Genomic DNA, 113,751 nt, shown 5'->3' with positions numbered 1-113,751 from the left:
CGCGGCGGCCAGATAACATCAGGAAGAAAGCACTATGCAAAAACTACTACAAAAGATCACGCAGGGTAGCCTGGTCAAACAAATCATGGTCGGCCTGGTGGCCGGCATTCTGTTGGCGCTGGTTTCGCCGGCGGCCGCGGCGGCCGTCGGCCTGCTCGGTTCCCTGTTCGTCGGCGCGCTGAAAGCGGTGGCGCCGGTGCTGGTGCTGATTCTGGTCATGGCCTCGATCGCCAACCATAAACAGGGGCAGAAGACCAACATTCGCCCGATCCTGTTCCTCTATCTGCTGGGCACCTTTGCCGCCGCGCTGGTGGCGGTGGTCGTCAGCTTTATCTTCCCTTCCACGCTGGCGCTGACCACCGGCGCGACGGACATTACCCCGCCAGGCGGCATCGTGGACGTGATGAAGGGCCTGTTGATGAGCGTAGTGGCCAACCCGTTCCATGCGCTGATTAACGCCAACTACATCGGCATTCTGGCGTGGGCCGTCGGGCTGGGGCTGGCGCTGCGCCACGCTTCCGAAACCACCAAGGGGCTGATCAACGACATGTCCCATGCGGTCACGCTGGTGGTGCGCGCGGTGATCCGCTGTGCGCCGCTCGGCATCTTCGGCCTGGTGGCCTCCACGCTGGCGGAAACCGGCTTCGGCGCGCTGTGGGGCTATGCCCAGCTGCTGATGGTGTTAATCGGCTGCATGCTGCTGGTAGCGCTGGTGCTCAACCCGCTGATCGTGTACTGGAAGATCCGCCGCAACCCGTATCCGCTGGTGTTCGCCTGCCTGCGCGAGAGCGGCGTGACCGCCTTCTTCACCCGCAGCTCGGCCGCCAATATCCCGGTGAATATGGAACTGTGCAAGAAGCTGAACCTGAATGAGGACACCTACTCGGTTTCCATCCCGCTGGGCGCCACCATCAACATGGCCGGCGCGGCGATCACCATCACCGTGTTGACGCTGGCGGCGGTAAACACGCTGGGCATCGCGGTGGACGTCCCGACCGCCCTGCTGTTGAGCGTGGTGGCGGCCCTCTGCGCCTGCGGCGCCTCCGGCGTGGCCGGCGGTTCGCTGCTGCTGATCCCGCTGGCGTGCAACATGTTCGGCATTCCGAACGACGTGGCGATGCAGGTGGTGGCGGTCGGCTTTATCATCGGCGTACTGCAGGATTCGGCGGAAACCGCCCTCAACTCCTCCACCGACGTGCTGTTCACCGCCGCGTCCTGCCAGGCGGAAGACCAGCGGCTGGCGAACGAAGATCCGCTGAAGGTGCGTTAATCGCGCGTTGCTTCATCAAAAAGGCGCTCCTTCGAGCGCCTTTTTTGTCAGCTTTACAGCGTCACCCCGCTTTTGAAGATCGCCAGCTCGCGATAGTCGTTGGTTTCATTACGCGCCGGGCGGCCGTTGGCGATCTCGACAATCAGATCGATGAAGCGGCTGAGCAACGTCTCCATCGCCACGCCGTGGATCAGGCTGCCGGCGTCAAAATCGATCCAGTGCGGTTTCTTCGCCGCCAGCTCGCTGTTGGTGGCCAGCTTCACCGTCGGCACAAAGCCGCCGTAAGGCGTGCCGCGCCCGGTGCTGAACAGCACCATATGACAGCCGGCGCCGGCCAGCGCGCTGGTCGCCACCGCGTCGTTGCCCGGCGCGCTGAGCAGATTCAGCCCCGGCACGCGCAGCCGCTCGCCGTATTTCAGCACGTCCACCACCTGGCTTAGCCCCGCCTTTTGGGTGCAGCCAAGCGACTTCTCCTCCAGCGTGGTGATGCCGCCGGCCTTGTTGCCCGGCGACGGATTCTCATAAATCGGCTGCTGATGGGCGATGAAATAGCGTTTGAAATCGTTGATCATGTCGACGGTTTTGTCGAAGGTTTCTCCATCGCGGCAGCGGCTCATCAGAATGCGCTCGGCGCCGAACATCTCCGGCACTTCGGTCAGCACCGTGGTGCCGCCGTTGGCGATCGCATAGTCGGAAAAACGCCCCAGCAGCGGGTTGGCGGTAATGCCCGACAGCCCGTCCGAACCGCCGCATTCCAGGCCGAACTTCAGCTCGCTCAGGCGGCCCGGCTCGCGGCGATCGTGGCGCATCTCCCGATACAGCTCGTGCAACAGCGCCAGCCCGGCCTCCACTTCGTCGTCCTGCTGTTGGCACACCATAAAGCGCAACCGCCGCTCGTCCTCTATCCCCAGCGTGGCGCGAAAGGCATCCACCTGATTGTTCTCGCAACCCAGCCCGATCACCAGTACCGCGCCGGCGTTGGGATGGCGCGCCAGGTTTTGCAGCATGATGCGGGTGTTGGCATGATCCTGCCCCAGCTGCGAGCAGCCGAACGGGTGGCTGAACAGATGCACGCCGTCGATCCCGTCCGCCTGTGTTTGCTGCAAAAAACGCTGCTGGATCTGGCGAGCGATACCGTTGACGCAGCCGACGGTCGGCACGATCCACAGCTCGTTGCGGATCCCCACTTCGCCGTTGGCCCGTCGGTACAGCCGCACCTCGCGATCCGCCGCCTGCGGCGGCAGCGTCGGGAACTGCGGCTGGTAACGGTAGCTGTCCAGATCGCTCAGGTTGGTTTTGACGTTTTGCGAATGAATATGCTCCCCAGGCGCAATGGCCGCGAGCGCATGGCCGATCGGCTGGCCATATTTGATGATGTCTTCACCCTCGGCGATCGGGCCGAGCGCAAATTTATGCCCGCGCGCCACCGGCTGCGCCAGTTTGACGACCGCGCCTTCCAGCTCAACGCGCTCTCCGGCAGCCAGATCGCGCAGCGCCACCGCCACGTTATCCTGCTCGTGAATCTTTATCGTACTTTGCATAAACCGGTCCCGGATAACGGCTACGCCAGTTCAATGGCGAAATAGTTTTTGGCGTTGTCGAAGCAGATGTTTTTCACCATCTCGCCCAGCAGCGCGATATCCGCCGGCGCTTCGCCGTCCGCCACCCAGCGGCCGATCATCTGGCAAAGGATGCGGCGGAAGTATTCATGGCGCGTATAAGACAAGAAACTGCGACTGTCGGTCAGCATGCCGACGAAGCGGCTCAGCAGCCCGAGCTGGGCCAGCTGCGTCATTTGGCGCTGCATGCCGTCCTTCTGATCGTTGAACCACCAGCCGGAGCCGAACTGCATCTTGCCCGGCGTGCCTTCCCCCTGAAAATTGCCGATCATGGTGCCGATCACTTCGTTATCGCGCGGATTGAGGCAATAGAGAATGGTTTTCGGCAGACCGCCCTGCCGCGCCTGAGCATCCAGCAGCCGCGACAGCGGTTCCGCCAGCGGCCGGTCGTTGATTGAGTCGAAGCCGATATCCGGCCCGACGGCGGCCAACATGCGGCTGTTGTTATTGCGCAGCGCGCCGATGTGATACTGCTGCACCCAGCCGCGGCGCCGGTACTCGCCGGCCAAAAACAGCAGCACCGCGCTTTTGAACTGGGCGCTCTGTTCCGGCGTCGGCAGCTCGCCGTTCAGGCGGCGCAGCAGGATCGCATCCAGCGCCGCTTCATCAGCCTCGCCGAACACCACCACGTCCAGCGCATGGTCGGCCACCTTGCAACCGTGGGCGGCAAAGTGATCCATGCGCTTGTACAGGGCGTCGCACAGCGCGCTGAAGCGGCCGATGGCGGTGTCCGCCGCCGCCTCCAACTGCCGCAGATAGTCGTTGAAGCCGGGCGCATCGATGGTGAAAGCCTTGTCCGGCCGCCAGCTCGGCAGCACTTTGATAGCGAAACTGCGATCGTCGGCGATCGCCCGATGATGACGCAGATCGTCGATCGGATCGTCGGTGGTGCCGACCATTTTCACGTTCATTTGCTGCATGATGCCGCACGCGCGAAACTCATCCTGCGCCAGCAGCGCATTGCCGCGCTGCCAGATTTCATCCGCCGTGGCCGGCGACAACAGCATATCCGTGATACCGAACGGGCGACGCAGCTCCAGATGCGTCCAGTGATAGAGCGGGTTGCCGATGGTGTGCGGTACCGTGGCGGCCCAGGCGTCGAATTTCTCGCGATCGCCCGCATCGCCGGTGCACAACCGCTCCGCCACGCCGTTGGTGCGCATCGCCCGCCATTTGTAGTGATCGCCCCGCAGCCAGATATCGTACAGGTTGCTGAAGCGGGTATTCTCCGCGATCTGCTGCGGCGGCAAATGGCAGTGGTAATCGAAAATCGGCTGCTGCGCCGCGTAGTCGTGATACAAGCGCCGGGCAAATTCGCTGTCCAGCAGGAAATCTTCGCTCAAAAACGTCGCCATCTCGGGCTCCTTACTTGCCGTGCGGCACGGGGTTCTAATCACAAAAGTTATCACACCAATTTTAACTGGCGTCCAGCAGATTTTTCCCGATGTCTGCCGTTCATCCTCTCTCCACGCCCTTTTTCGCTCAATTTACCGGCAAAAATGCCCTATTTCACCGGCCACAGTATCACTCAGGCGAATAATTCCTTTTGTGATATCACTCAACTTTTAAACCTGTATGACAGGTTATTGTCTCGCCAGCCGCATCGACGGCCACACCTTCAAACGGGGAGACACTTCGGATGCGTAAAATTAAAGGGTTACGCTGGTACATGATCGGACTGGTGACCATCGGCACTGTGCTGGGTTACCTGACCCGCAACGCCATCGCCGTGGCGGCGCCGACGCTGGAAGATACGCTGCACATCACCACCCAACAGTATTCCTATATCGTCGCCGCCTACTCCGCGTGCTACACCGTGATGCAACCGGTGGCGGGCTACGTGCTGGACGTGCTGGGCACCAAGGTCGGCTACGCCATGTTCGCTATTCTGTGGGCGCTGTTCTGCATGGGCACCGCGTTGGCCAACAGTTGGGGCGGGCTGGCGTTGGCGCGCGGCGCGGTCGGCATGGCGGAAGCGGCGATGATCCCCGCCGGGCTGAAGGCCAGCAGCGAATGGTTTCCGGCCAAAGAACGTTCGATCGCCGTCGGCTATTTCAACGTGGGCTCGTCGATCGGCGGCATGATCGCCCCGCCGCTGGTGGTATGGGCCATCGTCGCGCACAGCTGGGAGATGGCGTTCATCATCACCGGCGTGCTGAGCCTAATCTGGGCCATCTGCTGGCTGCTGTTCTACAAACACCCGAAAGATCAGAAGAAACTGAGCCAGGAAGAACGCCGTTACATTCTCGAAGGCCAGGAAGCGCAGCACCAGACCTCTAACGCCAAAAAGATGTCCGCCTGGCAGATCGTACGCAACCGCCAGTTCTGGGGCATCGCGCTGCCGCGCTTTCTGGCGGAGCCGGCGTGGGGCACCTTCAACGCCTGGATCCCGCTGTTCATGTTCAAGGCCTACGGTTTTAACCTGAAAGAGATCGCCATGTTCGCCTGGATGCCGATGCTGTTCGCCGATCTCGGCTGCATCGTCGGCGGCTACCTGCCGCCGCTGTTCCAGAAGTATTTCAAGGTCAACCTGATCGTCTCGCGCAAGCTGGTGGTGACGATGGGGGCGGTGTTGATGATCGGCCCCGGCATGATCGGCCTGTTCACTAGCCCTTACGCGGCTATCGCGCTGCTGTGCGTCGGCGGCTTCGCCCATCAGGCGCTGTCCGGCGCGTTGATCACCCTCTCTTCCGACGTGTTCGGCCGCAATGATGTGGCGACCGCCAACGGGCTGACCGGCATGGCGGCCTGGACCGCCAGCACGCTGTTCGCCCTGGTGGTCGGCGCCCTGGCGGACACCCTCGGCTTCAGCCCGCTGTTCGCCGCGCTGTCGGTCTTCGACATTCTCGGCGCCATCGTTATCTGGACGGTGTTGCAAAACCGTCCGGCCGCCGAACCGCAACCCGCTGCGCTGCAGCCCACCCCGGCGCGCAGCTGATCCCCCGCCCGGCCGCTGCGCCGGGCCCCTTGCTCCTCTGGCAGCGGTGCCGAATAAGTGGTATAACAAATCCGATGGCCACGCGCCCCTTCCCACCGCACCGTATAGAGCATTCACTATGGAATTCACTGAAACCAGACGCCTGTATCAGCAACTGGCCGCCGAGCTGAAGCAACGCATCGAAAGCGGCCGCTACCCGGTGGGCGACAAGCTGCCGGCCGAGCGATACATCGCCGAAGAGATGAACGTCAGCCGCACCGTGGTGCGCGAGGCGATCATCATGCTGGAAGTGGAAGGCTATGTGGACGTGCGCAAGGGATCCGGGATCCACGTGGTGTCCAACCAGCAAAAGCACCTGGTAGTGCCGGGCGACAGCATCGAGTTCGCCACCGCCGGCCCGTTTGAGCTGCTGCAGGCGCGCCAGCTGATAGAAAGCAACATCGCCGAATTCGCCGCCACCCAGGTGACCAAGCAGGATATCGTACAACTGATGGAGATCCAGGAACACGCCCGCAAAGAAGACCGTTTCCGCGACTCGCAGTGGGATCTGAAGTTCCACGTGCAGGTGGCGCTGGCCACCCAGAACACCGCCATGGCCACCATCGTGGAAAAAATGTGGGTGCAGCGGGTCAACAACCCTTACTGGAAGAAACTGCACGAGCATATCGACGAACGCTCGATCGCCAGCTGGTGCGACGATCACGATCAGATCCTCAAGGCGCTGATGCGCAAAGATCCTTACGCCGCCAAACTGGCCATGTGGCAGCACCTGGAAAATACCAAGCAGATGCTGTTCAACGCCACCAGCGACGACTTCGAATACAACGCCGACCGCTATCTGTTCGCCGAGAACCCGGTGGTGCACCTGGACGGCGTGAGCCACGAGCAGAAATAGCCACGGCGGTCAAAAACCGTCGGCTTATGTCAGGTAATGTAAAATCCGCTGAATCGATGCCGGAACCGCCGTTTGCCGTGTACTATTTCACCGTCGGCAACGTAGATTTCCCTGTTGCCAATCGTGCTATTTTGGTAGAGTTAGCCCACTTTTTTACCCATTGCTGCGGGGGCGGGACGCGAATAAATGCGCTGGTTGTTTGCCATGCTGATTGCTCTTTTCTGCTGGACCGGTTCGGTCTCCGGCCAACAGCTATGCGTGGCGTCATCCAAGCCCACCCCCAGCGCGCTGAGCAGCCTGCCGCCGCTGGCGGAGCCGGCGCTTTCCCCCTATGATCATGTGTATCGGGCACCGGCCGAAGCGCGCCGCAAAGCGCCCGGCAAGTTGCCGCTGCTGCTGCCCAGAGCGTACTCTTTCCCCGGTTCGCTGCTCGCGTCCTCCCTGCCGGCGCCGGTCTATATCCTGGCCGCAGAGCCGGGCTACCGAATTCGTTTCCCCCGCCAGGACACCCCGGCCCCCAACCGGCTTGCCCAGGTCGACTGGATGCTGGACGCCTCCAGGCAACAAAGTCGGCAGGCCGGCTGGAAAGAAAGCAACATGCAGTACCGTGGCACGCTGACTTACCACCTATGACCGGTGTCGCACCGCTTAGAAACCTTAAAGCAACGCCGTTTCATCGTTATCAGCATCCAGGATCGCCGCGCGCTTTCAGCCCACGCCCGCTCCGCCGCTGAGATAAAAATAAACAATGACGTTTTAGGAACACCGGATGGACATCATTAAAGAACTGATACATGCCTTATGGCAGCAGGATTTTGAGACGCTGGCGAACCCTTCGTTGGTGTGGACCCTCTACATCCTGCTGTTCATGATCCTGTTTTTGGAAAACGGCCTGCTGCCGGCCGCTTTTCTGCCGGGCGACAGCCTGCTGATCCTGGTCGGCGTGCTGATCGCCAAAGGCACCATGGGCTTCCCATTGACCATCGTTATCCTGACCGTCGCCGCCAGCCTGGGGTGCTGGGTCAGTTACATACAGGGCCGATGGCTCGGCAATACGCGAACGGTGCAAGGCTGGCTTTCGCATCTGCCGGCCCACTACCATCAGCGTGCGCATAACCTGTTCCACCGCCACGGCCTTTCCGCCCTGTTGGTCGGCCGTTTCCTGGCCTTCGTGCGCACCCTGCTGCCAACCATCGCCGGCCTGTCCGGCCTGAGCAACGCACGCTTCCAGTTCTTCAACTGGATGAGCGGCCTGCTGTGGGTCTTGATCCTGACGACGCTGGGCTTCGCCCTCGGAAAAACCCCGGTGTTCCGCAAGTATGAAGATCAGCTGATGTTCTGCCTGATGATGTTGCCGCTGGTGTTGCTGGTGGTCGGCCTGGTCGGCTCGCTGATCGTGCTGTGGCGCAAGAAACGCGCCAGCGGCCAGAACCCGGGGAAAGGGGCGTGACAGCAAAGCGCCCGCGCTGGCAATACGTCCTGATGATCGCGCTCGCCCTGCTGGCGCTGGCGACGCTGTTGGTGCCCTGCATGGTGCGCACCGAGAGCGAGCTGCGCATTCGCGCCAGCCAGCAAGGGCTGTCGCTGCCCGACGGTTTTTATGTCTACCAGCGCCTGGATGAGCGCGGTATCCGCATCAAAAGCATCACGCCGGAAGGCGATGGCTTGGTTATCCGTCTGGATTCTCCGGAGCAGCAGTTGCTGGCGCGCGAAGCGCTGCAAACCATCCTGCCGCCCGGTTATCACATCGCGCTGAGCGAATCTCCCGTGCCAACGCACTGGGTGCGCGAATTTGCGCGCTCCCCGCTCAATCTGGGATAATCCCCTTCAAATGAAGGGGATTCCTTTCATTGCCGTTATCTTCATTTGCATTCGCACCGCTTAGCTCAAAAATCAGTCAGTCGACACCAGGCCGCGACTGATTCTTTGGGGGCGCGCCGGTTTTATGACTATGCTGAAGGGTAACTTCAGCTGGCGATGAACGCCCTCCTCTCGCGCTGCCGCCTCCGGCAGTCAGGAAAGCGGATGCCTGTGCAGGCATCCCATGAAAAGGAACTGAGAAATGAAATTTCGCCACTCACTGTTACTGCTGCTGCCACTCTGCGCGCTGCCGACGCTGTCCTCGGCCGCTGAGGGCGGCTGCGCCGCCAAAGCGCAAAATATCCAGCAGCAAATCGACTACGCGACTCAGCACGGCAACACCCACCGCGTGGATGGGCTGAAAAAAGCGCTGAGCGAAGTGCAGACCCACTGCACTGAAGCCGGCCTGCAGGCCGAACGCCAGAAAAATATCGCAGAGAAACAGCGCAAGGTGGACGAGCGCCGGGAAGAGCTGAAAGAAGCGCAACAAACCGGCAAGCTGGACAAGGTCGCCAAGAAGCAGCAAAAGCTGGCCGAAGCGCAGGCTGAATTGAAACGCGCCCAGGCGGAATAATTTTTTTACACCAGCGGATTTATCGATGAGAGCCCCATCACACGGGATTTCTTAAGAATATGGAATTGATGTCTGGTGTTATCTGCTGGCCATCACCCCTTTGCTCCGGCGAAAAAATCCGCTATGTTAAAAGTCTGTCGAAATAAACGTTAAGGAATAATCACATGGCACATGATTCAAATGCAGAAAACTTACGCGCTGAACTGAAGTCCTTAGCCGATACGCTGGAGGAAGTGCTGAACTCCTCCACCGACAAGCCGAAAGCCGAGCTGGAGAAGCTGCGCTCGAAGGCGGAAGGCGCGCTGAAAGAGACTCGCGCTCGCCTGAGCGACGCCGGTGACAAGCTGGCTTCGCAAACCAAACAGATCGCCGGCCAGGCCGACGACTATGTGCGCGACAACCCGTGGACCGGCATCGGTATCGGCGCGGCGGTCGGCGTGGTGTTGGGCGTGCTGCTCGCGCGTCGCTAATCATGGCTGAACAACCGCAAGTGCGCGCACAGGGCCCCGCTAAAGGGGTCCTGGATATCGGTCAGCGCATCATCACGATCCTGGTCGGCATGGTCGAAACCCGTGTCCGGCTGGCGGTCGTCGAGCTGGAAGAGGAGAAAGCCAACCTCATTCAGCTGCTGATCATGGCCGGCATGACGCTGCTGTTCACCGCCTTCGGTTTGATGAGCCTGCTGATCCTGATCTTCTGGGCCATCGATCCGGTCTATCGGCTGGTGGCGCTGGGCGCGACAACCGGCGTGCTGCTGTTCCTCGCCGTAGTCGGCACCATCTGGACGCTGGTCAAGGCCCGTCGCACCACTCTGCTGGGCGCCACGCGCAAGCAACTGGAGCTCGATCGCGCCGAGCTGGAGCGAGAGCCATGAGCCGCCGCCGCTATCTGGCATGGAAAAAAGAGAGGCTGATTCGGCAGATCCAGCAACAGCGTCTGGATCTGGCCGAACACAAGTCTCTGTGGCTGGAAAAGACCGAACGCATCGACCGCGGCTGGCAAACGGTGTTTGGCCTGCGCCGCTATCTGGTGCTCGGTTCCAGCGTCATGGCGCTGTACGGCATCCGCCATCCCAGCAAGATGATCCGCTGGTCGCGTCGCGCTTTCGGCGCCTGGAGCGCTATCCGTCTGTTTAAAAAGACGTTTTCCGCCAAGTAAGCCGCTTGGCCTTTCCTTCAAACCTCCTGTTGCTCTGCCCGCATTTTCTCCCTTGATACAACGCGTCCAACCCCGGGGCCGGGCAACCTGCTGATCGGCGGCATTTTATTAGCACGCTAAAGATTCAGATTTTTTGAAAAATTACGACAGTTTTACTTGCTAACAACCTGAGCACTTCCCGCTTAACATTCACTCCATCAATACGATACGAGCCGGACAGGGCGAATGTCCTGATATACCGCTCGTTGACATGGCTTCCGCCGAACAGGCATACAAAAACACTTTGGAGTAGATGATGAAAAAATTAGAAGATACAGGTTTGTTGGTTGCTCGTATTCTGATGCCAATCCTGTTTATCGTGGCAGGCTACGGCAAAATGGGTGACGCATATGCCGGTACCCAACAGTACATGCAATCGATGGGCGTGCCTGGCTTCTTGCTGCCGCTGACCATCCTGCTGGAATTTGGCGGCGGTCTGGCGATCCTGTTCGGTTTCCTGACCCGCACCGTGGCGCTGTTCACTGCCGGTTTCACCATCCTGACCGCGCTGCTGTTCCACACTGATTTTGCGAACGAAGTAAACCAGCTGATGTTCATGAAAAACCTGACCATCGCCGGCGGCTTCATCGTGTTGGCGGTCGCAGGCCCAGGCGGCTTCAGCATCGACCGTATTCTGAACAAGAAATGGTAATCTAAACTGTCATTCAGGGCCCGGCATGCCGGGCCCTGCCGTTTTTTAACTCGGACACCAAGGAGATTCCCATGGGACAACTCGTCGATGGCGTTTGGCAAGACATCTGGTATGACACCAAATCTACCGGCGGCCGTTTCAAACGTTCAACCGCTCAGTTTCGCAATTGGGTGACCGCCGACGGTCAGCCGGGCGAACACGGCGTGGGCGGCTTCCAGGCCGAAGCGGGCCGTTATCACCTTTATGTTTCTCTCGCCTGCCCCTGGGCGCATCGCACGCTGCTGATGCGCAAACTGAAAGGGCTGGAGCAGATCATTCCGGTCTCGGTGGTGCACCCGCTGATGCTGGAAAACGGCTGGACCTTCGGCCAGGATTTTCCTGAAACCACCGGCGATCCGCTGTATCACGCCGACTTCCTGTACCAGATCTATCTGCGGGCCGATCCGCACTACAGCGGGCGCGTGACCGTGCCGGTGCTGTGGGATAAACAGCGGCAAACCATCGTCAGCAACGAATCCGCCGACATCATCCGCATGTTCAACAGCGCGTTTGACGGCGTCGGCGCTCGGGCGGGCGACTACTACCCGACCGCGCTGCGCGGCAAGATCGATGAGCTGAACAGTTGGATTTACGATCAAGTGAACAACGGCGTGTACAAGGCCGGTTTTGCCACCAGCCAGGAAGCCTATGACGAAGCGGTCAACGGGGTATTCAACGCGCTGGAACGCCTGGAGCAGATCCTGGGGCAGCATCGTTACCTGACCGGCGATCGGCTGACCGAAGCCGATCTGCGTCTGTGGACCACGCTGGTGCGTTTCGATCCGGTGTACGTCACCCACTTCAAGTGCGACAAACACCGCATCAGCGACTACCTCAATCTGTACGGCTTCCTGCGCGACATCTACCAGATGCCGGGCATCGCCGAGACGGTCAGCCTGCCGCACATTCGCAACCACTACTACCGTAGCCACGCCACCATCAACCCGCACGGCATCATTTCCATCGGGCCGGCGCAGGATCTCGACGAGCCGCACGGCCGCGACCAGCGCTTTGGTTAAGGCGAAAAAAATCCCCTTGCCGCCCGGCAAGGGGATGTCATCCAACCGACGTTAACGCTGCGCGAACAGGCGCGGAATCTCACGCAGGAACCAGGCTTTCGCCTCCCCCATGCTGTCGCGCCGCCAGGCCATGATGATGTCGGCTTCGCGGCTGTATTCCGGCCCGACCACGCGCAGCCGCCCGGCTTCGATATCTTTCTCCACCATCGGGTACGGCATGGTCGCCACCCCCAACCCGGCCAGCAGCGCCAGGCGTTTGTCTTCAATGGTGCTCACCGTCAGGCGCTGTTGCTTGTCCAGCAGCTGTACGGTCAATACCGGGCGCTCACGGGCGGTGTCGGCCACCGCAATGCCGCGGTACTTCACGCGGGTCACTTCGGAAAGCGGCTCCGGCTCCAGGTGGATCGGGTGATCCGGCGCGGCGACATAAACGCTCATCACCTTATACAGTTTGCGGGTGTTGATCTCCGACGACGCGCGGAAATGCATGTCCGGCGCGATCACGATGTCGGCGCGCCCCTGCTCCAGCCGCTCCCAGGCGCCCGCCAGCACCTCGGTGAAAATGGACACCTGGGTGTTGGCCTTCAGCGCCAGCTTGTCGACCAGCGGGAACAGCAGGCTCGGCGGCGACAGCGCTTCACTGACGATAGTCAGGTGAGTTTCCCAACCGCGCGCCAACGCTTCGGCGTCGGTAGTCAGCTTATCGGCCGCCTCCAGCAGCACCCGACCGCGTTCCAGCAACATGCGCCCCACGTTGGTGAACTTGGTGCGGTGGCCCGAACGGTCGAACAGCACCACGTCCAATTCTTCTTCCAATTTTTGCATGGTGTAGCTGAGTGCCGACGGCACCCGGCCCAATTCGTCGGCGGCCGCGGCGAAACTGCCGCGCCGGTCGATCGCGTCCATCACTCTCAGCGCCTCAAGCGTGAGCGCCCGATCTCTGGCCATCGCATCCCTCTGTCAGGAAATTTGAATATGCCGACCAGATTAACTGGCTAACAATCCGACGTCCAGATGCTTACCATTTGGATAATGAATTTAGAGAGCCAATTGCCATGATTACATGCAGAACAGCACAACAATGCGGGCAAGCTGACTTTGGTTGGCTGCAGGCTCGCTACACCTTTTCCTTTGGTCACTACTTCGATCCCAAACTGATGGGCTACGCGTCGCTGCGGGTGCTGAATCAGGAGGTGCTGGCGCCGGGCGCGTCGTTCCAGCCGCGCACCTATCCCAACGTGGATATCCTGAACCTGATCCTGCAGGGCGAGGCGGAATACCGCGACAGCGACGGCAACACCACGCGCGTTAAAGCCGGCGAAGCGCTGCTGTTGGCTACCCACCCAGGCCTGAGCTACAGCGAGCAGAACGTCAGCAGCGATACGCCGCTCACCCGCCTGCAGCTGTGGCTGGACGCCTGCCCGGAACGCAGCAACGAACGGGTGCAGCGCCTGGCGTTGCCGGCGGCGGGCAGCCTGCTGTTGGCTTCGCCGGACGGCGCGCAGGGCAGCCTGCAGCTGCGCCAGCAGGTCTGGATCCATCATCTCGATCTGCAGCCGGGCGAAGAACAAACGCTGACGATTAACGGGCCGCGCGCTTATCTGCAGTCGATACACGGCACCATCGCCGCCACCGGCGAGCGCCACGAGGAACAACGCCTGACCTGCGGCGACGGCGCCTTCGTGCGCGAGGAGAATCGCCTGACGGTCCGCGCCGAGACGCCGCTGCGCGCGCTGCTGATTGATCTGCCGGTGTAAGCCGGCCGGAAAACGAAAAACCCCGCGCAACTGACGTTGCGCGGGGTTTTCTTTTGTCGAGGGAGTTGACCGGTAAGCCGGGTTCTGTCGTGGACAGTCATTCCTCTAGGCCAGCAATCGCTCACTGGCTCAAGCAGCCTACCCGGGTTCAGTACGGGCCGTACCATGTGAACCCCTATTTGGCCTTGCTCCGGGTGGAGTTTACCGTGCCACGAACTGTTGCCAGCCGCGCGGTGCGCTCTTACCGCACCCTTTCACCCTTACCTGATCCCGCTTGCGCGGGCCATCGGCGGTTTGCTCTCTGTTGCACTAGTCGTAGGCTTGCGCCTCCCAGGCGTTACCTGGCACCCTGCCCTATGGAGCCCGGACTTTCCTCCCCTCCATCTGTCTCCCCGAAGAGGACGGCAATGAAGCGGCGACTGTCTGGTCAACTCCGGCGCGGATAGTAGCGTCGCGGCGGCGGCAGGTCAACCGCTTTACGGCTGTTGTTGCTCCAACGCGTGCTTATACAACGCATTTTTCTTCACGCCGTGGATTTCCGCCGCCAGCGCCGCCGCCTTTTTCAACGGCAGCTCTTTTTGCAGCAGCGCCAGCGTGCGCAGCGCCTCGAGCGGCAACGCATCCTCCTGCGCCTTGTGGCCTTCGACGATCAGCACCATCTCACCGCGGCGGCGCACTTCATCTTCCTGCACCCACGCCAGCAGCTCGCCCACCGGCGCGCCGTGGATGGATTCCCAGGTTTTGGTCAGCTCGCGCGCCAGCACGACATAACGCTGCGGGCCCCAAACGGTGACCATGTCCTGCAGACTTTCCAACAGGCGGTGAGTGGATTCGTAGAAAATCAGCGTGCGCGGTTCCTCCGCCAGCGCCATCAGCGTATCCTTGCGCCCCTTGGTTTTCGCCGGCAGAAAACCTTCGTAGCAAAAACGGTCGGAAGCGACGCCCGCAGCGCACAGCGCGGTAGTGGCGGCGCAGGCGCCCGGCAGCGGCACCACGCGAATGCCGGCCTCGCGGCAGCGGCGCACCAGGTGATAACCGGGATCGTTGATCAGCGGCGTGCCGGCGTCGGACACCAGCGCGATGCTCTGGCCTTCCTGCAGTTTCGCCAGCAGCTGATCGGCCTTTTGCTGTTCGTTGTGGTCGTGCAGCGCGAACAGACGCGCGTTGATCGCGAAGTGTTGCAGCAGCAATCCGGTATGGCGCGTGTCTTCCGCCGCGATCAGATCAACGCTTTTCAGTACCTCTAACGCGCGGTGGGTAATATCGCCCAGATTGCCGATTGGGGTGGGCACCACATACAGCGTTGATGCAGAAATGACTGATTGTTGGTGTTGATTCATTGTTTCATCCGGGTTGCCGATTTAATATTGAGCATCTTGAAAAAAACATCACTGGATACAGTATGCTTTCCTCAACATTCGTTCGTACCAAAGCAGGGCGTTCCAAGCCTGTCCGACTGACCGCAGTCATCGCGGCCGCCCTTTTCCTGGCAGGCTGTCCGAGTCGGGCCCCGCAAACGCCGCCCGCCAATATACAGGACGAAGCGAGCGCCAGCTCCGATTACTACCTGCAGCAGTTGCAGCAAAGCAGCGATGATAACAAGGCTGACTGGCAATTACTTGCTATTCGCGCCTTGCTGCGTGAAGGAAAACTGCCGCAGGCCGGCGACCAGTTGAATCAGCTGCCGAAAAACCTCAGCGGCGCGCAGCAGACCGAACGCCAGTTGCTGACCGCCGAACTGCAGATCGCCAACAAGAGCTACGTCAGCGCCCGCAGCACGCTGGGCCACCTGGACAGCAGTGCGCTGTCGCCGAATCAGAAGGTGCGTTACTACCAGGCGCAGATCGCCGCCAATCAGGGCAAAGCATCGCTGCCGCTGATCCGCGCCTATATCGCCCAGGAGCCGCTGCTGACCGGCAAGGCGCACCAGGACAATCTGGATCAAACCTGGCAGGTCCTGCTGCAGCTGACGCCGCAGGAGATGAACAGCTTGGTGATCAACGCCGACGAGAACGTGCTGCAAGGCTGGCTGGATCTGCTGCGTGTCTATCAGGACAACAAGCAGGATCCCGATCTGCTGAAGGCCGGCATCAAAGACTGGCAGAACCGTTATCCGAAGAACCCGGCGGCCAAAACGCTGCCGGCTCGCCTGAATCAGGTGCTGAACTTCACCCAGGCCTCCACCTCGAAAATCGCCCTGCTGCTGCCGTTGAACGGCCAGGCGAAAGTGTTCGCTGACGCCATCCAGCAAGGGTTCGAAGCGGCGAAAAACGGCGGTTCCATGCCGGCGCCGCAGCCTCAAACCGCGCAACCAGCCGGCGCGCCGGCCCAAACGGCGCCGGCCGATCAAGCCGCTGCCGGTGACATCAACGCCAACGGCGCGGTCAGCCCTTCGGCGCAAGAGAGCCAGCCGGCCGTGACCGCCGCGCAACCCGCTGCGCCGTCCAGTGCGCCGATAACGCCGCTGCAGGCCGCTAATGCGCAGGTCAAAGTGTACGACACCACCAGCCAGCCGCTGGCCGCCTTGCTGAGCCAGGCGCAGCAGGATGGCGCCACTCTGGTGGTCGGGCCGCTGCTGAAAGAGAACGTCGATCAGCTGTCCGCCAGCACCACCACGCTGAACGTGCTGGCGCTCAACCAGCCCGAGACGCCGAAGGACAATCTGAACATCTGTTACTTCGCTCTGTCGCCGGAAGATGAAGCGCGCGACGCCGCCCGCCACATCTGGGAACAACAGAAGCGTCAACCGCTGCTGCTGGTGCCGCGCGGCGCCTTCGGCGATCGCGTCGCCAAGGCCTTTAACCAGGAATGGCAGAAGCAAGGCGGGCAAACCGTGCTGCGTCAGGACATCGGCTCCGCCGGTGAACTGCGCCAGATGGTGAACAGCGGCGGCATCCGCATGACCGGCACGCCGATGTCGAGCGCCCCGGCGCCGCAGAGCGTGACCATCGCCGGGCTGACCATTCCGGCGCCGCCGAGCGACGTGCCCGCCGCTACCGGCGGCAGCGTTGACGCGGTGTATATCGTCGCTACCCAGTCCCAGCTGACGCTGATCAAACCGATGATCGACATGGCCACCAGCTCGCGCGGCAAACCGGCGATGTACGCCAGCTCGCGCAGCTACCAGGCCGGCGCCGGCCCGGACTTCCGTCTGGAAATGGAAGGTCTGCAGTTCAGCGATATCCCTCTGCTGGCGGGCTCAAACCCTCAGCTGCTGCAGCAGGCCAGCGCGCGTTTCCGCAACGATTACTCGCTGGTGCGCCTGTATGCGATGGGGATGGATGCCTGGACATTGGCCAACCATTTTGCTGAAATGCGCCAGCTGCCGGGCTTCCAGGTTTCCGGCACCACCGGTACGCTGAGCGCGTCGCCGAACTGCGTGATCAACCGCAAACTGCCTTGGCTGCAATACCGTCAGGGTACGGTCGTGCCGGTCTCTTGAACCCACGCGCCTCAGGGGCGGGCTATGAGTTACTGGCCCGCCGTCATCTGGAACGCGCCGGGCTCACCTTCTGCGCCGCCAACGTCGCAGTGCGCGGCGGTGAGCTCGACCTCATCATGCGCGACGGCGCCACTTGGGTGTTCGTCGAAGTGCGCTACCGCCGCAACGACGCTTTCGGCGGCGCGGCCGCCAGCGTCACCTCTCGCAAACAGCAGCGGTTGCTGCACGCCGCCGCCGTCTGGCTGGCGGGACGCGGAGCCAGTTTTGACACATCATCTTGCCGTTTTGATGTTTTGGCCATTACCGGTAGCCAGTTAGAATGGATACCCAACGCCTTCAATGCGGATTAATCGGGGTTTTGCGGCGCAGACCGGCCCTTTGACTTAGTGGATTAATACAACGTGCTGGATAGAATTAAAGTCTGTTTTACCGAAAGCATCCAAACCCAGATCGCGGCGGCGGAAGCGTTGCCTGACGCCATCTCCCGCGCTGCGATGACGCTGGTTCAATCCTTACTCAACGGCAACAAAATCCTGTGCTGCGGCAACGGCACCTCGGCGGCCAACGCGCAGCACTTCGCCGCCAGCATGATCAACCGTTTTGAAACCGAGCGCCCCAGCCTGCCGGCCATCGCCCTCAACGCCGACAACGTGGTGCTGACGGCGATCAGCAACGATCGCCTGCACGACGAAGTGTACGCCAAGCAGGTGCGCGCGCTCGGGCACACCGGCGACGTGCTGCTGGCGATTTCCACCCGCGGCAACAGCCGTGATATTGTGAAAGCAGTCGAAGCGGCCGTCACGCGCGACATGACCATCGTCGCGCTCACCGGCTACGACGGCGGCGAACTGGCCGGGTTGCTCGGCCAACAGGATGTCGAGATCCGCATCCCGTCGCACCGCAGTTCGCGCATTCAGGAAATGCATATGCTTACCGTAAACTGCCTGTGCGACCTGATAGACAATACGTTATTCCCCCACCAGGACGATTAAGGAACTGAGATGAAGCTAAAAGCCACATTTGCAGTGCTGTCCAGCGCCCTGCTGTTGCAAGGCTGTATCGCCGGCGTCGTCGTCGGCAGTGCGGCCGTCGCCACCAAAACCGCCACCGACCCGCGCAGCGTAGGGACCCAGGTGGATGACGGCACGCTGGAAGCCAGGGTAGAAAGCGCCCTGAGCAAAGACCAGCAGTTGAAGAAAGAGGCCCGGGTGGTCGCCACCGCCTATCAGGGCAAGGTGCTGTTGACCGGCCAGTCGCCTAACGCCGATCTCACCGCGCGCGCCAAGCAGATCGCCATGGGCGTGGAAGGCACCACCGAAGTGTATAACGAAATCCGCCAGGGCACGCCGGTCAGCCTGAGCACCGCGTCCTCCGACACCTGGATCACCACCAAGGTGCGTTCGCAGCTGCTCACCAGCGATACGGTGAAATCGTCCAACGTGAAAGTCACCACCGAAAACGGTGAAGTGTTCTTGCTGGGCCTGGTCACACAGCAGGAAGGGCAGTCGGCGGCGCAGATCGCCAGCCAGGTCAGCGGCGTGAAACACGTCACCACCGCCTTTACCTATGTGAAGTAATCCGCCTGGCGGGAGCGGCGCCGTGCCGTTCCCGCCCGCTTAATCCAGCTTGTTCTCGCGTAAAAACGTTTCCCCGCCCAGCTGCCGCATTTGGCGCATGATCCACTGTTGACGCTGCACCACATAGCCGGACGGCGCATCGGCCCTGAAGCGGTGCGGATTCGGCAATACCGCCGCCAGCAGCGCCGCTTCGGCCGCGGTCAGGCGCTTGGCCGGCTTATGGAAAAAGCGCTGTGAAGCCTCTTCCACACCGAACACCCCATCGCCGAACTCCACGATGTTCAGATACACCGTCAGAATACGCCGCTTGGTCCACACCAGCTCGATGCCCGACGTCAGCCCGGCCTCCAACCCTTTGCGCAGCCAACTGCGGCCATCCCACAGAAAAAGGTTCTTGGCGGTCTGCTGCGACAGCGTGGACGCGCCGCGAATGCGCGTCGGGCGCTTCTCGTTGTGGCTGAGCGCCTTTTCAATGGCCGCCACATCGAAGCCCCAATGGTCTGGAAACTTCTGATCTTCCGCCGCCATCACCGCCAGCGCCATCTGCGGCGAAATGTCGTCCATCGACACCCAGTCCGAATGGGCGACGTAGCCGAAGTCGCCGCTCAGCCAGGCGCTGACCTGCCGCTCCACCATCACGGCGGAAAACGGCACCGGCAGGAAGGCGAAGGCCACAATGCCCAACACCCACAGGCCGATAATCGCGATGACGCCGCGTTTCAGCCAATACCACGGACGCAGCCGCCGCCATCCGCCGACCGATTTGCTCATTCAGCCAGTTCCAGCACCCGCGCCACCAGTTTATCGATGCCGACGGCCGCCTGCGCGATCGACGGCGCCAGCATATAAGCTGGCGTGGTCACGATCTTGTGCTCGCTGTCCACCACGATGTCGTCCACCGGACAAATCACCGGCTCGCCGCCCATGGCGTCAATCACTTCTCCCAGGTCGGGATCGTTGCCAATGGTCAGCCGCGCTTGTTGATCGAGCAGCTTCGGCAACAGCGCCGGTGCGATGCACATCAGGCCAATTGGTTTGTTGGCCTTATGCATCTCGCGCGTCAGACGCGCCAACGCTTCATCGACCCAACATTCCGCGCCGGCCTCGGCGAAATTGCTGAGATTCTTGGCGGCGCCAAAACCGCCGGGCACGATCAGCGCATCCAGCTGCGCGGCCTCCGCCAGCGCCAACGGCTGCACTGCGCCGCGGGCAATGCGCGCCGATTCAATCAGGACGTTGCGCGACTCCGCCATCTCCTCACCAGATAAGTGATTAATAACATGGCGTTGCGGTTTATCCGGCGCAAAACACACCGCCTGCGCGCCGGCACGGTCCAGCGCCAGCAGCGTCAGCACCGCTTCATGGATCTCCGTACCGTCATAAACGCCGCTGCCGCTGAGGACTACACCCACCTTTTTCATCACTCTTTCTCCTGTCGCTGCTGTCAACTGGTTCGTGCTCGGAGTTGACAAACACTAATCTACATCACACATTTTAATGAATCTTCTAACAAGAGCGCTTACATTTGCTATGTTGTTGGCTGTATGATGTTTAGGAATTCGCTACAACCTGCTCGACCAGAACACTGAAACCAATACGCAGGTTCACAATTTCCCTGGTGTTGGCGCAATATTCGCGCACCCCGGCTCACGTCGGGGTCATTTTTTTTCAGCGTTCTCTACCCAAGCCCGCAGTACCTGCACGTCGTTGCGCCACTCTTGCTTTAGCTCATCTACCCAGTCCTGCACGTTATCCCACCAGGCCGGCAGCGTCGGCGTTTGAATCTGTTGCGCCAACTGCTGCAGGTGACGCAGGCCGACCGAACCGGCGGCGCCCTTGATCTTGTGCCCTTCCTCGGTGATGCCTTTCTGATCGCGCGCCGTCATGTTGGAATCCAGCACCGCCAGATAACCCGGCATCATCTGTTCGAACATCTCCAGACTTTGATGGATCAACTGCGGGCCAACCAGGTCCATGTACTGCTCCAGCATCGCGGTATCGAGTAACGACTCATTAATCTGCATCGCCTTGTGCTCCGTTTTCTTAGAAGTGTGAGAAGGTTGATGATCCCAATAGTGTTTGATGACCTTGGTCAGCGCCGGCACCGACAGCGGCTTGCTCAGCACATCGTCCATGCCCGCCTCGAGATACTCTTTTTTGTCTTTCAGCACGTTGGCGGTCAGGGCCACCAACGGCGGCAGCGCCTGTCCGGCGTAACGCTCGCGCAGCGCCCGGGCGATATCCAGCCCGGTCATGTCCGGCAGTTGGATGTCCAGCAGCACCAGATCGAACTCGTCCGGATCGAACATCGCCAGCGCGTCGTGGCCGTTCATCGCCACCTCGACGCTGTTGCCCAGCTTCTCCAGCACCGAGCGCGCCACGATCACGTTCAGTTCGATATCTTCCACCAGCAGGATGTGCAGCGCCGGCAACGGCAGCTCCTCTTCCTCCGGCGCCGCGCTGACGGCTTCCTGCACCGCCGGCGCCTTGATGGTCAACGTGAAGCAAGAACCGTGCCCTTGTTCGCTGCGCACGGTAATGTCGCCGCCCATGCTCTGCGCCAGCCGTTTGGAGACCGCCAGCCCGATGCCGGTTCCGGTGGCCGGGCGGCCGCCGCGCTGATCTTTCACCTGGTAATACATGGCGAAGATCTTGTCCTGCTCGTCCTGCGGGATGCCCATGCCCGAGTCTTCCACTTCGAACACCAGCTTCTCCTGCGCCTCGCGCCGCACGCGCACCACAATTTGCCCCTGTTGGGTAAATTTCACCGCGTTGCCGATCAGGTTCCACAAGATCTGCCGCAGGCGCGTGCCGTCGGTCACGATCTGCTGCGGCAGCGGCGTCTGCGGCTCCATGATGAACTGCAGCCCTTTCGGCTGCGCCAGCAGGCCCGAGAGGTTCTCCAGATCCGCCAGGAAACCGGTGAAGTCCACCGGCTGGTTGTCGAGCTGCACCTTGCGCCGCTCGAGCTTGTCCATTTCGATAATGTCGTTGAAGATATTGCCGAGGGTGATGGCGCTGACGTGAATGGTCTTCAGGTATTTCAGTTGCTCGTCGTTCAGCTCGGTATCAAGCAAAATGCGGCTCAGGCCGACGATGCCGTTAAGCGGCGTACGCAGCTCGTGGCTGATCGTGGAGATAAAGGTGGTCTTCTCCCTGCTGGCGTTCTCCAGCGCGTCCTGGTAGCGCTTACGCTCGGTAATATCGCGGCCGAAGCCCATCAGCCCGTGGCGTTTGCCCACCCGGTCGTAAAACGGCACCTTGCGCAGCTCGAAACAGGCTTTGCGGCCGTCGGGATACACCAACCATTGTTCGTAGGTCAGCGAAACGTTGTGGCGGAACACCTTCTCGTCGGTCTCAATGACCTTTTCGGCGATCTCCTTGCCGTAGACGTCGAACGGCGTCAGGCCGATCAGCTGTTTCTCGCTCTTGCCGGTCAGCAGCTCCATCGCGCGGTTGCAGCCGGAAAACTCTTTGTCTTCGTTGCGGTAGTAGACCAGATCCGGCGAGGCATCGAGGAAGGAGCGCAGCAGCGCCGATTGCTGGCCCAGCTCAATCTGCGCCTGCTCGCGCTGTTCCATCTCTTCCGTCAGCTTTTCCATCACCTGCAGGCGCTCTTCTTCCGCTTTGATACGGTCGGCGATCTCCTGATTCAGCTGGCTGATATTGTCTTTGAGCTGCTGATTAAGCTCCAGATCGCGGTGGCGCATCTCTTCCAGTTTGTCCACCAGCCGCGCCAGCCGTTGGCGCGACTCTTCCAACTGTTCCACCACCACTGAGAGAAAGTAGACCGCCCACGGGGTGATCAACAGGCCGAAGAAGATTGAACGCACCACGTCGATGCTTTCCACTTCGCCGCGCAGCAGCATGGTCACCGCCATCTGCACCACCATCGCCAGCACCACCAGCGCCGAGGCCAGCAGCAGCGAGAAGCGCACCAACCCCAGTTTCACCATTAAATCAACGTAGTACTGGGCCAACACCCGGATTTGCTTCATAGCGGCTCCCATCAGACACAATCTTTTGAATCATACCGTAAAACCGCGATGAGATAAGGCGGCAAACGCCGAAGTGTGGCAAAGATTGCACTTCAGAGCGGCATTCCGGGGCGGTAGCGCCGCTTTTCATCCAGCGCGCTGCCCTGCCCGCCGTATTGCTGCAGATAAGCGCCGACCGCCTGCATGCCGCTCCAGCGATTTTCGCACCACAGCGGCGCCAGCAGCGTCGGCCGACGGGCGCTGGCGGAAAGACGGTGGTACACCACCTCGCCCGGCGTATGGCGGATCATCTCCCCGGCGCTGACGGCGTAAGCTTCCAGCGCCAGTTCGGGCAACCGCCCGGCCTGCCACGCCCGCGCCAGGGTACTGCCGGTAACAACGTGCAGCGGATGCAGTTTGATGCCATCCACGCCGGTCTCCGTCACCCGCTGCAGCGTGAGCAGATGATCGCGCTGAGTTTCTCCCGGCAGCCCGACGATCAGATGGCAGCACACCTTCAGCCCGCGCTGCCGGGCCAGCCGCGCAGTCTGCTGATAACAGCGAAAATCATGGCCGCGGTTGATGCGCTTTAGCGTTTTATCGTGCGCCGTCTGCAGCCCCAGTTCCAGCCACACTTCATAGCCTTGCTCGCGGTATCCCGTCAGCAGATCCAGCGCTGCGGGCGGCACGCAGTCCGGCCGGGTGCCGACGCACAGGCCGACCATGGCGCTCTGCGCCAACGCCTGCCGATACATCGTCTCCAGCCGTTCAACCTCCGCATAGGTGCTGGTATAGGCCTGGAAATAGGCCAGATAGCGCCGCGCCCGATCGGCCCGCGCGGCCTGCTGCGCCAGCTGTTCGGCGATGCTCTGGCGTTGCATCGCTTCATCGGCGAACGAGGCGACATTGCAGAACGTACAGCCGCCGCGCCCCAACGTGCCGTCGCGGTTAGGGCAGCTGAATCCGCCGTGCAGCGTGAGTTTATGGATCTTTTCGCCATAGCGGCGCTGGAGATCCGCGCCAAACATATTGACTAATTGCGGCAACTGCATAATCTTGGTGCTTCTCTGTGTTCAAAGCCGCGATGCTAATAAGAAACGGTTTTTCCCGCGATGACAGAGATCAACGCTTTCCCCGCAAGGCGCCACCAGGCATAACTATTCATCATAAACGCAAATCAATTCACTCTAATTCTGATGAATTATTCTAATCGTCACGCAACCGTTAACGGCAATATGACAACACGGTGAAAAATAGTCATAAACATCAGATAAGCAATATCTTATAGAATAAAACTCTGGCATTACCCCCCGCACTAGCATGGTGCAGAGATTAAGGGGTTGCACTATAGTGAGACAGCTCACACTTCTGCGGGGATCGGCGTTGCCCCACGATAGTGCAAAAATGCATTAAAATACTTATTTTTCAAATAAATAAACATCATCAATTCGATAAGAATCTATCTTAAGCCCACATTTGACCTGCGAATTCTTTCTCGCTAAGTTGGAAGTCCGCTGGAAGCTTTCTGGACGGGCAAACGTCTCGTCATATTTATGCAGTAATTGAAGACTCCCTCTTAAAACAAGTCCTATACCACTTGTGAGACCGTCACGAGAGGCCATTGATGGAGGGCGGAAAAGCAGATTGGCGGGGTTAACTTGCTGATTGGACTTCTGCCTGAAATTGGGAAGCCCCCTCGCAGTAGGTTGTGAGAGTCACGCAGAGCCTGGGGAGGTTCACGATATGTTGTACGATAAATCCCAAGAGAGGGACAACTGTGGTTTCGGCCTGATCGCCCATATAGAAGGCGAACCTAGCCACAAGGTGGTGCGCACCGCCATTCACGCGCTGGCCCGCATGCAGCACCGCGGCGCGATCCTCGCCGACGGCAAGACCGGCGACGGCTGCGGCCTGTTGCTGCAAAAACCCGATCGCTTCTTCCGCATGGTGGCGGAAGAGCGCGGCTGGCGTTTGGCCAAGAACTACGCCGTCGGCATGATGTTCCTCAGCCAGAATGAAGAGGAAGCGCGCCTCAGCCGCCGCATCGTGGAAGAAGAGCTGCAAAACGAAACGCTGTCGATCGTCGGCTGGCGCGAAGTGCCGACCAACCCGGACGTACTGGGTGAAATCGCCCTCTCCTCCCTGCCGCGCATCGAGCAAATCTTCGTTAACGCCCCGGCCGGCTGGCGCCCGCGCGATATGGAGCGCCGCCTGTTCGTAGCGCGTCGCCGCATCGAGAAACGCGTGCAGGACGACAGTTTCTACGTCTGCAGCTTCTCTAACCTGGTGACGATCTATAAAGGCCTGTGCATGCCTGCGGATCTGCCGCGCTTCTATCTCGATCTGGCGGATCTGCGCCTGGAGTCGGCCATTTGCCTGTTCCACCAGCGCTTCTCCACCAACACCGTGCCGCGCTGGCCGCTGGCGCAGCCGTTCCGCTACCTGGCGCACAACGGCGAAATCAACACCATCACCGGCAACCGCCAGTGGGCGCGCGCCCGCACCTATAAATTCCAAACGCCGCTGATCCCGGATCTGCAGGCCGCCGCGCCGTTCGTCAACGAAACCGGCTCCGACTCCAGTTCGCTGGACAACATGCTGGAGCTGCTGCTGGCGGGCGGGATGGATCTCATCCGCGCCATGCGCCTGCTGGTGCCGCCAGCCTGGCAGAACAACCCGGACATGGACGGCGATCTGCGCGCCTTCTTCGACTTCAACTCGATGCACATGGAGCCGTGGGACGGCCCGGCCGGCATCGTGATGTCCGACGGCCGCTACGCCGCCTGTAACCTCGATCGCAACGGCCTGCGCCCGGCGCGCTACGTGATCACCAAAGACAAGCTGATCACCTGCGCCTCCGAAGTCGGCATCTGGGATTACCAGCCGGATGAAGTGGTGGAAAAAGGCCGCGTCGGCCCCGGCGAGCTGATGGTGATCGACACCCGCAGCGGCCGCATCCTGCACTCGGCGGAAACCGACAACGATCTGAAAAGCCGCCACCCGTATAAAGAGTGGATGGAGAAAAACGTCAAACGCCTGGTGCCGTTCGAAGATCTGCCGGACGATCAGGTCGGCAGCCGCGAGCTCGACGACGCGCAGCTCGAAACCTATCAGAAACAGTTCGGCTACAGTAGTGAAGAGCTGGATCAGGTGATCCGCGTGCTGGGCGAAATTGGCCAGGAAGCCACCGGTTCGATGGGCGACGATACCCCGTTCGCCGTGCTCTCCAGCCGGCCGCGCATCGTTTACGACTATTTCCGCCAGCAGTTCGCGCAGGTCACCAATCCGCCGATCGATCCGCTGCGTGAAGCGCATGTCATGTCGCTGGCCACCAGCATCGGCCGCGAAATGAACGTGTTCTGCGAAGCCGAAGGCCAGGCGCACCGCCTGAGCTTCAAATCGCCGATCCTGCTGTACTCCGATTTCAAACAGCTCACCACGCTGGAAGGCGAATACTATCGCGCCGAGACGCTCGATCTGACCTTCGATCCGCAGCAGCAGGATCTGGAGCAGACCATTCGCGCCCTGTGCGACGAAGCGGAACGCAAGGTGCGTGAAGGTGCGGTGCTGTTGGTGCTGTCCGACCGCGCCATCGCGCCCGGCCGCCTGCCGGTGCCGGCCCCGATGGCGGTCGGCGCCGTGCAAACCCGTCTGGTGGAGAAAAGCCTGCGCTGCGACGCCAACCTGATCGTTGAAACCGCCAGCGCCCGCGATCCGCACCACTTCGCCGTGCTGCTCGGCTTCGGCGCGACCGCCATCTATCCGTATCTGGCCTATGAAACCCTGGCCAAGTTGGTGGACAGCCAGGCGATCGACAAGAAATACCGCGACGTGATGCTGAACTACCGCAACGGCATCAACAAAGGCCTGTACAAGATCATGTCCAAGATGGGCATTTCGACCATCGCCTCTTACCGCTGCTCCAAGCTGTTCGAAGCTGTCGGCCTGCACCGCGATCTGGCGGATCTGTGCTTCCAGGGCGTGGTCAGCCGCATCGGCGGCGCCAGCTTCAGCGATTTCCAGCAGGATCTGCAGAACCTTTCCAAGCGCGCCTGGCTGAAACGCAAACCGCTGGAGCAAGGCGGCCTGCTGAAGTTCGTGCACGGCGGCGAATACCACGCCTACAACCCGGACGTGGTGAACTCGCTGCAAAAAGCGGTGCACAGCGGCGAGTATAGCGACTATCAGGCTTACGCCAAGCTGGTGAACGAGCGGCCGGTCGCCATGCTGCGCGATCTGCTGGCCATCACGCCGAAAGGCGAACCGATTCCGGTCGATCAGGTCGAACCGGCGGAATCGCTGTTCAAACGCTTCGACACGGCGGCGATGTCGATCGGCGCGCTGAGCCCGGAAGCGCACGAATCGCTGGCGATCGCCATGAACGGCCTCGGCGGCTTCTCCAACTCCGGCGAAGGCGGCGAAGATCCGGCGCGCTACCGCACCAACAAGGTGTCGCGCATCAAACAGGTGGCCTCCGGACGCTTCGGCGTAACACCGGCCTACCTGGTGAACGCCGACGTGATCCAGATTAAAGTGGCGCAAGGCGCCAAGCCGGGCGAAGGCGGCCAGCTGCCGGGCGACAAAGTCACCCCGTACATCGCCAGACTGCGTTACTCGGTGCCGGGCGTGACGCTGATCTCCCCGCCGCCGCACCACGACATCTATTCGATCGAAGATCTGGCGCAGCTGATCTTCGATCTGAAGCAGGTCAACCCGAAGGCGGTGATCTCGGTGAAACTGGTGTCCGAGCCGGGCGTCGGCACCATCGCCACCGGCGTGGCGAAAGCCTATGCCGATCTGATCACCATCGCCGGTTACGACGGCGGCACCGGCGCCAGCCCGCTGTCCTCGGTGAAATATGCCGGCTGCCCATGGGAACTGGGCCTGGTGGAAACCCAGCAGGCGCTGGTGGCCAACGGTCTGCGCCACAAGATCCGCCTGCAGGTGGACGGCGGCCTGAAAACCGGCGTGGACATCGTCAAAGCGGCGATCCTGGGCGCGGAAAGCTTCGGCTTCGGCACCGGGCCGATGGTGGCGCTGGGCTGCAAATACCTGCGCATCTGCCACCTCAACAACTGCGCGACCGGCGTCGCGACTCAGGACGACAAGCTGCGCCGCGATCACTACCACGGCCTGCCGGAACGCGTGACGAATTACTTCCAGTTTATCGCGCGAGAAACCCGCGAGATCATGGCGCAACTGGGCGTGAGCCAACTGGTGGATCTGATCGGCCGCACCGACTTCCTGACCGAGCTGGACGGCATCTCCGCCAAGCAGAACAAGCTGGATCTGTCGCCGCTGCTGAAAACCGCCACGCCGCATCCGGGCAAAGCAGTGTACTGCACCGAAAGCAGCAACCCGGCGTTCGACAAGGGCCTGCTGAACAAAGAGCTGCTGGCGCAGGCGCAGCCGCACATCGAAGCGAAGCAGGGTAAAACCTTCTACTTCGACATTCGCAACACCGACCGCTCCGTAGGCGCCATGCTGTCCGGCGCTATCGCCAACGTGCACGGCGATCAGGGCATGGCGGCCGATCCGATCAAGGCGCACTTCTCCGGCACCGCCGGGCAGAGCTTCGGCGTCTGGAACGCCGGCGGCGTCGAGCTGACCCTGACCGGCGACGCCAACGACTATGTCGGCAAAGGCATGGCCGGCGGCAGCATCGCGGTGCGTCCGCCGATCGGCTCCGCCTTCCGCAGCCATGAAGCCAGCATCGTCGGCAACACCTGCCTGTACGGCGCCACCGGCGGCAAACTGTTCGCCGCCGGCCGCGCGGGCGAGCGTTTCGCGGTGCGCAACTCCGGCGCCATCACCGTGGTGGAAGGCATCGGCGACAACGGCTGCGAATACATGACCGGCGGCATCGTCTGCGTGCTGGGTAAAACCGGCATCAACTTCGGCGCCGGCATGACCGGCGGTTTCGCCTACGTGCTGGACGAAGACGGCGAGTTCCGCAAGCGCGTGAACCCGGAGCTGGTGGAAGTGCTGGATGTCGATCAGTTGGCGATCCATGAGGAACATCTGCGCGGCCTGATCACCGAACACGTGCAGGCGACCGGCTCTTCCCGCGCGGAAGAGATCCTGGCCAACTGGCCGGAGTGGGCGCCGAAGTTCGCCCTGGTCAAACCGAAGTCCAGCGATGTCAAAGCGCTGTTGGGTCACCGTAGCCGTTCCGCAGCTGAGCTGCGGGTGCAGGCGCAGTAAGAGGTAGGTCATTAATGAGTCAGAACGTTTATCAATTTATCGACCTGCAGCGTGTTGATCCGCCAAAGAAACCGCTGAAGATCCGCAAAATCGAGTTCGTCGAGATCTACGAACCGTTTTCGGAAACCCAGGCCAAAGCCCAGGCGGACCGCTGTCTGTCCTGCGGCAACCCGTATTGCGAGTGGAAGTGCCCGGTGCACAACTACATCCCGAACTGGCTGAAGCTGGCCAACGAAGGCCGCATCATGGAAGCGGCGGACCTGGCGCATCAGACTAACAGCCTGCCGGAGGTGTGCGGCCGCGTATGCCCGCAAGATCGCCTGTGCGAAGGATCTTGCACCCTGAACGACGAGTTCGGCGCGGTCACCATCGGCAATATCGAGCGTTACATCAGCGATAAGGCCATCGAAATGGGCTGGAAGCCGGACATGTCGCACGTGCAGCCGACCGGCAAGCGCGTGGCGATCGTCGGTGCCGGCCCCGCCGGGCTGGCCTGCGCTGACGTGCTGACCCGCAACGGCGTCAAGGCGGTGGTGTATGATCGTCATCCTGAGATCGGCGGCCTGCTGACCTTCGGCATCCCGGCCTTCAAGCTGGAAAAGGAAGTGATGGTCAAACGCCGCGGCATCTTCAGCGAGATGGGCATCGAGTTCCAGTTGAATACCGAAGTGGGCAAAGACGTCAGCATGGAGACTTTGCTGAGCGAGTACGATGCGGTGTTCCTCGGCGTCGGCACCTATCAATCGATGCGTGGCGGGCTGGAGAATGAGGATGCGCAGGGCGTGTACGACGCGCTGCCGTTCCTGATCGCCAACACCAAGCAGTTGATGGGGTATGAAACCGAGCAGCACGAGCCTTATGTCAGCATGGAAGGCAAACGGGTGGTGGTGCTGGGCGGCGGCGATACCGCCATGGACTGCGTGCGCACCTCGGTGCGTCAGGGCGCGACGCAGGTCACCTGCGCCTACCGCCGCGACGAGGCCAACATGCCGGGTTCCAAGCGCGAAGTGAAGAACGCCCGGGAAGAAGGGGTGGACTTCCAGTTCAACCTGCAGCCGCTGAGCATCGAACTGAACAGCGCCGGCCGCGTGGCCGGGGTGAAAATGGTGCGTACTCAGTTGGGTGCGCCGGATGTCAACGGCCGCCAGGCGGCGGAGCAGGTGCCGGGTTCCGAGCACGTGATCGACGCCGACGCGGTGGTGATGGCGTTCGGCTTCCGCCCACACCGCATGGACTGGCTGGCGGCGCACGACGTGCAGCTCGATAAACAGGGCCGCATCGTGGCGCCGGAAGGCAGCGACAACGCGTTCCAGACCAGCAACCCGAAAATCTTCGCCGGTGGCGACGCGGTCCGCGGCTCCGACCTGGTGGTGACGGCGATCGCCGAAGGCCGCAAAGCGGCAGACGGCATCATGAACTACCTGGAAGTGTAAACCTTCCGTACCGCCAAAGGCCCGGCACATTGCCGGGCCTTTGTTTTAACCGGCCACGCTTTGTAACAACCTCCCCCCTCCTCACAGCCTCAACGCGCTATAGTATTGAGTTAGCACCATTGCAGGGCGCGGCTGCGCCTGACACCGAGATAAGGATAGCGAACATGAAATGCTCCATTTCCCTGTTGGCCGGCGCACTGCTGGCCGTCAGTTTCAGCGCCTCAGCCATGGCGCTGGATTCGCAGGAGGTCGGTTACAATATCGAAGCGCGCGGCGCGCGGCCGGTCGTGGCGCAGTTGGGCAAGGCCGGGCAGTTCAGCGCCGTGGAAAACAGCATCCGGTTGGGGGACGACAACTGGATTGCCCTGGCGCCCAAGCTGGCCAGCGGCGGCAATGCCGGATTTACCGCCGGCATTAAATCTGCCCTCTCCGCGGCCCTGATCTACAACCCGGCGGCGGTATTGCAGGCACTCAACCAAGGCAACGATCTGCCGCTCAATGACATCTGCACCGCGCCACCGGAAGTGCAAGGCGACACCGCCATCACCAGCTTCCGTGAGCGCGCGGCCCGCGCGCTGTCCACCGTGCGCGTAGGCGATCTCAGCGCGCCGCGCGATGCCTGCATTGCCGCCCTGAAAGGCTGACCCGCTTCTGCCGGGCAAAAAAAAGGTTCATCGCGTTTTAGCGTGATGAACCAAAAAAAAAGCACCCCACGGGGTGCTTTTTCGTTTGTTCACGCAGGCTTATTTCACCACGCGCAGCGCCGGGCGGCCACCGCGCGGCGGCTGCGGCGGTTCATCGTCCGGGCCGTCATCTTCCGCGGTATCCGGACGATCGCCGTCGATGACCGACATCAACGTTTCCGAAGGGATCGTCTCATTGTCCAAACCTTCGAACACGCCTTCGCTTTCGTCGTAGGCGGCTTCCGGTTCAAACATCGTGCCGGCGCCGTTCTCACGCGCATAAATCGCCAGCACGGCGGCCATCGGCACCGAAACCTGGCGCGGCACGCCGCCGAAGCGCGCGTTGAACTGCACGTCTTCGTTGCCCAACGCCAGGTTGCCTACCGCGCGCGGCGCGATATTCAACACGATCTGGCCATCGCGCGCGAACTCCATCGGCACCTGAACATCAGGGCGAGTCACATCGACCACCAGGTGCGGCGTCAGCTGGTTATCCAGCAGCCAGTCGTAGAACGCCCGCAGCAGATACGGGCGACGCGGCGTCATCTGAGACATGTCCATCGCGCTTAGCCCCGGGTTTGCAGGCGCATTTCACGCTCGGCTTCGGTCAGGGAAGCCAGGAAAGCGTCACGTTCGAAGACGCGGGTCATGTAGCCTTTCAGCTCTTTGGAGCCGGCGCCGCTCAACTCGATGCCCAGCTGCGGCAGACGCCACAACAGCGGCGCCAGGTAGCAATCCACCAGGCTGAACTCTTCGCTCATGAAATACGGCGCCTGGCCGAAGATAGGCGCGATCGCCAGCAGCTCTTCACGCAGCTGGCGGCGGGCGGATTCCGCTTCCTGACCGCTGCTCTTCTCGATCTTGTCCATCAGCGAGTACCAGTTCTTCTCGATGCGCAGCATCATCAGACGGCTCTCACCACGGGCAACCGGGTAAACCGGCATCAGCGGCGGGTGCGGGAAGCGCTCATCCAGGTATTCCATGATGATGCGGGATTCATACAGGGTCAGTTCGCGATCGACCAGCGTAGGCACCGTCTGGTAAGGGTTGAGGTCAATCAGATCTTGCGGCAGGTTATCCATTTCGACCTGCTCGATCTCGACGCTGACACCTTTCTCCGCCAGTACGATGCGTACTTGATGGCTAAAAATGTCGGTCGGGCCAGAGAACAGCGTCATTACCGAACGTTTGTTGGCAGCGACAGCCATGAAAACCTCCAAGTTATCTAGAAAATACTGCGAATAGCCAACTGACAGGCTGCTATCCTGAATAATCTTGCCGCAGGCCGGCAGCACGCAGCGCGGACCCGAACCCATAAAAAAACCGGCCCAGGAGGTCAACTGCACGGCGAACAGGCGCAAAAGTGGATGATAGTTTACCAGATTTTGCTTGTTTTGTGGGGGCGCTGCGGCGAATTCATGTTGAATTGTCTGATATGCCACAGATTTTAGTCGGGGACGGCGGATTTCAGGCATAAAAAAACCCGGTGAGGCACCGGGTTTTTTGCGTAAATCGCACTGCCGAAGCAGCGGAAATTAACGCTTGGAGAACTGCGGACGACGACGTGCTTTACGCAGACCGACTTTCTTACGTTCAACCTGACGAGCGTCACGGGTGACGAAGCCAGCTTTACGCAGTTCAGAACGCAGAGTCTCATCGTACTCCATCAGTGCACGGGTGATACCGTGACGGATAGCGCCAGCTTGACCGGAGATACCACCACCTTTAACGGTGATGTACAGATCCAGTTTGCCAACCATGTCGACCAGTTCCAGCGGCTGACGAACTACCATGCGGGCAGTTTCGCGACCGAAGTACTGTTCCAGGCTGCGCTGGTTGATAACGATGTTACCGTTGCCCGGCTTGATGAAGACGCGAGCGGCGGAGCTTTTGCGGCGACCAGTGCCGTAGTATTGATTTTCAGCCATTGCCATTAATCCCGATTAAATGTCCAGAACTTGCGGTTGCTGTGCCGCGTGATTGTGCTCGGTGCCCGCGTAAACTTTCAGTTTACGGAACATAGCACGACCCAGCGGGCCCTTTGGCAGCATGCCTTTAACCGCGATTTCAATCACGCGCTCAGGACGGCGGGCAATCATCTCTTCAAAGGTCGCTTGCTTGATACCACCGATGTGGCCGGTGTGGTGGTAGTACACTTTGTCTGTACGCTTGTTGCCGGTTACAGCAACTTTGTCAGCGTTCAGAACGATGATGTAATCACCGGTATCCACGTGCGGGGTGTATTCCGCTTTATGCTTGCCGCGCAGGCGACGAGCCAGTTCAGTAGCGAGACGGCCTAAAGTTTTACCATCTGCATCAACAACGTACCAGTCGCGTTTTACGGTTTCTGGTTTAGCTGTAAAAGTTTTCATTAGAAAGCTTACCCAATAATTAGTTACACGTTGGTGAACACCCAAACGCTCGAAAACAGTTGAGGCTCACACGACCATACAAGTCCAGCAAACCTACCCCTTCGAATAGCCATTGCCGGCACTATAAAGTTTTTGGGAAAAAAAACTTTGTTGTAACGTGGGGTCGCAAGATTATAGAGAAGTCGCTCACAAAGATCGAACGGTTTTTGAATGGAAAATAAATTTATCGCCGGCGGCGGACAACCGGCGATACGGCGGCGGCAAGCCCGGCAGACTCAGGGCAAATGCGGCAGCTTGAGGTACTCTTCGCTCTGCATTTCCTGCAGGCGCGACAGGCAGCGCTGGAATTCAAATTTCAGCTGCACCCCCTGATAGATCTCGAACATCGACGCTTCGGCGCCGATCACCAGCTTGATGTGCCGCTCGTAGAATTCGTCCACCAACGCCAGGAAACGGCGCGCGGTATTCTCTTTCAGCGGCCCCATCACCCGCACATTATACAGGATCACGCTGTGATACAGCCGCGACAACGCGATGTAGTCCAGTTGGCTGCGCGCCTCTTCGCACAGCGTGTGGAAATCCACCGCCAGCACGCCGTCCACCGAACGGATCGCCTGCAGCGGCCGATGGTTGATCTGCAGCACCGGCGCGTCCTCCCCCGCCTTGCCCGCCAGCTTGACGAACATCCGATCCAGCGTCTCGCGCGTCTGGTCGTTCAGCGGCGTCAGGTAGAGATGCGCCTGGGTCAGGGTACGCAGACGATAGTCGATGCCGGCGTCGACGTTCATCACGTCGCAGTACTCGTTGATCAGATCGATGGCCGGCAGGAAACGCGCCCGCTGCAGACCGTTGCGGTACAGATCGTCCGGCGGGATATTCGACGTGGCCACCAGCGTGATGCCGCGCGCGAACAGCGCCTGCAGCAGCGTGGCCAGCAGCATGGCGTCGGTGATGTCGGACACGAAGAATTCGTCGAAACACAGCACGTCGGTCTCAGCCTTAAAGCCGTCGGCGACGATTTCCAGCGGGTTTTCCCGCCCCTGCAGCTCGGTCAGCTCTTCATGCACCCGCAGCATGAAGCGGTGGAAGTGCAGACGCATTTTGCGATCGCCCGGCAAACTGTGGAAGAACATATCCATCAACCAGGTTTTGCCGCGCCCGACGCCGCCCCACATATACAGCCCCTGCACCGGGCGCTGCGGCGCCGCGTCGCCGCCTTTGCCCAGCAAGCGGCTGAGCTTGCCGCGCAGCCCGCCGGCAGGCGCGCTCGCCGCCGGCTTTTGCAACAGAGCCTGATAAATGCGATCCAGTTGAGTGACGGCCCGGCGTTGAACCTCATCGGCCTGATATTCCCCCGCATCCAGCGCCTGCTGGTAGCGAGATAACGGTGATAGTGCCTGCATCTGTTCGATGTTCCCTAAGAACGCTTAGAAATTATTTAGCCAACGTTGGCGGCAAGTTGATGCCGATTCGCACCGTTATCGCCACAAATGCCCGCTGCGGGCGCCGCTGAAAACCCTGTAAAAATTAGGTGGAAGCGCATCAGGATTCCACTCGGACAAGGTTAACGGTTATAGTGGATATTATTAAGTGAAAAATCCCTGCGGAACAACGAAGTCAAAATAGGAGTCATCATGACCTGGGAGTATGCGCTGATTGGTTTGGTCGTCGGTATCGTGATTGGTGCGGTGGCGATGCGTTTTGGCAACCGTAAATTACGTCAACAACAAGTCCTGCAGAACGAGCTGGACAAGAGCAAAACCGAGCTGGAAGAGTACCGTCAGGAGCTGGTCGGCCACTTTGCCCGCAGCGCCGAGCTGCTGGACAACATGGCGCGCGATTATCGTCAGCTGTATCAACACATGGCGAAAAGCTCGAACAACCTGCTGCCGGATCTGCCGATGCAGGAAAATCCGTTCCGCTATCGCCTGACCGAAGCGGAAGCAGACAACGATCAAGCGCCGGTGGAAATGCCGCGCGACTATTCGGAAGGCGCCTCCGGCCTGCTGCGCGGGCAAAGCGCGCGCCGCGACTGACCCCCCTTCGCCCGCGGGGCCACCCGCGGGCTTCCTCCGTTTACCGTCTTGACCTTCCCTCGCATTACCTTTACTGAACTTTGCACGCAAATTCACGGTCTTACCCTTCACTATGACAAGGCGATTGCCTTATCATCAAATTTTCATCGGCAGGTATTGAGAGAGTTATAATCAATGAAGAAAAAGTCGTTAATTCTTAGTGCATTGGCAATGAGCCTCGGCCTGACGCTCAGCTCCGTACCGGTGGCCAACGCGGCCCTGCCCGTCGCCGTTCAGGGGCAGCCGCTGCCGAGCCTGGCGCCGATGCTGGAAAAAGTCTTGCCCGCCGTAGTGAGCGTGCATGTCGCCGGCACTCAGGTGCAGCGTCAACAACTGCCGGAAGAGTTCAGACGCTTCTTCGGCCCTAACTTCCCCGGCCAGCAGCAAAGCTCCCGCCCGTTTGAAGGGCTGGGCTCCGGCGTGATCATCGACGCTGCCAAAGGCTACGTGCTGACCAACAACCACGTCATCAACAACGCCGATAAAATCCGCGTGCAGTTGAACGACGGTCGCGAGCTGGACGCCAAGCTGGTCGGCCGCGATGAGCAATCCGACATCGCCCTGCTGCAGCTCAGCGACACCAAAAACCTGACCGCCATCAAGATGGCCGACTCCGATCAGCTGCGCGTCGGCGACTTTGCCGTCGCGGTCGGCAACCCGTTTGGCCTGGGCCAAACCGCCACTTCCGGCATTATCTCGGCGCTGGGCCGCTCCGGCCTGAATCTGGAAGGACTGGAAAACTTCATTCAGACCGACGCCTCCATCAACCGCGGCAACTCTGGCGGCGCGCTGGTTAACCTGAACGGCGAGCTGATCGGCATCAATACCGCCATTCTGGCGCCGAGCGGCGGCAACGTCGGCATCGGCTTCGCCATTCCGAGCAATATGGCGCAGAACCTGAGCCAGCAGCTGATTGAATTCGGCGAAGTGAAACGCGGCCTGCTGGGCATCAAAGGCAGCGAAATGACCCCGGATATGGCCAAAGCCTTCAACACCGACGCGCAGCGCGGCGCCTTCGTCAGCGAAGTGCTGCCGAAATCCGCCGCCGCCAAGGCGGGCATCAAGGCCGGGGATATCCTGGTCTCCGTCGACGGTAAACCGGTGAGCAGCTTTGCCGAACTGCGCGCCAAAGTCGGCACCACCGCGCCGGGCAAAACCCTCAAGGTGGGCCTGCTGCGCGATGGCAAACCGCAGGAAGTCTCGGTCACGCTGGACAACAGCGAGAGCGCCTCGACCAACGCCGAAACGCTGTCGCCGGCACTGCAGGGGGTTTCCCTCAGCAATGGCGCGTTGCCGAGCGGCGACAAGGGCGTGAAGGTGGAGAACGTGGATAAAGGGTCAACGGCGGCGCAGATCGGCCTGCAGAAAGGCGACGTGATCATCGGCGTCAACCGTCAGCGCGTGGACAACATCACCACGCTGCGTAAAGTGCTGGAGGCCAAGCCACCGGTGATGGCGCTCAATATCGTGCGCGGCAACGAAACCATTTATCTGCTGCTGCGTTAATTTGTGCAAAAACCGGGCTCGGTGACATACTGCGCCCGGTTAACTCATGCTATCCTCCGAACATCGTTCACCACACCACGAAAACTCCATGTTTGCTAAGCTCTTGCGTTCCGTCGTTATCGGTCTCATCGTTGCCGGCCTGCTGTTGGCCGCACTGCCCATGCTGCGTTCTTCCAACGGCCTGTTTGCAGACAAACCTGAGAGCACCAGCGACGAAACGCCAGTGAGCTACAACAAAGCGGTGCGCCGCGCCGCGCCCGCCGTGGTGAACATTTACAACCGCAACCTGAACGGCGCCGCCAACGTGCTGTCGCTCGGTTCCGGCGTGATCATGAATGAACGCGGCTATATCATCACCAACCGCCACGTGATCAAAGACGCTCAGCAGATCACCGTGGTGTTGCAGGATGGCCGCCGCTACGAAGCGCTGTTGGTCGGCTCGGACGGCCTGACCGATTTGGCGGTGCTGAAGATCGATCCCGGCAATTTGCCGGTGATCCCGACCAATAAAAATCGCGTTGCCCACGTCGGCGACGTCGTGCTGGCGATCGGCAACCCCTATAACCTGGGGCAGACTGTCACACAGGGCATCCTCAGCGCCACCGGCCGCATCAGTATGAGCACCACCGGCCGACAGACGTTCCTGCAGACCGACGCCTCCATCAACCGCGGCAACTCCGGCGGCGCGCTGGTCAACTCGCTGGGCGAGCTGATCGGCATCAACACCCTGACCTATGACAAAATTACCGACGGCGAAACGCCGGAGGGCCTCGGCTTCGCCATTCCGATCGAACTGGCCACCAAAATCATGGACAAGCTGATCCGCGACGGCCGCGTCATCCGCGGCTATTTCGGCATTCAGGGCAAAGAGATCATTCCGCTGCGCTCGTCCAATTCCGGCATCGATCGCCTTCAAGGCATCATCGTGACCGAGATTACGCCGAACGGCCCGGCGAGCAACGCCGGCTTCCAGATCAACGACATCATCATCAACGTGGATAACAAACCGGCGGTGTCCGTGCTGGAGACCATGGATCAGGTGGCGGAGATCAGACCGGGCACCGAGATACCGGTTATCGTGCTGCGTGACGGCAAGCGCATTACGTTGAAAATGACGGTGGGTGAATTCCCGGAAGACAGCAATTAAAAAAGGGCCGGCATTGATAGCCGGCCCTTTGATTTTCATCCTGCCGACGCAGCCGCGCCGGCGCTAATGCCTTACTCGCCTTTCACACGCTCGATGTTCGCACCCAGCGCGCGCAGCTTGTCTTCAATACGCTCATAGCCGCGATCGATATGGTAGATGCGATCGACGACGGTCACGCCGTCGGCGATGCAGCCGGCGATCACCAGGCTGGCGGAAGCGCGCAGATCGGTCGCCATCACCTGAGCGCCGGACAGCTGTTCAACGCCATGGCAGATCACGGTGTTGCTCTCGATTTCCGCGTGCGCCCCCATGCGGATCAATTCCGGCACGTGCATGAAGCGGTTTTCGAAGATGGTCTCGGTGATAACGCCGGTGCCTTCCGCCACCAGGTTCAACAGGCTGAACTGGGCCTGCATGTCGGTCGGGAAGCCCGGGTGCGGCGCGGTGCGCACGGTGACCGCTTTCGGGCGCTTGCCGTGCATGTCCAGACTGATCCAGTCTTCGCCCACTTCGATATCGGCACCGGCTTCACGCAGCTTGGCCAGCACCGCATCCAGCGTATCCGGACGGGTGTTGCGGCACATCACTTTGCCGCCGGAAACCGCGGCGGCGATCAGGAAGGTACCGGTCTCGATACGGTCAGGCAGCACGCGATACACGCCGCCGCCCAGACGCTCGACGCCCTCGATGGTGATCTTGTCGCTGCCTGCGCCGCTGATCTTCGCGCCCAGCGTATTGAGGAAGTTGGCGGTATCGACAATTTCCGGCTCACGCGCGGCGTTCTCGATAACGGTCGTGCCGGTCGCCAGGGTCGCGGCGCTCATGATGGTCACGGTTGCGCCCACGCTCACCTTGTCCATCACGATGTGCGCGCCTTTCAGACGGCCATCGACGGACGCCTTGACGTAACCTTCTTCCAGCTTGATCTCGGCCCCCAACTGCTCCAGGCCGGTGATGTGCAGATCGACCGGACGCGCGCCGATCGCGCAGCCGCCCGGCAGGGAAACCTGACCGCGGCCGAAACGAGCCACCAGCGGCCCCAGCGCCCAGATGGAAGCGCGCATGGTTTTCACCAGATCGTAAGGCGCGCAAAACTCGTTCACGCCACTGGCGTCCACGAAGACCGAACCGTTGCGCTCAATCTTGGTGCCCAACTGGCTGAGCAGTTTAATGGTGGTGTCGATGTCCTTCAGCTTGGGGACATTCTGCAGCTCGACCGGCTCTTCCGCCAACAGGGCGGCGAACAGGATCGGCAGGGCGGCGTTTTTGGCCCCGGAAATAGACACTTCACCGCTCAGGCGGGTCCGACCCTGCACACGAAATTTATCCATCTGACTACTCTCTGTTATCTAATCTGAAGCTGCCCGCCCGGCAGGGCAAACAGCCTTAAAATCCGTTGAGTTTGCGGTCTCGCTGCCACTCTTCAGGGGTGTACGCCTTGATAGACAAGGCATGAATGCGGTTGTCCGCAATGTATTCCATCAGCGGTGCGTAAACCGTCTGCTGTTTTTTGACGCGGCTCATGCCGGCGAACAGTTCGCCGACCACGATCGCTTGAAAATGGCTGCCGTCGCCCGTCACGTGCGCTTCATCCAGTGCCAATGCCTGCATCAGCACGTCTTTAATCTCGTTGGTTTCCATAGTATCCAGTTCTGCCGCTAAAGGATCATAAACAGCCTAGTATCTTAGTGGAATACGATGTTTTCTTAAACTAAAGAAAAAGCCCCTGCATAACAGGGGCTTTGTATCGTTTAACCACGCAAAGGCGGTGTAAAACGCCGCTAACCGGCGGTATCGACAGGCATTATCGCCTGCAGGTTGTAGAGCGCGATCAGCGTTTTCAGACGCTCGGTGACGCCGAAAATTTTTAGCGCGACGCCACGTTGGCGCTGCTCTTCCTGCAGATGCAGCAACAGCGCCAGCCCGGAGGAGTCCACGCGCTGCAGTTGCGCCACGTCGATCGCGGTTTTATCCGCCATCAGCGCGTCTCGCTGCCGCCACAACGGCAGCAGCGTTTCACGGTCCAGTTCACCGCGCAGGATCAGCGTCTGCTGCTCTGATTCGAAGCTGAGCGCTGCCGACATCAGTTTTTCTTGTCCAGCGAGATGGGCTGCGCGGCGGCGGCCTGCAGCTGTTTGGTCAGGCCGTCGATGCCCTGAGTACGCAGCGTAGACGCCCACTCGTTTTGCTTGGTGGTGATCATGCTGACGCCTTCGGCGATCATGTCATACGCCTGCCAATAGCCGGTTTTGCTGTTCTTGCGCCATTGGAAATCCAGACGCACCGGCGGGCGGCCGCCGTTGTCGATGATGGTGACGCGAATGGCCACAATGTCGGCGTTGCCCAGCGGCTGTTCAGGCGCGATCTGGTAAGTCTGGCCGTGGTACATCGCCAGCGCCTGGCCGTAAGCCTGCTCCAGGTAAGCCTGGAAAGCGGTGAAGTAAGCTTCGCGCTGCGCAGGCGTCGCATCTTTGTAGTAACGGCCCAGCACCAGCGCGCCAGCGTATTTCACCTGCACGAACGGCATCAGTTCCTGATGCACGATGGAGCGCAGGTAGTTCGGGTCCTGCTTGATCTTCGGCTGTTCGTTCTTCAAACGGCTGAAGGTCTTCTGCGCCGCGTCTTGCATCATGCTGTAAGGATTGGTTTGGTCGGCTGCGCTCGCCAGCGGCGCAACCACCAGCAGAGCCACCATCAGTAAACGTTTAAACATGCAGGTATCCTCTCTTAATGATTTGGAACAGCGGGTTGCGGTGCAGCGCCGGCAGCCGGCTCAGCGGCCGCGTCTCCCGGTTTGGCGCTGTCCTGACCGCCGCTTTTATACAGGAACTGGCCGATCAGATCTTCCAGAACCATGGCTGATTTAGTGTCCTGAATGGTGCCGCCGTCTTTCAGAATGGTGGTGCCCATATCAGGATCTTCGAAGCCCACGTTAAGCGCCAGATATTGCTCGCCCAGCAGGCCGGAGGTGCGGATCGCCAGCGAGCTGGTATCCGGGATTTCGTTGTACTTTTTCTGGATATCGAGCGCCACGCGCGGCGTGTAGGTTTTCGGATCGAGTTCGATGTCGGCCACGCGGCCGATTACCACGCCGCCGATCTTCACCGGCGAACGCGGTTTCAGGCCGCCGATATTGTCGAACGTCGCGTAAACGCGGTAGGTCGGCTCGCTGCCGATCGATTTAAGGTTCGCCACCTGCAGGCAGATAAACACGATGGCGCACAGCGCGATCAGCATGAATGCCCCAACCCAGATTTCACTCTTCTTCGTTTGCATCGAATCAATTCCCAAACATCAGTGCGGTCAGCACGAAATCCAATCCCAACACCGCCAGTGACGAATGCACCACGGTACGCGTCGTCGCCCGGCTAATCCCTTCAGAGGTAGGCACGGCGTCATACCCGTTGAAAATGGCAATCCAGGTTACGGTAATGGCGAACACCACGCTCTTGATCAAGCAGTTGAGCAGATCTTTTTTCCACTCTACGGCGCCCTGCATCGCCGACCAGAAGAAGCCGCTGTCGATGCCCTTCCAATCCACGCCGACCACCGAGCCGCCCCAAATGCCGATCGCCACGAAGATGATGGTCAACAACGGCATGCTAATCATCCCCGCCCAGAAACGCGGCGCCACGATGCGCCGCAGCGGATCGACCGCCATCATTTCCAGGCTGGAGATCTGTTCCGTCGCCTTCATCAGGCCGATTTCCGCCGTGAGCGCGGAACCGGCGCGGCCGGCGAACAGCAGCGCCGTCACCACCGGCCCCAGCTCGCGCAGCAGCGACAGCGCCACCATCATGCCGAGGCTGGCTTCAGCGCTGTAGGTGGTAAGCACGATATACCCCTGCAGGCCCAGCACCATGCCGATAAACAGCCCGGAAACCATGATGATCAGCAGCGACTGCACGCCGACGCTGTAAAGCTGTTTTAACAACAGCGGCCACTGCTTGCCGGGTTCCGGCCGGCCAATCAATGCGTTGAACAGCATCAACCCGGCGCGGCCGAAGCTGGCGCTGGTGTTGATGCCACTGCGCCCCAGAGACGCTAACGCTCTTAATAACATGAGCTTATTTACTCCCTAAGCCTAGCAGTTCAGTCTGATAATCCCCGGCCGGATAGCGGAACGGCACCGGTCCATCCGCTATACCATCCAGGAACTGGCGCACGCGCGCATCAGGATTGTTCTGCAATTGCTGCGTGGTGCCTTCGGCAATCACCCGGTGATCGGCCACGATATAGGCGTAGTCGGCGATGCTCAGCACCTCCGGCACGTCGTGCGACACCACGATGCAGGTAATGCCCAGCGCATGGTTCAACTCGTCGATCAGCTTGACCAGCACCCCCATGGTGATCGGATCCTGGCCGACGAAGGGCTCATCGAACATGATCATTTCCGGGTCCAGCGCGATCGCGCGCGCCAACGCCGCCCGGCGCGCCATGCCGCCGGAGAGTTCATTGGGCATCAGCTGCGCCGCACCGCGTAACCCGACCGCTTCCAGCTTCATCAGCACCGTGCTGCGCAGCAGGGGCTCAGGCAGGTTGCTGTGCTCACGCAACGGGTAGGCCACGTTTTCGAATACGGTCAAATCGGTGAACAGCGCGCCCGACTGGAACAGCATGCTCATCTTTTTGCGCGCGTCGTACAACTGACGACGGGACAACGCGGGAATGTTGTCGCCGTCAAACCAAATCTCCCCGCGGTCCGGCGTCAGCTGACCGCCGATCAGACGCAGCAGCGTGGTTTTGCCGATGCCCGACGGCCCCATGATCGCCGTGATCTTACCGCGAGGCACCGTCAGGTTGATGTCTTCAAATATCCGCCGGTCGCCGCGCGAGAAGCTCATGTCGCGCACTTCGACCAAATTATCTGCCTTTTGGAGCATGTTAATGGACCCTTTACGACTCATCTTTTGCTGAATCTACCCGTGATGTTAAAGCAATGGGCGCAATCCGTCTCATCTTTACAAAAACTTACTGCCATTTCGCAACCAATGATGCCATTGGTTTTACTTTTCCGCGCCACCCGGTCAAAATTGGCGCCATAACGAAAAAAAACGAAAGTGTTCAACAATTAGCCGGGAAAAACCGTTGCTGCGCTCAAGCGCACGCACCGGAGGGCAAGCAATACCGCCGCATTGACGGCTTTAACCAACGAACCGGGATAATACCCGACAAAGGACCCTGCATGTTTCTCGCAATAGCATTATTAATCGTTGGTTTATTTCTACTGGTGTATGGTGCAGACCGCTTAGTTTATGGTGCTGCCGTGATTTCCCGTTCGCTTGGCGTGCCGCCGTTGATCATCGGCATGACCATCGTCGGCATCGGCACTTCACTGCCGGAGCTGATCGTGTCCACCACCGCCGCGCTGAACGGGCAGATAGATATGGCCGTTGGCAACGTATTAGGTTCCAACATCACCAACATTTTATTGATCCTGGGCGTAGCGGCGCTGATTCACCCGCTGGCTGCACGATCGGAAATACTGCGGCGCGAACTGCCGCTGATGTTAGCGGTCACAGTATTGTGCGGTTTCGTATTGATGGACGGCACCCTGAGCAGGCTGGACGGCGTGCTTCTGCTGACCGCCGCCGCCGGTTTCATCCTGCTGATGCTGAAAATCGCCCGGCTGGCGCAGCGCGAGGGCAGCGACAGCCTGACCATGGAGCAGATCGCCGAACTGCCGCAGGACAGCAGCAATACCGTGGCGGTGCTGTGGCTGGTGCTGGCGTTTATCATTCTGCCGCTCTCTTCCAGAATGGTGGTCGATAACGCGACGGTGATCGCGCACTATTTCGGCCTGAGCGAACTGGTGGTCGGCTTGACCATTATCGCCATCGGCACCAGCCTGCCCGAGCTGGCCACGTCCATCGCCGGCGCATTAAAGGGCGAAGATGATATGGCGATTGGCAATATCATCGGCTCCAATATTTTCAACACGGTGATCGTGCTGGGCGTCCCCGCCCTGCTGTCGCCGGGCAGCGTGGACGCCGCCGCCTTCCAGCGCGATTACTGGGTGATGCTGGCGGCCAGCGTGCTGCTAAGCGTGCTGTGCATCGGCCGCAAACACCGCATCGGCCACCTGGCCGGCGCGCTGTTATTATGCGGCTTTATTGCGTATCTTGCGGTGCTGTTCTTTAACCCTTTCAGTACTTTCGGCTAAACCGACGGGAATGAGTATGTCGAACATTGAGTTGCAACCGGGCTTCGATTTTCAACAGGCCGGCAAAGAAGTGCTTCAGATAGAGCGTGACGGGCTGGCTCAGCTCGACAGCTACATCAACGCAGACTTCACCCGCGCCTGCGAAACGATCGCCGCCTGCGGCGGCAAAGTGGTGGTGATGGGCATGGGCAAATCCGGCCATATCGGCTGCAAGATCGCCGCGACCTTCGCCAGCACCGGCACCCCCTCATTCTTCGTTCACCCGGCGGAAGCCAGCCATGGCGATTTGGGCATGGTCACTGCGCAGGATATCGTGCTCGCCATCTCCAACTCCGGTGAGTCCAGCGAGATCCTGGCGCTGATCCCGGTGTTGAAACGGCAGCGGATCACCCTCATCTGCATGACCAACAATCCGGAAAGTTCGATGGGCAAGGCGGCGGACATCCACCTGTGCATCAAGGTGCCGCAGGAGGCCTGCCCGCTGGGGCTGGCGCCGACCACCAGCACCACCGCCACGCTGGTGATGGGCGATGCGCTGGCCGTCGCGCTGCTGAAGGCGCGCGGTTTCACGCCGGAAGATTTCGCGCTGTCGCATCCGGGCGGCGCACTTGGCCGCAAGTTGCTGCTGCGAGTTAGCGATATCATGCACAGCGGCGACGAAATGCCCCACGTCAGCGCCGACGCCTCATTGCGCGACGCGCTGCTGGAAATCACCCGCAAAAATCTGGGTCTGACGGTGATCTGCGACGATCTGATGAAAATCGCCGGCATCTTTACCGATGGCGACCTGCGCCGGGTGTTCGACATGGGCATCAACCTGCACGAAGCCAAGATCGCCGATGTCATGACGCCGGGCGGCGTGCGGGTACGTCCCAATCTCTTGGCGGTCGATGCGCTGAATCTGATGCAGCAACGTCACATCACCGCGCTGCTGGTTGCCGATGGCGACCAGTTGCTGGGTGTGGTACATATGCATGACATGCTGCGCGCCGGCGTCGTTTAATTAAGGAATAGAACGGAATGGGTATGGTAGAAACCTGCTACGGGCCGGTAGAACAAGAGGTTATGGCGCGTGCCGGGAACATCCGCCTGTTGATTTGCGATGTTGACGGCGTACTGTCGGACGGCCTGATCTTCATGGGCAACAACGGTGAAGAATTGAAGGCGTTCAACGTGCGCGACGGTTACGGCATCCGCTGTCTGAAAACCTCCGACATCGAGGTGGCGATCATTACCGGTCGCTCCGCCAAGCTGCTGAAAGACCGCGCGCAAACGCTCGGCATCACCCATCTGTATCAGGGGCAATCCGATAAGCTTTTGGCCTTCCGCGAACTGTTGGATAAACTGTCGTTAACAGCGGATCAGGTCGCCTATATCGGCGATGACCTGATCGACTGGCCGGTGATGGCGCAGGTGGGCCTGGCGGTCGCGGTCGCGGACGCCCATCCGCTGCTGACGCCGCGTGCCCACTACGTCACCCGCATTGCCGGCGGCCGCGGCGCGGTGCGCGAACTGTGCGACATCATTCTTTTGGCTCAAAATAAGCTGGAGGACGCCAAAGGGCTGTCGATATGAGTAAAACCAAACTTTGGATCACCATCCTGTTGACGGTGATCGTTCTGGCGCTGATCGGCTGGAACATGACGGACTTCAGCGACGATACGGCTCCTGGTCCGGCTAACGATCAGGATCCGACCTACCAGAGCCAGCACACGGTCACCGTGGTGTACAATCCGGCCGGTAAACTGAATTATAAGCTGGTGGCGGAAGACGCGAAGTATTACACCGCCGGCGAGCTGAGCTGGTTCACCCAGCCGGTGATGACGCTGTTCGACGAGAATGCTGTGGCCACCTGGTCAGTTCGCGCCGATCGCGCCAAACTGACGAAAGACCGGATGCTGTATCTGTATGGCCACGTCGAGGTAAACAGCCTGACCACCACCTCGCAGCTGGAAAAAATTAAGACGGACAACGCTCAGGTAAACCTGGTCACCCAGGACGTCACCTCCGATGACGAAGTCACGCTTTACGGGACCAATTTTACCTCTAACGGCATGAAAATGCGTGGGAACCTGCGGACCAAAACCGCTGAGCTGATTGATAAGGTTAAGACCAACTATGAAATCCAGAACCAAAAACCAACTCCGTAATCTGTTGATCGGCAGCTTAGTTTTGGCCGCCAGCGCCCCTGCACTGGCGCTGAAATCCGACTCCAGCCAGCCGGTCAGCATCGACTCGCTCAAGCAGTCGTTGGACATGCAAAGCAACGTCAGCACCTTTACTGACAACGTGGTGATCAAACAGGGCACCATCGATATCCGCGCCGACAAGGTGGTGGTCACCCGTCCGGGCGGAGATCAGAATAAGACCTATATTGAAGCGTTCGGCAACCCGGTAACCTTCTACCAGATGCAGGACAGCGGCAAGCCGGTCAAAGGCCACGCGCAGAAAGTGCGTTACGACGTGGCGACCCAGCTGGTGACCCTGACGGGCAACGCCTATCTGGAGCAGCTCGACAGCAACGTGAAAGGCGATCGCATCACCTATCTGGTGCAACAGCAGCAAATGCAGGCGTTTAGCGACAAAGGCAAGCGCGTGACAACGGTTCTGGTACCGTCGCAGTTGCAAGACAAAAACGGGCAAAAAAAGAGTAACTAATCACTTATGGCAACACTCATCGCAGAAAACCTGGCGAAAGCCTACAAGGGCCGTAAAGTTGTCGAAGACGTCAGCCTGAAAGTGAAATCCGGCGAGATCGTCGGCCTGCTCGGCCCGAACGGCGCCGGTAAAACCACCACCTTCTACATGGTGGTCGGCATCGTGCCGCGCGACGCCGGGCGCATCGTGATCGACGAGGAAGACATCAGCCTGTTGCCGCTGCACGCCCGTGCGCGCCGCGGCATCGGTTACCTGCCGCAGGAAGCGTCGATCTTCCGCCGACTGAGCGTGTACGACAACCTGATGGCGGTGTTGGAGATCCGTCCCGATCTCACCAGCGAACAGCGCGAAGACCGCGCCAAAGAGCTGATGGAAGAGTTCCATATCTCCCATCTGCGCGACAGCCTCGGCCAGGCGCTGTCCGGCGGTGAACGCCGCCGCGTCGAAATCGCCCGCGCGCTGGCGGCCAACCCGAAATTCATTCTGCTGGACGAACCCTTCGCCGGGGTGGATCCGATTTCCGTTATCGATATCAAGAAAATCATCGAGCACCTGCGTGACAGCGGCCTGGGCGTGCTGATCACCGACCACAACGTGCGCGAGACGCTGGACGTGTGTGAACGCGCCTACATCGTCAGCCAGGGCAAACTGATTGCCCACGGCACGCCGGATGCTATTCTGGCCGACGAGCAGGTTAAACGCGTTTATCTGGGCGAAGAGTTCCGCCTCTAAGCGCCGGCGCGTCCTGCAGGACGACACCGTTAACGGAAGTAGACAGAAAATTATGAAGCAAGGTTTGCAACTCAGGCTCAGCCAACAGCTGGCCATGACACCTCAGCTCCAGCAGGCGATCCGCCTGCTGCAGTTGTCCACGCTTGAGCTTCAGCAAGAGATCCAGCTGGCGCTGGAGAGCAATCCGCTGCTTGAACAGACCGATCTGCACGACGAAATCGACGCCAAAGAAACCCAGGAGACCGAGGGGCTCGATACCCGCGAAGCCTTGGAGCAGAAAGACATGCCGGAAGAGCTGCCGCTGGACGCCACCTGGGATGAAATCTATACCGCGGGCACGCCGTCCGGCACCGGCACCGACTACAGCGACGACGAGCTGCCGGTCTATCAGGGCGAGACCACCCAAACGCTGCAGGATTATCTGATGTGGCAGGTGGATCTGACGCCGTTTTCTGATACCGACGCCGCCATCGCCACTTCCATCGTCGACGCGGTGGATGACACCGGCTATCTCACCGTCCCGCTGGAAGACATTCTGGAAAGCCTGGGCGACGAGAACGTGACCCTCGAGGAAGTCGAGGCGGTGCTGAAGCGCGTGCAGCGTTTTGATCCGATCGGCGTCGCCGCGCGCGATCTGCGCGATTGCCTGCTGGTGCAGCTCTCCCAATACGCCAAAGATACGCCTTATCTGGCCGAAGCGCGGCTGATCATCAGCGAGCATCTGGATCTGTTGGCCAACCACGACTTTCGCAGCCTGATGCGATCAACCCGGCTAAAAGAAGATACACTGAAAGAAGCGATGCTGCTGATTCAGTCGCTCGATCCGCGCCCGGGGCAGTCGATCAATACCGGCGAATCGGAATACGTCATTCCGGACGTGCTGGTGCGCAAGACGCAGAACAAATGGACGGTCGAGCTCAACGGCGACAGCGTGCCGCGTTTGAAGATCAATCAGCAGTACGCCGCGCTGGGCAACAGCGCCCGCAGCGAAGCCGACGGCCAGTTCATCCGCAGCAACCTGCAGGAAGCCAAGTGGCTGATTAAAAGCCTGGAGAGCCGCAACGAGACGTTGCTGAAGGTCACCCGCTGCATCGTCGATCAGCAGCAGGCGTTCTTCGAGCAAGGCGAAGAGTTTATGAAACCCATGGTGCTGGCGGATATCGCCCAGGCCGTGGAGATGCATGAATCGACGATCTCGCGCGTCACCACGCAGAAGTTTCTGCACAGCCCGCGCGGCATTTTCGAATTGAAATATTTCTTCTCCAGCCACGTGAATACCGACAGCGGCGGCGAAGCCTCCTCGACGGCGATCCGCGCGTTGGTGAAGAAATTGATTGCGGCGGAAAACCCCGCCAAACCACTCAGCGATAGCAAGCTGGCCACCCTGCTCGCCGATCAGGGGATCATCGTGGCCCGGCGCACCGTCGCCAAGTACCGAGAGTCTTTGTCCATCCCGCCGTCGAACCAGCGCAAACAGTTGGTTTGACCTCTATTGAGAAGGAAGACACTATGCAGCTCAACATTACCGGACACCACATCGAAATCACCGATCCGTTGCGCGAGTTCGTGAACAACAAGTTCGCCAAACTCGAACAGTATTTTGATCGCATCAATCAGGTGTATGTTGTATTAAGTGTGGAAAAAGTGCAGCAAATTGCGGAAGCAACGGTGCACGTGAATGGAGGCGAGTTGCACGCCACCTCGGAAGACGAGAATATGTATGCCGCAATTGATACGCTGATCGACAAATTGGCACGTCAATTGAACAAACATAAAGACAAATTGAAGCAACACTGACACCCTGACCCATTCCGTGAGGCGGCATCCGTCGCCGCCTCTCCCTTCGGCGCGTGACCCGCATGGGTGACGCGCCGAACGGTAATCAGGGTCAAAACCGACGAAAAACCGCCTTGCCGGGTTCGCCCGGCGGCGCGGTTTTAAGTGAAGATGAGATGAACAACGAATATATGCAATTAAGCTCGGTGTTAAACATCGAGTGCACCAAAAGCTCGGTACACTGCACCAGCAAGAAGCGGGCTTTGGAAATTATCAGCGAACTGGCCGCCAAACAGCTCAATCTGCCTTCGCAGGTGGTGTTTGACGCGGTTCTCACCCGGGAGCGCATGGGCAGCACCGGTATCGGCAACGGTATCGCCATTCCCCACGGCAAACTGGAAGAGGACACACTGCGGGCCGTTGGCGTGTTTATCCGTCTCGACCAACCCATCGCTTTCGACGCTATCGACAATCAGCCGGTCGATCTGCTGTTTGCGCTGCTGGTGCCTGCCGATCAGTGCAAAACCCATTTGCATACGCTGTCGCTGGTCGCCAAACGCCTGGCAGACAAAACCGTATGCCGCCGCCTGCGCGCCGCGCAGAGCGACGAAGAACTTTACCAAATCATCACCGAGTGATGCCCGGCCGGCGTGACTTCCAGCCCGGATAACGATACTGTTTTACGATGATGGATCCGGCTGCGGCCGGAATAACAAAGTTTAACGGTGGCGATGAACGCCGCCGCGATGCCAGGGGAGTTGCCACATGGTGCTGATGATTGTCAGCGGCCGTTCCGGTTCCGGAAAATCCGTCGCCTTGCGGGCGCTGGAAGACATGGGTTTTTACTGCGTTGACAACCTGCCGGTGGTTCTGCTGCCGCAGCTCGCCAATACGCTGGCGGAACGCAATATCTCCGCGGCGGTCAGCATCGACGTGCGCAACATGCCGGAATCGCCGGAAGTGTTCGAATACGCGATGACTCAGCTGCCGGACAGCTTCTCGCCGCAGCTGCTGTTCCTCGACGCCGATCGCAACACGCTGATCCGCCGTTACAGCGACACCCGCCGCCTGCACCCGCTCTCCAGCAAAAACCTGTCGCTGGAAAGCGCGATCGACGAAGAGAGCGATCTGCTCGAACCGCTGCGCTCGCGGGCTGACCTGATTATCGACACCTCGGAAATGTCGGTGCACGAACTGGCCGAAATGCTGCGCACCCGCCTGCTCGGCAAGCGCGAGCGCGAACTGACTATGGTGTTCGAATCCTTCGGCTTCAAGCACGGCATTCCGATCGACGCCGACTACGTGTTCGACGTGCGCTTCCTGCCTAACCCGCACTGGGATCCGAAGCTGCGGCCGATGACCGGTCTGGACAAGCCGGTCGCGTCGTTCCTCGATCGCCATACCGAAGTGCATAACTTCATTTACCAGACCCGCAGCTATCTGGAACAGTGGCTGCCGATGCTGGAAACCAACAACCGCAGCTACCTGACGGTCGCCATCGGCTGTACCGGCGGCAAACACCGTTCGGTGTACGTGGCGGAACAGCTGGCCGATTACTTCCGCTCGCGCGGCAAGAACGTGCAATCGCGCCACCGCACGCTGGAAAAGCGCAAACAATGACGGTCAAACAGACGGTTGAAATCAAAAACAAGCTGGGCATGCACGCGCGCCCGGCGATGAAACTGTTCGAACTGGTGCAAAGCTTCGACGCCGAAGTGATGCTGCGCAACGAAAGCGGCACCGAAGCCGAAGCCAGCAGCGTCATCGCGCTGCTGATGCTGGACTCCGCCCAGGGTCGGCACATCGAAGTCGAAGCGACCGGCCCCGATGAAGTCAACGCGCTGGCGGCGGTGGTCGAGCTGTTCAACTCCGGGTTTGATGAAGATTAGTCGCTGAGACTCTTCCCATGCGTCGCCTCGGCGCATGTGTTGCCTCCGCCCCTCCCATAACGTAGCCCTCCCGTTTCTCATTTTGCGAATCCGCTTCCAGAATCAGCCGTAACCGCCTGTAAATTCACGTCATGGATTTACCCCCACCACGTTAATCGCAATAGTGTGTAACGCAAAAACAGACAACAGGCGGATGTTTCCCCACGCTTTGCTTGCGGGACAACAGAAAGTTTACAATTTGTGAACTTCACCGGCAGTCGCTATAATGTTCACCGGGTAGGAATCGAAGGAACGATGCATATCATTTCCAGGGAACCGTTCAATAACGCAACGAAGCAATATCCCAATGAAGCCACTGCTCTCGAGGCCATTTATAAAGCGTTGCGACGGGGCGAGTTCCGCACGCCGGACGAGTTAAAAGCGCTTTTTCCTTCGCTCGATCGTATGAAGCACAAAGAGAAATGGTGGGTCATTGACGTCGGCGGCAACCACCTGCGGATCTTGTTCTTTGCCAGCTTCGAGACACAGAAAGTCTTCATAAAGCATATCGTTAGCCACGCCGAATACGACAAGCTGATGCAGCACTATCGAAGGAGTTCGTCATGATTACAGATGCCATTAAGGCGGCCGATGCGCTACTGCGCGCCGTACCCTTATTGCAGGGCAGCCACGCTCAGCAAGACTACCGAGAAGCGCTCGAATTGGTGGAATATCTGCTGGAAAACGATGAACGCCATCCGCTGATTGACATGTTGGCAAAAAAAATCGCCGAATATGAAGACAACAGCGCCGAATTTACCGCATTCAACCAGCGTATCGCCCAACTCCCGCAAGGGGTGGCCGCGCTTCGCGTATTGATGGAACAGCACCAACTCAGCCAAAGTGATTTTGAACAGGAGATCGGCAAAAAGTCGTTGGTTAACCAAATCCTGAACGGCAAAAGATCGCTGACCATTCCGCACATTATGGCGCTGGCCAAACGCTTCAATCTGCCCCCAGCCCTGTTCCTGCCGGAAGCGGATTAGCCCCTCAACTCCGGCTCAGGCAGTCCAGCGCCACCGCTTTGAAGCTGTCGAAGCTGTCGCTGCCCAGCAGGCGGCTCATTGAGCGTTCACGCACGAAGGTGACGAACAGCTCGTAGATCGCCATCGCCTCTTCATAGTCACTCTTGCTGATCGCCAGCAGGAAAATCACGTGCGCGACTTCGCCCTCGCCCCAGGCGACGCCCTGCGGCGCCAGTAGCGTCACCACCACGGTCTTTTTCGCCAGCAGCCCCAGCGAGTGCGGCAGCGCGATGCCTTCGCCCAGCAGTGTGGAGACGATCGCCTCGCGTTCGACCACCGACGGATAAAAGTCCGCGCCGACGTACCCTTCCCGCTCCAGCTGGCCGCACACCCGGCTGAACAGTTCCGCCTGCGTCAGCGGCTCGTTGAGAACCATGAAATGCTCGGCGTCGAAGAACTTCTCCAGCATGTACGGCCTGGTGCGATCCACCAGCACCAGTTTGCCCAGTTGCTCCAGCTGATAATCGGTCGGGAACGGCGACATCACCACCACCGGCTTGTTCTTCTCGCCGATGCGGGCGTTAGAAATCACGAAGTCTTCGTCGATGTGCGCGAGCATCTCGTAATCGCGCAGCGAGACGATGCGCGTCATCACCAGCTGCGGGTACTTGCGCGCAATCTGCGCCTGGATCATGCGCACCGTCGAGTTGCCGGTGTCGCACACCAGCATCACCTGCGGGTGGCGTTCATAACCGATGTTGTAATGCCGCTCCAGCCCCACGCCGATGTGCAGCACCAGATAACCGATTTCGTTCTCGCTCAGCGTATAAGGCGTGTACTTGCCCCAGCTGGAGACCGCCGCCAGCGTCACGTCGTAAGCCATCGGATAGTGCTGCTTGATGTTGGCCAACAGCGGATTGGGGATGTTGATCTGGTATTTCACCCGCGTAATCATGGTCTTGATATGGGTAAGCAGATCGGCCCGCAACTGCTCGTCGCCCTGCAGGTTGTAGTTATAGTGTGCGTTGATGTAGGACAGGATGTAGTCCACCAGCGCTTCTTCATCGTCGGCGTTGATTTCGGTCGGCTGCACGTCCTGCACGCGCCGCGCGGCGATATTGACCCGCAGATAGGCCTCTTCGGCCATCGAGATCTCTTTGCCGGAGGCCGCACGCAGCTCCGCCGCCAGGCGGGTCGACACTTGGCGCACCGCCTCGTCGCCGTCCTCCACCTCGAAGTCCGACAGCGGATAGCCATCGTTGATGCGCCGCAGCGCCACCGCGCAGTAGAAAATCAGGTACTGCTCGCCCTCGTCGGTCAGGCGAATGGCGTATTGCGACAGCAGCGGGTGCAGCAAGCCGGCGAACGCCGCCACCTGCGGCTGCAGCAGGATCTCGTTGTTGAGCAGCGGGTTCTCGGCATCGGCCAGCTGCAGCTGGAACAGCAGGTCGGTCAGGCAGGCGCGGATCGCCATCTCCGCGCCGAACAGCTTCATGCCGTAACGCGGCTTGGTTTCGATCGTCAATTGATAGTGCGCCAGACGCTCTCTCACCTCAGCCATGTCGTTTTGCAGCGTGCCGCGGCTGACGAACCACTCGTCAGCCAGATCTTCCAGTTTGAGGGAGAAGGCTGAGGTCAAAAAACGCACCAGCAGATAATGCACCCGCTCCTGCGCGCTGCGCGGGGTGGCGTGTTTGCGGCGCTCCTGATGCTGCAGGGCGCTGAACAGCGCGGCGTTATCGACCTGCAGGCGATAGCCGGCCCCGCGGCTATGCACGAAGCGCGCGCCGTATTTGTCCAGGATCTCGTTCAGCGCGGTGATATCCGCCCGCACCGTGCGGGTGGACACGGCGAAACGCTTCGCCAGCTCATCCTGCGGCAAAGTCTCGGTTTGCAAAGCATCGAACAAGTAAGCCAAACGCGGGTAAGGAAATCGCACCATTCTGTGTCCGTCAATCAGGCGGCCCAACCGGCGAACCGGGCGGGCCGCGGGTTACTTCGCCGGCGGCAGAAACGCCATTTGCGAGGGGCTGCCGATCGGCAGATAGCCGCCCACAAAGCTGAGCTTGCCGTCCGTCGGGTTGACGCTAAAGCGGGTGACGTTATCGCTGCGCTGGTTCAACGCATACAGATAGCGGCCATCCAGGCTCAGCGCCAGCGAACGCGGGTAATCGCCGCGGGTCCAGGTTTCCGCCACCGGTTTCAACTCGCCGCCGGCGCCTACGCTGAACTGGGCAATGCTGTTATGCAGCCGGTTGGCGACGTACAGCGTGTCGCCGTTCTTGCTGAGCGCCAGCCCCGAAGCGAAGCTGGTGCCCTGATAGTCGGCGGGCAACGCGGAAACCGCATGCAGTTGTTTCAGAGTACCTTTTTGGCGATCAAAACGGTAGCTGGTCAACGTCGAGGCCTCTTCGTTCACCAGCAGCACGGTGTCGCCGTCCGGATGGAACACAAAATGACGCGGCCCCGCACCGGCGGAAGAGGCGGCGATCCACGGCGGATCGTTCGGCGTCAGCCGGCCGCTCGCCGCGTCAAAGCGCCATTGGTAGATGCGATCCAACCCCAGATCGGTGGAGAACACGAACTTGCCGCTCGGATCGCTGGCGATCATATGAGCATGCGGGCCGTTGTGATCGCTGACGGCGAAGCTGCCGTTCACCGCGGCCGCCGGTTTAGCCGCGCCCGCCGGGCCCTGTTGCTGCTGCACCGAGCTGGCGGCGCCCAGGCTGCCGTCCGCTTCAATCGGGAAGACCGCCACGCTGCCGCTGACGTAGTTCGCCACCAGCAGATGCCGCCCGTCCGGCGTCGAGGTGAGATACACCGGCCCCGCCCCCTGCGAATCCACCTGGTTGAGCTGCGTCAGTGCGCCATCGGCCGGATTGATCCGGTAAGCGGTGATGCCGCCGTGCTTGCCGCCGTTGAAATCGGCCACTTCGCTGGCGACATACAGCGTCTTGCCATCGGCGCCCAACGTCAGCTGCGCCGGATTCGGCACGTTGCTGACCAGCGTGGCGTGGCTCAACGCGCCGCTGGCCGGATCGACCCGCACTCGGTAAACGCCTTCGCCGTTGGGATTGTAGGTGCCGATATAGGCAAAATGAGATGACGTGGAGTTCATTGCATCCTCAGCATGCAGCGCCGGGCCGGTCACGGCCAGCAGCGCCAGAAACAACGCGGCGCGTCGGGTTGGAACCTGCCAGTTTCGCATAGTAATCCTCAGTATAGGTAACGGCGCGGCATGCCGCGCCACGGGAAAACCTTCGCCTCCCAGCGTTTACCTCATCCCATTACGCGTTCAACCCACCAGCTTTTTGGTCATCGCCAGCAGGGCTTTCACGTCCTGCGGCCGCGTGTCGCCACTGGCGGCGTCGATGATCGAGCTGTAGATATGCGGGATCACGCGTTTCACGCCGGCCGCCAGCGCGATCTCGACGATCGGCTCAAAGTTCTCCAGATCGATGCCGCCGGTCGGCTCCAGCATAAAGTCATGCTCGGCACAGGCCTTGGCGACGTACTGGTATTCGTCCTTGCACTTCAGGCCCCCCATCGGGAAATACTTGATGGAGCTGCCGCCCATGTCCTTCAGCAGGGCGATGGCGGTTTCCACCGGCACGATGCCGTCCGCCGCCGCGGCGCTCAATGGGCCGGTAGAGATCTTCACCCAGCCGACGCGGCCGGTCGGCGACACCAGGCCATTGACCACGCTGTCGTTCTGGCCCAGCAGCGCGCGGCTGGCGCCGACGCCGGTAAACACCTGGTTAACGTGCTGCGGCTGCACCTGCTGAGCGATCAGGCTGACCATCGCCGACTGCTTCGGATCGCCGGCGCCCAGGCCGACCGAGAGCGCGTTTTCAATCAGGCGCGCATAGCGCAGCATGTCGGTCACCGCGCTGTCGACGTCCGGGTAGTTCTTGGAGAGCACGCCCACCAGCACATGCCCTTCCGCCGCGGCATAGATGTCCTGCGCGTTGGCTTTGGAACCGGCCAGCACGTTCAGGCAGACGCGGTCGCGATAGTAGTTAGGCTGCAGCTTCATGCTTGTTTCTCCGTAAACAGGTTCTTGATACAGCTAAAGACGGTCATCAGTTGCCGCTCGTCGACGCTGCGCACGTCGACTTCAATCTTGCCCTCGTTGGCCTTGTAGCCGCGGAAGTAGATGGCGATATCGCCGGTTTTCAACGCCTGGACGATGTCATAGGTCGACCGCCCCAGTACCGCTTCGTCGAAAGTGATCTCGGCGCGGGCGATATCGCGGCCGGCGCTGTCCCAGACGGTCTTGGCGCTGACGCCGGTCAGGGTGTTGAGGGCGTCGAGGAACGGCGTCATCCGCTCCACCATCTGTTGCCCGGTGGTTTTCTCAAGCGTCAGATAGCTTTCAATCGCCTGCGTCAGGCCGAGAATCCCCTCTTTGCCGACCTTCATCGCCCGGCCGATGCCGCCGGACTGCAGCTTCACCCACTCGACGTACTGTTTTTTGCCGATAACCAGGCCGCTGGTCGGCCCCTCGATGGCTTTGGCGCCGCTGTAGATCACCAGATCGGCCCCCATCTGGTAGTAACACATCAGATCTTCTTCCGCCGCGGCGTCGACGATCAGCGGCAGATTATGTTTGCGCGCCACCACCGCCGCCTGCTCGACGGACAGAATGCTTTTCTGCACGCAGTGGTGCGATTTGACGTACAGGATCGCCGCCGTCTGCGGCGTGATGCAGGCTTCAATCTGCTCCGGCGAACATTCGTTGGCGTAGCCCGCCTCCACCACCTTGCCGCCGCCCAGCGCCACCATGGTGTCCACCGGCGCGCCGAAGTTGACGTTGTGGCCGCGCGGCAGCACGATCTCGCGCGGCACGGCGATCGGCGCCGAATGCAGGTTCACCAGCAGATTGGCGTTATCTTTAACGATCACCGCCGCCACCGACTGGGCGATGCCCGCCGAGGCGCAAGAGACGATCACCGCGTCCTCCACGTTGAGCAGATCGGCGATATAGGCGCCGGTCTTGTTGACCAGATCCTTGATTTCGAAATAGTGGTTCAGGCCGTAATCAACGGCGTCGATCACGTCCTGGCGCGGCGTGGAAACGCCGAGAATGGTCATGCGGCCGGAGGTGTTGATCACCTGCTTCAAACCGTATTTTTCATAAATCGAAGACATGGCTTGCCTCCCCTTGTTCGGTTAATAGGATTTCCCCGGCCACCACCGCGGCCAGCGGCACCAGCAGCCGTTCGCCCTCGGCGGTTTGCCCTTCGGCGTCGGCGAATACCTGCGGTTCGCGGCGCAGCTCAAACAGCGTGAAATCGGCGTCATAGCCCGGCTCCAGCCGCCCTTTGCCGCTCAGCTGCAGCGCCGACGCGGCGTTCTCCGTCACGCAGGCGATCACCTGCGGCAGCGTCAGGCCGACGCTGAAGAATTTGGACATCACCGTCGCCAGGCTGTGCACCGGTCCGTTCATGCGGTTGCGGCAGTAAATATCGGAGCTGATGGTGTGCGGCAAAATGCCCAGCTTGATCGCCTGGCGCGCCACCTCGAAGCTGAAGCTGGCGGTGCCGTGCCCTACGTCGAGCAATACGCCGCGCCGCAGCGCGCGCTGGATAGACGCGCGCAGCGTGCCCGCCGGCGTCAGAATGCGGTTCGGTTTGCCGTTGTAGCAGTGGGTGATGATGTCGCCACGGGTCAGCAGATCGGCGATGTCGTCCAGATCCGGCGGATTGTTGCCGATATGCACCATCAGCGGCAGCCGACGGTTTTCCTGCTGGATCTCTTTGGCCAACACCAGCGGCCGGGTGCCGTTCTTGCCCACCACGCTGCTGCTCATGCGCGCCTTGATGCCGATGATGAAACCGGGATGGTTGGCGATGGCCTGGCCGGCCTCGCGCTTGTCGATGTCCGTCAACTCCGCCAGCTCGTTCTGCCGCAGCAGGCCGATACGCGAGATGTTGAGGAAGGCGAAAACGTTGGTTTTGGCGCTGCGCGTCAGCTGATAAAAGGCGTCGATATCGTCGGCGCCGGCGCTGCCGGCGTCGACCACGCTGGTGACGCCGCTGGCGACGCCGACCCGATCCGGCTCGTCATGGTAGATCGGCGATTCGGGATAGCAGTGCACGTGCGCATCGATCCAACCGGCGCTCAGGCGGCAGTTGCCCGCCAGATCCAGCTGGCGAACGGCACTGACGTCCGCCGCCAATCGCCCCACCGAGGCTATTTTGCCGTCTTTCACCGCCAGATCGATCAGCGTATCGTCCGCCAGTCTGGCGCCTCTGATTACTAAGTCATACATACCGCATTGCTCCTGTTAGCCCGGGCGCCGCCGCAGCCTCGGGCGGCGCCTGGCGCAGGCCTCTTAAGAAATGGCTACCGGGAAGATCGCCCCCAGGATCATCGCGCCGAGGATCGCTCCGCCGGTGATCGGTTTACCCCAGATATAGAACAGCAGCGCGCCGAGCAGCGAACCAATGCCGATCGGGATCGAGGCGGTCATCGCCGACAGGATGATCAACGGCCCGAGGAAGCGGCCCGAGGAGTTGCCCGCGCCCATCATCACGTCTGCCCCGTAGGTGGAGTTGCTCTGATTGATGGTGAATTTGCGCGCCAGAATGATCACATAACCGATCGCCAGGCCGATGATCAGGCCGGTGGCCAGCGAAGCGGCGAAGTTGGCGACCGGGAACACGATGCCGGCCCCCAAAAGCAGCGCCGGTACGCCCAGCCCGACGCCGGTCTGGATCGCGCCGCCGATGTCGAGGATGCCCACCAGCGAACCTTCGATGATGCGCGCGAACAGGAAGCTGGCGCCGAACGCCGCCACCGCGCCGTACACGCCGGTATCCATCCCCGCCCGCAGCATGGAGACGAAGGCCACTTCGTTAAAGGCGCCGATGCCGTACAGGTAGTACATGTGCGTCCCGGCGAACACGCCGGAGGACAGCAGGCCAACAAAAATCGGGAATGACCAGTCGGCGTACCAGAAGCCTTTTTGGGTTTGCTCTTCCATCATCCCGCTCCTTATTTACCGCTCAGGGTGTTGTGAATGGCGTCCAGCCAGCCCGGCACGCCGAGGCTGAAGGACTCGAGAACTTTCATGTCGAAGCCGCGGAAGAAGCCGCTCAGCACGAACAGCAGCACGATCACCGCCATCATGATCTTGGTGATTTTGTTCCAGCCGCTCTCTTCGACGCCTTTGCCGATCAGAATGCCCAGCACCAGGCCCGGTACGGCGTTGCCCATGATCAGCTGCGCCAGGCCGCCGAAAATGGTGCCCCAGAAGCCGGAACGGCGCCCGGCGTCGATCGCCGCCAGCCAGAAGATCACCGGCATCACGGTGTTCACCAGCAGGTTGGCTGCCGGCACCAGCACCTTGATCGCGGTGACCTGCAGCGCGGCAGGCACGGCGGAAGCGGTGGTATTGAGGAACGCCACCACCAGCATGCCGATGATGCCGCAGGCGATGGCCATTTTTTTCGGATCGTGCAGCGTTTGCGCCAGATTGCGGTTCTTGACCATCAGGGCCGCCGCGCCCCAGTGCGGGATGATGCGGTGATCGACGTCCTGCGTGAAGGAGCCCGCCGCCACGGAAGACGCCCAGGCGTTGAAGAAGAAGCCCAGACCGAATGAGAAGTGGGAAGCCGGATCGCCCTCGCAGGAGTTCAGCTCGCCCAGGGTGCGAAACGCCCCCATGCCCTGTGTTGTCGGCGCGTGGAACATGCGTGCAGCGCCGGCCCCTACGCCGACCCCCACCAGCCCACCGATAATAATCGATTTAAATAAGATGATTAAAAACATCAGTATACCCTTTCATTTATGCTAACGTTTTTATTTCGTGACGAAGACAACCTTCTCGGTATTGATAATGGTTACGTTCACGGTTATTTCCAGAGAAACGGCATAGCTCTTTCTTTCACGCGGCAAAAAGAAGAAAAGAAATTTCTCTTTTGTTATTTTCTCTTCCGCTTTCACCACGCTGACGTCCTGCGGCTCTATGCGCAGCAGAATATTGTTGGTGGACTTTAATACCGCGCCCTGCACATTAGCCAAGGCGGAAGCAAAAGCTTTCGCTTTGCTGTCGCCTTTACCCTCCACCTTTACCGATGTGGTATATTGCTCTTTCATTATGGGTTGCCATGTTTTTTGACGTAGGCTTCCACCAGTTTCTGGCCCAGCTCTTCTTTATCCATAAAGCCGAAACCCAGCACGTTGCAGCCTTCATTAATTGCCGTCACGCCCTCTTCCACCGAACGCATGCCGTATTTGGCTTTGTAGCCGTATTTGGTTTGTGCGGTAATCGCGCCGGCGCCGCCGCTGCCGCAAAAAGAGATGCCCAGCTGCGCGTTTTCCGCTTTCATGACGTCGCCCAGCTTCATATCCGCCGCCACGCCGGGAATAACCACCGCTTTTCCGCCTGCGTTTTCAACACCTTGTCCGACTTTTTGCCCTTTACCTAAACGATCGCCGATCACTACGGTAATTTGACCCATGGTATATTCTCCTGATTGAAATCGATGCGTTAACCGCTATGCGTTATTATCTTTCGCCACTTCGAAGTGCACTGAAAGCAAATAGGCTTCTTCGATAGGCAATGTGCCAAACTGATCCACCACGCGCTCCGCCATTTGCATGGACTCGGCGGAAATTTCGTCGAACAGTGATTTATCCACCTCCGGCAACGGTTCACCGGTTATTGAGCGCAGCACCATGGCGCGAATATGCGATTCCAGCATCTGTTGCTGCACCGCATTGGTATAAATATTCTCAGCATTCAGCATCGCGGTAATATCCGCCAGCACCCGAGCGGTGATCTCACCGGCTTCGCTGATATCGGATTGTTCAATTTCTTTTATCGAAGCAGATCCATCATTCACTTTTCAGTACCCCTAGATCCCACATTAATCAGTAAGCCGTAAAGCGCATCACCTGAATAACCCGCTTTCTGTGATGTCTTTACCCTACCCCCGGTAAGATTTTCTGTGGAGACCGGTTTTTTCCAGTTCGAAGTGGAAATCGAATGACGCGTGGAGATCCATTTCGCAAAACGGCGCTACGGCGAAAAAGTAAATGAGATAACAATTACATAACCCGGCTAACGGTTTTTTTTGCCTCGATTGACGATAAAAGCCTTCGTGATCGGGATCTCTTTCTTTTCTCGCCCCAACCGCCTACTATCAATGGGACAAATCGACATTACCCACACCCCCGCTCCTCTGGCGCGGGGGTGTTGCTTTGTGTTGTTTTTCCGAATTTATGGGTGCACAGACTGGCGCCCTTTGATTTGACTGGAGAGTGGAATGACCAAACCCATCATTACTATTAATGAGCTGGATGCGGAACGCCTGGATGCGCTATTGGAACAACCGGCCTTTGCCAACACCGACGTCGCCGCCGCGCTGAACGACGAGTTGGATCGCGCGGAAATCCTGCCGCCGGAGAAAATGCCGGCCAACGTGGTGACCATGAACAGCCGCGTGCGTTTTCGCGATCTGCACACCGATGAAGAGCACGTGCGCACGCTGGTCTACCCGGCCTCGCTGAAAGACAGCCACGATCAGCTGTCGGTGATGGCGCCGCTGGGCGCAGCGCTGCTCGGCATGCACGTCGGCAAGCAGATCTCCTGGCAATTGCCGAACGGTGAAGAAGCGCGGATTGAAGTGCTGGAATTGCTGTACCAGCCGGAAGCGGCGGGCGAATACCACCGTTAAGCGGTTCTCAGGGCGGCATCCGGCCGCCCTTTCTGTTTCAGAGGCAGATAGCGATCAGCACGGCGATCAGCAGCAGCACGTAGATTTTGGCATGCAGCGCATCGCTCACCTTCGGCAAACAGCGCCTGGCAAACACGATCCCCGCAATCCCCGCCACCACCAGCAGCCCCAGAATGTTCAGATTGACGTAGCCCAGATACTGCGGCCCGCTCATCTCGCGCCACCCCAACACGATATACATCAGCGCCCCGATCACCGCCACCGGGATCGACAGCGGGTTGGCGGCGCTGACGCAATACTTCATGTCATAGCCATGGCGGCGCAGCAGCGGCACGGTCATCACGCTGCCGCCCACCCCCAGCAGCGTAGCGATGCCGCCGATCAGCGGCCCACCGCCCCACAGCGTGGCGGGGGACAGTTCAGCGCGCGCCGGTTTGGTCAGGAACCCCCGGCGGAACAGACAGTCGGCGATGGTCACCGCCATATAGACCACGAACAGCACGCGGATCACGCCGTCCGCCAGCAGCGAGGAGGCAAACGCGCCCAGTGCCGCGCCGATGCCGATAAAAAAGATCAGCGGCACGATGGTTTCCCGCAGCAGGTTGCCGCTGCGCCAGTTGGTCAGGGTGGCGTACCCCGCGTTGAGGATCATCACCGCCGTCGAGGTCGCCACCGCAATATGCATCGCCTGGCCGGGCTGCTCGCCTGAGGCGGAGATCAAATGGTAAACGAAAGGCACCACCACAAAGCCGCCGCCGAAGCCGAACAGAATGGTGGTGATGCCGGTCAGAAAACCGGCACCCAGCACGATTAACATTTCAATCATGGCCGTGCGCCCGCACGAAGTCGTCGAACCCGGCGCAAAACTGCCCCGCCAGCGGGTGGAAACGATCGCCGACGAACAGCCCCAGATACTGCTCACGCACGGCGTCATGATCCACCAGCTCAATGCCCGCCTGTTCCGCCTGCGCCAGCGTCTGCGCATCCGGGAAGCCCCAATAGCGCGAATCGCCCTGCTTTTCCGCCGCTATCGCTTCGCTCCGTTCCGCCCGCATAAGCTGGCGCGCCAGGAAGGTGCCGCTCTGCACGCCCAGCAACATCATGTTTTCCAGGAACGACAGGTCGTGGCGCAGCTCGGCGGGCAGGCGGGCGAGCACCGGGCCGGCATCCCAATGTTCGTCCATTTCATGCAGCGTCACCGCACAGTCCTTGTCACCGTTCATCATCGCGCGGAACAGCGTCATCACCCCGCGATAGCGCGGCAAGTCGCCCGGATGCAGGTTCCACAGCAGCTTGCCGCGCCGGCTGAAGGCGCGCACATAGTCGGCGGAAAATTTCTGATAACAGCGCAAAGAAATCACCCCGTCCATATGACCCAGGCTGCTGATAAACGCGGTGTCATTGATGTCGAGAACGCGATGCGCTTTGACCCCGGCGGCGGCCAGGAACAGGGCCGGCGGCTGATAGGCGCCCTCACAGGCGGCGGCGTTGCGGCCAACGAACGGGAACACGAAATCGTTCAGCACCTCGCGCTCATACAGCCCCAGGCGGCGAACCGCCGGCTCCTGGGCGCGGCCGCCGCTTTTCGCCAGGGGGAAATATACCGTAAAAGCACACTCGCCTTTCAGGGCGGCGATCAGATCCTGACACACCAGCCAGGAGAAAATGTCGTTGCCGACAAAGAGCGCTACGTTTTTCATGCTTCAGCCTTCTTTGCGTTGAAAATAGGGTTGTTAAACACGATTTTGCTGATATCTCGCGTGATGGATTCCATCGCCGAGGTGTAAAAAAGGTCGCCCTTGGCGGGCGCGCCAAGCGAGTAGAGATGCTGCTCGCGGCCGCGGCGATCGGCGATTTTCAGCGTGTGCGGGTTGCACTTCACGCCGCCGAACAGGTTCTCCTGCACCACCCCGTCTTGCAGCAGTTGATGGCTCAGGCGGTTGGGCGGCAGTTGATAAGAAGGCGTGGTGCAGTTGAACAGATACTGCGCATGCACCCGCGTCTCATGGCAACGAAGGATAAATCCGTCCGCCCCCTTGCTGATATCCGTCAGGCCGCCGCAGGCGCGCAGGCGTTGGCTCTCCAACGCCGCCACGATCTTGTAGGCGTTCTTGATCGGCATGGCGTGCCGATTGCGCATCCAGGAGGAGTTGTAAAAGCGCATGAAGATCTGCCGGTTGTTGGCATCCATTTTGACCCAGGCGGCGCACACCGTCGGATGGATCGCCGCCAGGTAGCTGCAGATGTGCTCCCGGGCAAAGCGCGCCCGGTCGAGGCTGTCCGCCAGATCGCGGTAGCAATCGCGCCTTTCCCCCAGCGCCGAGAGCACCGTCAATCGTTCCGGCCCCGGATAGTGACGCGCCAGCGCGGCGTTGATCGCATGCACCAACTGATGCGCATCAATAAAATCGTTACCGGCGACAAAGCGCCGCAGCCCCTCAACAAACGCCTCCGGCGGCGGACGCATCAACGCCGGTTGCACGCTGGGGAACAGGCCCGAACGCGACAGGGCGCAGATATCGGTGGCCCCCAGGCGCTCCATCAGTTCAACGATGGCGTCGATCGCCGTCAGGCTGCAGCCGATCACGCCGATGGTTGAGTAAGGGTTGATCGGCGGCAGATCCCGGTGGGCCTGATAAGCGATCACCCCGTCCACCGGATAGAGACATTCCGGCGGGTTATGCCCCGAACACAACACCAGCGCGTTCATCTGTTCGGCGGAGCCGCAGGCGGTGGTCAGCCGATAGCCTGCCTCGTGCGGCGCAATGGCATTCACTTCGGCGGTCACGAAATTCAGCGCCACGTTGCTGTCCGCCGCCATATACATCGTCATGTCGCGAATAAAATCGAGATATTCCCGATACAGCCAACGCGGCGGATAACGATCCTGGCAAAACTGCGGGAAATGCATGGCGATCCAATCGACGAAGTGCGCGTCATCGAAAATATCCGCCGACATATTTTCTGGCGTCATATTTAAGATATGGCTGTCAAAATCGCTGCTGTATGCCATACCGCCCTTGAAGCCCTGCTTGTCGAACACCGTCAGGGAAAGCGGCCTTTTGCAATGATTAACCGACTTATTTTTTATAAAGTTATACGCAAAAGAGATGCCGGCGGCTCCGCCGCCAATCACACCGAACTTATACATGAAATATCACCTTATAGTCATTGAACTGCGCTAAGAACTATTGCTTCAGGTGTTGGAATAAAATGACGATTTATTCCTTATTAACTTCTTGTATTGCGAGAACGAAAACCTTCTTCTCACCCCGGTGTGAAAACTTGCGCGGGCTTTATGGCCGATAAAATAACGGCGCCCCGGACAAGCGTTATTTTTCTGCCCCGATAGTAGGGCGACCGTCGCTGGCTTGCTTTATATGAAAGGCCAACTATCATTGCGTTTCGGCCAACCTGCCGCCAAAGGGGGCACATGCGCAACGTCCGCATTGATGACATCGACCACGTAGCGCGCGCGGTGATCGCCATCGGCACCGATTATCCGCCGGGGCATTTGCTGCCGATGCACAGCCATCGGCGCGCGCAGTTGTTGTACGGCGCCACCGGCGTCATGCACGTTTTCACGCAGCAAGGCAATTGGATCGTCCCGCCGCAGCACGCGGTGTGGCTGCCGCCGCAGATGCCGCACGCGGTGAGGATGGTCGGCGTCACTACCCGCAGTCTGTACCTCGAACCGGGCGCATTACCCGCCGAACAGCCTCAGGTTTGCCAGGTGGTTAGCGTCACCCCGCTGATGCGCCAACTGTTGATGGCGGCGGTGGACATGCCGCTGGAGTATGAGCGGGAGGGACGCGACGGGGCGCTGGCGACGTTGCTGCTGCACGAGCTGGCCCGGCTGCAACCCTTGCCGTTGCACATCCCGCTGCCCGCCGATCCTCGGCTGGGCGAGCTGTGCCGCGCCTTTTTGCAGCACCCCGACGCCCACGACTCCGCGCAGCAATGGGCCCCTCGTCTGTACATGAGTATTCGCACCTTCAGCCGCTTCTTTCGCGCGCAGACCGGCCTGCCTTTTTCGCAATGGCGTCAGCGCGCCTGCGTGGTGCTGGCGTTGGCGCTGCTGGCCGAAGGGCGCAGCGTGACGCAGGTGGCCATGGAGATGGGATATGACAGCAGCGCGGCGTTTTCAACCATGTTTCGCCGCGTGCTGGGGCAGGCGCCCTCCTCCTATCTGACGGAAGACGGGCGCGACGGTTGACGGGTTAGCGGAATTTCTTGTGGTTGGCGTCGCGGGTCTGCTTGAAGCCCTGCGCCAGCTGCTTGGCTTCGGCGACTTTGCCCTGATTGACCAGCGCCAGCGCCTGATCGATCTGGCCGATCAGGGTATCCAACCCGCTGCGGAAATCTTTCATCTCCGGGCTGTCGGCGGCTTTGCTCTCCAGTTTCGGCGGAGTACCCTGCTTGGCATCCTGCGCGGCGGCGCGCATGTTCTGCAGGCTCTGTTTGAGGGTGGCGGCGGAGTCGGTATTCAGCACCGTTTTGTAGTTTTCCGCCAGGGTGTCCATATCGTCGCCCAGATCGGCGGCGGCCGCCAGCGAACTGGCCGCCAGCAGCGTCAACGCCGCCAGCGCTTTCAGGGTATTCTGCATGTTTGCTCACCTTCCAGTTATTGTTTTAGTTAACCCACCGCTACCATAGGCAAGGCCGGGCAAAATCGAAACCGGAGATTTGTAAGCAAGGTTGAGACGGGATAACGCGCGGCCGGCGGACGCCGACCGCACAGAGGATCACTGCCCGGCGATCTTCATTTCCGGCAGCAGCACCGAACCGCACTGGATATTGCTGCGGGTTTCGATATCGCTGCCGACGCTGACGATGTTGCGCAGCATGTCTTTCAGGTTGCCGGCGATGGTGATCTCGCTGACCGGGTACTGGATCTCGCCATTTTCCACCCAAAAACCGGCGGCGCCGCGAGAATAATCGCCGGTGACGCCGCTGACGCCCTGGCCCATCAATTCGGTGACCACCAGGCCGGTGCCAAGCTGTTTCAGCATGCCGGCGAAGTCTGCGCCCTGCCCGGCAATGCGCCAGTTATGGATGCCGCCGGCATGGCCGGTGCTGTGCAGGCCCAGCTTGCGCGCCGAGTAGCTGGTCATCAGCCAGGTTTGCAGCACGCCATCCTTGACGATATCGCGCCGTTGGGTGCGCACGCCCTCGCTGTCGAACGGCGTTGACGCCAGCCCTTTCAGCAGATGGGGGTGTTCCTCGACGGTCAGCCACGACGGCAGGATCTGCTTGCCGAGCGCGTCCAGCAGGAAAGTGGATTTGCGGTAGACGCTGCTGCCGCTGATGGCCCCCACCAGATGGCCGAACAGCCCGGTGGCCACTTCTGAGGCGAACAGCACCGGCGCTTTCATGGTCGACAGTTTACGCGGCGCGAGACGCGCCAGCGTGCGGCGGGCGCACTCCTGCCCCAACCACTCGGGGCTGTGCAGATCGCCCATCGCACGGCCGATGGTGTAAGCGTAATCCCGCTCCATGTCGCCGTCCTGCTCCGCAATGACGCAGCTGGACAGCGAGTGACGGCTGGAACAGTAGCTTTGCAGCATGCCGTGGCTGTTGCCAAACACCTTGATGCCGTAGTGGCTGTTGAAGCTGCCGCCTTCGGTGTTGGTAATGCGTTTGTCCGCCGCCAGCGAAGCCTGCTCGGCGCGCGCCGCCAGCTCGATGCCGCGCTCGGCGTCCAGCTCGGTCGGGTGGAACAGATCGAGATCCGGCGCCTCAAACGCCAACAACTCTTTCTCCGCCGGGCCGGCGCAGGGATCTTCAGAGGTGTAACGCGCGATGTCCAGCGCCGCCTGTACGGTGCGGGCGATGGCGTCCGGGCTGAGATCGGTGGAAGAGGCGCTGCCTTTACGCTGACGGTGATACACGGTAATGCCCAGCGCGCCATCGCTGTTGAACTCGACGTTTTCCACCTCGCCGAAGCGGGTGCTGACGCTGATGCCGGTCGATTTGGTGACCGCGACTTCCGCCGCGTCGGAACCGGCGCGGGCCAGCTCCAGAGCCTGAGAAACGGCCTGTTCCAGCGCCTTGCGCTGTTCTGCAACTTGAGTGACTACTTTCATCAATCTGCCATAATTAATCAGAAAATCGTTGAGAAAAGTGCCGGAGCGGCGTAGTTGTGCACGCGGGGCGGCGCGCAAAAATCCTGAGATCTCTGCCGTTGAGTCTAACAGGAACCGCGTTGAATTTCGCATAAAGCCGAACGGTAAGGCCGGGATAAAATACAAAACTCGCGCGTCACTCGACGATAAGTTTTACCGACTTGCCGATATTCGCCATCATGTTGACCAACGCATCCAACGTAAATTTCTCGGTTTTCTGATTCACCACGTCGGACACGCGCGGCCGGGAAGTGTGCAGATAACGCGCCGCCTCTTCCTGGCGATAGCCTTCTTCCTCAATCCACGCGCTGATCTCTCCCATCAGCTGTTTTTTTAGTGCGATAAGCTGCGCAATCTCCGCATTGGACTGTGCTTGCAATTGCCGAGCCTCATCGGCGGAAAACCCCAAATCCGCAAACACATTGCCGCCTGCTGGCGTAATGTGGCGCGAACCGGTATCAATCGGCTTGGTCATGACCTTTACTCCGCTCATTAATGACCGCGTCATAACGCGCTTTGATTATCTGAATATCGTGGCGGCTGGTTTTCTCCGCCTTCTTTTGAAAGCTGTGCAGAACGTAGATCGCTTCGCTGAACTTTGCCACATAGACCACCCTGAACGCTCCGCCGATGGCATATAAACGGATTTCGATAACGCCACTTCCACAACTGGTCATCGTTTTCCAATTACCGGGCTCCAAACCTCTTTGCACTTTACTCAGTTCAAATCCTGCCGCTTTTCGCGCATCTATTGGAAAGGCCAACAAATCCTCTAACGATGAACCGCGCCAATCAATGGCTTTCTCGATACCATCATCCATGAATACCACCTCCTTTTGTATAAAATTTTATACAAACATGATGATAAAAACAACAGCATGAATTCAGAGGACAGGAACCTAGACATGATAATGCCCCAGCGCGGCAGCTATACTCAGTTTGCTCAGGGCGCTCAATTGGCGGGTTGCCGGACAACCTGTTAGGATTAGCCTCTTTTTAACGGAGCCTACCATGAACAAACAGCCTGAAGACTGGCTCGACGATGTCCCGGAGAATGAAAACGAGGACGATGACGAGATTATCTGGGTCAGTAAAAGTGAAATTAAACGTGATGCCGAAGCGCTGAAAGACCTGGGGGCCGAAATGGTCGATCTGGGCAAAAACGCGCTGGATCGCATTCCGTTGGACGAAGATTTGCGCGCCGCCATCGAGCTGGCGCAGAAGATCAAGAAAGAAGGCCGTCGCCGTCAGCTGCAGCTGATCGGCAAGATGCTGCGCGCCCGCGATATCGAGCCGATCCAGACCGCGCTCGACAAGCTGAAAAACCGCCACAACCAGCAGGTTTCGCTGTTCCATAAGCTGGAAGCGCTGCGCGACCGCCTGGTGGAAGAAGGCGATGACGCTATCCCGTCGATCCTGGATCTGTATCCGGCCGCCGATCGTCAACAGCTGCGTTCACTGGTGCGCAACGCGCAGAAAGAGAAGGCCGCCAACAAGCCGCCTAAGGCTTACCGCCAGATCTTCCAATACCTGCGCGAGCTGGCCGAAGCGGCTGACTAAGCGCCGCCGTCATCCCGGGATGAACCCGTTTCATCCCCGGTGATGCGCCGGTTCGCCGCTGCTTTCGCGGATATTGAAACGCAGGCTGCCTTCCAGCTCTTCTTCCGCTTCTTCAAACAGCAGAATGATCGCGCCAAAACGACGCTTGCTGCGGGCATTGAGGTGGGTGAACTCGATTTCCACCGGCAGACCGATATCGCCGGTCACCACGTCCCACAGCGCGTCGAGGTTGGCGCCAAACCCCTCGTCCAGCGCAAACTTATGCGCGAAATCGCGGTAGAATGCCGGCACATCCTGGATCTGCTCAAAATCAAACTCTACTTTTGCCATCAAACTCACTCCACACGAATGAAGTTTTTGTAATGGTCACGCGAGACGAAGATCAGACCGTCGCTCGAATACAGCAGGCGATCGGCGCCGCGCCGGCCACACTGGTAATTGATGTCCGCTTCGCGCCAGACCCGGCCGCCGGCGCTCGGCAGTTGCCCTTCACGGTTAGAAAATCGATCGCCGCCAATCGCCTTGCCCGGCAATACCGAACAGAGGTTACCTGAACGCGGGTCCCAGCCCTGCTCGCGCGCCTGCTTCTTGGTGATGTAATAATCCGGCAGCCGCTGATGCTGCTGCAGGTAACTCACCACCGTTTGCTGCTGCGTGAGCCGATCGATGCTCTGTTGCTGCCCCGCCGGCGCTTGCACCGCCGCCGCATTGCCGCCGCTCGCACGGTGCTCGTTGCCGCGCAACGCGCTGAAGACGGCGATGACCACGGCGATGACAATCGCCAACAGAATCCGCTTGTTCATGACATTCCCTGAAATTATGCCGCCGGAAGCGCCGCAGCTCCCCCAGGCTAGTTAGGTATATAGTCGAGCTGGATGACACTAAGATGACCGACACCTTGCGTTTTCGCGGCGGTGAGGGTTTCATCCATTCATGTCAATGATGCCACTTTCCAGCCGTTCTGGCACTCGGAGTCTCTCTGAAAACGAGCCGCCTGCTCTGAGACGGCCCGCCGAACAACGACTGCTTACAGTATAGTCAGGGAAGGCGCCGCACAGCGCGGCGCAACAGGAGGGAACGCATCAATCGATCAAGGCGTGGCGATAGCGGTGCAGCATGTCGGCCAGGCGTTTCACCGGCCCGGTGACGCTGAGCGGCGCCTGATTGTCGACCAGCTTCTGCTGGTACTCGTTCATTTCGCCCAGCAAGCGATCGTAGTAATAGGCGCGCTTGACGTCGTTCTTGGCGGAGACCACCCGATCGGCGGTGCTGCGGATCTGGCGGTGGAAGGCCGACAGCTCTTCGCTGGCCGGAATTTCCGCTCGCTGCATGCGCTGGTGGGCGATGATCAGGTTCAGCGCCAAACGATACTTGGCGATGTCGTTCGGGAACATCATCAGCAGCTGATTAAGCTGCTGATACAGCGCGGGCAGGTGGTTTTGCCGACGGCGCGCCGCCTTGGTGGTCAGCGCCGACACCGCGCTGCTGACGAACTGGTTGAGCAACGTGCGGCCGGTGCGTTCGCGCGAATTATCGCGGATCAGCAGCAGCACCATCAGCCCAACGCAGCTGCCGAGGAACTGGCCCAGCGCCCCGTCGAGAAACTGGGTCACGTTGAACTCCATCGGGTTGCTCAGCACCAGAATGTTGATGGTCCCCGCCAACAACCCCAGCGAACCGAGCCGCCGCTTCTGCACCTCGATGCCGATGAAAAACGCCAGCAGGCCGAGGCTGAGGCACAACAGCAGAATGCTCTGCTGGGTCGCCGGCAGGATCACCATGAAGAACAGAGAACCGACCGGGATTGCCGCCAGCATGCCCAGCACGAAATCCATCGCCACCATGCGCGGCGCCGGGGTGCGCATCGCCAGCGAGGTGATCACCGCGATGATCACCATAAAACCGCTGCCGGACGTCCAGCCGGTCCACAGCCACAGCAGGCAGCCGAAGGCCGTCGCCACAAAGGTGCGCAGGCCGTTGATCATCGCGTGATGCCCTTCCGCCGAGGTCGGCTTGACCACGGTTTCGTTGCTCAATACGCCCTCTTCCACCGCGCTGATGCTGCAGTTGGTGTGCACGCCTTTCGACAGCAGCAGGTAGCGCGTCGCCGCGCCGACCCAGCCGGTGATGGTCGGCAGCGTTTCCTCGGAGCGATGCGTGGTCAGCACCTGACGCAACAGCTTCATGCGTTTGTGGATCTCCTGCGGGGTCTCCGCCGGCACCATCAGCTGTTCCCGCAAACTTTCTTTCAGCGCCTGCGGGTGATTCAACAAGATCAGATAGGTTTCACAGGCCTGGGTGATCAGCGTCAGCGACAGGGTATGCAGCGCTTTCACCCGCCGGTTGACCTTCTGCCAGCGCGAGGATTCCATCATCAGGTTGTTGCGCATGCCGTCCAGCGCCGTGGTGCTCTTCACCAGATTGCTCCAGGCGCGGTCGATGTCCTCTTTGTCGGCATGGCTGATGCACATCTGCATCAGGCGGTATTGATCCACCAGCAGCTTATCCACCGCCCGATCGATGTCCTGCTTGATCGAACGCGGCGAAAACAGCAGATCGGCCAACACGGCGCTGACGATCCCCAGCACGATCTCGCTGCAACGCTCGATGGCGAACTGCGGCGCTTCCAGCAGGTGGGCCTCGCTGGTGGCGACCGTCACGATGATGATCAGCGCGGTATAGCCGGCCAGCCCCCAGGCGTAGGAGTTCTCCACCTTGATAAGCGAAGAAAGCCAGGTGCAGAAACCGGCCCACATGCAGCACAGCATCAGCATCACTACCGGCGCGCGGGCGGTGGTGATGATGATGAGCAGGCCGACGAAGCAGCCGATAAAGGTGCCGATGATGCGCAGCCAGCCGCGATGACGAATGGCGCCGGAGAAGGGTTCACCGCCGGCGGCAAAGGCCGGGCCGGCGGCGACGATGGCGGCGGTCATCGCCGACCAGCGCGGGGTTTCCAGATTGAGATGGAAGCCGACGAACAGCGCAAACACAATCGCGAAGCTGAGTTTGAAGGCAAATCTCAGCCGGATAAAGGTTGGGCTGCTCATTAGCCGAACTCACGCAGCCGGTGCATCAGGCGCACAAAAGGCGAGCCGCTGTCGGCATTGCGATCGTTCTTGCCGACGATCACCACGGTGGCGGTGGTGCCGGCCGGGTACGGATGCTGTTGGTCCTTGGCGTCCAGCAGGATCTTCACCGGCACGCGCTGCGCCAGACGCACCCACTCCAGGTTGCTGTCGATCGAGGCCAACCCTTTGTTGTTCACCGTGCTGCTGCTGTTGTTCACCGCCGCCGCCACGCTGTCGACGGTGCCATGCATGATGCGGTTGCTGCCGAGCGGGGTAATCTCCGCGCGATCGCCCTTATTCAGGCCGTTCAGCTTGGTCTCTTCCAGGTACGCCAGGATGTAGAAGGAATCTTTCTTCACCAGCGCCACCGCAACCGACCCGCGGGTGATGTATTCACCGGCGTGTACGTTGAGGTTGGTGATCCAGCCATCGGCCGGGGCGCGCACCGTGGTGCGCTCCAGATCCAACTGCGCCAGCTCGCGAGCCGCAATGGCCTTCGCCAACTGGTGCTGCACGGTCTGCAGCGAGTTGTTCGACTGGTCAATCTCTTCCTGCGACATCGCCTGCACGCCTAATTTCACGCGGCGGCCGGCCTCACGCCGTTTTTCCGCCGCCAGCGTCTGATAGTAGGCGACGTCGGCGCCGGCTTCCGCCAAGGCCTGCTCATAACGCGGCCGATCGACCACGAACAGCACCTGGCCTTTCTTGACCAGTTGGTTGTCCACCACCGGCACGTCGGTCAGCAGGCCGCTGACGTCCGGCGCGATCGCCACCACGTCGGCGGTGAACTTGGCGTCACGCGTCCACGGCGACTCGGTGTAGAACACCCAGGCCTTGAATACCGCGGCAATGCCCAGCAGCACAAGAATCAAAGTGATCGCGATTCGGGTTATTTTTATCGAAAAATTTTTCACAGCGACCTCAAACAAAAAGACACGAAATCAGATAAAACAAGCAGCAATACAGCGCGGTATTAAACAGCGCCGGATGCCAGACAAAATCGTAAATCCCCGTCGGCTGCAGCAGGCGGCGCAAGAGAAAAAACAGCGCCAGCGACACCAGCAGCTCGAAAAACACCGGCGGAAACGACAGTCCGAAGATGACCATAACCGGAAGCAAACTCATCACTTTTTCCTTATTGTTCACTGCGCCGGGGAAAGACAGGTCTCGCCATTCACATTCTCTTTACATTTTAGCGTGCGCGCGCCACAAATCTTGACCAGGCAGCTTGTCCAGGTCACGAACCCGAAAAAAGGTTAAACTTTGGGGCAGACATCCACGACAGGGATTGCGAGGGTGCCGGAGGAGCGGCAGGATGACGTCGCCGCTCGCTCTCGCACGTTGGTGAGGTCTATTCACCCGACCACGTTATATTAGCCTGCTTACTATCAAGGCATCAACAATCTGTGATCTAAATCACTTTTAAGCCAGAGTGAATAATGGAAAGATTAAAACGCATGTCGGTATTCGCCAAAGTGGTTGAGTTCGGGTCGTTTACCGCGGCCGCGCGCCAACTCGACATGAGCGTTTCATCGATCAGCCAAACCGTCTCGAAACTGGAAAATGAGCTGCAGGTCAAGCTGTTGAACCGCAGCACGCGCAGCATCGGCCTGACCGAGGCCGGCAAGATTTACTATCAGGGCTGCCGACGCATGCTGCAGGAAGTCAGCGAAGTGCATGAGCAGCTGTACGCGTTTAACAATACGCCCGCCGGCACGCTGCGCATCGGCAGCTCGTCCACCATGGCGCAAAACGTGCTGGCGAACATGACCGCCGAGATGATGAAAGAGTATCCGGGCCTGACGGTCAACCTGGTGACCGGCATACCGGCGCCGGATCTGATCACCGACGGTCTGGATCTGGTGATCCGCACCGGCGCGCTGCAAGACTCGAGTCTGTTCTCGCGCCGCCTGGGGCAGATGCCGATGGTGGTGTGCGCCGCCAAAAGCTACCTGAGCCAGCACGGCACGCCGCAGAAGCCGAGCGACATGGTCAACTTTTCCTGGCTGGAGTACAGCGTGCGGCCCGACAGCGAATTCGAACTGATGTCGCCGGAAGGCATCACCACGCGCATTTCCCCGCAGGGGCGCTTCGTCACCAACGACTCCTCCACCATGATCCGTTGGCTGAAAAACGGCGCCGGCATCGCCTACGCCCCGCTGATGTGGGTGATCGAAGAAATCAAACGCGGCGAGATCGAGATCCTGTTCAAAAGCTACCATTCGGATCCGCGGCCAATCTACGCGCTCTATACCGAGAAGGACAAACTGCCGCTGAAGGTGCAGGTGTGCATCAACTATTTAACCGACTATTTCGAACGCGTAGCGGCGGTCTATCAGGGCTATCGCTGAGCAGCGCTTAAATAGCGGCGCGCCAGCGCGGCCAGCAGCATCAGTGCCAACATGCCGATGCCCCACAGCAGCCAGACGGCGTAGCCCGCCCAGACCAGCAGCAGAGGAAAATAGCTCGCCAGCCCGCTGCCCAGCTGTTTCAGCCACGGCAGCCAGGCGTCCAACACCGTCTGCGGCACCAGGCTCAGCGCACCGTTCACCGGCAACGTTGCGTTCCCGGCCGCCTCTGCCAACGCCGGCAGCCAGGTCAGCAGGCCGGATACGCCCCAGGCCAGCAACGTCCACAGCGCCATGGCGCCGAGCAGCAGCGCGACCGTCCAGCCGCCCCGATTCACGGCACACCGCCGCCGCACTGCGGACAAAAGCGGCTGCCCGGCGGCAACGGCGCGGCGCACTGTGCGCAGGTAGCGCTCACCGCGGCAAACGGCTGACCGCAGCGATGGCAATAGCGCGCGCCCGGCTTATTCACAGCCCGGCATTCCGGGCACTGCAGCCCCTGCTCGCCATGCTGGCTATAGCGGTTGCCATGGTGGCCACCGCCGTGGCCCGCGCGCCGATGACCGCCGTTAATACCGCCTTGCCCCAACAACCTTTTCAGTAAGCTCATCTCGCCTCTCCTCTGTGCATTCACGCTGAAGCTCACTGTAAACCCTGGAGTAAACTCCAGGGTAAAGCCCGGCGATGAGGATTTACGTTTCATTACATCGTAACAATGGCAAGGCTTTGATGCCGTTAACAAAAGCATCATCGGCATTATCCCACGCCGCTGCGCTGCGTTATGCTGCGAGCACCTCTCCCTGCATCAGGAATAACCATGAAAAAAATCATACTTGACTGTGACCCGGGGCATGACGACGCCATCGCCCTGCTGCTGGCCTGGGGCAATCCGCAGATCGACCTGCTGGCGGTCACCACCGTGGTAGGTAACCAAACGCTGGACAAAGTGACGCGCAACGCCCTGGCGGTGGCGCGCATCGCCAACATCACCGGCGTGCCCTTCGCCGCCGGCTGCCCGCGTCCGCTGGTGCGCGATATCGAAGTGGCGCCCGACATTCACGGCGACTCCGGCCTCGATGGCCCGGTGCTGCCGGAACCCCACCTGCAGCTGGACTCGCGCCACGCAGTTGACCTGATCATTGAGACCGTGATGGCCCACCCGCCCGGCAGCGTGACGCTGGTGCCGACCGGCGGCCTGACCAATATCGCCATGGCGGTGCGTAAAGAGCCGCGCATTGCCGAGCGGGTCAAGGAAGTGGTGCTGATGGGCGGCGGCTATCATGTGGGCAACTGGAGCGCGGTGGCGGAGTTCAATATCAAAATCGATCCCGAGGCGGCGCACATCGTGTTCAATGAAAAATGGCCGCTGACCATGGTCGGGCTGGATCTCACCCACCAGGCGCTGGCCACGCCGGCAGTCTGCGAACGCATCGCCACCCTCGGCACCCGGCCGGCCACCTTCGTCGGCGAACTACTGGCATTCTTTGGCCATATGTATCAGCAGGCGCAGGGCTTCAGCGCCCCGCCGGTACACGATCCTTGCGCAGTGGCCTATGTGATCGATCCGAGCGTCATGTCGGTGCGCAAAGCGCCGGTAAATATAGAGCTGACCGGCACCCTCACCTTAGGCATGACGGTCGCGGACTTCCGCGCGCCGCCGCCGCCGGATTGCCACACCCAGGTCGCGGTCAAACTGGATCAGGATAAATTCTGGCATCTGGTGGTGGATGCGCTGGAGCGGATCGGCGACGTGGAGTAAGCGCACAAGAGACGAGATTAACGCGCTTGGGCAGGCGCGTTAGTCCGTATTCTGCCGCGGCAACGGGAGGCTCAAGCCATACCCTCTTTTATTTCCAATGCAGCAGAACAATCCTAATAATTAATCATTTCATAAAGATTAAAAAAACAGACAAAGAAAAGAAAAATCTTAATAAAAATAAAACCATCAAAATCACTTTAAATTTAAAAATCAGCAATGAGAAACGATGAAATAAATCTCCACCGTCACGCCGCCACTGACGGCATCAATTAAACAAGCAGATACCGCTTTTATTGTTCACATTGCCTGCCACTATGGGCCACCACCGGGATACCCCACGATATCCACGCATGCAGGAATCACAATCAACCAATTGATTTTAATTAATAAAAAAAAGGATGTGATTACAAATTGACTGAATCACAATAGATTTGAGAAAATGGCGCGTCTGTTTTTGCAAACAACAAAAATGCCTTTGCGGGTGAAAAATACGGCTTAATTTTTCTTTGGGCACACAGCCTCGCGCATTCTCAGGGCAAACATTATTTATCGCTTCACCATAAAGACGGTTTAAATTTCCCGTGAGACATTTTCGATTTCAACATTACACGCATTTCAATACCAGGATAAAGGATAGGGAATAATCAAAACATGCATTTAATAAACGCTCTCAGACCTTGGCAGGTTAACCATGGCCGATAAATCTCCCGCTAACGCAGCAACCATCGCCGTGCTGCCCCTGCTGCTGATCTGGATGGCTGCGGTCCTGCCGGTCTATCACCCCAACATGGGCGGCGGCGGCCTGGCGCTGCCGCAAAATATTCTGGCCTGGAGCGTCATGGCACTGACCACGCTGATCGTGACGTTTACCGTTTGCCTGGGTCGCATCCGCCTTTCGCTCACGCCCACCGCGCGCCTGTTACTGCTCGGCATCGCCGTGCTGGCGCTGCCGTTGCTGTATACCCGCCCCGAATGGCGCGAAGACGCCCTGTGGCGCTGCGCCGGTTTGCTCGGCGGTTGGTTGTTCTATGTCGCCTGCCTGCAGCTGCGCGTCACCGCCCGGCAGCGCGAGCTGCTGCTGTTCGGCCTGTTGTTTGCCGTCGGCATTCAGGCGTTGTTGGCGGCTTTACAGCTGTTCGCCCCCGCGCTGGCCTGGGTATCCCCTAACGGCAGCAGGGTCTACGGCGTCTTTCAGCAGCCGAACGTGCTGGGCAGCTTTATCGCCACCGGGCTGGCTTTGGCGCTCTGGCTGCTGCTGGCTCCCCTCTCTGCGCCGACGCGGCGGCGGCAAATCCCGCTGCTCGCGCTGCTGGCCGCTTTCTCCACCCTGCTGGTGCTGATCCAGTCGCGCGCCGCCTGGTTGGGGGCCGCATTGGCGGCGACGCTGCTGCTGTGGCGTTTTGCCCGCCAACGCCCGGCCGCAAGCCGCTGGGCAGGCGGCGCGCTGCTGCTGGGCGCCGCGATCGGCCTGACGGTGCTGTTCACCAGTTTTGGTCTAGAGACAAGTAGCGTCTTGCTCGACCGCGAATTCTCCAACAGCGCGCGCCTGACCATGCTGCACGACGTCGGCGCCATGATCCTGGCCAAGCCGCTGCTGGGCTGGGGCTACGGCGGCTTTGAATACAGCTTCGCGCACTTCCGCCTGCAGACAATGCCCTGGCGCGAAGTGCTGGAAGTCGCCGGGCATCCGCACAATGAAATCCTGCTGTGGTGGGTCGAGGGCGGCCTGACGGCGCTGGCGGGTATCGCTATCGTCCTTGCCGCCGGCGTACGGCTGCTGAAAAGCGCCTGGCAACGGGATCGAGAACAGCCGAACGGTGCGCGCGTCGGCTTGTTCCTGGTGCTGCTGCCGATGCTGATACACACTCAGCTGGAATACCCTTTCTATCTGTCTGCGCCGCACTGGCTGGCGTTTCTGCTGCTGCTGGCGCTGCTGGACGGCCAAACCGGCGAGCCCCGCCCGCTGCCGTTCGCCAAAGCCCTGAGCCTGCCGGTGGCGCTTGCGGCGCTCGGCGTGCTGGTGATGGCGGCCTTCGCCTGGCAAGGGCGCATGGCGCTCACTCAGTCGGAGCGCACTATGCTGGCCAACATCGACAGCATCGAGCAGATGCCGCCGCCGGCCGCCTGGATCTACCGGGAGCGCAAAACCTTCGACGAGCAATCTCACGCTCTGCTGGTCTATAACCAAACGCGCGATGATGCCCTGTTGACCGGCTATCGGCAGTGGGCCAATGCCTATCTGCAGCGCCGCATCGACGCCAACGTCTACGCCACGCTGATCATGATCTTGCGCTATCAGGGGGATCAGGCACAAGCCGATGCTCGCCTGCGGGAGGCCGCTTTTCTGTTTGCGCGGGATGCGCGGTTCAGGTAGGGACAACGAGGTGAGAGCGATGCCTCGCCGCTCTCACCTGCGTCATTTTATGTAGCAAAATTAACGCGGCAAAATCGCGCACTCTTTATCCAGCAGCGATTCTACCGAAGCGCGGTTGCCGACATCCCAGCCGCGCTTCGAGGCCAGCAAAATAAACCCCCGTTGGCCGCCAAACGTGGTGGGCACTAACGCCACACCATATTCCGCCATCTGCGGCGGCGACAGATGGAAATAATCCGCCAGATCCTTAATCGGGTAAACGCCCATCGCAGTTGGCTGCATCACGCGGCGCGCGTAGTAGGTGTGGCGCAACAGCTTATCCGGCAAGGGCCGCCATTGTTCCTGTATGTAGGGGCGTTCCGCCTGCAATTGACGCCGCACGTCCTCACGCAGACAGGTCAGGTGAATATGCAATTGGTTTTGGCTGCGGCCGTAAGCGGAGTTGATCGCCATGCCCAACATATCATCCGGCACCGGCCCGCCATATTCGGCGGCCAGCCGGTAACGCATCAGCCAGGCATAGCCAAAATAGTCCGTCCGTTCCCCGGCCAGCAGCTGCGGGCTTTCGATGCCGGAGAGCGGCGCCGTCGGAACCAGAATAAAATGATAGGGGTAACGCGGGTTTTGCAGCACGCTGAAGCCCAGGGCCTTCCCCTGCGGCATATAAATCTGCTCACAGGGTGCCGGATCGCGCTTTTGCTGATAATTGGCCATGCAAAGCTTATCGACCACGCCCCACAGCGCATCGGAGCGGGCGCAGCCCGTCAGGGACAGGACGCCCAGCGCCAGCAGCCAACGCCGGGCGGGCATAGCCAGACGCGTCATCATCGTATTGCTCTGTTTTTTCGCCACGTCAATTTTATTCCATTATATCGTGCAGGCTACGGCGTCCTGCCGCGCTTAGCGTTACGAATGCGAGAAAGGCCGCAAAATGGAGCATGATTGAGGGGCCAACGCGTGGCCCCTGGAGGAAAAATTACGCCGTGCCGCCGACGGTGAGCGTGTCCAGTTTCAGCGTCGGTTGGCCGACGCCCACCGGCACGCTCTGGCCTTCTTTGCCGCACACGCCCACGCCTTTATCGAGCGCCAGATCGTTGCCGACCATCGAGATCTGCTGCATCGCCTCGATGCCGGAGCCGATCAGCGTCGCCCCCTTCACCGGTTTAGTGATGCGGCCCTTCTCGATCAGATAGGCTTCGGTGGTGGAAAACACGAACTTGCCGGAGGTGATATCCACTTGGCCGCCGCCAAAGTTCGGCGCGTACAGGCCGTACTCAACGCTGGCGATGATCTCTTCCGGCGTCGATTTACCCGCCAGCATGTAGGTATTGGTCATGCGCGGCATCGGCAGATGCGCGTAAGACTCGCGGCGGCCGTTGCCGGTCGGCGCGACGCCCATCAGTCGCGCGTTGAGCTTGTCCTGCATGTAGCCTTTCAACACGCCGTTTTCGATCAGCACGTTGTACTGGCCCGGCACGCCTTCGTCGTCGATCGCCAGCGAGCCGCGGCGCCCTTGCAGAGTGCCGTCATCCACCACGGTGCACAGCTCAGACGCCACCCGCTCGCCCATATGGCCGCTGAATACCGAGGTGCCGCGTCGGTTGAAGTCGCCTTCCAGGCCGTGGCCCACCGCCTCATGCAGCAGCACGCCCGGCCAGCCGGCGCCCAACACTACCGGCATATTGCCGGCCGGCGCCGCCACCGCGCCAAGATTGACCAGCGCCATGCGCACCGCTTCTTTGGCGTAGGTATCGACGCGCACGTCGCCGTCGACGGTTTCCAGGAAATAGTCGTAACCGAAACGGCCGCCGCCGCCGCTGGAGCCGCGCTCACGCTTGCCGTCCTGCTCCACCAGCACGCTGACGGAGAGGCGCACCAGCGGGCGAACGTCCGCCGCCAGCGTGCCGTCGGTGGCGGCCACCAACACCTGCTCGTAAACGCCGGTGATGCTGGCGTTCACTTCCTGCACCCGCGCATCGGCGGCGCGCGCCACCTTGTCGACGCGGTGCAACAGGGCGATTTTCTCTTCGCGCGGCAGGCTTTGCAGCGGATCGAGCAGCGGGTACAGCGCTCGATAACCGATCTCACCCAGGGTATGCGCCCGCCCGTCGCCCTGCTCGCGCACGATGCTGCGCGCCGCCTGGGCGCTCTGCTGCAGCGCATTCAGGGTGATCTGATCGGCATAGGCGAAGCCGGTCTTCTCACCGCTGACGGCGCGCACGCCGACGCCCTGGTCGATATTGTAAGAGCCATCCTTGATGATGCCGTCCTCGATCACCCAGGCTTCGTGATAGCTGGACTGAAAATAGAGATCGGCGTAGTCGATACGGCGTTCTGCCAGTTGACCCAGTACCGAGTACAGGTCTTGATGACTCAGCTTGTTGGTAGCGAGTAACTGCTCACTGACAAACGTCAGACTCATAATGGTTTCACTCTTGATTGGAGGATAACTTGTCAGACGGCGCCGTCAGCGACGTCTGGAATCGGTTGTGCTGCAGCACCGGCATCTGCGCACGAATATTTTTCAGGCTTGCGGCGTCCACGCGCACCTTCAGTGCCGCCACGGCGTCCGGGTTCTCGGCCAGTACCTTGCCCCAGCCGTCGACGGCCAGCGTGTGGCACCAGGTGCGACGGGTCGGTCCGTGGCGCCCCACCTGCGCCGGCGCCAGGATCATGCACTGGTTCTCGATCGCTCGGGCGCGCAGCAGGATTTCCCAATGCGCCTCGCCGGTTACTCGCGTAAAGGCCGCCGGCACCGAAATCAGTTCGGCGCCCTGTGCCCGCAGCGCCTGGAACAGCGCGGGGAAGCGCAGATCGTAGCATATGGTCATGCCCAAACGCCCGACCGGCGTATCCACCACCGTCAGGTGCTGCCCGTGCTGGTAGGTATCCGACTCGCGGTAATGGCCGTGCGCATCGTTGATGTCCACATCGAACATGTGCAGCTTATCGTAGCGGGCGCGGATCTCGCCCTGCTCGTCGAACAACAGGCTGCTGGTGGTGATAAGCGCCGGGTTCTCACGGCTGACGAGTGGCATCGAGCCCACCAGCAACCACACGCCATAGCGGCGCGCCAGTTCGCGCACCGCATTCTGCAGCGGGCCATCGCCCTGTTTTTCCGCCTGTTGGCGGTAGGCTGCGGAGTTGGCGAACAGCAGCGCGTTCTCCGGCGTCATGACCAGTTTTACCCCGGCATTGAGCTGCTTAATCTGCTGTTCAATCTGGGCCAGGTTATCGCGCACCTGATCGCCACTGCACAACTGCAACAACGCAACGTTAGCATTCTTCATGACGCCTTATCCTCCTTTGACTTACGCTGTACCTCATTGATCTTCGGCTGGTCGAGATCGCCGCCGATATGGTAGCGAATCAGCGAAATCTTGCTCCACAGCGGCCCCAGCACCTGCGAGGCGGCGAACACCGCCGCGCCGACGATCGGGTTAACGACAAACGCCGTGGCCACGCCGACGGTCGCTGAAATCGCCGGCGCCACCACCGCTTCCATATCGATGCGGCGGCGCGCCAAATCGATCTGGCCGCTCATAGCAATATCCGCCGCCAAGCCGTCGATCAATAGATTATCAGTATGCATTATGCCATCTTTCAGCCAGGCGGTACTGCGGATGGAATCAAAGTAGAAGCCTTTGCCGAAGGTATCGCTAAAGTCGAACTGCAGCTTGCGCAGCAAGGCGTCGAAGCTGACCAGCCGCAGCAGTTGACCGGCGCGGCCGCCGCCCATGCTGTCGATCTCGCCCTTGCCCATTTTGACCTGCAACGCGCCGCTCAGCGTATCGACCCGCGGCTGCCACGGCGTGCCATGCCAGTACAGATCGAAATCCACGTCGTAAGGCGCCCCTTTGAGCGGAATGGTGATGCCGAAGAAGGCGGCGGTTTCATCAATCTTGCCGCCGAGCAGCTTGCCCTTCAGCGAGCTGCGCTCTTCCTGCGCGTTTTGTTTCCACAGGCCGGTGGCGGTCATGCGCCCTTGGCCAGTATCGACCAGGCCGTGATCCAGCGTCAGAGTATCGCCCCGATTAGTCAGATCCGCCTCGACCTTGCCGAGGTTCTGCCCCAGCACCCAGCACGACTTGCAGCGCAACATCAGCGAAGGCCAGTCGCGGAAGCTGATTTTCTCCGGCGGCGGCGGCGTGCCCGCCGCGCTTTTAGTCTCTGCGAACTGCGGGTTGTAATACAGGTAGTTGATATCGGCGCGCCACGGCCCGCGATCGGCCACCCGCAGGCTGCCGTCCACTTCGTCGCTCTTGGCGCTCACGAGGGTAGCGCCAAGCTGTTTCTCGGCCGACAGCGTCAGCTTGTGCCAGGCCTGGCCGCCCAACAGCAGCTGCGGCGTGGTCAGCGCCACGGTGGTGGGGAAGCTGAAACCGCCCACCTGGCCGCTGCCGCCGCCCTGTTTCAGCGCCGGCGCGAGCAGCGCCAGCCACTGCTCACCGTCCAGCGCCGGCAGATTCAGCGTCATCGACTTGCCGGCCGGCAGCGGCGGCGTCCCGCCCCCGTTGGTTTGCCAGGCAGCGCGCGCCAGATTCACCTGTTTTTTATCGAAGTTCCATTCGCTGTTGAAACGGTTCTGTTTGCCCGCGCTGCCGGTCAACATGAAGCCGTTCAGGCCGCCTTTGACCTTGACGTTCACCGGCAGCGCCTCTCCCGGCACCTTGTCCAACGGCGAAGGTAAGTGACTGCTCACTTTCTTCAAATCCGCGTCGAGACCGATATCGTAGCTGGCCGAACCTTGGTGCGGCAGCGTGATGGCCACCTGGCTCTGCCAGGGCGCGCTGCCGTTGAGCGCATCGGCGGCCTCCTTCGGCAGGCCGGGGAACTTGCCCGGCTGCCAGTCTCCTTTCAGACCCACGTTGACCTTGTAGTCACGCTCGCCTTCCTGCGTAGTGAAGTTGACCGCCACCGGTTGCCCGAACCAGTTGGCCGACAGGGTGTCGCTCTCCAGATTGCCGTTGTTGAAACGGAATTTGCCGCTGAGCTTCTGCAGCTCGCTTTCCAGCGGTTTTATCAGCAACGAATTATTGTTCAGCGCCACTTCACCGGTGGCTTTGACCTGCTCGCCGTCCAGCGGGATATCCAGATGTAAGCGCCCACTGACATCGCCGCCGATCTGCAGCTGCTCCAGCGCCGCCCCCAGCGAATCGTGCAACGGCGTCTGCATAAAGTAGTCATGCACATCGCTGCCCGCGCCGGCCACGTCGGCGTCAATCAGCAGCCGCTCTTTCAGGTAATCCGGGATCACCGCACTGATATTTTTGCCCGCCACCTTACCCAGCCGGGTTTGCGGCGCATGCATCCACAGCCCCTCGTTGGCAAAGTCGAGGTCGATCGCCAAATCGGTCAACGCCGGCCAGCCCGGTTGGAACTGGAAGGTGGCGTGGCGCAACGGCACGAAGACCTCGAACTGCCCTTCGTTTTTACGGTACGGGAAATGTTGCGGATCGCCGGCATAAATCAGCGTGGCGTTATCCACCTGGCCGCCCTGAATGGCGCCGCTCAGGTAGTCCACCAGATGCTTGCCCATCAGCGGTTCAGGGAAATACCGCCAGGCGTCGGCGCCGTCATACAGGCGGATACCCGCCAGGATGTTCAGCCACGGCTCGCCCTTGGCCGGCTGCTGATAGCGGAAATCGCCGTTGACCCACAGCGACTTCGCCTTGACGTCCAGCCCCTGGCTCGCCAGTTCCCAACCTTGATCGTTATAACGCCAGGTCAGCGCGCCGCGCGCGCGGCTGACTTCAAGCGGCGCGCGGAACATGTCGCCGTAAGGCAGGGTGCTGTCGGTGAGCCCCAGCGTCAGGCGGCCGTTCTCCACCCCGCCGCTCAACGCCCCGGAGAAGTGGTTAACGCCCGGCAGCAGTTCCCAACGCTGCCAGCTGACATCGCGCCACAGCGCCTGGAAACGGCTCTTTTCCGGCTGCTTGAGCGGGATGTCCAGCGCCAGCGCTTCCAATTGCCCCTGCGGCTGCAGATCGTTCCAGCGGTCGAGCACGTCCGGGCTGAGGAAGGAGAAGGTCGGCAGCAGCGCCGACAGACGCTCCAGCTGAATATCAGTCGCGCGCACACGCAGTTCTTCATTCTGCGCCGGCCCCATGAATTCGTTGTTTTCCGGCAGCCACAGCGCGGAAAACCCGCCCTGCGGCCAGGCCTGGCCGTCGGTGCTCAACCGCAGTTGCGGCACGTCGAGTTGCCAGCCGGTGCCCTGGCGGCGCAGCGACAGCGCCAGATTATCCACGTCCAGCCGGTGCTGCGCGGCGCCGGTGTCCCAGTTGGCCGCCCCCTGCTTGAGCAACGCATTGCCGCCGGCGATCTGGCCGTTCTGCACCTGCAGCCAGGCCGCCAGGCTGAAGTCGGCGCTTTCCAGCCCGGTGTTGGCGCGCAGCCAGCGGGTAAACCAGGGTTTCATGTCGATGTTATCGGCCTGCAGGTAGACCGTGCCGGTATCCAGCAGACCCTGATTATCGCGCAGGTCCATGCGCAGCTGCACCACGCCGTGTTGGCCGTTCAGCGTAGACAGACTGATCTGCCCCTCGGCGCGGTGACGATCGCGGCCGTTGAGCCAGGTCAGCTGGGGAATGTCAAATTCGGCGCGCGCGCCGGCGGGCGTCAGGAACGAGATACGGCTGTCGCGCAGATCGAAATGATCGAGCTGGCGCAGCATCAAATCGCTGATTTTGCCCGGCTCAAGGCCTTCGCCCTGCTGGTCGCCGCCCAGCGTGGCGTTCAAATCGAGGCGGAATTGGTAGAAGGTCAGATCGCGGAACTGCCAGCGCCAGTGCAGCAGCGACTGCCACACGTCCAGCGCCAGCGTCACGCGCTCGATATGCACATCGCTTTTGGGCAGCGTAGCGCTCAGGTTGCGCATTTCAAGCTGCGGGCCGAACGTTTCCCAGCTGCCCTGCACGAAATCCATTCGCACAGGCACGCCGGACAGCTTCTCCACCTGCGCCAGCAGTTGGGGGCGGTAGTCGTTCAGCTTCGGCAGCATCAGGCGCAGCCCGCTGATCAGCAGCGCCACAATCACAATTAGGGTGGCGCCTGTTGCTAACAGAATCCCAGGCAGTCGCCTCACGCAGTTCTCCTTGCTCCGCTGCCTGGCAACGGGAATATCTATGCACTGACGGGCCCGGCGTGCCGGGCCCCTACCGATGTCGGGCGGGCTACATCATGACGACGTCGAACTGCTCCTGGCTGTACAACGGTTCGATCTGCACTTTCACCTGTTTGCCGACGAAGATCTCCACTTCGGCCAGCGCGTGCGACTCTTCGCTCTTCAGCGCTTCGCCGACCGCCGCGGAAGCGTACACCAGGAAGCGATCGGAATCGTAGGCGTGATGCACGCGCACAATTTCGCGCAGGATCTCGTAGCACACGGTTTCCACCGTTTTCACGGTGCCGCGCCCATTGCAAGTAGGACAATCGTGACAGAGCACATGTTCAATGCTTTCACGCGTTCGTTTACGCGTCATTTCAACTAAGCCTAGCTGAGAGAAGCCGTTGATCGTGGTTTTTACCCGATCTTTACTCAACGCCTGCTCCAGCGAGTGCAGCACCCGGCGGCGATGCTCTTCGTTGTTCATATCGATGAAGTCGATAATGATGATGCCGCCCAGGTTGCGCAGCCGCAGCTGGCGGGCAATGGCCTGCGTCGCCTCGATGTTGGTATTGAAGATGGTTTCATCGAGGTTGCGGTGGCCGACGAAGGCGCCGGTGTTGATGTCAACGGTGGTCATCGCCTCGGTCTGATCGATGATCAGATAGCCGCCGGACTTCAGCTCTACCTTGCGCTCCAGCGCGCGCTGGATCTCGTTTTCCACATCGTACAGATCGAAAATTGGTTGGCTGCCGGTGTACAGCTCCAGCTTGCGGGTGATGTCCGGGATATACTCGCCGGTAAACTCCACCAGCAGATCGTGCGTCAACCGCGAATCGACGCGGATGCGATCCAGCGCCGCGCCGGCGAAGTCACGCAGGATGCGCTGCGCCAGCGCCAGCTCGCCGTACAGCTTGTATTTGGTCTGGTTGCGCTTCTTGCGCTCCATCACCTTGGTCCACAGGCGTTTGAGGAACGCCGCGTCCTGCGCCAGCTCCTCCTCGCCGATGCCTTCCGCCGCGGTGCGGATGATAAAACCGCCCAGCTCGTCGCAGTGCGGCGCAACGATGGACTTCAGGCGTTCGCGCTCGGCTTCGCTTTCAATGCGCTGCGACACGCCGACGTGCGCCGCGCCCGGCATGAAGACCAGATAGCGCGAAGGCAGCGTAATGTCGGTGGTCAGACGCGCGCCCTTGGTGCCGAGCGGATCTTTCACCACCTGCACCATCAGGTCTTGCCCCTGGCGCACCAGCTCGGCGATATCGCGCACGTGGAAGTTTTTCCGCTCGTCGCCGGCGACGCATTCGGTATGCGGCATGATGTCGGAGGCGTGCAGGAAGGCGGCCTTGTCCAGGCCGATGTCGACGAACGCCGCCTGCATCCCCGGCAGGACGCGGCTGACGCGCCCTTTATAGATATTGCCGACGATGCCGCGTTTGGATTCGCGTTCGATATGAATCTCTTGCAGAATGCCGCCATCGATATAGGCGACCCGCGTTTCAGACGGTGTGATATTAACCAGTAGCTCAGCTGTCATGCCTTCTCCTCAGAGCCGGTCGATAATGGCAGCGCCCATCAACCGGTTCTTACATCACGTAATGCGACAAAATTACTGAGCAGCTCATGTGTTTCGACCAGTGGCAGACCGACCACCGCGTGATAACTCCCGGTTATCGTTCTGACGAAACAACCACCCTTTCCTTGAATGCCGTAGGCGCCCGCTTTATCCATCGGTTCACCCGTAGCAATATAGTCGCGGATATCCTGTTGCGACAGGCTGCGGAACGTCACGTCGGTCACCACCAGCTGGCAACGCACGTCTTGGCGATCGGCGATCGCCACCGCCGTCATCACCTGATGCTGTTTGCCCGACAGGGCCGCCAGCATCTGTGCCGCATGGGCTTCGTCGCGCGGCTTCTCCAGCACCCGGCCGTTGAGCACCACGATGGTGTCGGCGCCCAGCACCGGCCGATCTTCTTGCGCCAGCGCCACGCCCGCTTTGGCCTTGTCCTGCGCCAGGCGGCGCACATAGGCTTCGGCGGCTTCGCCTTCCCGGCGCTGCTCTTCGGTATGCGTCAACAGGATGTCGAACGATACGCCCAGCAGGGTCAGCAGTTCACGTCGACGTGGGGAGCCGGAGGCCAGATAAAGCGAAGTCATTGAGATACCCTTACTGTACGGCGAACTGACGGCGGATTTTGCGCATCAACAGGAATAACCACGGCCACAAAATGCCGTTTACCACACTACTCCAGAACACCTCTGGGCGGAAAGAGACGTTGATCACTAAAAACTCAGCCCAGAACACCACCACGTCCATCGACAGCGACAGCAGCACGACGATCAGCGCCTGTTGCCACAGCGCCATATTGCGGAACAGTTGGAATTTGAACGCCACCAGGTAGGCGATGATGCCCAGCGCCAGCGCGCGCACGCCCAGCGTGGAGCCGAGGATCAGATCCATGATCAACCCCAGCACGAAACCGGTGCCGACGTTGACGCGGTGCGGCAAGGCCATCACCCAGTAAATGAGGATCAGCACCAGCCACGAAGGCCGGAACATGTAGATCTGTTCCGGCCACGGCATGATTTGCAGCACCAACGCCACCAGGAACGACAGCCAGATGATCCAGCGCCCGTGGCTGCGGTAACTGTTCATTGCACCACTCCCGCCGCGGCAGGCTGAGCTGGAGGCTGGGCAGACGCCGGAGCGACGGTTTGCGGCGCCACGCCGGTGGCCGGCGCCGGTAGCTGCGGCCCGACCGAACCGGCAGGCGGCAGCACCTGCGGCATCATCTGCATCAGGCGTTCATTGGCCACGCGGTGCACTTCGTCCGGCGGCAACGGCATGTCGCCGTTGCGATCGGCCCCCCACAGCAGCAGCAGGTAGCGCAAGCGCTGCAGACCGGCGGTCGGCCGCGCCTGAATCACGGTGTAAGCGCGTTGATTGTCGACCTTGACCGAAGAGACGACCGCCACCGGATACCCTTCCGGGAAACGGCCGCCGAGGCCGGAGGTGACCAGCACGTCGCCAACGCGGATATCGGTATTGTTCGGCAGGTGTTCCAACTGCAGATCGTCGGCGCAGCCGCTGCCTGCGGCGATCACCCGAATATCGTTGCGCAGCACCTGAATCGGCAACGCGTGCGAGGCATCGCAGATCAGCAGCACGCGGCTGGTCACCTTCGCCACCGCCACGACCTGGCCAACCACGCCCTTGTCACTGATCACCGGCTGGCCTTCATAGACGCCGTTGTCCGACCCTTTGTCGATAACGACCTGATCGCTGTACGGATCGGAACCGGTGGAGATCACCTGGGTGACCATCTTGTGTTCGTCCTGGCGCAGCGGGGAACCCAGCAGCTCGCGCAAGCGGGCGTTTTCCTGCTTGAATTGGCCAAGAAGAAGAATATCGCTGTTTTTCAGCAGCAGTTCCTGCCGCAGAGCGCGGTTTTCCAGCTCCAGCTGTTGGCGGGTGGCCAGCGTTTCCGACACGCTGTCCAAAACTTTACGCGGCCCGTTGGCCAGAAAATAGAAAGGGCTGACTGCGGTGTCCATGTAGTTACGTATCTTCACGAACGTGCCGAGCCGGCTGTCGGCAACGATCAGGCCAATGGCCGCGATCACCGCCAAAAAAAGTCGCAGTTGCAGGGAAGGCCCCCTGCTAAAAATCGGCTTCATAAATTATGCGAGTTCCTCGACAACAGAAAGAGGAACCGTACCCGATTTTCGCTGTGCGCATTCATCCGATACGATTCCTCCTTCCAGGGGCTGACTATTCTTCGCTGAACAAATCGCCGCCGTGCATGTCGATCATTTCCAACGCCTTGCCGCCGCCGCGCGCCACGCAGGTCAGCGGATCTTCCGCCACCACGACTGGGATGCCGGTTTCTTCCATCAGCAGGCGATCGAGGTTGCGCAGCAACGCGCCGCCGCCGGTCAAGACCATGCCGCGTTCGGAAATGTCGGAGGCCAATTCTGGCGGGCACTGCTCCAGCGCAACCATCACCGCGCTGACGATGCCGGTCAGCGGCTCTTGCAGGGCTTCGAGGATTTCATTGGAGTTCAGGGTAAAGCCGCGCGGTACGCCTTCAGCCAGGTTACGGCCGCGCACTTCGATTTCGCGCACTTCGTCGCCCGGATAGGCAGAACCGATTTCGTGCTTGATGCGCTCTGCGGTGGCTTCGCCGATCAGCGAGCCATAGTTGCGGCGCACATAATTGATGATGGCTTCATCGAAACGGTCACCGCCGATGCGCACGGAAGAGGAGTACACCACGCCGTTCAGCGAGATCACCGCCACTTCAGTGGTACCGCCACCGATATCCACCACCATGGAGCCGGTCGCTTCGGAAACCGGCAAGCCTGCACCGATCGCCGCCGCCATCGGCTCTTCAATCAGGAACACTTCACGCGCGCCGGCCCCTTGGGCGGACTCGCGGATAGCGCGGCGTTCAACCTGGGTTGCGCCGACCGGCACACAGACCAGCACGCGCGGACTTGGGCGCATAAAGCTGTTGCTGTGAACCTGTTTGATAAAGTGCTGCAGCATTTTTTCGGTCACGAAGAAGTCGGCGATCACGCCGTCTTTCATCGGGCGAATAGCCGCGATGTTGCCGGGGGTGCGGCCCAGCATCTGTTTGGCGTCATGACCGACGGCCGCTACGCTCTTTGGGGAGCCGGCACGATCCTGGCGAATGGCAACCACCGAAGGTTCATTCAGTACGATGCCTTGCCCTTTAACATAAATCAGGGTATTGGCGGTACCCAAGTCGATGGACAAGTCGTTGGAAAACATGCCACGAAATTTCTTAAACATAACGAAAGGATAATCCTGCAAGCTGGGGGCGGAAAATAAAATCCGCCTACTTTACCAACCACACGAAGCAGCGACAAGGCGCAAAAACGTTCTACTTCGGTGAAAAATAGTCTGTATTGTTTCTGCTCGAATGCACGGAAATTGGATGAGGCCTGAATTCCCTGAACAAAGGCTCAGTTTACCACCCTGTCAACGCACGAAACGGCGTAACACAGCTCATAAAATCTAACATATTCCCTGATTGCCGCCGGTGGTAAGCACCTACCAACGTCAACCAGATAAAGGCAGACAAGAGCCTATCTCAAATAGGCGTTGTTGTCGCAGGCAGTTTGGAAAAAACTCCAAAAAGACGGTAACGAGGCCCAGATGGATCCGGTCCTCATTCTACGTCAATTTTTGTCCGTCAATCAGCTTAAACACGATAACGACGTGAATATTTTTTACGCCCCACGTCGATCGGTTCCGGCGACGCGAAAAAGTCGCCCTGCCCGCCATGGATCCCACGCTCTTTCAACGTCTGCCATTCGTTGCGCGTGCGTACGCTGGCAGCGAACACCTGAGCGCGCGTGCCCGCGCAGGCGCCGGTCAGGCTCTGCACGAACAGCTGGTTTTCGTCCCGCTTATCGATACTCCGCACCAACCCCGGGTGGAGCTTGACGATCTCCACCTGCAACGACTTGATATAGGACGTACTGACCACGGTTAACCCCGCTTTGGACACCGCCAGGCGGCAACCCAGCCCTGACAGCAACCTCAGCACCGGACGCAAACGGTCGATATGTTGACACACATCTGCCTCCGCAAGTTCAATCAGAATGCGTCGACGCTGACTTTTTTCGCACTGCAACAGCGTATCGCGCAGCCAGCGCTGGAACGAACGCTGCAAAATCGAGTCCACGCACAGCGGGAACGCCAGCGTTTCTTCAGGCCACTGAGCCAGCAACGGGATGATGCGGCTCACCTGTTGGCGATCGTAACTCTCCGCCAACCCCAATTGCTCCACCAGCGGCATATATTCCGCCGGCAGCAATTCCTGGGCACCGTCATAAATTCGGCTCATGATCTCGCGGTGGTGCACCTCGCCTTCCACGGTCACCGCCGGTTTCTGATACAGCCGCGGGCCGCCGCGCGCCAGCACCTGTTCCAGCAGCGTGCGCCACTTGACGCTGCCGCGCCCCTTTTCCGGCACCTGGCTGTCGTACACGTACCAACCGTTTTCGCCCTGCAGCGTGGCGTGCCGCGTCGCCTGCTCCGCGTAATCGATCACCTGCTCCGTGGTCTGACCGCTGCGGTACGCCACGATGCCGATGTGCAGGAAGGCCTCACGGTCGATCATCGCCGTGGAAGGCAAGGCATCGATGGCGTTGACCAGCTGTGAGGCGATGCCGTCGGCCTCCTTCAGCGTGCGATGCGGCAGCAAGACGGTAAAATCGCTGTGAAAATAGCGCGCCAGCAGCGCCGACGGATAGCGCATCACGAAGGTAGACAGCAGATTGACCAGCGAATACATCAGCTCCTGCACCGCCACGCTGCCGTGCGTCTCGCGCAGGGTCTCGAAATCGGGCAACCGCACCATCATCACGATGCCGTGAGAGCCTTCCTCTTCCAGCTGAGTGGTCAATTGGTTATCGAAGAACAGGCGATTGTTCAGCCCGGTTTTGGCGTCCTGCGCCGCGAAGGCGCGGATCAGCGTATCGACCCGGCTGCGCTCCTCCCGGGCTTCCGCCAGATCGGCCAGCAGGCGGTCGAGCGCCCCGCTGACGTTGGCCGGCCATTCGCGCACGTCGCCCTGCATGACGTTTTCACGCTCGCCGTTTAGAATGCGCCGCGCGCGGCGTTCCAGACGATCCTCGCCGTCGGCCTGTTCACGCAGCCAGCGCAGGCTGAACAGCAAAATCACCACCATGACGACGATCGACAGCGTGACGGCGGCCGTAGATTGCAACGTGCGCACATCGCTGGCGAAGGGATCGAGGTAGGTGATTTGCAGCGTACTGCCCGGGTGCTGCAACAGCGGCCGCGAGACCTGACGATAGCCGTTCAGCGCATCCCAGGGCTCTTTTTTCGCCGTCGGTAATTTATAGTCGAGGAGCTTGCTGGCGCCGGCCTCTACGCGGACTGACACGATGCCGAGTGTGCGCATGACAATCGGCAACCATTTCTCCTGATCGCGCGGCGACTCGCGCAACATAGCTTGATCGAGAGACGTAACCAGCGAATCAAAGCGACGCTCCTGGCGATCCTGGGTAACGTAAAAGAAGCTGTATGAGCATCCCATCAGCATCAAAAACATCGCCAGCGCGACCAACAGAGTGATCAATGCAGAGAGTTTGGTGGTAAATCGCATCCCTGTGCCTTGTCCGCTATGGTTAAGTGAGTGTTCACCCTTTAGCTAAAAGGGGCCGTCCAACCCTAACAAGCCTTGCTGAGGAATTAAACCTGCAAGCGCCGTTTTTGTCCTTTATCAGGACTTGGGCCGCTTATTATGCATATAGTCAAATAAATGTGATTCAGCCATTGATAGAAAAGTGTAAACGAGAGGAAGAGTGACATGCGTGCACTGTTATTGGAACAACAAGACGACCAAACTCTGGCTCATATCAAAGATATCGGCAGCGATCGGTTGCCGGAAGGCGATGTTACCGTCGACATCAACTGGTCCAGCCTGAACTACAAGGATGCGCTGGCGATCACCGGGAAAGGCAAGATCGTGCGTCATTTCCCGATGGTGCCTGGCATCGACTTCGCCGGCACCGTGCGCCACAGCGGTGACGCTCGCTTCAAAGAGGGGCAAAGCGTGGTGCTCACCGGCTGGGGCGTGGGTGAACACCACTGGGGCGGCCTGGCCGAGCAGGCCCGCGTCTCCGGCGAGTGGCTGGTGCCGCTGCCGAACGGCCTGGATGAGCGCAAGGCGATGATCATCGGCACCGCCGGCTTTACCGCCATGCTGTGCGTGATGGCGCTGGAGGAAGGCGGGGTACACCCGGACGACGGCGATATCCTGGTTACCGGCGCCAGCGGCGGCGTGGGCAGCACCGCCATCGCCCTGCTGGCGGCGCTGGGGTACCGGGTGACCGCCATCAGCGGCCGCGACAGCAATACCGACTACCTGAAAGCGCTCGGCGCCAAAGAGGTGATGTCGCGCGATGGCTATATCGACACGCCGCGTCCGCTGGAGAAACAGCTGTGGGCCGGCGCGGTGGACACCGTCGGCGACAAACTGCTGGCCCGGGTGCTGGCGCAGATGAACTATAACGGCACCGTCGCCGCCTGCGGTCTGGCCGGCGGCTATCAGTTGCCGACCACCGTGATGCCGTTCATTCTGCGCAATGTGCGCCTGCAAGGGGTGGATTCGGTGCATACGCCGCTGCATCGCCGCCAAACCGCCTGGGAACGGCTGGCCGGCATTCTGCCGGACAGTTTCTATCAGCAGGCCACGCACGAAATCACCCTCGAACAGGCGCCGGCCACCGCCGCCGCGCTGCTGAACAACCAAATCACCGGCCGCACTCTGGTGAAAATCCGCTGACGGACTCCCCCCGGCGACGGGGGGCTCACCGGCGTCTGCGAAATTTCATATTTTCCCGTGTCCCCTCGCTTCCGGCCGGCTTTAGCGCCATGCTTATTTCATGGAGCCCCGTTAACCGCTCGCGAGCGGCGGGCATCAGTCGCGGAGAACATCAGCATGAACAAACATCCCAAATTGACCGAGGCCGACGTCACGCCGGAGAGCGTATTCCACCAGCGGCGCAAAGTGCTGCAGGCGCTCGGCATCACCGCCGCCACGCTGGCGCTGCCTACCGGCGCGCAGGCGGACCTGCTGTCGTGGTTCAAAGGCAACGATCGTCCCAAGGCGCCGCCGGGCAAAGCGCTGGAATTCAGCAAACCGGCCGCCTGGCAGGCGCAGCTGGCGATGACGCCGGAAGACAAGGTCACCGGCTACAACAACTTCTATGAGTTCGGCCTCGACAAGGCCGATCCGGCCGCCAACGCCGGCGGGCTGAAAACCGAAGGCTGGAAAGTGCGCATCGACGGCGAAGTGGCGAAGCCGATAACGCTGGATATCGACGATCTGATGAAGCGTTTCCCGCTGGAGCAGCGCATTTATCGCATGCGCTGCGTCGAGGCCTGGTCGATGGTGGTGCCGTGGATCGGTTTCGAGTTGGGCAAACTGATCAAGCTGGCCGAACCGAACGGCAACGCGCGCTACGTGGCCTTCCAGACGCTGTACGATCCGGAACAGATGCCCGGCCAGAAAGATCGCTTTATCGGCGGCGGCCTGAAATATCCCTACGTCGAAGGGCTGCGGCTGGACGAGGCGATGCATCCGCTGGCGCTGCTGACCGTCGGCGTGTACGGCAAAACCCTGCCGCCGCAAAACGGCGCGCCGCTGCGGTTGATTACGCCGTGGAAATACGGCTTCAAAGGCATCAAGTCGATCGTACATATCCGTTTGGTGCGCGATCAGCCGCCGACCACCTGGAACCAATCTGCGCCGAACGAGTACGGTTTTTACGCCAACGTGAATCCGCACGTCGATCATCCGCGCTGGTCGCAGGCTACCGAACGCTTCATCGGTGCCGGCGGCATTCTCGATGTCAAACGCCAACCGACGCTGCTGTTTAACGGCTATGCCGATCAGGTGGCGTCACTGTATCGCGGCATGGACCTGCGGGAGAATTTCTAAGTGCGCCTGACACCTGTTCATATCAAATGGCTGAAAGCCGCCCTGCATCTGGCGGCGTTTTTGCCCTTTCTCTGGCTGGTGTTGGCGGTGGACCAGGGTTGGTTCAGCGCCGATCCGTCCAAGGACATACAGCATTTTACCGGCAGGATGACGCTGAAACTGCTGCTGGCCACGCTGGCTATCGCCCCGCTGGCGCGATATGCCCGGCAACCGCTGCTGATCCGCTGCCGCCGCCTGGTCGGGCTGTGGTGCTTTGCCTGGGGCACGTTGCACCTGATAAGCTACTCCACGCTGGAACTGGGGCTGAGCAATCTCGGCCTGCTGGGCAGCGAGCTGGTGAACCGCCCGTATCTGACGCTCGGCATCCTCACCTGGCTGATCCTGCTGGCGCTGGCGGCCACCTCGACGCTGTGGGCGATGCGCAAACTGGGCGCCAAATGGCAAATGTTGCACAACTTCGTCTATCTGGCGGCGATCCTCGCGCCCATTCACTATCTGTGGTCGGTCAAAACGTTTTCACCCCAGCCGTTCATTTACGCGCTGTTGGCGGTGGCGCTGTTGGGCCTGCGTTACAAGAAATTCCGCGCCTGGTGGCGCTGAATCGCGCGGCGGCGCGCGGGATTGCCGATGAAAAACACGCGCCGCCGACGGGAACTTTTTTTGTGTTCCAGCGCTCATATTCCTGTCACGGCTCCCCGAGTTCGTCGATTTGGGGTTGAATATCTTCGCTGATAAGACCAGTATTTAGCTGCGAATTGCTACGATATCGTTATAATGCCCGACCTTGTTTCTGTTCTCAGGGTGAATTTGCCCCTTAACAGGTGACAAATCGGTAACATCGGGTTATTTTCTACGATGATGGTTTTATTGCCGGAGATACCAGCACAATGGCGGATAAGTTTCACATTTTGCTTCTGAACGGCCCCAATCTCAATCTGCTGGGGACGCGTGAGCCGGAGAAGTACGGCAGCACGACGCTGACAGAGATTGTTAACGGATTGGAAAACCAGGCATCCGCATTGGATATTAGCCTGAGCCATCTGCAGTCCAACGCCGAGCATCAGCTGATCGATCGCATCCATCAGGCGCGCGGCAATACCGATTTCATTCTGATAAATCCGGCGGCGTTCACGCATACCAGCGTGGCGTTGCGCGATGCGTTGCTGGCGGTGCAGATCCCGTTCATCGAGATCCACCTGTCCAACGTGCACGCCCGCGAACCTTTCCGCCATCACTCTTATCTCTCAGACGTAGCGGTAGGCGTGATTTGCGGCCTCGGCGCGGATGGCTACGCTTTCGCTTTACAGGCAGCGGTTAACCGTCTGTCGAAAACCCACTAATTGCTCCACAAAAAGAGTACGGAATCACACTCATGGATATTCGTAAAATCAAGAAACTGATCGAACTGGTTGAAGAATCAGGCATTTCTGAACTGGAAATCTCTGAAGGCGAAGAATCGGTTCGCATCAGCCGTGCCGCACCGGCGCAGGCTTATCCCGTCATGCAGCAGGCCTACGCGATGCCGGCACAGCAGCAGCCAGCCCTGGCTAGCGCCGTTGCCACCGCGCCTGCGGCAGAAACCCCTGCAGCACCGGCGGCCGTGAGTGGCCACGTCGTTCGTTCTCCAATGGTAGGCACTTTCTACCGCACCCCAAGCCCGGACGCGAAAGCCTTCGTGGAAGTGGGCCAGAAAGTGAACGCCGGCGATACCCTGTGCATCGTTGAAGCCATGAAAATGATGAACCAGATCGAAGCGGACAAGTCCGGCGTCGTGAAAGCCATCCTGGTGGAAAACGGCCAGCCGGTCGAATATGACGAGCCGCTGGTCGTCATCGAATAACGAGGCGCCCCCATGCTTGATAAAATTGTTATCGCCAACCGCGGCGAGATCGCGCTTCGCATCCTGCGTGCCTGTAAAGAACTGGGCATCAAGACCGTTGCGGTTCACTCCGCGGCCGACCGCGATCTGAAACACGTTCTGCTGGCCGACGAGACCGTCTGCATCGGTCCTGCGCCATCGGTAAAAAGCTATCTGAACATCCCGGCCATCATCTCGGCGGCGGAAATCACCGGCGCGGTGGCGATCCACCCGGGCTACGGCTTCCTGTCCGAGAACGCCGACTTCGCCGAGCAGGTTGAACGCTCCGGTTTCATCTTCATCGGCCCGAAAGCCGAAACCATCCGCCTGATGGGCGACAAGGTTTCCGCGATCAACGCCATGAAAAAAGCCGGCGTGCCATGCGTGCCGGGCTCCGACGGCCCGCTGACCGATGACATGGATAAAAACCGTGCCTTCGCCAAGCGCATCGGTTATCCGGTGATCATCAAGGCCTCCGGCGGCGGCGGCGGCCGCGGCATGCGCGTCGTGCGCAGCGACAAAGACCTTGAGCAGTCCATCAACATGACGAAAGCGGAAGCCAAAGCGGCTTTCAACAACGACATGGTGTACATGGAAAAATACCTGGAGAATCCACGTCACATCGAGATTCAGGTATTGGCCGACGGCCAGGGCAACGCCATCTATCTGGCCGAGCGCGACTGCTCCATGCAGCGTCGCCACCAGAAAGTGGTCGAAGAAGCGCCGGCGCCGGGCATCACCAGCGAAATGCGCCGCTATATCGGCGAGCGCTGCTCGAAAGCCTGTGTGGAAATCGGCTATCGCGGTGCGGGCACCTTCGAGTTCCTGTATGAAAACGGCGAGTTCTATTTCATCGAAATGAACACCCGTATTCAGGTAGAGCACCCGGTTACCGAAATGATCACCGGCGTGGATCTGATCAAAGAGCAGCTGCGCATCGCTGCCGGTCAGCCGCTGTCGATCAAACAGGAAGAAGTGAAGATCCACGGCCATGCGGTAGAATGCCGCATCAACGCCGAAGATCCAAACACCTTCCTGCCGAGCCCGGGCAAGATCACCCGCTTCCACGCGCCAGGCGGTTTCGGCGTACGTTGGGAATCGCATATCTACGCCGGTTATACCGTACCGCCGTACTATGACTCCATGATCGGCAAACTGATCACCTTCGGCGAAAACCGTGACGTGGCGATTGCCCGCATGAAAAACGCCCTGGCTGAACTGATCATCGACGGCATCAAAACCAACGTTGAGCTGCAGCAGAAGATCATGAACGACGAAAACTTCCAGCACGGTGGCACCAACATCCACTATCTGGAGAAGAAGCTGGGTCTGCAGGAAACCTAAGCAGGCACGCAGCATCGTCTGACGAAAGGCCGGTTAATCACCGGCCTTTTTCTTTGGCGCTGACGCCAGTAACGGCTTGGCAAAACGCCGTCATGCCGTAAAATTCCCTACCTTTGATGAATCCATCACCGTAAACCTATGGGAGACACGGATGGACAAACGCTTTATTCAGGCGCACCGCGAAGCGCGCTGGGCGCTGGGGCTGACGTTGCTCTACCTGCTGGCCTGGGGGCTGGCGGCCTACCTGCCGGACAGCGCCATCGGCGTCACCGGCCTGCCGCACTGGTTCGAAATGGCCTGCCTGCTGGTGCCGCTGCTGTTCATCGGCCTGTGCTGGCTAATGGTGCGCACGGTGTTCCGCGACATTTCGCTGGAGGACCGCGATGCAAACTGAAGTGATCCTGCCGCTGGTCGCCTACCTGTTGCTGGTATTCGGCCTGTCGGTGTATGCCTATCGCCGCCGTCAGAACGGAAATTTCCTCAGCGAATACTTCCTCGGCAACCGCTCGATGGGCGGCTTTGTGCTGGCGATGACCCTGACCGCCACCTACATCAGCGCCAGTTCGTTTATCGGCGGGCCCGGCGCCGCCTACAAATACGGCCTGGGCTGGGTGCTGCTGGCGATGATCCAACTGCCGGCGGTGTGGCTGTCGCTCGGCGTGCTGGGCAAGAAATTCGCCATCCTGGCGCGGCGCTACAACGCCATTACCCTCAATGACATGCTGTATGGCCGCTACCAAAGCCGCCTGTTGGTGTGGCTCGCCAGTCTCAGCCTGCTGGTGGCGTTCCTCGGCGCCATGACGGTGCAGTTCATCGGCGGCGCCCGCCTGTTGGAGACCGCCGCCGGCATTCCGTATGATACCGGCCTGCTGATTTTCGGCATCAGCATCGCGCTGTACACCGCCTTCGGCGGCTTCCGCGCCAGCGTGCTGAACGACGCCATGCAGGGGCTGGTGATGCTGCTTGGCACCATGCTGCTGCTGGTGGCGGTGATCCATGCCGCCGGCGGACTGGACAGCGCAGTAAGCAAACTGCAGCAGATCGATCCGGCGCTGGTGTCGCCGCAGGGCGGCGATCAGATCCTCAGCCTGCCGTTTATGGCGTCATTCTGGATCCTGGTGTGCTTTGGGGTGATCGGCCTGCCCCACACCGCCGTGCGCTGCATCTCCTACAAGGACAGCAAGGCGGTGCATCGCGGCATTCTGCTCGGCACCGTGGTGGTGGCGGTGCTGATGTTCGGCATGCACCTGGCCGGCGCGCTCGGCCGCGCGGTATTGCCCGATCTCAAGATCCCCGATCAGGTGATCCCAACGCTGATGATCACCGTGCTGCCGCCGTACGCCGCCGGGATCTTTTTGGCGGCGCCGATGGCGGCGATCATGTCGACCATCAACGCCCAACTGCTGCAATCCTCCGCCACCATCATCAAGGATCTCTATCTGGGCGTGCGGCCGCAGCAGATCCACAACGAACGGTTGATCAAGCGCTTCTCCAGCCTGACCACGCTGATCCTCGGCCTGCTGGTGCTGCTGGCGGCCTGGCGGCCGCCTGAGATGATCATCTGGCTCAACCTGCTGGCTTTCGGCGGGCTGGAGGCGGTCTTCCTGTGGCCGCTGGTGCTGGGCCTGTATTGGGAACGCGCCAATGCACAGGGAGCGCTTAGCTCAATGGTGTCGGGTGCGGTATGCTATACGCTATTGGCCAGCTTCAATCTGCAACCGGCGGGGCTGCACCCTATCGTGCCTTCGCTGTTGCTCAGCCTGTTGGCGTTTTATCTCGGTAACGTCGTCGGCGAAAAGCGCCGGGCGGCGTCATCATTACCCTCTTGAAGAGAATTGCTATGCCTTGGATCCAACTCAAACTGAACACCACCGGCAGCCAGGCGGAAGACCTGAGCGACGCGCTGGTGGAAAGCGGCGCCGTGTCGGTGACCTTCCAGGACACCCACGACAATCCGGTGTTCGAACCCTTGCCGGGTGAAACCCTGCTGTGGGGCGATACCGATGTGATCGGCCTGTACGACGCCGAAACCGATATGGCCGAGGTGGTGGCGATGCTGGAACAGCACCCGCTGCTGGGCGCCGGTTTCCGCCACAAGATAGAACAGCTGGAAGACAAGGACTGGGAGCGCGAGTGGATGGACAACTTCCACCCGATGCGCTTCGGTGAGCGCTTGTGGATCTGCCCGAGCTGGCGTGACGTGCCCGATCCCGACGCGGTCAACGTGATGCTCGATCCGGGCCTGGCGTTCGGCACCGGTACCCACCCGACCACCGCGCTGTGCCTGCAGTGGCTGGACGGCCTCGATCTGGCCGGCAAAACTGTCATCGACTTCGGTTGCGGCTCTGGCATCCTGGCGATCGCCGCGCTGAAGCTGGGTGCGGCGCGCGCTATCGGCATCGACATCGATCCTCAGGCCATTCAGGCCAGCCGCGACAACGCGCAGCGTAACGGCGTTTCAGAGCGTCTGGAGCTGTATCTGCCGAAAGACCAGCCTGCCGACCTGCTGGCGGACGTGGTGGTCGCCAACATCCTCGCCGGCCCGCTGCGCGAGCTGGCGCCGCTGATCGGCTGTCTGCCGAAGGCCGGTGGCCATCTGGGGCTGTCCGGCGTGCTGGCCAGCCAGGCGAGCAGCGTAGCGGAAGCCTATGCAGAGAAGTTCACGCTCGACCCGGTCGCCGAGCGCGAAGAGTGGTGCCGCATTACCGGCCGCCGCAAGTAAGCGTCACGGTATCGTGTCCCCTTCGTCCACCGGCCCTGCGCCGGTGGATTTTTTTTGTCCGGCGATCGGCCCTCGGGTGGCACAAAATTTTATGCACTTTTTCGCCGCTCAACGACGGATCGCCCTGAGAATGCGCCTTCCAGGCAGGCTATCCCGGCAAAAATAGCGGGCGAATGCAGATAATATCCTGCGCAAAGGCGAATATTTTGCCGCACACAAAATAAGCACTTTTCGTCAACTTATTGTAAAATATATATAATATTTTTATGAATCGCCGCGTAGCGTATTTTTCGTCCTAATATCGGGCCAATTGGTTAAAGTTTGGCCTTTCATCTCGACGCAAAAATGCGTAATATACGCGCCCTTGCGGACACAGTATGGTCACTCTTTGTCTATGCGCATTGGACACCACCAGCTTACTAATTGCCTGATTGCGGCCCCGATGGCCGGTATTACAGATCGCCCGTTCAGAACCCTCTGTCATGCAATGGGTGCTGGGATGGCTGTATCCGAAATGCTCTCCTCCAACCCGGAGGTATGGCGGACGGATAAGTCGCGTCTGCGTATGGTGCATAGCGATGAACCAGGGATCCGCTCCGTGCAAATTGCCGGATGCGATCCTGATGATATGGCCGCCGCCGCGCGTATCAACGTGGCCAGCGGCGCGCAGATCATCGACATCAATATGGGATGCCCGGCCAAAAAAGTGAACCGGAAGCTTGCCGGGTCCGCCTTGTTGCAGTACCCGGATCTGGTAAAACGGATCCTCCACGCGGTGGTTGACGCGGTGGATGTGCCGGTAACGCTGAAGATTCGCACCGGCTGGGCGCCGGAGCACCGTAACTGTGTAGAGATTGCCCAACTGGCCGAAGACTGTGGTATTCAGGCCCTGACGATTCACGGCCGAACCCGCGCCTGTCTGTTTAACGGCGACGCGGAATACGACAGCATTCGGGCAGTTAAGCAGAGTGTTTCCATTCCGATTATCGCGAATGGGGATATTACTGACCCGCATAAAGCCAGAGCAGTGCTCGACTACACCGGGGCCGACGCCCTGATGATAGGCCGCGCTGCTCAGGGGAGACCCTGGATCTTCCGGGAAATCCAGCATTATCTGGACACTGGGGAGTTGCTGCCGCCGATGCCGCTTGGCGAGGTGAAGCGCTTGTTGATTGGGCACATTCGGGAATTGCACGGCTTCTATGGCCAAGGCAAGGGATTCCGGATTGCTCGTAAGCACGTGTCCTGGTATCTCCAGGAACACGCTCCGAATGACCAGTTTCGGCGCACATTCAACGCCATAGAGGATGCCAGCGAACAGCTGGAGGCGTTGGAGGCATATTTCGAAAATCTTAGCGTAAAAAAAGAGCTGACAGAACTATGTTCGAACAACGCGTAAATTCTGACGTACTGACCGTTTCTACCGTTAACTCACAAGATCAGGTGACTCAAAAGCCTCTGCGTGACTCGGTTAAACAAGCACTGAAGAACTATTTTGCTCAACTGAACGGTCAAGACGTAAATGACCTGTATGAGCTGGTACTGGCTGAAGTTGAACAGCCACTGTTGGACATGGTGATGCAATACACCCGTGGCAACCAAACCCGCGCAGCCCTGATGATGGGCATCAACCGCGGCACGCTGCGCAAGAAGCTGAAAAAATACGGCATGAACTGATACTAGTCAGTTAACGTGTTGAAAAGGCGCTTTATCTCATTTGATAAGCGCCTTTTTCTTTAGGGCATTCCCGGTTTACGGGCAATAAAAAAGGCCGCAGCGCGGCCCTTGTGGTAAAACGGAGACCTTACTCGGTCACTTTGTTCTTGAGGCTTTCCGCCCCTTGCTTGGTCTTGTCCCAAGCCTTCTCCGTACCCTGTTTGGTGGAGTGCCAGGCCTTTTGCGAGCCTTCGCTCACTTTGCTGCCGACGCTATCGCTCTTGCCTTCGGCGGCGTGCTTGGCTTTCAGCTTCAGCTCTTCACCCTTGTCCTGAGACTGGTGCAGCTTTTCTTTGGCGGTATCCGCCCCTTTATGCGCCTCCGCGACGACCTCGTTGCTGGCGTGAGCGGTGGTGTCGGTCGCGGTTTCAGCAGCGAACACCGGGGAAGCGAGCAGCAGTGCAGACAAGGCAATGATTGATTTCTTCATAAGTCCCTCTTTTCTCAGATACGTGCCATTCGTCATGAAACAAGATGGCATGAAACGCCCCTTGAACGATTTAAGAATAGGACTAAAACCAAAAAAATCGATATAAAATTTTATTACAAACAGTTTTATTGATTTTTTATGCCACTAAGCAGCATGAGCGGGGAAAGCGCACGAAAAAGTTAAATTTTTCCTGTCACAAAACTATAATTTATACGAATTTTTAACAAGCACTAACAGGGATGGATTCTATGGTTGCCGCGATCATTATCGGCATTTTTATCATCAGCTTCCTCTACGCACACTCCCGCGGCAAAGAGAAACAAAAGCTTACTCGTCAGCTGTTCGATCACTCCACGTTTATGGGGCCGATCAACATGTTTATGACCGGTTTCTCCCGTTTGCCCGCCAAACAGCCCTACTTCGACGAAAAAGGCTTCCCGGAGCTGCAGACGCTGACCGACAACTGGCAGACGATCCGCGAAGAAGCGGTGCGCCTGCAGGATCACATCAAAAAGGCGCAGTCGCACAACGATGCCGGCTTCAACACCTTCTTCAAACGCGGCTGGAAACGTTTCTATCTGAAATGGTACAGCGACAGTCACCCTTCAGCGCAGACGCTGTGTCCAAAAACCGTCGAGCTGCTCAACCGCATCCCGTCGGTCAAGGCGGCGATGTTCGCCGAGCTGCCGCCCGGCAGCCACCTGGGTAAACACCGCGATCCTTACGCCGGCTCGGTGCGCTATCACCTGGGGCTGATGACGCCCAACGACGATCGCTGCTTCATCGAAGTAGACGGCGAGCCGCACAGCTGGCGCGACGGCCAAGCGGTGATCTTCGACGAAACCTACGTGCACTGGGCGCAGAACGCCACCGATCAGACGCGCATCATTCTGTTTTGCGACGTCGAGCGGCCAATGAAATGGCGCTGGGCGCAGGCGGTCAACCACTGGGTCGGCGCTACGCTGATGTCGGCAGCCAGCTCGCCGAACGACGATCAGGACCGCACCGGCGGCATCAACCGCATCTTCAAATACGTCAACGCGGTGCGCGATGCCGGCCAACGCCTGAAAGCGCGCAACCGCCGCGGTTACTACCTGCTGAAATGGCTGACGATCGCCGCGATCTTCGCCGCGATTATCATTCCCAGCCTGTAAAACGCGCCAATCCTCAACTCAGGGGCAACGCGAATGAGAATATTCGCATGCCCCTCTTCCGCCACACCCCGTACCCTGTGTTAACATACACGTTCCTAGAGCCGCCTCCGCTGGCCAACAGCTATCCCTCCGAAGCCTGATAGCAGCGCAAACCGCCCTTCGAATGTAAAGATTTAGTCAATTATGGAATCTGACTAAACCCTGGCCGTCCCCGGGTGTCTGAGTGGTTGTATCGCTATCGAGTGGATCCTTTATGCGCTACAGGTTGCTACCCCCCTAACGCATAAACGAGCTGCTATGAAACGCCAAAAGAGATTTCAACTTTCCTTGCTGCACCCGCGCTACTGGCTGACCTGGTTTGGCCTCGCCCTGCTGTTCCTGCTGGTCCAACTCCCCTACCCGTGGCTCTACCGTCTGGGGGTGTGGATGGGGCGCACCTCGATGCGTTTTCTCAAGCGCCGCGTCACCATCACCCGTCGCAACCTCGAGCTGTGCTTCCCCGAGATGGACGAAGCGCAGCGCGAGCGCAAAGTGGTGGGCAATTTCGAATCCCTCGGCATGGGCCTGCTGGAAACCGGCATGGCCTGGTTCTGGTCAGATAAACGCGTCAAGCGCTGGTTCAATGTCTCCGGCATCAACCACCTCAAAATGGCGCAGCGCGACGATCGCGGCGTGCTGGTGATCGGCGTGCATTTTATGTCGCTGGAGCTGGGCGGCCGGGCGATGGGCCTGTGTCAGCCGATGATGGCGATGTACCGTCCGCATAACAACAAGGCGATGGAATGGGCGCAGACCAAAGGCCGCATGCGTTCCAACAAGGCGATGATCGATCGCAAGGATTTGCGCGGCATGGTGCATGCGCTCAAGCGCGGCGAGGCGGTGTGGTTCGCGCCGGATCAGGACTACGGCCCGCGCGGCAGCGTATTCGCGCCGCTGTTCGCCGTCGATAAGGCCGCCACCACCAGCGGCACCTTCATGCTGGCGCGCATGGCCAACCCGGCGCTGGTGCCGGTGGTGCTGATCCGCCGCGAGGGCGGCCTCGGTTACGACCTGCTGATCCAACCAGCCCTGGAAGACTATCCGCTCAGCGACGAACAGGCGGCGGCGGCTTACATGAACAAAGTGATCGAGAAAGAGATCATGCGGGCGCCGGAGCAATACATGTGGCTGCACCGCCGTTTCAAAACCCGACCGGCTGGCGCGCCCTCGCTGTACTGATCCCCCCTTATTTCCAGCCCGGCCAACGCCGGGCTTTTTTGTGCGCCGCGTTTAAAAAATCTGCGGCTCGGGATCCCGCTTTCCTGTAATCTCCTTTTTTACCCGCACAGGAAAGGAAATGATGAAAGCTCAAGTCCGCATTGCTCTGGTCGGTGATTACAACCCGCAAGCCGTGGCCCACCAGGCCATCCCCGTGGCGCTCCAGCTCACCGCCGCCCACCTCGACATCGACGTTCAGCCCCAGTGGCTCCCGACCGAAACCCTGACCTCCCCCGACGCGCTGCAAGATTTCGACGCCATCTGGGTGGTGCCGGGCAGCCCGTATCGTCACGACGACGGCGCGTTTATGGCGATCCGTCATGCGCGGGAAAACGACGTGCCGTTCCTCGGCTCCTGCGGCGGTTTTCAATACGCCATCGTCGAATACGCCCGCAATGTGATGGGCTGGCACGACGCCGGTCATGCGGAAACCGACAGCGGTGGCCGGCTGGTGATCGCCCCATTGAGCTGCTCGCTGGTGGAAAAAACCGGCGACATCGTTTTCCAGCCTGACACCCGCGTCGCGCAGGCCTATGGCAGCCTGAACGCCCATGAAGGCTACCACTGCAACTTCGGCGTCAATCCGGACTTCGTCGCCGATCTGCAGCGTTTCCCGCTGATCATCAGCGGCCACGACACCGAAGGCGACGTGCGCGCCATCGAACTGCCGGGCCGGCGTTTTTACGCCGCCACGCTGTTCCAGTCAGAACGCGCTGCGCTGCGCGGCGAGCTTTCACCGCTGGTGGTGGAACTCGTCAAAGCCGCCGCCAACGGGTAAACAAAGGTTCATCGGCGCCATCGGGGCGTTGTCACCGGATAAAAAAAAGCCCTCTTGCGAGGGCTTTCTGATCGGCTATCCCGCCGACTTACGCCTGTCCGAGATCGCGCAACGCCAGATTGAAGTGCTGGCCCAGCTCACGCCGGTGAACCGGATGCTCCATCATCGACACATGGTCGCCGTTGACCTGGCTGACGCGGACGGTCGCCGGCGGCAACAGCCTATCCCATCCCAGCGCGGAAGCGTCTTCGCGGCAATATCCCGCCTGCTTGATCTTCTGCCAGTACGCCTGGAACTGCTCGTTCTGCGAATTGGCGGAAACCTGCTCCTGCTTCGCCTTGAACAGATGGATCTTGAGCGATGCAGGCTGCACCTGAGTCGCTTCCACCAGCTTGGCGTAATGGTGTCGCTGTTGCCAGAGAGCCGCCTCGTCGGCCACTTCCGCACGCTGAGTCTTGATCCCGGCGCGTTGCACGGCCGCTATCGCCTCCGGTAACGGCAGTTCGGCCAACTGCTGACAGAACTGCGGATCCGGCCTCTCCTGCGTGGATTCCACCCAGTTCAGCAACAGCTGGACCGGGCTGTGCATCGCCTCCACCGGCCGCAACGTGTCAATCAGCCCCAGGAAAGCGACCGCTTCCCCGGCCGATTGCAGCTGCTCGGCGATGGCATAGGCCAACACCCCGCCGGAAGAGTACCCCGCCAGATGGTAGGGCCCCTGCGGTTGCACTTCGCGAATCAACGCCACGGCGCTGGCGGCCATGTCGCTCATGGTTGCCGGCTTTTCATCCACCGCCGGCCACGGCACGGCGTAGACCGGGAAGCTTTCGTCGATCTCCTTGGCCAATTCAAACACGTAGGAGTGGTCGCCAAAGCCGGTCGGGACGAAGAACAGCGGCGGTCGGCTGCCGCTGCTGCGAGCCGGCACCGCTTTGCGCAGCGGAGCCTCTGCGGTGCGACGATCGATCCGTTCGGCCAATTCGGCCAAGATCGGATGGTTGAAGATCGCCTGTACCGGCAAGGTGATGCCTTGCTGACGCAGTTGGCTGGAAAGACGTACCGCCAGCAGCGAATGGCCGCCGAGCTCGAAGAAATTGTCGTGGCGCCCTATCTGGCCAATCTCGAGCAGCTCACACCATACCCGCGCCAGCGTCGTTTCGGTCTCCCCCTGAGGCGCCGCATACTCCCGAGCGCCGACTGCCGCGCGCTCCGGCTCCGGCAAGGCACGCCGATCCAGCTTGCCGTTGGCGGTCAACGGCAGCGCATCCAGCCAGACATAAGCCGACGGCACCATGTACTCCGGCAAACGTTCGCTCAAATAGGCCCGCAACTGCCCTTGCAGCGCGCTGCGGTCAACGTCGGCCGCCGGTACGATCCAGGCGACCAGGCGCGGGTGGCGCTCCGTCGAACAAACCTGCACCACCGCTTCCCGCACCCACGGGCTCGCTGCCAGCTGCACCTCAATCTCGCCCGGTTCGATGCGGAACCCGCGCAACTTGACCTGCTGGTCGCACCGCCCTTGGTATTCAAGACTGCCGTCCGGCAGATAACGCGCCAGATCGCCGGTACGATACATGCGGCCGCCGCCAACCGGGTTGAACGGATCGCTCAGAAAACGCTGCGCCGTCAGCTCCGGCCGGTTCAGGTATCCCAACGCCACCCCCACGCCGCCGATGTGCAGTTCTCCTATCGCCCCCATCGGCACCGGGCGCCCACGGGCGTCCAGCAAGTACGCGCGGGTATTGCCGATCGGTTTACCAATCGGCAAACGCGCCTCCCCTTCGGCCCGTTCAATACGCGCCGTAGTCGCAAAGGTGGTGGTCTCCGTCGGCCCATAGGCATGGATCAGTTGCACCGGCCCTTGTTCTTGCAGCAACCGAGCATAAGCGCCCGGATCTTCTTTCTCTCCCCCGCTGATCAGATATTTCAGCTGCGCCAGCGCGCCGCTGATGCTGTGTACATACTGATTGAACAACGCGGTGGTCAAGAACAGCGTGGTGATGCGATGACGCTGCAGTTCGGCCGCCAGACGTTCGGCTTCCATCATCACCTCCGGCGCTATCACCACCAGCGCACCGCCGTTCAGCAGGGCCGCCCACACCTCCATCGTGCTGGCGTCAAACGCCGGGTTGGCGGCAAAGGCAACGCGGTCTTCAGCGTCAAAGGCGGCGTAGCGATTGTTGCGCACCAGACGAGTAATGCCCTGGTGCGGCGTCATGACCCCTTTCGGCGTACCGGTCGAACCGGAGGTATACATGATGTAGGCCGTCGCGCCGCTCGATACGCGCAACGCCGGGTTACCGTCATGACCTTCAGCTTCGCGAGCCTCGACCGTCAGCTGCGGAATGTCCTCGTCGCCGATGGCGTCCGTCAGCATCAGGCAGGCGCCGCTGTCATCGGCGATCCACGCCTGACGCGCGGCCGGCAGTTGCGGATCGATGGGTACATACGCCGCCCCGGCCTTGATTACCGCCAATTGGGCGCAAACCAGTTCGATGCTGCGCGCCAGCCGCACCGCGACCCGGTCGCCCGGTTGTACGCCGCGCTCAATCAGCCGATGCGCCAACCGGTTGGCGCGCGCATTCAACTGTGCGTAGCTGAGCCGTTGCGCATCCTGGATCAAAGCGATGGCCTGCGGCGTCTGCCGCACCTGCTGTTCAAACAGTTCGTGCACGCAGGTATCCGCCGGGTAAGCTTCCGCCGTATGATTCCAGCGGCACAGCTGCAGCGCATACTCCTCATCCGGCATCACGTCCAGTTCGCAGATCGGTGTCTGCGGCGCCTGCTCCAACGCCTGCGCCAATGCGCTCAACGCCTGCGCCATATAGCCGCACACGCGCTGCGCTTCAATCGGCTGTCTGACCTGCGCCGTCAGGCCCAGAGAATCACCGCCGTCCTCGACCGACAGCACGAACGGATAGTTGGTGCGTTCCTGGCTATCGAGCAGCGTTACGCCGGCCGGCAAGGCGGTCTCCTCGCCGCTGTTATGCCGGTAATTCAGCAGGGCACTGAACAGCGGCGTGCCCGCGGCGACGCCGCTGCAGCGCTGCGCCAAGGCCAGCGGCGCATGCTCATGGGCCAGCAGCCCGCTCAGCCGAATGTGCGCCTGCAACACCGCCGATTCCGCGCCGACCTCGTTGACATCCAGCCGCAGCGGCAAGGTGTTGATAAACAATCCGAGCGCCCGTTCCGCGCCGTCTCCGGCCTGCATGCGGCCCAACAATACGGTGCCGAACACCACCTCATCGCGGCCGGTGGCGCGCGCCAACACCTGCGCCCACGCCAGGTGGCACAGACTGGCCAGGCTGACGCCCAGCCGCCGCGCCTGCCGCCGCAGCTGCTGATTGAGCGCATGCGGCAATGCCAGGTGCGCCGTCGAGATATCCCGCCCTTCGCCATGCACGTCGCTCAGGCCGAACGGCAACGACGGTTCATCGATATCCGCCAGCAGAGTGCGGAAGAACTGCTCGTGTTCAGCGTTGCTGACGCCGAGCCGCGCCTGCGCCACCGCGTTGCGGAACGGCGGCGCCTTGGCCAATTCGTCTCCGCGTCCGGCCAGGATCAGGTTGATTTCCTCCTGCATCACCGCCAGGGTCGAGTGGTCGCCGATCAGGTGATGCCACTGCTGGAGCACACACCAACTGCCCTCCTCTTCCCGAGCAGCGACAAAGCTCAGCAACGGTGCGCGCGTCAGGTCAGGCCGTACGCGGCGCGGATCAAACAACGCCGTCAGCCGCTCACCGATATCGCCCTGCGCCGGATTGAGCCGCAGTTCTTGCAGCGACAACTCGGCCTTGCGCCACACCACCTGCACCGGCGAAGACACGCCCTGCGTGATGAACGCGGTGCGCAGAATGTCATGGCGATCGATCACCTGCTGCATCGCCGCCAGCCAGGCATCCAGGCGCGCACGGCTGTCGAAGCGCAGCACCGCGGACAGCTGGTACGGATCGCCCTGCTCCGCCAGCAGATGGTGGAACAAAATCCCCTCCTGCAGCGGCGACAAAGCGTAGATGTCCTGTACATTGGCCACGCCGCCAGGCACCTGCGCCACCACCGCGTCGATCTCCGGCTGGCTCAGCGCCGCCAGCGGCAACATCTCCGGCGTAATGGCTACGCAGCCCGGTCGGATACCGTTGGCCGGCACGCTCACCTCTTGCTGCGTGACCAATGTCTGCGCCAACGTCGACAGCGTCGGCGCGGTGAACAGCGTTTGTACCCCGGCGCTCAACCCGACACGGCGCAGCTGCGCCATCAGTTTGACCGCCAGCAACGAATGGCCACCCAGTTCGAAGAAGTTATCGTGGCGCCCGACCCGCTCAATGCCCAGCAGCTCGCGCCAGATCCCCGCCAGCAGCGTTTCCAGTTCGCCTTCGGGTTCGGCGTAAACCTCACGCACGTAGGCGTCCTCTTGCGGCTCAGGCAGCGCGCGCCGATCCAACTTGCCGTTCGGCGTCAGCGGCAGCGTATCCAGCGCAACCCAGGCCGCCGGCAGCATAAACTCCGGCAACATCCCCGCCAGATACTGTCGCAGCGTCACCGCCAACGTCTGACGATCCGCGTCAGCCTCCGGCACCACCCAGGCGACCAGCCGCTTATTGTCCGCTTCGCCGAGGACATCCACCACCGCTTCGCGCACCGCCGGATGACCGGCCACTCGCGCCTCGATCTCACCGCATTCGATGCGGAAGCCGCGAATTTTCACCTGCCGATCGTTGCGTCCGAGGTAGTCGATATTGCCGTCCGGCAGATAGCGCGCCAGATCGCCGGTGCGATACATCCGCTCGCCTGGGTTAAACGGATCCGCCAGGAATCGCTCTGCCGTTAACTCTGCGCGGTTGAGATAACCCAGCGCCACCCCGGGGCCGGCGATGTAGATCTCGCCGGTCGCGCCGAGCGGCACCAGCTGCCCGTGCGCATCCAGCAGATAAATCCGGGTATTACCGATCGGCCGCCCGATAGGCAAACGCTGCCATGGATCCACCCGCTCGATCGTGGCCGTCGTGGCGAACACCGTACACTCGGTCGGCCCATAGGCATTGACCAGACGCACCGGTCCCGCCTCTTTCAGCATACGAGCAAAGGCGTGCGGATCCGCGGCTTCACCGCCGCTGATCAGATATTTCAACTGCGCTAACGTCGCGGCGATGCTATGGACATATTGGTTAAACAACGACGTGGTCAGGAACAAGACGTTAATCTCTTGCCGCACCAGCGCTGCCGCCAACGCATCGGCATCCGTCAACACCTCCGGCGCAATGATCGCCAGACTGGCGCCATTGAGCAACGCGCCCCACATTTCCAACGTGCTGGCGTCGAATGCCGGGTTAGCGGCGAAAGCAAAGCGATCGCCGCGTTCGAACGCCGCAAACCGATTGTTAATCGCCAGTCGGAGGATGCCTTGATGCGTCACCATCACGCCTTTAGGCGTGCCGGTCGAGCCCGAGGTATACATGATGTAAGCCGGTGCGTCGCCGGCGCGAGCCACCGCCGGATCGTGGGTCGGATCCTGCCGCAGACGATCGATACGCAGGCATTCGATCTCGCCGGCTATCTCGCGATCGAGCTCGCGATCGCACAGGATCAACGTCGTTCCGCTGTCGCCGATGATCCACGCCTGCCGCGCAACAGGCAGGTGCGGATCGAGCGGCACATAAGCGGCACCCGCCTTGAGGATCGCCAACTGGGCGATGACCAGAGAGAAACTGCGTTCGAGCGACGTGGCCACGCGGTCGCCGGGGCGTACACCCTGTCCGATAAGTTGATGTGCCAGTTGGTTAGCGCGGGCGTTCAATTGCGCGTAGCTAAGGCTGTCCGCCTCGTTTACCAACGCGATGGCATCCGGCGTGCGCCGCGCCCACTGTTCAAACTGGACGTGGACAGGGTTCTGCGCCGGATAAGCTTCCGCGGTTCGGTTCCAGCCATACAACAGCAGTTCGCGCTCAGCGGTCGGCAGCAGATCGATATGCGAAGCAGACTGCGAAGCGTTTGTCGCCATCGCCCGCAGCACCTGCACCAGATAGGCGCCGTAACGCTCGGCGGTGGCGCGATCGAACAACGCCGTGGCGAAGTTCAGCGTACCGCTGATTTGCTCGTCGCTCTCCGCCAGATCAAGCGTCAAATCATACTTGGCGATCCGATAGCCCAACTCGGCGCTCTCGGCCTGCAGTCCAGGCAGCGGAATATTGCGCACCGAGCCGTCCTGCCAGGCCAGCATCACCTGGAACAGCGGGGTATAGCCCAGATGGCGCGGCGGGTTAACCAGCTCTACCACCTGCTCGAACGGCAGATCGCGGTTTTCCTGCGCCGCCAGCACCGTGTGGCGGACCCGTTCGAGCAGCATCGGCAGATCCGGATCGTCGCGAAGATTGATGCGCAGCGCCAGCGTGCTGACGAAGAAACCGACCAGCGATTCGGTTTCCAGCCGGCCGCGGTTGGCCTCCGGCGTGCCGATCACCAGCTCCTGCTGTCCGGCCATGCGCGCCAGCACCAGGCTC

General features: G+C 60.4%; 112 protein-coding genes and 1 other RNA gene. 56 read left to right on the top strand and 57 right to left on the bottom strand.

Going from position 1 to position 113,751, the window contains the following annotated elements; translation table 11 throughout:
• Positions 1–34 precede the first annotated feature (34 nt).
• Positions 35–1,270, top strand: coding sequence for a serine/threonine transporter SstT (gene sstT, locus J9788_RS20275; RefSeq protein WP_046897259.1), 1,236 nt, complete (start codon positions 35–37; stop codon positions 1,268–1,270).
• A 53-nt stretch (positions 1,271–1,323) separates the two neighbouring features.
• Here the strand turns inward: sstT and J9788_RS20270 are convergent, their stop codons facing one another.
• Both J9788_RS20270 and uxaC read right to left on the bottom strand, forming a co-directional pair.
• Positions 1,324–2,811: a UxaA family hydrolase gene (locus J9788_RS20270; protein ID WP_046897258.1), complete on the bottom strand. Its 1,488-nt coding sequence runs from the start codon at positions 2,809–2,811 to the stop codon at positions 1,324–1,326.
• A 20-nt stretch (positions 2,812–2,831) separates the two neighbouring features.
• Positions 2,832–4,244, bottom strand: coding sequence for a glucuronate isomerase (gene uxaC / locus J9788_RS20265; RefSeq protein ID WP_182265454.1), 1,413 nt, complete (start codon positions 4,242–4,244; stop codon positions 2,832–2,834).
• Between the two features lie 284 nt (positions 4,245–4,528).
• On the opposite strand from uxaC, the gene J9788_RS20260 reads away from it, so the two are divergent.
• The 11 genes from J9788_RS20260 (at position 4,529) to J9788_RS20210 (ending at position 12,063) form a co-directional block, all read left to right on the top strand.
• Positions 4,529–5,827 (top strand): MFS transporter, encoded by a 1,299-nt coding sequence (locus J9788_RS20260; RefSeq protein WP_182265455.1) that lies wholly within the window; start codon positions 4,529–4,531, stop codon positions 5,825–5,827.
• Between the two features lie 118 nt (positions 5,828–5,945).
• Entirely contained in the window at positions 5,946–6,722 is a 777-nt protein-coding gene (gene exuR, locus J9788_RS20255; RefSeq protein ID WP_033651265.1) for a transcriptional regulator ExuR, read from the top strand.
• A gap of 186 nt (positions 6,723–6,908) precedes the next feature.
• Positions 6,909–7,355, top strand: a complete 447-nt coding sequence (locus tag J9788_RS20250; RefSeq protein WP_046897255.1) for a hypothetical protein — start codon at positions 6,909–6,911, stop codon at positions 7,353–7,355.
• 136 nt (positions 7,356–7,491) lie between these two features.
• Positions 7,492–8,172: a DedA family protein gene (locus J9788_RS20245; RefSeq protein ID WP_033644523.1), complete on the top strand. Its 681-nt coding sequence runs from the start codon at positions 7,492–7,494 to the stop codon at positions 8,170–8,172.
• The gene (gene mzrA / locus J9788_RS20240; protein ID WP_071845111.1) at positions 8,169–8,543 is read left to right on the top strand and encodes an EnvZ/OmpR regulon moderator MzrA; all 375 of its coding nucleotides are present in this window, start codon (positions 8,169–8,171) and stop codon (positions 8,541–8,543) included. Before J9788_RS20245 ends, mzrA begins: the two co-directional genes overlap by 4 nt.
• A gap of 241 nt (positions 8,544–8,784) precedes the next feature.
• Positions 8,785–9,156 carry a DUF1090 domain-containing protein gene (locus J9788_RS20235; protein ID WP_033644521.1) on the top strand — a complete coding sequence of 124 codons (372 nt, stop codon included), beginning with the start codon at positions 8,785–8,787 and terminating at the stop codon, positions 9,154–9,156.
• Between the two features lie 164 nt (positions 9,157–9,320).
• Positions 9,321–9,626 carry a YqjD family protein gene (locus J9788_RS20230; RefSeq protein ID WP_004937125.1) on the top strand — a complete coding sequence of 102 codons (306 nt, stop codon included), beginning with the start codon at positions 9,321–9,323 and terminating at the stop codon, positions 9,624–9,626.
• A gap of 2 nt (positions 9,627–9,628) precedes the next feature.
• Complete coding sequence (locus J9788_RS20225; protein WP_015379160.1) at positions 9,629–10,030, top strand: phage holin family protein; 402 nt, start codon at positions 9,629–9,631, stop codon at positions 10,028–10,030.
• Positions 10,027–10,314: a YqjK-like family protein gene (locus J9788_RS20220; protein ID WP_094143359.1), complete on the top strand. Its 288-nt coding sequence runs from the start codon at positions 10,027–10,029 to the stop codon at positions 10,312–10,314. The genes J9788_RS20225 and J9788_RS20220 overlap by 4 nt, the downstream gene beginning before the upstream one ends.
• A 295-nt stretch (positions 10,315–10,609) precedes the next feature.
• The gene (locus tag J9788_RS20215; RefSeq protein WP_046897355.1) at positions 10,610–11,005 is read left to right on the top strand and encodes a DoxX family protein; all 396 of its coding nucleotides are present in this window, start codon (positions 10,610–10,612) and stop codon (positions 11,003–11,005) included.
• Between the two features lie 71 nt (positions 11,006–11,076).
• Entirely contained in the window at positions 11,077–12,063 is a 987-nt protein-coding gene (locus tag J9788_RS20210) for a glutathione S-transferase family protein (RefSeq protein ID WP_046897253.1), read from the top strand.
• A 51-nt stretch (positions 12,064–12,114) separates the two neighbouring features.
• On the opposite strand, the gene J9788_RS20205 is transcribed toward J9788_RS20210, so the two are convergent.
• The gene (locus J9788_RS20205; protein ID WP_025304355.1) at positions 12,115–13,011 is read right to left on the bottom strand and encodes a LysR family transcriptional regulator; all 897 of its coding nucleotides are present in this window, start codon (positions 13,009–13,011) and stop codon (positions 12,115–12,117) included.
• Between the two features lie 107 nt (positions 13,012–13,118).
• On the opposite strand from J9788_RS20205, the gene J9788_RS20200 reads away from it, so the two are divergent.
• A complete protein-coding gene (locus J9788_RS20200; RefSeq protein WP_089195216.1) occupies positions 13,119–13,820 on the top strand; it encodes a pirin family protein in 702 nt (233 codons plus the stop codon).
• A 57-nt stretch (positions 13,821–13,877) separates the two neighbouring features.
• Here the strand turns inward: J9788_RS20200 and rnpB are convergent.
• Both rnpB and rsmI read right to left on the bottom strand, forming a co-directional pair.
• Positions 13,878–14,255: RNase P RNA component class A (rnpB, locus tag J9788_RS20195), an RNA gene on the bottom strand.
• A gap of 41 nt (positions 14,256–14,296) precedes the next feature.
• Complete coding sequence (gene rsmI / locus J9788_RS20190; RefSeq protein WP_004937108.1) at positions 14,297–15,160, bottom strand: 16S rRNA (cytidine(1402)-2'-O)-methyltransferase; 864 nt, start codon at positions 15,158–15,160, stop codon at positions 14,297–14,299.
• A 62-nt stretch (positions 15,161–15,222) separates the two neighbouring features.
• Here rsmI and J9788_RS20185 point away from each other — a divergent pair, with 62 nt between their 5' ends.
• The 4 genes from J9788_RS20185 to dolP are packed head-to-tail and all read left to right on the top strand — an operon-like array spanning position 15,223 to position 18,839.
• Entirely contained in the window at positions 15,223–17,262 is a 2,040-nt protein-coding gene (locus J9788_RS20185; protein ID WP_182265456.1) for a penicillin-binding protein activator, read from the top strand.
• A complete protein-coding gene (locus J9788_RS20180) occupies positions 17,259–17,612 on the top strand; it encodes a YraN family protein (RefSeq protein ID WP_152665198.1) in 354 nt (117 codons plus the stop codon). The genes J9788_RS20185 and J9788_RS20180 overlap by 4 nt, the downstream gene beginning before the upstream one ends.
• Before the next feature lie 51 nt (positions 17,613–17,663).
• Positions 17,664–18,254, top strand: coding sequence for a DnaA initiator-associating protein DiaA (gene diaA, locus J9788_RS20175; RefSeq protein WP_004937103.1), 591 nt, complete (start codon positions 17,664–17,666; stop codon positions 18,252–18,254).
• A 9-nt stretch (positions 18,255–18,263) separates the two neighbouring features.
• Positions 18,264–18,839, top strand: coding sequence for a division/outer membrane stress-associated lipid-binding lipoprotein (gene dolP, locus J9788_RS20170; protein ID WP_021505102.1), 576 nt, complete (start codon positions 18,264–18,266; stop codon positions 18,837–18,839).
• A gap of 39 nt (positions 18,840–18,878) precedes the next feature.
• On the opposite strand, the gene mtgA is transcribed toward dolP, so the two are convergent.
• The 4 genes from mtgA to J9788_RS20150 form a co-directional block, all read right to left on the bottom strand.
• A complete protein-coding gene (mtgA, locus tag J9788_RS20165; RefSeq protein WP_046897250.1) occupies positions 18,879–19,610 on the bottom strand; it encodes a monofunctional biosynthetic peptidoglycan transglycosylase in 732 nt (243 codons plus the stop codon).
• Positions 19,607–20,260, bottom strand: coding sequence for an isoprenoid biosynthesis glyoxalase ElbB (gene elbB, locus J9788_RS20160; protein WP_033644510.1), 654 nt, complete (start codon positions 20,258–20,260; stop codon positions 19,607–19,609). The genes mtgA and elbB overlap by 4 nt, the downstream gene beginning before the upstream one ends.
• Before the next feature lie 237 nt (positions 20,261–20,497).
• Entirely contained in the window at positions 20,498–22,837 is a 2,340-nt protein-coding gene (gene arcB / locus J9788_RS20155) for an aerobic respiration two-component sensor histidine kinase ArcB (RefSeq protein ID WP_182265457.1), read from the bottom strand.
• Positions 22,838–22,929: 92 nt separating this feature from the next.
• Positions 22,930–23,868 carry a TIGR01212 family radical SAM protein gene (locus tag J9788_RS20150; protein ID WP_182265458.1) on the bottom strand — a complete coding sequence of 313 codons (939 nt, stop codon included), beginning with the start codon at positions 23,866–23,868 and terminating at the stop codon, positions 22,930–22,932.
• 691 nt (positions 23,869–24,559) lie between these two features.
• On the opposite strand from J9788_RS20150, the gene gltB reads away from it, so the two are divergent.
• The 3 genes from gltB to J9788_RS20135 all read left to right on the top strand — a co-directional run bounded on the left by gltB (position 24,560) and on the right by J9788_RS20135 (position 31,097).
• Complete coding sequence (gltB, locus tag J9788_RS20145) at positions 24,560–29,020, top strand: glutamate synthase large subunit (protein ID WP_046897247.1); 4,461 nt, start codon at positions 24,560–24,562, stop codon at positions 29,018–29,020.
• A gap of 14 nt (positions 29,021–29,034) precedes the next feature.
• Positions 29,035–30,453, top strand: a complete 1,419-nt coding sequence (locus tag J9788_RS20140) for a glutamate synthase small subunit (protein ID WP_182265459.1) — start codon at positions 29,035–29,037, stop codon at positions 30,451–30,453.
• A gap of 164 nt (positions 30,454–30,617) precedes the next feature.
• Positions 30,618–31,097 carry a hypothetical protein gene (locus tag J9788_RS20135; RefSeq protein WP_182265460.1) on the top strand — a complete coding sequence of 160 codons (480 nt, stop codon included), beginning with the start codon at positions 30,618–30,620 and terminating at the stop codon, positions 31,095–31,097.
• A 99-nt stretch (positions 31,098–31,196) separates the two neighbouring features.
• On the opposite strand, the gene sspB is transcribed toward J9788_RS20135, so the two are convergent.
• The 5 genes from sspB to zapE form a co-directional block, all read right to left on the bottom strand.
• Positions 31,197–31,697, bottom strand: coding sequence for a ClpXP protease specificity-enhancing factor (sspB, locus tag J9788_RS20130; RefSeq protein WP_025304365.1), 501 nt, complete (start codon positions 31,695–31,697; stop codon positions 31,197–31,199).
• Positions 31,698–31,702: 5 nt separating this feature from the next.
• The gene (gene sspA, locus J9788_RS20125; protein WP_004937082.1) at positions 31,703–32,344 is read right to left on the bottom strand and encodes a stringent starvation protein SspA; all 642 of its coding nucleotides are present in this window, start codon (positions 32,342–32,344) and stop codon (positions 31,703–31,705) included.
• A gap of 327 nt (positions 32,345–32,671) precedes the next feature.
• The gene (gene rpsI, locus J9788_RS20120; protein WP_004937080.1) at positions 32,672–33,064 is read right to left on the bottom strand and encodes a 30S ribosomal protein S9; all 393 of its coding nucleotides are present in this window, start codon (positions 33,062–33,064) and stop codon (positions 32,672–32,674) included.
• Between the two features lie 15 nt (positions 33,065–33,079).
• Entirely contained in the window at positions 33,080–33,508 is a 429-nt protein-coding gene (rplM, locus tag J9788_RS20115) for a 50S ribosomal protein L13 (RefSeq protein ID WP_004937079.1), read from the bottom strand.
• A 275-nt stretch (positions 33,509–33,783) separates the two neighbouring features.
• Positions 33,784–34,911, bottom strand: coding sequence for a cell division protein ZapE (zapE, locus tag J9788_RS20110; protein WP_046897244.1), 1,128 nt, complete (start codon positions 34,909–34,911; stop codon positions 33,784–33,786).
• Between the two features lie 231 nt (positions 34,912–35,142).
• On the opposite strand from zapE, the gene zapG reads away from it, so the two are divergent.
• From zapG to degS, 3 genes are all read left to right on the top strand, one after another.
• On the top strand, positions 35,143–35,544 hold the full coding sequence (gene zapG / locus J9788_RS20105; protein WP_004937074.1) for a Z-ring associated protein ZapG: 402 nt from the start codon (positions 35,143–35,145) through the stop codon (positions 35,542–35,544).
• 174 nt (positions 35,545–35,718) lie between these two features.
• Positions 35,719–37,089 (top strand): serine endoprotease DegQ, encoded by a 1,371-nt coding sequence (gene degQ / locus J9788_RS20100; RefSeq protein ID WP_025304368.1) that lies wholly within the window; start codon positions 35,719–35,721, stop codon positions 37,087–37,089.
• Positions 37,090–37,177: 88 nt separating this feature from the next.
• Positions 37,178–38,236, top strand: a complete 1,059-nt coding sequence (gene degS / locus J9788_RS20095; RefSeq protein ID WP_042785432.1) for an outer membrane-stress sensor serine endopeptidase DegS — start codon at positions 37,178–37,180, stop codon at positions 38,234–38,236.
• 71 nt (positions 38,237–38,307) lie between these two features.
• Here degS and murA read toward each other — a convergent pair whose 3' ends face one another.
• The 7 genes from murA to mlaF form a co-directional block, all read right to left on the bottom strand.
• Entirely contained in the window at positions 38,308–39,567 is a 1,260-nt protein-coding gene (gene murA, locus J9788_RS20090; RefSeq protein ID WP_019453131.1) for a UDP-N-acetylglucosamine 1-carboxyvinyltransferase, read from the bottom strand.
• A gap of 55 nt (positions 39,568–39,622) precedes the next feature.
• Positions 39,623–39,877, bottom strand: coding sequence for a BolA family iron metabolism protein IbaG (gene ibaG, locus J9788_RS20085; RefSeq protein ID WP_025304370.1), 255 nt, complete (start codon positions 39,875–39,877; stop codon positions 39,623–39,625).
• 140 nt (positions 39,878–40,017) lie between these two features.
• Positions 40,018–40,320, bottom strand: coding sequence for a lipid asymmetry maintenance protein MlaB (gene mlaB / locus J9788_RS20080; protein WP_033644499.1), 303 nt, complete (start codon positions 40,318–40,320; stop codon positions 40,018–40,020).
• Positions 40,320–40,949 (bottom strand): phospholipid-binding protein MlaC, encoded by a 630-nt coding sequence (mlaC, locus tag J9788_RS20075; RefSeq protein ID WP_033644498.1) that lies wholly within the window; start codon positions 40,947–40,949, stop codon positions 40,320–40,322. Before mlaC ends, mlaB begins: the two co-directional genes overlap by 1 nt.
• A gap of 14 nt (positions 40,950–40,963) precedes the next feature.
• Positions 40,964–41,512: an outer membrane lipid asymmetry maintenance protein MlaD gene (gene mlaD / locus J9788_RS20070; RefSeq protein ID WP_046897243.1), complete on the bottom strand. Its 549-nt coding sequence runs from the start codon at positions 41,510–41,512 to the stop codon at positions 40,964–40,966.
• Between the two features lie 4 nt (positions 41,513–41,516).
• Entirely contained in the window at positions 41,517–42,299 is a 783-nt protein-coding gene (mlaE, locus tag J9788_RS20065; protein ID WP_033644495.1) for a lipid asymmetry maintenance ABC transporter permease subunit MlaE, read from the bottom strand.
• A gap of 4 nt (positions 42,300–42,303) precedes the next feature.
• Positions 42,304–43,119 (bottom strand): phospholipid ABC transporter ATP-binding protein MlaF, encoded by an 816-nt coding sequence (mlaF, locus tag J9788_RS20060; RefSeq protein WP_033644494.1) that lies wholly within the window; start codon positions 43,117–43,119, stop codon positions 42,304–42,306.
• Between the two features lie 302 nt (positions 43,120–43,421).
• Here mlaF and J9788_RS20055 point away from each other — a divergent pair, with 302 nt between their 5' ends.
• The 13 genes from J9788_RS20055 (at position 43,422) to J9788_RS19995 (ending at position 52,479) form a co-directional block, all read left to right on the top strand.
• The gene (locus J9788_RS20055) at positions 43,422–44,399 is read left to right on the top strand and encodes a calcium/sodium antiporter (protein WP_033644493.1); all 978 of its coding nucleotides are present in this window, start codon (positions 43,422–43,424) and stop codon (positions 44,397–44,399) included.
• Between the two features lie 16 nt (positions 44,400–44,415).
• Complete coding sequence (kdsD, locus tag J9788_RS20050) at positions 44,416–45,402, top strand: arabinose-5-phosphate isomerase KdsD (RefSeq protein ID WP_046897241.1); 987 nt, start codon at positions 44,416–44,418, stop codon at positions 45,400–45,402.
• Between the two features lie 17 nt (positions 45,403–45,419).
• Positions 45,420–45,974: a 3-deoxy-manno-octulosonate-8-phosphatase KdsC gene (kdsC, locus tag J9788_RS20045; protein ID WP_182265461.1), complete on the top strand. Its 555-nt coding sequence runs from the start codon at positions 45,420–45,422 to the stop codon at positions 45,972–45,974.
• Entirely contained in the window at positions 45,971–46,549 is a 579-nt protein-coding gene (lptC, locus tag J9788_RS20040) for an LPS export ABC transporter periplasmic protein LptC (protein WP_033644491.1), read from the top strand. Before kdsC ends, lptC begins: the two co-directional genes overlap by 4 nt.
• A complete protein-coding gene (gene lptA, locus J9788_RS20035) occupies positions 46,518–47,057 on the top strand; it encodes a lipopolysaccharide ABC transporter substrate-binding protein LptA (protein ID WP_025160121.1) in 540 nt (179 codons plus the stop codon). Before lptC ends, lptA begins: the two co-directional genes overlap by 32 nt.
• Positions 47,058–47,063: 6 nt before the next feature.
• Entirely contained in the window at positions 47,064–47,789 is a 726-nt protein-coding gene (lptB, locus tag J9788_RS20030) for an LPS export ABC transporter ATP-binding protein (RefSeq protein ID WP_004937040.1), read from the top strand.
• A gap of 52 nt (positions 47,790–47,841) precedes the next feature.
• Positions 47,842–49,275, top strand: a complete 1,434-nt coding sequence (rpoN, locus tag J9788_RS20025) for an RNA polymerase factor sigma-54 (RefSeq protein ID WP_004937039.1) — start codon at positions 47,842–47,844, stop codon at positions 49,273–49,275.
• A 23-nt stretch (positions 49,276–49,298) separates the two neighbouring features.
• Positions 49,299–49,586 carry a ribosome hibernation promoting factor gene (hpf, locus tag J9788_RS20020; protein WP_004937038.1) on the top strand — a complete coding sequence of 96 codons (288 nt, stop codon included), beginning with the start codon at positions 49,299–49,301 and terminating at the stop codon, positions 49,584–49,586.
• 155 nt (positions 49,587–49,741) lie between these two features.
• On the top strand, positions 49,742–50,203 hold the full coding sequence (gene ptsN / locus J9788_RS20015) for a PTS IIA-like nitrogen regulatory protein PtsN (protein WP_016930212.1): 462 nt from the start codon (positions 49,742–49,744) through the stop codon (positions 50,201–50,203).
• A 127-nt stretch (positions 50,204–50,330) separates the two neighbouring features.
• Positions 50,331–51,185 (top strand): RNase adapter RapZ, encoded by an 855-nt coding sequence (rapZ, locus tag J9788_RS20010; protein ID WP_015379177.1) that lies wholly within the window; start codon positions 50,331–50,333, stop codon positions 51,183–51,185.
• The gene (npr, locus tag J9788_RS20005) at positions 51,182–51,454 is read left to right on the top strand and encodes a PTS phosphocarrier protein NPr (protein WP_004937034.1); all 273 of its coding nucleotides are present in this window, start codon (positions 51,182–51,184) and stop codon (positions 51,452–51,454) included. Before rapZ ends, npr begins: the two co-directional genes overlap by 4 nt.
• Before the next feature lie 294 nt (positions 51,455–51,748).
• On the top strand, positions 51,749–52,060 hold the full coding sequence (locus tag J9788_RS20000) for a type II toxin-antitoxin system HigB family toxin (RefSeq protein WP_046897240.1): 312 nt from the start codon (positions 51,749–51,751) through the stop codon (positions 52,058–52,060).
• Positions 52,057–52,479: a type II toxin-antitoxin system HigA family antitoxin gene (locus J9788_RS19995; RefSeq protein WP_182265462.1), complete on the top strand. Its 423-nt coding sequence runs from the start codon at positions 52,057–52,059 to the stop codon at positions 52,477–52,479. Before J9788_RS20000 ends, J9788_RS19995 begins: the two co-directional genes overlap by 4 nt.
• 4 nt (positions 52,480–52,483) lie before the next feature.
• On the opposite strand, the gene J9788_RS19990 is transcribed toward J9788_RS19995, so the two are convergent.
• From J9788_RS19990 to J9788_RS19945, 10 genes are all read right to left on the bottom strand, one after another.
• Complete coding sequence (locus J9788_RS19990) at positions 52,484–54,400, bottom strand: transcription antiterminator (RefSeq protein ID WP_033644486.1); 1,917 nt, start codon at positions 54,398–54,400, stop codon at positions 52,484–52,486.
• 51 nt (positions 54,401–54,451) lie between these two features.
• Positions 54,452–55,666 carry a lactonase family protein gene (locus J9788_RS19985; protein WP_182265463.1) on the bottom strand — a complete coding sequence of 405 codons (1,215 nt, stop codon included), beginning with the start codon at positions 55,664–55,666 and terminating at the stop codon, positions 54,452–54,454.
• A gap of 87 nt (positions 55,667–55,753) precedes the next feature.
• Positions 55,754–56,494, bottom strand: coding sequence for a KDGP aldolase family protein (locus J9788_RS19980; protein ID WP_182265464.1), 741 nt, complete (start codon positions 56,492–56,494; stop codon positions 55,754–55,756).
• Entirely contained in the window at positions 56,491–57,609 is a 1,119-nt protein-coding gene (locus J9788_RS19975) for a DgaE family pyridoxal phosphate-dependent ammonia lyase (RefSeq protein WP_046897237.1), read from the bottom strand. The genes J9788_RS19980 and J9788_RS19975 overlap by 4 nt, the downstream gene beginning before the upstream one ends.
• Positions 57,593–58,732 (bottom strand): amidohydrolase/deacetylase family metallohydrolase, encoded by a 1,140-nt coding sequence (locus J9788_RS19970; protein WP_046897236.1) that lies wholly within the window; start codon positions 58,730–58,732, stop codon positions 57,593–57,595. Before J9788_RS19970 ends, J9788_RS19975 begins: the two co-directional genes overlap by 17 nt.
• A 63-nt stretch (positions 58,733–58,795) precedes the next feature.
• Entirely contained in the window at positions 58,796–59,446 is a 651-nt protein-coding gene (locus J9788_RS19965; RefSeq protein ID WP_004937013.1) for a DUF4310 family protein, read from the bottom strand.
• A gap of 11 nt (positions 59,447–59,457) precedes the next feature.
• Positions 59,458–60,234, bottom strand: coding sequence for a DUF4311 domain-containing protein (locus J9788_RS19960; protein WP_004937006.1), 777 nt, complete (start codon positions 60,232–60,234; stop codon positions 59,458–59,460).
• 30 nt (positions 60,235–60,264) lie between these two features.
• A complete protein-coding gene (locus tag J9788_RS19955; protein WP_004937003.1) occupies positions 60,265–60,561 on the bottom strand; it encodes a DUF4312 family protein in 297 nt (98 codons plus the stop codon).
• Positions 60,561–60,926, bottom strand: a complete 366-nt coding sequence (locus tag J9788_RS19950) for a glycine-rich SFCGS family protein (RefSeq protein ID WP_004937000.1) — start codon at positions 60,924–60,926, stop codon at positions 60,561–60,563. The genes J9788_RS19955 and J9788_RS19950 overlap by 1 nt, the downstream gene beginning before the upstream one ends.
• Positions 60,927–60,962: 36 nt before the next feature.
• The gene (locus J9788_RS19945) at positions 60,963–61,289 is read right to left on the bottom strand and encodes a glycine dehydrogenase (protein ID WP_089192640.1); all 327 of its coding nucleotides are present in this window, start codon (positions 61,287–61,289) and stop codon (positions 60,963–60,965) included.
• Positions 61,290–61,733: 444 nt separating this feature from the next.
• Between J9788_RS19945 and rnk the strand changes: the two genes are divergently transcribed.
• Complete coding sequence (rnk, locus tag J9788_RS19940; RefSeq protein WP_004936993.1) at positions 61,734–62,144, top strand: nucleoside diphosphate kinase regulator; 411 nt, start codon at positions 61,734–61,736, stop codon at positions 62,142–62,144.
• Positions 62,145–62,181: 37 nt separating this feature from the next.
• On the opposite strand, the gene J9788_RS19935 is transcribed toward rnk, so the two are convergent.
• Genes J9788_RS19935 through J9788_RS19925 form a run of 3 tightly spaced genes read right to left on the bottom strand, consistent with a single transcriptional unit; the run spans position 62,182 to position 65,295 of the window.
• Positions 62,182–62,970 carry a sulfite exporter TauE/SafE family protein gene (locus J9788_RS19935; RefSeq protein ID WP_046897234.1) on the bottom strand — a complete coding sequence of 263 codons (789 nt, stop codon included), beginning with the start codon at positions 62,968–62,970 and terminating at the stop codon, positions 62,182–62,184.
• The gene (locus J9788_RS19930) at positions 62,963–63,844 is read right to left on the bottom strand and encodes a formyltransferase family protein (protein ID WP_182265465.1); all 882 of its coding nucleotides are present in this window, start codon (positions 63,842–63,844) and stop codon (positions 62,963–62,965) included. Before J9788_RS19930 ends, J9788_RS19935 begins: the two co-directional genes overlap by 8 nt.
• Complete coding sequence (locus J9788_RS19925; protein WP_182265466.1) at positions 63,841–65,295, bottom strand: FAD/NAD(P)-binding protein; 1,455 nt, start codon at positions 65,293–65,295, stop codon at positions 63,841–63,843. The genes J9788_RS19930 and J9788_RS19925 overlap by 4 nt, the downstream gene beginning before the upstream one ends.
• A gap of 282 nt (positions 65,296–65,577) precedes the next feature.
• Here J9788_RS19925 and J9788_RS19920 point away from each other — a divergent pair, with 282 nt between their 5' ends.
• Complete coding sequence (locus J9788_RS19920; RefSeq protein ID WP_033644472.1) at positions 65,578–66,360, top strand: helix-turn-helix domain-containing protein; 783 nt, start codon at positions 65,578–65,580, stop codon at positions 66,358–66,360.
• Positions 66,361–66,364: 4 nt separating this feature from the next.
• Here J9788_RS19920 and cybC read toward each other — a convergent pair whose 3' ends face one another.
• The 4 genes from cybC to J9788_RS19900 all read right to left on the bottom strand — a co-directional run bounded on the left by cybC (position 66,365) and on the right by J9788_RS19900 (position 69,090).
• Positions 66,365–66,751, bottom strand: a complete 387-nt coding sequence (gene cybC, locus J9788_RS19915) for a cytochrome b562 (protein WP_046897231.1) — start codon at positions 66,749–66,751, stop codon at positions 66,365–66,367.
• Between the two features lie 138 nt (positions 66,752–66,889).
• Positions 66,890–68,230 carry a metalloprotease PmbA gene (gene pmbA / locus J9788_RS19910; RefSeq protein WP_182265467.1) on the bottom strand — a complete coding sequence of 447 codons (1,341 nt, stop codon included), beginning with the start codon at positions 68,228–68,230 and terminating at the stop codon, positions 66,890–66,892.
• Between the two features lie 175 nt (positions 68,231–68,405).
• Positions 68,406–68,744, bottom strand: coding sequence for a helix-turn-helix domain-containing protein (locus J9788_RS19905; protein ID WP_033651243.1), 339 nt, complete (start codon positions 68,742–68,744; stop codon positions 68,406–68,408).
• Positions 68,728–69,090 (bottom strand): type II toxin-antitoxin system RelE/ParE family toxin, encoded by a 363-nt coding sequence (locus J9788_RS19900; RefSeq protein WP_033651242.1) that lies wholly within the window; start codon positions 69,088–69,090, stop codon positions 68,728–68,730. Before J9788_RS19900 ends, J9788_RS19905 begins: the two co-directional genes overlap by 17 nt.
• Before the next feature lie 190 nt (positions 69,091–69,280).
• On the opposite strand from J9788_RS19900, the gene yjgA reads away from it, so the two are divergent.
• The gene (yjgA, locus tag J9788_RS19895; protein ID WP_019453156.1) at positions 69,281–69,829 is read left to right on the top strand and encodes a ribosome biogenesis factor YjgA; all 549 of its coding nucleotides are present in this window, start codon (positions 69,281–69,283) and stop codon (positions 69,827–69,829) included.
• 30 nt (positions 69,830–69,859) lie between these two features.
• On the opposite strand, the gene J9788_RS19890 is transcribed toward yjgA, so the two are convergent.
• From J9788_RS19890 to aaeX, 5 genes are all read right to left on the bottom strand, one after another.
• Positions 69,860–70,159, bottom strand: a complete 300-nt coding sequence (locus tag J9788_RS19890; RefSeq protein WP_033644909.1) for a barstar family protein — start codon at positions 70,157–70,159, stop codon at positions 69,860–69,862.
• A 5-nt stretch (positions 70,160–70,164) separates the two neighbouring features.
• Entirely contained in the window at positions 70,165–70,632 is a 468-nt protein-coding gene (locus tag J9788_RS19885) for a ribonuclease (protein WP_182265468.1), read from the bottom strand.
• A 279-nt stretch (positions 70,633–70,911) separates the two neighbouring features.
• A complete protein-coding gene (gene aaeB / locus J9788_RS19880) occupies positions 70,912–72,879 on the bottom strand; it encodes a p-hydroxybenzoic acid efflux pump subunit AaeB (RefSeq protein ID WP_033644464.1) in 1,968 nt (655 codons plus the stop codon).
• The gene (gene aaeA, locus J9788_RS19875) at positions 72,879–73,814 is read right to left on the bottom strand and encodes a p-hydroxybenzoic acid efflux pump subunit AaeA (RefSeq protein ID WP_033644462.1); all 936 of its coding nucleotides are present in this window, start codon (positions 73,812–73,814) and stop codon (positions 72,879–72,881) included. The genes aaeB and aaeA overlap by 1 nt, the downstream gene beginning before the upstream one ends.
• Positions 73,815–73,821: 7 nt before the next feature.
• On the bottom strand, positions 73,822–74,025 hold the full coding sequence (gene aaeX, locus J9788_RS19870) for a p-hydroxybenzoic acid efflux pump operon protein AaeX (RefSeq protein ID WP_004936952.1): 204 nt from the start codon (positions 74,023–74,025) through the stop codon (positions 73,822–73,824).
• Between the two features lie 314 nt (positions 74,026–74,339).
• Here aaeX and aaeR point away from each other — a divergent pair, with 314 nt between their 5' ends.
• Positions 74,340–75,251, top strand: a complete 912-nt coding sequence (gene aaeR, locus J9788_RS19865; protein WP_004936950.1) for an HTH-type transcriptional activator AaeR — start codon at positions 74,340–74,342, stop codon at positions 75,249–75,251.
• Here aaeR and J9788_RS19860 read toward each other — a convergent pair.
• Together J9788_RS19860 and J9788_RS19855 are read right to left on the bottom strand one after the other, a co-directional pair.
• Positions 75,242–75,586 (bottom strand): hypothetical protein, encoded by a 345-nt coding sequence (locus tag J9788_RS19860; protein ID WP_182265469.1) that lies wholly within the window; start codon positions 75,584–75,586, stop codon positions 75,242–75,244. The genes aaeR and J9788_RS19860 overlap by 10 nt on opposite strands.
• A complete protein-coding gene (locus J9788_RS19855) occupies positions 75,583–75,858 on the bottom strand; it encodes a zinc ribbon domain-containing protein (protein WP_182265470.1) in 276 nt (91 codons plus the stop codon). Before J9788_RS19855 ends, J9788_RS19860 begins: the two co-directional genes overlap by 4 nt.
• A 207-nt stretch (positions 75,859–76,065) precedes the next feature.
• On the opposite strand from J9788_RS19855, the gene J9788_RS19850 reads away from it, so the two are divergent.
• Together J9788_RS19850 and J9788_RS19845 are read left to right on the top strand one after the other, a co-directional pair.
• On the top strand, positions 76,066–77,007 hold the full coding sequence (locus J9788_RS19850) for a nucleoside hydrolase (RefSeq protein WP_046897226.1): 942 nt from the start codon (positions 76,066–76,068) through the stop codon (positions 77,005–77,007).
• A 691-nt stretch (positions 77,008–77,698) separates the two neighbouring features.
• A complete protein-coding gene (locus J9788_RS19845; RefSeq protein WP_182265471.1) occupies positions 77,699–79,381 on the top strand; it encodes a PglL family O-oligosaccharyltransferase in 1,683 nt (560 codons plus the stop codon).
• Between the two features lie 60 nt (positions 79,382–79,441).
• Here the strand turns inward: J9788_RS19845 and J9788_RS19840 are convergent, their stop codons facing one another.
• From J9788_RS19840 to csrD, 10 genes are all read right to left on the bottom strand, one after another.
• Positions 79,442–80,206 (bottom strand): CDP-diacylglycerol diphosphatase, encoded by a 765-nt coding sequence (locus J9788_RS19840; protein WP_182265492.1) that lies wholly within the window; start codon positions 80,204–80,206, stop codon positions 79,442–79,444.
• Between the two features lie 151 nt (positions 80,207–80,357).
• A complete protein-coding gene (gene tldD / locus J9788_RS19835; RefSeq protein ID WP_046897224.1) occupies positions 80,358–81,803 on the bottom strand; it encodes a metalloprotease TldD in 1,446 nt (481 codons plus the stop codon).
• A gap of 7 nt (positions 81,804–81,810) precedes the next feature.
• Positions 81,811–82,671, bottom strand: coding sequence for a deaminated glutathione amidase (gene nit1 / locus J9788_RS19830; RefSeq protein ID WP_182265472.1), 861 nt, complete (start codon positions 82,669–82,671; stop codon positions 81,811–81,813).
• Positions 82,668–86,468, bottom strand: coding sequence for an AsmA2 domain-containing protein YhdP (gene yhdP / locus J9788_RS19825; protein WP_182265473.1), 3,801 nt, complete (start codon positions 86,466–86,468; stop codon positions 82,668–82,670). Before yhdP ends, nit1 begins: the two co-directional genes overlap by 4 nt.
• Positions 86,469–86,556: 88 nt before the next feature.
• Positions 86,557–88,026 (bottom strand): ribonuclease G, encoded by a 1,470-nt coding sequence (gene rng, locus J9788_RS19820; protein WP_019453170.1) that lies wholly within the window; start codon positions 88,024–88,026, stop codon positions 86,557–86,559.
• 38 nt (positions 88,027–88,064) lie between these two features.
• Positions 88,065–88,649 carry a nucleoside triphosphate pyrophosphatase gene (locus tag J9788_RS19815; RefSeq protein ID WP_033644452.1) on the bottom strand — a complete coding sequence of 195 codons (585 nt, stop codon included), beginning with the start codon at positions 88,647–88,649 and terminating at the stop codon, positions 88,065–88,067.
• 10 nt (positions 88,650–88,659) lie between these two features.
• Positions 88,660–89,148, bottom strand: coding sequence for a rod shape-determining protein MreD (gene mreD / locus J9788_RS19810; protein ID WP_004936918.1), 489 nt, complete (start codon positions 89,146–89,148; stop codon positions 88,660–88,662).
• Positions 89,145–90,170 carry a rod shape-determining protein MreC gene (mreC, locus tag J9788_RS19805; protein WP_033644451.1) on the bottom strand — a complete coding sequence of 342 codons (1,026 nt, stop codon included), beginning with the start codon at positions 90,168–90,170 and terminating at the stop codon, positions 89,145–89,147. The genes mreD and mreC overlap by 4 nt, the downstream gene beginning before the upstream one ends.
• 94 nt (positions 90,171–90,264) lie before the next feature.
• Positions 90,265–91,308, bottom strand: a complete 1,044-nt coding sequence (mreB, locus tag J9788_RS19800) for a rod shape-determining protein MreB (RefSeq protein WP_003855260.1) — start codon at positions 91,306–91,308, stop codon at positions 90,265–90,267.
• Between the two features lie 412 nt (positions 91,309–91,720).
• A complete protein-coding gene (gene csrD / locus J9788_RS19795; protein WP_182265474.1) occupies positions 91,721–93,655 on the bottom strand; it encodes an RNase E specificity factor CsrD in 1,935 nt (644 codons plus the stop codon).
• 204 nt (positions 93,656–93,859) lie between these two features.
• On the opposite strand from csrD, the gene J9788_RS19790 reads away from it, so the two are divergent.
• From J9788_RS19790 to fis, 11 genes are all read left to right on the top strand, one after another.
• Positions 93,860–94,837, top strand: a complete 978-nt coding sequence (locus J9788_RS19790) for an MDR family oxidoreductase (protein WP_033644448.1) — start codon at positions 93,860–93,862, stop codon at positions 94,835–94,837.
• A gap of 156 nt (positions 94,838–94,993) precedes the next feature.
• A complete protein-coding gene (msrP, locus tag J9788_RS19785; RefSeq protein WP_046897218.1) occupies positions 94,994–95,995 on the top strand; it encodes a protein-methionine-sulfoxide reductase catalytic subunit MsrP in 1,002 nt (333 codons plus the stop codon).
• Positions 95,996–96,595 (top strand): protein-methionine-sulfoxide reductase heme-binding subunit MsrQ, encoded by a 600-nt coding sequence (msrQ, locus tag J9788_RS19780; protein ID WP_046897217.1) that lies wholly within the window; start codon positions 95,996–95,998, stop codon positions 96,593–96,595.
• A 287-nt stretch (positions 96,596–96,882) separates the two neighbouring features.
• Complete coding sequence (gene aroQ / locus J9788_RS19775; protein WP_046897216.1) at positions 96,883–97,335, top strand: type II 3-dehydroquinate dehydratase; 453 nt, start codon at positions 96,883–96,885, stop codon at positions 97,333–97,335.
• 32 nt (positions 97,336–97,367) lie between these two features.
• Positions 97,368–97,835 (top strand): acetyl-CoA carboxylase biotin carboxyl carrier protein, encoded by a 468-nt coding sequence (accB, locus tag J9788_RS19770; protein ID WP_046897215.1) that lies wholly within the window; start codon positions 97,368–97,370, stop codon positions 97,833–97,835.
• 12 nt (positions 97,836–97,847) lie between these two features.
• Entirely contained in the window at positions 97,848–99,197 is a 1,350-nt protein-coding gene (gene accC / locus J9788_RS19765; RefSeq protein ID WP_004936886.1) for an acetyl-CoA carboxylase biotin carboxylase subunit, read from the top strand.
• Between the two features lie 151 nt (positions 99,198–99,348).
• Entirely contained in the window at positions 99,349–99,591 is a 243-nt protein-coding gene (locus J9788_RS19760; RefSeq protein ID WP_004936865.1) for a YhdT family protein, read from the top strand.
• The gene (gene panF / locus J9788_RS19755) at positions 99,581–101,026 is read left to right on the top strand and encodes a sodium/pantothenate symporter (protein ID WP_046897214.1); all 1,446 of its coding nucleotides are present in this window, start codon (positions 99,581–99,583) and stop codon (positions 101,024–101,026) included. Before J9788_RS19760 ends, panF begins: the two co-directional genes overlap by 11 nt.
• An 11-nt stretch (positions 101,027–101,037) precedes the next feature.
• Entirely contained in the window at positions 101,038–101,919 is an 882-nt protein-coding gene (gene prmA / locus J9788_RS19750) for a 50S ribosomal protein L11 methyltransferase (RefSeq protein ID WP_033644444.1), read from the top strand.
• Between the two features lie 394 nt (positions 101,920–102,313).
• Positions 102,314–103,318 carry a tRNA dihydrouridine synthase DusB gene (dusB, locus tag J9788_RS19745; RefSeq protein ID WP_046897213.1) on the top strand — a complete coding sequence of 335 codons (1,005 nt, stop codon included), beginning with the start codon at positions 102,314–102,316 and terminating at the stop codon, positions 103,316–103,318.
• Entirely contained in the window at positions 103,300–103,596 is a 297-nt protein-coding gene (fis, locus tag J9788_RS19740; protein ID WP_000462905.1) for a DNA-binding transcriptional regulator Fis, read from the top strand. Before dusB ends, fis begins: the two co-directional genes overlap by 19 nt.
• 127 nt (positions 103,597–103,723) lie before the next feature.
• On the opposite strand, the gene J9788_RS19735 is transcribed toward fis, so the two are convergent.
• A complete protein-coding gene (locus tag J9788_RS19735; RefSeq protein WP_182265475.1) occupies positions 103,724–104,065 on the bottom strand; it encodes a hypothetical protein in 342 nt (113 codons plus the stop codon).
• Positions 104,066–104,313: 248 nt separating this feature from the next.
• On the opposite strand from J9788_RS19735, the gene lpxO reads away from it, so the two are divergent.
• From lpxO to J9788_RS19720, 3 genes are all read left to right on the top strand, one after another.
• The gene (gene lpxO, locus J9788_RS19730; protein ID WP_182265476.1) at positions 104,314–105,219 is read left to right on the top strand and encodes a lipid A hydroxylase LpxO; all 906 of its coding nucleotides are present in this window, start codon (positions 104,314–104,316) and stop codon (positions 105,217–105,219) included.
• Between the two features lie 297 nt (positions 105,220–105,516).
• Complete coding sequence (lpxP, locus tag J9788_RS19725; RefSeq protein WP_182265477.1) at positions 105,517–106,437, top strand: kdo(2)-lipid IV(A) palmitoleoyltransferase; 921 nt, start codon at positions 105,517–105,519, stop codon at positions 106,435–106,437.
• Between the two features lie 121 nt (positions 106,438–106,558).
• Complete coding sequence (locus tag J9788_RS19720) at positions 106,559–107,254, top strand: CTP synthase (protein ID WP_096242857.1); 696 nt, start codon at positions 106,559–106,561, stop codon at positions 107,252–107,254.
• A gap of 88 nt (positions 107,255–107,342) precedes the next feature.
• On the opposite strand, the gene J9788_RS19715 is transcribed toward J9788_RS19720, so the two are convergent.
• The gene (locus J9788_RS19715; protein WP_241427913.1) at positions 107,343–113,732 is read right to left on the bottom strand and encodes a non-ribosomal peptide synthetase; all 6,390 of its coding nucleotides are present in this window, start codon (positions 113,730–113,732) and stop codon (positions 107,343–107,345) included.
• Positions 113,733–113,751 lie beyond the last annotated feature (19 nt).

This window comes from Serratia sp. X10 (assembly GCF_017811775.1).
Classification (GTDB): Bacteria; Pseudomonadota; Gammaproteobacteria; order Enterobacterales; family Enterobacteriaceae; genus Serratia; species Serratia ureilytica.
The sequence above is the reverse complement of the archived record's forward strand: the minus strand, read 5'-3'. Positions and strand labels throughout refer to the sequence as shown.

Bases quoted from the DNA above. Each gene is read 5' to 3' on its own strand.
- sstT (WP_046897259.1), top strand. From the start codon at position 35: ATGCAAAAACTACTACAAAAGATCACGCAGGGTAGCCTGGTCAAACAA.
- J9788_RS20270 (WP_046897258.1), bottom strand. From the start codon at position 2,811: ATGCAAAGTACGATAAAGATTCACGAGCAGGATAACGTGGCGGTGGCG.
- uxaC (WP_182265454.1), bottom strand. From the start codon at position 4,244: ATGGCGACGTTTTTGAGCGAAGATTTCCTGCTGGACAGCGAATTTGCC.
- J9788_RS20260 (WP_182265455.1), top strand. From the start codon at position 4,529: ATGCGTAAAATTAAAGGGTTACGCTGGTACATGATCGGACTGGTGACC.
- exuR (WP_033651265.1), top strand. From the start codon at position 5,946: ATGGAATTCACTGAAACCAGACGCCTGTATCAGCAACTGGCCGCCGAG.
- J9788_RS20250 (WP_046897255.1), top strand. From the start codon at position 6,909: ATGCGCTGGTTGTTTGCCATGCTGATTGCTCTTTTCTGCTGGACCGGT.
- J9788_RS20245 (WP_033644523.1), top strand. From the start codon at position 7,492: ATGGACATCATTAAAGAACTGATACATGCCTTATGGCAGCAGGATTTT.
- J9788_RS20235 (WP_033644521.1), top strand. From the start codon at position 8,785: ATGAAATTTCGCCACTCACTGTTACTGCTGCTGCCACTCTGCGCGCTG.
- J9788_RS20230 (WP_004937125.1), top strand. From the start codon at position 9,321: ATGGCACATGATTCAAATGCAGAAAACTTACGCGCTGAACTGAAGTCC.
- J9788_RS20225 (WP_015379160.1), top strand. From the start codon at position 9,629: ATGGCTGAACAACCGCAAGTGCGCGCACAGGGCCCCGCTAAAGGGGTC.
- J9788_RS20220 (WP_094143359.1), top strand. From the start codon at position 10,027: ATGAGCCGCCGCCGCTATCTGGCATGGAAAAAAGAGAGGCTGATTCGG.
- J9788_RS20215 (WP_046897355.1), top strand. From the start codon at position 10,610: ATGAAAAAATTAGAAGATACAGGTTTGTTGGTTGCTCGTATTCTGATG.
- J9788_RS20210 (WP_046897253.1), top strand. From the start codon at position 11,077: ATGGGACAACTCGTCGATGGCGTTTGGCAAGACATCTGGTATGACACC.
- J9788_RS20205 (WP_025304355.1), bottom strand. From the start codon at position 13,011: ATGGCCAGAGATCGGGCGCTCACGCTTGAGGCGCTGAGAGTGATGGAC.
- J9788_RS20200 (WP_089195216.1), top strand. From the start codon at position 13,119: ATGATTACATGCAGAACAGCACAACAATGCGGGCAAGCTGACTTTGGT.
- rsmI (WP_004937108.1), bottom strand. From the start codon at position 15,160: ATGAATCAACACCAACAATCAGTCATTTCTGCATCAACGCTGTATGTG.
- J9788_RS20185 (WP_182265456.1), top strand. From the start codon at position 15,223: ATGCTTTCCTCAACATTCGTTCGTACCAAAGCAGGGCGTTCCAAGCCT.
- dolP (WP_021505102.1), top strand. From the start codon at position 18,264: ATGAAGCTAAAAGCCACATTTGCAGTGCTGTCCAGCGCCCTGCTGTTG.
- mtgA (WP_046897250.1), bottom strand. From the start codon at position 19,610: ATGAGCAAATCGGTCGGCGGATGGCGGCGGCTGCGTCCGTGGTATTGG.
- elbB (WP_033644510.1), bottom strand. From the start codon at position 20,260: ATGAAAAAGGTGGGTGTAGTCCTCAGCGGCAGCGGCGTTTATGACGGT.
- arcB (WP_182265457.1), bottom strand. From the start codon at position 22,837: ATGAAGCAAATCCGGGTGTTGGCCCAGTACTACGTTGATTTAATGGTG.
- J9788_RS20150 (WP_182265458.1), bottom strand. From the start codon at position 23,868: ATGCAGTTGCCGCAATTAGTCAATATGTTTGGCGCGGATCTCCAGCGC.
- gltB (WP_046897247.1), top strand. From the start codon at position 24,560: ATGTTGTACGATAAATCCCAAGAGAGGGACAACTGTGGTTTCGGCCTG.
- J9788_RS20140 (WP_182265459.1), top strand. From the start codon at position 29,035: ATGAGTCAGAACGTTTATCAATTTATCGACCTGCAGCGTGTTGATCCG.
- J9788_RS20135 (WP_182265460.1), top strand. From the start codon at position 30,618: ATGAAATGCTCCATTTCCCTGTTGGCCGGCGCACTGCTGGCCGTCAGT.
- sspB (WP_025304365.1), bottom strand. From the start codon at position 31,697: ATGGACATGTCTCAGATGACGCCGCGTCGCCCGTATCTGCTGCGGGCG.
- sspA (WP_004937082.1), bottom strand. From the start codon at position 32,344: ATGGCTGTCGCTGCCAACAAACGTTCGGTAATGACGCTGTTCTCTGGC.
- rpsI (WP_004937080.1), bottom strand. From the start codon at position 33,064: ATGGCTGAAAATCAATACTACGGCACTGGTCGCCGCAAAAGCTCCGCC.
- rplM (WP_004937079.1), bottom strand. From the start codon at position 33,508: ATGAAAACTTTTACAGCTAAACCAGAAACCGTAAAACGCGACTGGTAC.
- zapE (WP_046897244.1), bottom strand. From the start codon at position 34,911: ATGCAGGCACTATCACCGTTATCTCGCTACCAGCAGGCGCTGGATGCG.
- zapG (WP_004937074.1), top strand. From the start codon at position 35,143: ATGACCTGGGAGTATGCGCTGATTGGTTTGGTCGTCGGTATCGTGATT.
- degQ (WP_025304368.1), top strand. From the start codon at position 35,719: ATGAAGAAAAAGTCGTTAATTCTTAGTGCATTGGCAATGAGCCTCGGC.
- degS (WP_042785432.1), top strand. From the start codon at position 37,178: ATGTTTGCTAAGCTCTTGCGTTCCGTCGTTATCGGTCTCATCGTTGCC.
- murA (WP_019453131.1), bottom strand. From the start codon at position 39,567: ATGGATAAATTTCGTGTGCAGGGTCGGACCCGCCTGAGCGGTGAAGTG.
- ibaG (WP_025304370.1), bottom strand. From the start codon at position 39,877: ATGGAAACCAACGAGATTAAAGACGTGCTGATGCAGGCATTGGCACTG.
- mlaB (WP_033644499.1), bottom strand. From the start codon at position 40,320: ATGTCGGCAGCGCTCAGCTTCGAATCAGAGCAGCAGACGCTGATCCTG.
- mlaC (WP_033644498.1), bottom strand. From the start codon at position 40,949: ATGTTTAAACGTTTACTGATGGTGGCTCTGCTGGTGGTTGCGCCGCTG.
- mlaD (WP_046897243.1), bottom strand. From the start codon at position 41,512: ATGCAAACGAAGAAGAGTGAAATCTGGGTTGGGGCATTCATGCTGATC.
- mlaE (WP_033644495.1), bottom strand. From the start codon at position 42,299: ATGTTATTAAGAGCGTTAGCGTCTCTGGGGCGCAGTGGCATCAACACC.
- mlaF (WP_033644494.1), bottom strand. From the start codon at position 43,119: ATGCTCCAAAAGGCAGATAATTTGGTCGAAGTGCGCGACATGAGCTTC.
- J9788_RS20055 (WP_033644493.1), top strand. From the start codon at position 43,422: ATGTTTCTCGCAATAGCATTATTAATCGTTGGTTTATTTCTACTGGTG.
- kdsD (WP_046897241.1), top strand. From the start codon at position 44,416: ATGTCGAACATTGAGTTGCAACCGGGCTTCGATTTTCAACAGGCCGGC.
- kdsC (WP_182265461.1), top strand. From the start codon at position 45,420: ATGGGTATGGTAGAAACCTGCTACGGGCCGGTAGAACAAGAGGTTATG.
- lptC (WP_033644491.1), top strand. From the start codon at position 45,971: ATGAGTAAAACCAAACTTTGGATCACCATCCTGTTGACGGTGATCGTT.
- lptA (WP_025160121.1), top strand. From the start codon at position 46,518: ATGAAATCCAGAACCAAAAACCAACTCCGTAATCTGTTGATCGGCAGC.
- lptB (WP_004937040.1), top strand. From the start codon at position 47,064: ATGGCAACACTCATCGCAGAAAACCTGGCGAAAGCCTACAAGGGCCGT.
- rpoN (WP_004937039.1), top strand. From the start codon at position 47,842: ATGAAGCAAGGTTTGCAACTCAGGCTCAGCCAACAGCTGGCCATGACA.
- hpf (WP_004937038.1), top strand. From the start codon at position 49,299: ATGCAGCTCAACATTACCGGACACCACATCGAAATCACCGATCCGTTG.
- ptsN (WP_016930212.1), top strand. From the start codon at position 49,742: ATGAACAACGAATATATGCAATTAAGCTCGGTGTTAAACATCGAGTGC.
- rapZ (WP_015379177.1), top strand. From the start codon at position 50,331: ATGGTGCTGATGATTGTCAGCGGCCGTTCCGGTTCCGGAAAATCCGTC.
- npr (WP_004937034.1), top strand. From the start codon at position 51,182: ATGACGGTCAAACAGACGGTTGAAATCAAAAACAAGCTGGGCATGCAC.
- J9788_RS20000 (WP_046897240.1), top strand. From the start codon at position 51,749: ATGCATATCATTTCCAGGGAACCGTTCAATAACGCAACGAAGCAATAT.
- J9788_RS19995 (WP_182265462.1), top strand. From the start codon at position 52,057: ATGATTACAGATGCCATTAAGGCGGCCGATGCGCTACTGCGCGCCGTA.
- J9788_RS19990 (WP_033644486.1), bottom strand. From the start codon at position 54,400: ATGGTGCGATTTCCTTACCCGCGTTTGGCTTACTTGTTCGATGCTTTG.
- J9788_RS19985 (WP_182265463.1), bottom strand. From the start codon at position 55,666: ATGCGAAACTGGCAGGTTCCAACCCGACGCGCCGCGTTGTTTCTGGCG.
- J9788_RS19980 (WP_182265464.1), bottom strand. From the start codon at position 56,494: ATGAAGCTGCAGCCTAACTACTATCGCGACCGCGTCTGCCTGAACGTG.
- J9788_RS19975 (WP_046897237.1), bottom strand. From the start codon at position 57,609: ATGTCTTCGATTTATGAAAAATACGGTTTGAAGCAGGTGATCAACACC.
- J9788_RS19970 (WP_046897236.1), bottom strand. From the start codon at position 58,732: ATGTATGACTTAGTAATCAGAGGCGCCAGACTGGCGGACGATACGCTG.
- J9788_RS19965 (WP_004937013.1), bottom strand. From the start codon at position 59,446: ATGGAAGAGCAAACCCAAAAAGGCTTCTGGTACGCCGACTGGTCATTC.
- J9788_RS19960 (WP_004937006.1), bottom strand. From the start codon at position 60,234: ATGTTTTTAATCATCTTATTTAAATCGATTATTATCGGTGGGCTGGTG.
- J9788_RS19955 (WP_004937003.1), bottom strand. From the start codon at position 60,561: ATGAAAGAGCAATATACCACATCGGTAAAGGTGGAGGGTAAAGGCGAC.
- J9788_RS19950 (WP_004937000.1), bottom strand. From the start codon at position 60,926: ATGGGTCAAATTACCGTAGTGATCGGCGATCGTTTAGGTAAAGGGCAA.
- rnk (WP_004936993.1), top strand. From the start codon at position 61,734: ATGACCAAACCCATCATTACTATTAATGAGCTGGATGCGGAACGCCTG.
- J9788_RS19935 (WP_046897234.1), bottom strand. From the start codon at position 62,970: ATGATTGAAATGTTAATCGTGCTGGGTGCCGGTTTTCTGACCGGCATC.
- J9788_RS19930 (WP_182265465.1), bottom strand. From the start codon at position 63,844: ATGAAAAACGTAGCGCTCTTTGTCGGCAACGACATTTTCTCCTGGCTG.
- J9788_RS19925 (WP_182265466.1), bottom strand. From the start codon at position 65,295: ATGTATAAGTTCGGTGTGATTGGCGGCGGAGCCGCCGGCATCTCTTTT.
- J9788_RS19920 (WP_033644472.1), top strand. From the start codon at position 65,578: ATGCGCAACGTCCGCATTGATGACATCGACCACGTAGCGCGCGCGGTG.
- cybC (WP_046897231.1), bottom strand. From the start codon at position 66,751: ATGCAGAATACCCTGAAAGCGCTGGCGGCGTTGACGCTGCTGGCGGCC.
- pmbA (WP_182265467.1), bottom strand. From the start codon at position 68,230: ATGAAAGTAGTCACTCAAGTTGCAGAACAGCGCAAGGCGCTGGAACAG.
- J9788_RS19905 (WP_033651243.1), bottom strand. From the start codon at position 68,744: ATGACCAAGCCGATTGATACCGGTTCGCGCCACATTACGCCAGCAGGC.
- J9788_RS19900 (WP_033651242.1), bottom strand. From the start codon at position 69,090: ATGGATGATGGTATCGAGAAAGCCATTGATTGGCGCGGTTCATCGTTA.
- yjgA (WP_019453156.1), top strand. From the start codon at position 69,281: ATGAACAAACAGCCTGAAGACTGGCTCGACGATGTCCCGGAGAATGAA.
- J9788_RS19890 (WP_033644909.1), bottom strand. From the start codon at position 70,159: ATGGCAAAAGTAGAGTTTGATTTTGAGCAGATCCAGGATGTGCCGGCA.
- J9788_RS19885 (WP_182265468.1), bottom strand. From the start codon at position 70,632: ATGAACAAGCGGATTCTGTTGGCGATTGTCATCGCCGTGGTCATCGCC.
- aaeB (WP_033644464.1), bottom strand. From the start codon at position 72,879: ATGAGCAGCCCAACCTTTATCCGGCTGAGATTTGCCTTCAAACTCAGC.
- aaeX (WP_004936952.1), bottom strand. From the start codon at position 74,025: ATGAGTTTGCTTCCGGTTATGGTCATCTTCGGACTGTCGTTTCCGCCG.
- aaeR (WP_004936950.1), top strand. From the start codon at position 74,340: ATGGAAAGATTAAAACGCATGTCGGTATTCGCCAAAGTGGTTGAGTTC.
- J9788_RS19855 (WP_182265470.1), bottom strand. From the start codon at position 75,858: ATGAGCTTACTGAAAAGGTTGTTGGGGCAAGGCGGTATTAACGGCGGT.
- J9788_RS19850 (WP_046897226.1), top strand. From the start codon at position 76,066: ATGAAAAAAATCATACTTGACTGTGACCCGGGGCATGACGACGCCATC.
- J9788_RS19845 (WP_182265471.1), top strand. From the start codon at position 77,699: ATGGCCGATAAATCTCCCGCTAACGCAGCAACCATCGCCGTGCTGCCC.
- J9788_RS19840 (WP_182265492.1), bottom strand. From the start codon at position 80,206: ATGACGCGTCTGGCTATGCCCGCCCGGCGTTGGCTGCTGGCGCTGGGC.
- tldD (WP_046897224.1), bottom strand. From the start codon at position 81,803: ATGAGTCTGACGTTTGTCAGTGAGCAGTTACTCGCTACCAACAAGCTG.
- nit1 (WP_182265472.1), bottom strand. From the start codon at position 82,671: ATGAAGAATGCTAACGTTGCGTTGTTGCAGTTGTGCAGTGGCGATCAG.
- rng (WP_019453170.1), bottom strand. From the start codon at position 88,026: ATGACAGCTGAGCTACTGGTTAATATCACACCGTCTGAAACGCGGGTC.
- J9788_RS19815 (WP_033644452.1), bottom strand. From the start codon at position 88,649: ATGACTTCGCTTTATCTGGCCTCCGGCTCCCCACGTCGACGTGAACTG.
- mreD (WP_004936918.1), bottom strand. From the start codon at position 89,148: ATGAACAGTTACCGCAGCCACGGGCGCTGGATCATCTGGCTGTCGTTC.
- mreC (WP_033644451.1), bottom strand. From the start codon at position 90,170: ATGAAGCCGATTTTTAGCAGGGGGCCTTCCCTGCAACTGCGACTTTTT.
- mreB (WP_003855260.1), bottom strand. From the start codon at position 91,308: ATGTTTAAGAAATTTCGTGGCATGTTTTCCAACGACTTGTCCATCGAC.
- csrD (WP_182265474.1), bottom strand. From the start codon at position 93,655: ATGCGATTTACCACCAAACTCTCTGCATTGATCACTCTGTTGGTCGCG.
- J9788_RS19790 (WP_033644448.1), top strand. From the start codon at position 93,860: ATGCGTGCACTGTTATTGGAACAACAAGACGACCAAACTCTGGCTCAT.
- msrP (WP_046897218.1), top strand. From the start codon at position 94,994: ATGAACAAACATCCCAAATTGACCGAGGCCGACGTCACGCCGGAGAGC.
- aroQ (WP_046897216.1), top strand. From the start codon at position 96,883: ATGGCGGATAAGTTTCACATTTTGCTTCTGAACGGCCCCAATCTCAAT.
- accB (WP_046897215.1), top strand. From the start codon at position 97,368: ATGGATATTCGTAAAATCAAGAAACTGATCGAACTGGTTGAAGAATCA.
- accC (WP_004936886.1), top strand. From the start codon at position 97,848: ATGCTTGATAAAATTGTTATCGCCAACCGCGGCGAGATCGCGCTTCGC.
- J9788_RS19760 (WP_004936865.1), top strand. From the start codon at position 99,349: ATGGACAAACGCTTTATTCAGGCGCACCGCGAAGCGCGCTGGGCGCTG.
- panF (WP_046897214.1), top strand. From the start codon at position 99,581: ATGCAAACTGAAGTGATCCTGCCGCTGGTCGCCTACCTGTTGCTGGTA.
- prmA (WP_033644444.1), top strand. From the start codon at position 101,038: ATGCCTTGGATCCAACTCAAACTGAACACCACCGGCAGCCAGGCGGAA.
- dusB (WP_046897213.1), top strand. From the start codon at position 102,314: ATGCGCATTGGACACCACCAGCTTACTAATTGCCTGATTGCGGCCCCG.
- fis (WP_000462905.1), top strand. From the start codon at position 103,300: ATGTTCGAACAACGCGTAAATTCTGACGTACTGACCGTTTCTACCGTT.
- J9788_RS19735 (WP_182265475.1), bottom strand. From the start codon at position 104,065: ATGAAGAAATCAATCATTGCCTTGTCTGCACTGCTGCTCGCTTCCCCG.
- lpxO (WP_182265476.1), top strand. From the start codon at position 104,314: ATGGTTGCCGCGATCATTATCGGCATTTTTATCATCAGCTTCCTCTAC.
- lpxP (WP_182265477.1), top strand. From the start codon at position 105,517: ATGAAACGCCAAAAGAGATTTCAACTTTCCTTGCTGCACCCGCGCTAC.
- J9788_RS19720 (WP_096242857.1), top strand. From the start codon at position 106,559: ATGAAAGCTCAAGTCCGCATTGCTCTGGTCGGTGATTACAACCCGCAA.
- J9788_RS19715 (WP_241427913.1), bottom strand. From the start codon at position 113,732: ATGGCCGGACAGCAGGAGCTGGTGATCGGCACGCCGGAGGCCAACCGC.